Origin of the sequence: Streptomyces sp. FIT100, assembly GCF_024584805.1 — a bacterium.
Lineage (GTDB): Bacteria > Actinomycetota > Actinomycetes > Streptomycetales > Streptomycetaceae > Streptomyces.
Map to the genome: position 1 here is coordinate 7,301,968 of NZ_CP075715.1, position 115,343 is coordinate 7,417,310.

Genomic DNA, 115,343 nt, shown 5'->3' on the forward strand with positions numbered 1-115,343 from the left:
GCCCGGCTCGCCGGAGAGCTGATGGAACGTCCGCTGGAACGCGGGCTTCCACCCTGGGAGATGTACCTTCTCACCGGCGGGCCCGGCGACCCGTTCGGGGTACTCGTCAAACTGCACCACGCCCTCGCCGACGGCATGCGCGCCGTCGCCATCGGGGCCGGGATCTTCGACGAGATCGCCGGGGTGGGCGCGGCCCGCTCCGGACGCGGCGTCATCGGCCTGCTGAACGGCGGCCGCAAGACCCGGCCGGTGCCGCCCAGGTCCTGGCTGCCGGGCCCCGGACAGGTCGCCGGCCTGGCCCGGGGCCGGATCGAGGAGCTGGGCCGGGCCGTCGGCGTCGGCGCCTCCCTCGTCGGCGCCTCGCTCGCCAGGGCCGGGCGGCTCGACCCGCGCGGCGGCGCCGTGCTCAGCGCCAGCTCCAGCGGTACGCGCCGACTCGCCACCGCCGTACTCGCCCTCGACGAGGTGCAGGAGGTCCGCAGGGTCGCCGGCGGCACCGCGAACGACGTCCTCCTCGCGATCGTCGCCGGGGCGCTGCGCCGCTGGATGACGGAGCGCGGTGACCCGCTGCCGGGGGCCGACCCCAGCGCGCTCGTACCCGTCTCCCGGCGGCGGCCCGGCGGCCCGCCCGGCTCCGGCAACAAGCTCTCCGCCTATCTGCTCCGGCTGCCCGTCTCCGAGCCCGACCCGTGGACCCGCCTCTACACGGTCCGCACCGGCATGGACCGCAACAAGGCGGCGGGTCCGCTGCGCGGCGCCGGGGCCGTCGCGGTCCTCGCCGACCAACTGCCGCCGCTCGCCCACCGCTTCGGCGCGCCGATCGCCGGGAACGCGGCCCGGATGCTCTTCGACGTGCTCGTCACGAGCGTGCCGCTGCCGCGGGCGTCGCTCTCGCTGGGCGGCTGCCCGCTGCGCGCGATCTACCCCATGGCGCCGCTCGCACGGGGCCAGGCGCTGGCGGTCGCGATGTCGACGTACGGCGGCGACGTCCACGTCGGCCTGGTCGCCGACGCCAAGGCCCTCCCGGACGTGGACCGCCTCGCCCAGGCGACCCGCACCGAACTCGCGGACCTGCTGGCGCTGGTCCGCTAGACCGGCCGGGGGGTGCCCCGCCCCGCCCCTTCCCGCAGTGTCGATGTGCGGCTCCGCCGCGTGGGGGGGGGCAAGCCCCCAGACCCCCACTGGGGCTCCGCCCCAGACCCCCACTGGGGCTCCGCCCCAGACCCCGATTGCGGGGGCTCCGCCCCCGAACCCCCGCGCCTCAAACGCCGGCGAGGCTGGCTGTCGGAGCCGTTTCCCCGCCCCGCATTTCCAGCCCGTTGGGGGCACCTCCCAGGCGAAGCTCTGGGGGAGATTGAGGACACGGGCGAAGGCCGTACGGGGGTCTGGGGCGGAGCCCCAGTGTGTGTGGCTTGCCCCCAGTTACGGGACGGGACGGGGCGGGGAAACGGCTCCGCGCAGCGGACTGCGCGCACGCCCGGCTTGCGGCACGCTGGAGGCATGCCCGAACTGCCCGAGGTCGAAGCGCTCAGAGGCTTCCTCGACGACCACCTCACCGGCAAGGAGTTCGCCAGACTCCTCCCCGTCGCGATCAGCGTCCTCAAGACGTACGACCCACCCCTCACCGCCATCGAGGGCGAAGAGGTCACCGCCGTCCACCGGCACGGCAAGTTCCTCGACATCGGCACGGCCGGCGGGCTGCACCTCGTCTTCCACCTCGCCCGCGCCGGCTGGCTGCAGTGGAAGGACGTGCTGCCCTCCGGCGTGCCCCGGCCCGGCAAGGGCCCGCTCGCGCTGCGTGCCGCGCTCACCGGCGGGGACGGGTTCGACCTGACCGAGGCGGGCACGCAGAAGCGGCTCGCCGTCCACCTCGTGCGCGACCCCGCCGAGGTGCCCGGGGTCGCCCGTCTCGGCCCCGACCCGCTCGCCGAGGACTTCGGGCGGGACGCGTTCGCCGCGCTGCTCGCCGGTGAACGGCGCCAGATCAAGGGGGCGTTGCGCGACCAGAGCCTCATCGCCGGCATCGGCAACGCCTACAGCGACGAGATCCTGCACGTCGCGAGGATGTCGCCGTACAAGCTCACGTCGAAACTCACCGACGACGAGATCACCGGTCTCTACGAGGCCGTGCGCGAGACGCTCACCGATGCCGTCCGGCGTTCGCAGGGCGTGGCCGCAGGGCGCCTCAAGTCCGAGAAGAAGAGTGGGCTGCGGGTGCACGGCCGCACCGGCGAACCGTGTCCCGTGTGCGGCGACACCATCCGCGAAGTCTCCTTCCACGACTCGTCGTTGCAGTACTGCCCCACCTGCCAGACCGGCGGCAAGCCGCTCGCCGACCGCCGGCTGTCCCGGCTGCTCAAGTGACGGCGAGGGAGACCAGGTGCTCGCCGCTCGTGGTCCGCACCTCGAAGCGGTCGACCTGATCCGGCCGCAGCGCCGTGGCCGCCTCCAGGTCCAGCGGGTCCTCGCTCCCGGGCGAATCGGGCACCGACCAGGTGATGACCGGGTACTCCGTGCCGTCCGTGGCGACCGCGACCAGCTCGCAGACGCGCGGGCCGCGTACGCGCGCCATGCGCAGCGTCAGGGACGTGCCCCACTCCGTGGCGCGCAGGCCGACGGCGCCGTACACCCCCGTCGCCGCGTCCGTCGCGGCGATCCGCCCGCCGGGCTCGCCGTCCGCCAGCCCCACCACGACGGCCGGCAGCGCCACGATGAGCGCGGCGGCCGCGGCCACGAGCCGCAGCCGGCGGCGTGAGCCGCGCCGCCGACGGTCCGCGACCGCGTGCACCAGCCGGTCCAGCAGCCCCGCGGACGGCCGGGTGACGGGACCGAGCCCGGAGAGCGCCGACGCGACCGGGGTCAGATCGGTCAGCCACAGGGCGCACAGGACGCACTCCGACAGATGCTCCTCAAAGCGGAACGCGTCCGCGGGCTCGAGGACGCCCAGCGCATAGGCGGCCACATCCCGGTGCCGCTCCCGCAGATCCATGGACCAATCCTTCGGCTCGTCGGCTACGAACGGTCCATACGGGTCGTACGTACCGTGGTGTCGACCTGGAATACGCAGCCCGGTGCCGCCTTGCTCATTCGCGGGCGCGACAAGCGTGACCAGGGCCGTGGCCGCCCGTCCCCGCCGCGCCTAAAATCCGCCCATGCTGCGCGTACTGGCTGTCGACGACGAGAAACCGGCCCTTGAGGAACTGCTCTACCTGCTCCGCTCCGATGCGCGGGTGCACAGTGCCGAGGGGGCCACCGACGCGACCGAGGCACTGCGCCGCATCAGCCGGGCGCTGGACGCGGGACCCGACGGCGAGGACGGCGTCGACGTCGTCTTCCTCGACATCCACATGGCGGGGCTGACCGGCCTCGACGTCGCCAAGCTGCTCGCGGGCTTCGCTCGTCCCCCGCTGATCGTGTTCGTCACCGCGCATGAGGGCTTCGCCGTGCAGGCGTTCGACCTGAAGGCCGTCGACTACGTGCTCAAACCGGTGCGCAGGGAGCGGCTGGCCGAGGCGGTGCGCCGGGTGAGCGACCTGGTCGGGCCGGCCCGCGACCCCCGGCAGCCCGCGCCCGCGCCCGCGCCCGCGCCCGCGCCTGCGTCCACGTCCGCGTACGTACCGTCGCCCGCGGCCACCGCGGCACCGACGGTGCACACCGAGACGCCCGACCAGATCCCCGTCGAACTCGGCGGCGTCACCCGCTTCGTCGCCATCGACGACATCGCCTACGTCGAGGCCCAGGGCGACTACGCCCGGCTGCACACGGCGGACGGCAGCCACCTGGTCCGGATCCCGCTGTCCACGCTGGAGGAGCGCTGGGCGGCCCGGGGCTTCGTCCGCATCCACCGCAGCCACCTCGTGGCGCTCGGCCGCATCGACGAACTGCGTCTGGACGCCGGGACCACCACCGTCCGGGTGGGCACGGCCGAGCTCACCGTCAGCCGCCGCCACGCCCGTCAGCTGCGGGATCTGCTGATGCGCCACGCCCGCGGCTGACGACCGTTCGTCGTCCCGCGGACACCGTTCGTCGCCCCGCCCGGCCCGTACGGCGAAGGGAAGGGCCGCTGACCGAGCCGTCACCGCAATCCGCGTGATCGCCCTCCGCCCGCGCCTACGCTTGGCCGGGCAGGGGGAGAAGGGGCCCGATGTCCGAGATCGAAGCGCTGCTCCGGGAGCTCAGCGGGCTCCAGGCCGTGCGGCCCGGCACCGGTGCCGGTGACATCGAGGCGGTGCTGGCCAGGGCCAGGAGCGCGGCGGCCCGTTGGGCCGATGTCCTGGACGAGATCCGCGAGTCCGCACAGGGCCTCGTGGGACCTCGCGCGGCGGCCGCCCTCGAAGTCGCCTTCCGCCGGGCCGAGGAGTCGTACGTCGAGCTGGAGATCGCCCTCGCCGACTGCGCGGAGACGCACGGGTAGGACACGCACGGGTAGGGCATGCACGGGTAGGGCATGCACGGGTGGGACAGGCACACGCAGGGGACGCACGCGGAGGGGAGACGCACGGGTAGCGGCGCCGAGACCGGGGCGAAACCAGGACGAGACCCGCCGCCGTCTACCCTCCGTCATCGCTCCTGCGTAAACTCCATGAACTCTGTCCGAACAAGCCGCCGACAGGGCGACAGATGCCGGGAGCGGACACCGATGTCTGCAGAGCAGCCGCCACGCCGCGAGGTGGTCACGGGCGTGCCCCGCGCCGCCCGCCGCCGCCCCGGCCATGCCCCCGCCCGCTCCGAGATCACCGAGCAGACCCCGCTCGGCGGGGTGTACGTCCGCTCCCTCATGCGCAGTCAGCTGCGCACGGCCCTCTACGCCCTCGGCGCGCTCGCCCTGCTCGTCGGCACGCTCCCGCTGCTGTTCGCCTTCCCCGCCGCCGTCCTCGGCTCCTTCGCCTCGCCCGAGCCGTTCGTCTGGGCGGCGCTCGGGGTGCTCGTCTACCCGGTGATGTGGCTGATCGCGCGCTGGTACGTCCGCCGGGCCGAGCGCAACGAACGCGACTTCACCGGACTCGTCGAAGGCCGCTGACGCCACCCGTGGGAAGCAGCCGGTGAACCCGTGAACCAGACCTATGCGGTGACGGCCGTGACCGCCGTCGTCCTCGCGACCGTCCTCATCGGCGCCCTCGGCCTGCGCATATCCCGCACCACCTCCGACTTCTACGTGGCCTCACGCACCGTCGGACCGGGCCTGAACGCGGCCGCCATCAGCGGCGAGTACCTCTCCGCCGCCTCCTTCCTCGGCATCGCGGGCCTCGTCCTCCTCCAGGGCCCCGACATGCTCTGGTACCCGGTCGGCTACACCGCCGGCTATCTCGTCCTGCTGGTCCTCGTCGCCGCCCCGCTGCGCCGCTCGGGGGCGTACACCCTCTCCGACTTCGCCGAGGCCCGGCTCGAATCGGCAGCCGTGCGCCGCCTCGCCAGCCTCTTCGTCGTCGGCATCGGCTGGCTCTATCTCCTGCCGCAGCTCCAGGGCGCCGGACTCACCCTGGAGATCCTCACCGGCGCGCCCGACTGGGTCGGCGGGCTCGTCGTCGCCGTCGTCGTGACGGGCGCGGTCGCGGCGGGCGGAATGCGCTCCATCACCTTCGTCCAGGCTTTCCAGTACTGGCTGAAGCTCACCGCGCTCCTGGTGCCCGCCCTCTTCCTCGCCGCCGCCTGGGCCGGCGACGACGCGCCCAGGGCCCGCTTCGACGCACCCGCCGTCGTCCGTGAGCACACCGAGGTACGGATCGACGACACCGTACGGATCGAGCTGGAGGAGCCGCTCACCGTCACCGTCTCCGGCGTCGTCGACGGCGCCCGCCACGACGGGCGGCGCCTCACTCTCGGCGAAGGCGCCCATCGCGTCGACGCGGGGACCAGCCTCGCCTTCCCCGAAGGCGCCGAGCTGCCCGAACGGGCCTCCACCGGCGCCGACCCGGCCGGCTGGTCGCAGCCCCTCGCCGGCGGACGCGACGGCTACCAGCTGTACGCCACCTACGGACTGATCCTCGCGACCTTTCTCGGCACCATGGGGCTGCCCCATGTCGCCGTCCGCTTCTACACCAGCCCCAACGGCCGCGCCGCGCGCCGCACCACCCTCGTCGTGCTCGGCCTGATCGGGGCGTTCTATCTGCTGCCGCCCGTGTACGGCGCGCTCGGCCGGATCTACGCCCCCGAACTCGCCCTCACCGGCGAGGCCGACGCCGCCGTGCTCGTCCTGCCGGAGCGGATGATCGGGGGCGTCGCGGGCGATCTGCTCGGCGCGCTCCTCGCGGGCGGCGCGTTCGCCGCGTTCCTGTCGACCGCGTCGGGACTGACCATGTCCGTCGCCGGAGTCGTCTCCCAGGACGTGCTGCCCTCGCGCGGCGTACGGCACTTCCGGCTCGCCACCGTCCTGTCGATGGCCGTGCCGCTGGCGCTGAGCGTCGTCGCCACCAACGTGCCGGTCGCGGACGCGGTCGGCCTCGCCTTCGCCGTCTCGGCCTCCTCCTTCTGCCCGCTGCTCGTCCTCGGCATCTGGTGGCGGCGGCTCACCCCGCCGGGCGCGGCGGCCGGGCTCGTCGCGGGCGGCGGCGCCGCGCTGACCGCCGTGATGGCCACCCGCGCCGGCCTCGCCCCCGAGGGCTGGGCGCACACCCTGATGGCCTGGCCCGCGGTCTGGTCCGTACCGCTCGGCTTCCTCACGATGGTGCTCGTCTCGCTCGCGACACCTCGGCACATACCCGACGGGGCCGCGGCGATCCTCGCCCGGCTCCATCTGCCGGAGGACCTCGCCGGCCGGCCCCGGCCCGAAGGAGCCGAGCGATGAGCACGCCACGCCACCGAGGGCCTGCGACGACCGCGGGGGGCCCGCGATGAGCGCGACGGCGCTGGCCGCGCTCGGCGCCGCCGCGGCCGTCCTCCTCGCGGCCGGGTTCGGACTCGGCCGGCTCACCGCACGCCGCGACACCGACCCCGACCTCGACCTCGGCACCCCCGTCGAGCGGGCCACGTTCCACACCCTGCACACCGCCTCGCTCGCCGCCCCTCCGCTGCGCGCCGGTCTCACCGAGGACACCGCCCGCAAGGCCGCGCGACGGCTGCGCTCCCTGCTCGGCACCGAGGCGCTCTGCCTCACCGACCGCGAGACCGTCCTCGCCTGGGACGGCAGCGGCGGCGACCACCACGGGGAGCGGGTGATGCGCAGCGTCGCCGGCGTACTCGACTCGGGCCGCAGCCAGTCGCTCCGCACCGGCTGCGACACCCCCGAGTGCCCGCTGCGCTGGGCCGTCATCGCCCCGCTCACCGGCGAGGAGGGCGTACTCGGTGCGCTCGTCGCCTACGGGTCGAAGGAGTCCGCGGTGCTCGTGCGGGCCGCCACGGAGGTGGCCCGCTGGGTCTCCGTCCAGCTGGAGCTCGCCGAGCTCGACCGGTCCCGCACCCGGCTGATCGAGGCCGAGATCCGCGCGCTGCGCGCCCAGATCTCCCCCCACTTCATCTTCAACTCGCTCGCCGCCATCGCCTCCTTCGTCCGCACCGACCCCGAACGGGCCAGGGAACTCCTGCTGGAGTTCGCCGACTTCACCCGCTACTCGTTCCGCAGGCACGGCGACTTCACCCACCTCGCCGACGAACTCCGCTGCATCGAGCAGTATCTGGCGCTCGCGGGGGCCCGTTTCGGCGACCGGCTGAAGGTGACCCTCCAGGTCGCCCCCGAAGTGCTCCCGGTCGCCCTGCCCTTCCTCTGCCTCCAGCCGCTCGTCGAGAACGCCGTCAAGCACGGCCTGGAGGACTCCCGCGAGGAGTGCCGGGTCTCCATCTCCGCGCGGGACGCGGGCGCCGAGGCGGTGGTCACCATCGAGGACGACGGCGTCGGCATGGACCCGGCCGAGCTGCGCCGCATCCTCGCGGGGGACGACGGTGCCCGTCCGTCGGGTATCGGGCTGCGCAACGTGGACGAACGGCTGCGGCAGGTGTACGGCGACGAGCACGGCCTCGTCATCGAGACGGGCGTCGCGGCGGGCATGAAGATCACGGTCCGGATCCCCAAGTACCGGGCGGGCGTGCACAAGAACGCGGCTCGGTAGGGATCCACCGGGATTCAGTAGAGATGGATGGCCAGATGGCCCAGGGGCAGCCCGAGCCGCCAGGCGGGCGTCCACACCTGCGCCGACTCGTCCACCGTCTCCTCCGGCGGCAGGACCGTCGGCCACGGCCCCGTCCCGTCGCCGAGATCGGTGGCGAGCAGCTCGGTCCGCTCCAGCCACCGCCAGGCGCTGCGCGCCATCGCCAGTCCGGGGTCGGGACCGGTGACGTCGCGCTCGAACGCCGCCCGGACGGCCATCCGTTCGGAGACCCACTCCGGCCAGGGATGCCCGTAGGCCGTGCGCGACAGCCACTCGTCAAGCCGGTACTCGGACCGTATGCCGGCGGGCTCGTCGGGGCCGCCGCACAGGTAGATCGTCAGGGCCAGCGTCTCCCGGCCGGCCCTGAACTCCAGCGAACCGGTCTCCACCAGGCCGCCGGTGCGCAGCACCTCGTGGGCCAGGTAGTCGGCGCACAGCCAGGCCATGGGGACCTCCGGACCGACAGCACCGGTGCCGTTCGTACTCTCGGGCAGCACTCTCCCCACCTTCTCCCCGGACTCTCGCTCATGTGCTCGTCCTACGGCTGTCGACGACGAGCCTCCACCGTGAGACACGCGTCCGGGTCCCTCTTTACTCAACCCGAGCGGCCGATGGCGAATCCCGCGGAGACGGCTCCGTGGCCATGGGGAGTCCAGAACCTTGCCGGGGCGTCCGGTGCCCAAGTGACGCCGGCCCGGGGCGAGAAGCCGGTCCGCGTGGGGCGGGACCGGTCGGCCGGTCGGCCCCTCGGCGTCAGGGCGCCCGGCCTCACGCCCTCGGAGGTGCCGGGCCTCACGCCGCGGAGGCGCCGGGCCTCATGCCGCGGAGGCGACCGGCGCACGGCTGTAGCCCGGCAGCGAGCGGGCCAGCCGGCGCAGCGCGTGGTACGAGCGCGACTTGACCGTGCCCGCCGGTATGCCGAGCGCCTGCGCGGCCTCGGCGACGCTGCGCCCCTGGAAGTAGATCTCCTCCAGCACGGCCCGGTGCTCGGGGCTCAGTGAGCGCACTGCCGCACGGACGTCGAGCGCCGCGACGGCGCGGTCGGTGGCGTCCGCCGGGTCGGGCGTCGCCGCGAGGATGCCGTCGGCGATCTCGGTGGGCCGGGCCAGCCGGGAGCGGCGCGCGTCGATCGCGAGCCGGCGGGCGACGGTGAAGAGCCACGGCCGCATCGACTCGTACGGACCTTCGAACGCCTCGGGGTGCTGCCAGGCCCGCAGCAGGGTCTCCTGGAGCAGGTCCTCGGCCCGCTGCCGGTCGCCGTAGGTCAGTCCGACCAGAAAGCTCAGCAGGGCGGGACCGTGTTCGCGCTTCAGCTCCGCCAGGGCCCGCTCGTCGGTCGTCGCCGTTGCCGTCGCCATCGTCGGCATCCTCTCCCGCAGAAGTCACCAGGGATTTCGCTGCTGCGTGGCGTATCCGAACGCATCGGGGCGTGAAGGGACAGGCGTCGTACGCGGATGTGCGTTGAGCGGTCGCACTCCTCGGCGAATGGTGCGGCGAGCGGTCGACCGGACGGGTGTGCTACCCCGGTCCGGGCCGCCCCTCCCGCTCGGTCCTGCCCAGCTCCGAGCGGCGGTACGAGTAGGTGAAGTAGATGACGAGGCCGACCAGGAACCACACCGCGAACCGCGCCCACGTCTGCCAGTCCAGGAAGGTGATCAGCCAGACCGAGAAGACGACACCGAGCGCCGGCACGACCGGCATGCCCGGACAGCGGAACGTCCGCGGCAGCTCCGGATGCCGGTAGCGCAGCACGATCACCGCGACGCACACCACGACGAACGCCAGCAGGATGCCGATGTTGGTCAGCTCGGCCGCCTCGCCGATCGGCAGGAAGCCGGCGATCACCGCCGACGCCACACCGGCGATCCAGGTCACACGGATCGGGACGTGCCGCGTCGGATGCGTCTTGGCGAACCAGCGGGGGAGCAGCCCGTCCCGGCTCATCGAGAACCAGACCCGGGTCACACCGAGCATGAAGGTGAACATCACCGTGAGGATGCCGATGATGGCGCCCACCGCGATGACGTTCGCGACGCCGCCGAGACCCACCGCCTTGAAGGCCGAGGAGAAGCCGCTCTCCGGGTCGATCTCCTTGTAGTTCTGCATCCCCGTCAGGACGAGGCAGGCGAGCACGTACAGCACCATCGAGATCGCCAGCGAGTAGACGATCGCCTTCGGCATGTGGCGCTGCGCGTCCTTGGACTCCTCGGCCGCCGTCGACATGGCGTCGTAGCCGAACACCGCGAAGAAGACCGTCGCCGCGCCGGTGAAGGCGCCGCTGACGCCGTACGGGAAGAAGGGGTTGTAGTTGGCCGAGTCGATGTGGAAGAAGCCGAGGACGATCACCAGCAGCACGACCAGGACCTTCAGCACCACGACGCCCGTCTCGAAACGGGCGGCGTTCTTGATGCCGAGGGTCAGCAGGTAGGCGGTGAACAGGCACAGCACCGAGGCGATCAGATCCACCTGGTGGCCGGGGCCCGTGCCGGGCGCGCCCAGCATCCAGACGGGCAGCTCCGCCCCCATCTCGCCCAGCAGGAAGTTGAAGTAGCCCGAGATCCCGATCGCGACCACCGCGACGATCGCCGTGTACTCCAGGAGCAGGTCCCAGCCGATGAACCAGCCGGCGAGCTCTCCGAGGACCGCGTAGCCGTACGTGTAGGCCGACCCCGCCTTCGGGATCAGTCCCGCGAACTCCGCGTACGAGAACGCCGCGGCCGCGCTCGCCACACCCGCGATCAGGAACGAGACGAGGACCGCGGGACCCGCCGTCTCGTTCGCCACCGCCCCTGCGAGTGCGAAGATCCCCGCCCCGATGATGCCGCCGACGCCGATGGCCGTGAGCTGCCACAGGCCGAGCGTCCTGGTGAGCTGTTCGCCCGGGGCGCCTTCTTCGATCAGTGCGATGGGCTTGCGGCGCAGCACGCCCTGTCCCACCCGGAGCCCTGCCATGAGTCACCTCTTCGCGGACTGCTGTCGGCCGAGGCGGTTCATGATGGACCAGCGGCGCCTGCGTGCGGAAGGCGACATGCAGGCCGGCGAGTGAGGATTCCGCGTGGAGCCGGGGACGATCCGCGCGGGTCGCGAAGGCTTCGCGGGCGTTACGGAACCACCGTCACCGGCCAGCGCCCGGCCTTCACCAACCGTACCGCCACGGAGCCGATGATCCGATGGCCCGCCGACTCCGACGCCCCCACGACGACCGCGTCGGCCCGCAGCTGGTCCGCGGCCTTCACCAGGCCGCTGTAGGGGTCGCCGCGGAAGGTGTGGAACTCCCAGCGCACCTCCCAGATACCCCGGACCCGCTCCATCGCCTCGCGGATCTCCGCGATCAGCCCCTGCGCGATCTCCCCGGCCGTGTCCGGCACCGGGGCGCCGAGCGCCGCGCCCGCCGGCATCAGCGGCTGCACGTACACGGCGGCGAGCAGGGCGTTCTGCCGCCGGGCCAGACCGCTCGCGTACGCGGCCGCCCGCAACGACGAATCGGAACCGTCCAGGCCCACGACGATCACCTTCGGACCGTCCGTGCCGCGCTCGAACCCCGGGGGCTGCTGCTCGCTCACGCCACGAGCCTATCCCCGCCGCCCGGCCGCCCGGCTGCCGTCCCGCCGCCCCGCCGCCCGGCTGCCGTCCCGCCGACAGGCGGCCGGGCGAGGCCCTCCCTAGAGTGCGGAGCATGGGTGTCAGCGTGGAGGAGCGCTCAGCAGCCGCCGCCCGGAGCCGCCTCATCGGCAGGGTGCCGGACGGCTTCGCGACGTTCTTCGCCCTGCTCGGGGTCTTCTGCGCGGTCATCGCGCTCATCGCCCCGCTGCGCAGACTGCTCCTCCCCGTCGCGCTCTTCCTCGACCGCGTCGCCGTACCCGTCAGCGCCAACCTCGCCTACGCCGTCTTCCTGCTGCTGCTCGCGGCGGCCGTCGGCGCCCGCAAGAAGGCCGCCTGGTGGCTGGTCGTCACGTATCTGGCGCTGATCGTCGTCACCGACATCCTGGTCATCGCCTTCGCCCGCGACCAGGGCGGGATCCCCGGCCTCGTCGTGTGCCTGCTGGCCCTGGCGGTGCTGGTCGTCGCCCGGCACGAGTTCTACGCCGCGACGCGCCGCGGCTCGCTGCGCCGGGCGCTGCTCGTCCTGGTCCTCGGCCTCGCCGCGGGCGTGCTCGCCGGCTGGGGGCTCGTCGAGCTCTTCCCCGGCAGCCTCGACCCCGAGCAGCGGCTGCTGTGGTCCGCCAACCGGGTGTTCGGCGGACTCGTCTCCGGCGCCCAGTTCGACGGCAGCCCGCCCCGCGTCCTCTTCTTCCTCCTCGGCCTCTTCGGCGCCGTCGCGCTGCTCACCTCCGCCGCGACCCTCTTCCGCTCCCAGCGCATGGAGTCCGCTCTGCACGGCGACGAGGAACCCCGTATCCGCGCCCTGCTCGGCGCCTACGGCTCCCAGGACTCCCTCGGCTACTTCGCCACCCGCCGCGACAAGGCCGTCGTCTTCTCGCCCAGCGGCAAGGCCGCCGTCACCTACCGCGTCGAGGCCGGCGTCGCCCTCGCCAGCGGCGACCCGGTCGGCGACAAGGAGGCGTGGACCCCCGCCATCGAGACCTGGCTGGACGTCGCCCGCCGCTACGCCTGGGCGCCCGCGGTCATGGGCGCGTCCGAGGACGGTGCCAGGGCCTACGCGCGCTCCGGGCTCGGCGCGATCCAGCTCGGCGACGAGGCGATCCTGTACGTCGACCGGTTCGACCTGGACGGGCGCGACATGCGGGTCACCCGGCAGGCCGTCCACCGGGTGCGCCGGCTCGGCGCCACCGCCCGGATCCGCCGCCACTCCACCCTCAGCGACGCCGAGATGCGCCGGATCATCCACCGGGCCGACGCCTGGCGGGACACCGAGACCGAGCGCGGCTTCTCCATGGCCCTGGACCGGCTCGGCGACCCCGGTGACGGCGACTGCCTGCTCGTCGAGGCGTTCCTCCCCGGACCCGGACCCGGACCCGGACCCGGTCGCACCGCCGCCGCCCGACCCGGACCCTGTGACACGGACGGCGACGACGAGGGCCGGCTTGTCGCGCTGCTCTCCTTCGTCCCCTGGGGACGCGACGGGATCTCGCTCGACGTCATGCGCCGCGACCGCGACAACGCCCCCAACGGAATCATGGAGTTCATGGTCGCCGAGCTGTGCGCCGAGGCCCCCCGGCTCGGCGTCCGCCGGATCTCCCTCAACTTCGCCGTCTTCCGCTCGGCCTTCGAGGAGGGCGCCCGCATCGGCGCCGGGCCCGTGCTGCGGCTGTGGCGCAGACTGCTGCTGTTCTTCTCGAAGTGGTGGCAGCTGGAGGCCCTCTACCGGTCCAACGTCAAATACCAGCCCGCCTGGTACCCGCGGTTCCTCTGCTACGGGGACGCCGGCGCCCTCGCCCGCATCGGCCTCGCCTCCGCGATCGCCGAGGGCTTCGTCTCCGTACCCACGCTGGGCCGGCTCCGGGGCAGGGGGCGGCCACGCGGCGTCGCCGGACCCGTCGCCAGCACCGCCGGGCTCCCGGCGATCGACGCGCTGGAACTGGCCGGGCCCGACACCGTACGCCCGATGGGGGAACGCCGGCTGCCCGAACAGGTGCGCATCCGCCACCGCAAACTGGAGCGGCTGCGTGAACGGGGCCTCGACCCGTACCCCGTCGGCGTCGCCCCGCCCGGCGGCACCCACGCCGCCGTCCGCGCCGCGCACCCGTCCCTGCCACCCGGCGCGCGCACCGGGGAGCGCACCACCGTCGCCGGCCGGGTCATGGCCGTACGCGACTTCGGCGGCGTCGTCTTCGCCGTGCTGCGCGACTGGTCCGGCGACCTCCAGATCGCCTTCACCCGCACGGAATCCGGCCCCGAGACGCTGCGCTCCTTCACCGCCGACGCCGACCTCGGCGACCACATCACCGCCACCGGCGAGATCGGCGCCAGCGACCGCGGTGAACTCACCGTCTTCGTCACCGCCTGGCAGCTCACCGCCAAGTGCCTGCGCCCGCTCCCCGACAAGCGCCGCGGACTCGCCGACCCCGAGGCCCGGGTCCGCCGCCGCTATCTCGACCTGGTCGCGAGCCCCGACGCCCGCGGGGTGGTCCGGGCCCGCTCCGCCGCCGTGCAGGCGCTGCGCCAAGGGCTGCTCGACCGCGGCTACCTGGAGGTCGAGACGCCGATGCTCCAGCAGATCCACGGCGGCGCCAACGCCCGGCCGTTCACCACCCACATCAACGCCTACGACCTCGACCTCTATCTGCGCATCGCCCCCGAGCTGTACCTGAAACGGCTGTGCGTGGGCGGCCTGGAGAAGGTCTTCGAACTGGGCCGCACCTTCCGCAACGAGGGCGTCTCCTACAAGCACAACCCCGAGTTCACGATGCTGGAGGCGTACCAGGCCCACGCCGACTACGACGTGATGCTCGACCTCGCCCGCGAACTGATCCAGGCCGCCGCCACCGCCGCGTTCGGCTCGCCCATCGCCCACAAGGCCGGCCCCGGCGGGCGGCTCGTCACCCACGACATCTCCGGTGCCTGGCCGGTCATGACCGTCCACGGGGCGATCTCGGATGCGCTCGGCGAGCACGTCGACGCCAACACGGACGAGGACACGCTGCGGCGCTTCTGCGATGTCGCCGGAGTCCCGCACCGCCCCGACGACTCCCGGGGCGACATCGTCCTGGAGATGTACGAGCGGCTCGTCGAGGAACGCACCCAGCTGCCCACGTTCTACAAGGACTTCCCCACCGACGTCTCCCCGCTGACCCGCCAGCACCGCGGCGACCCGCGCCTCGCCGAACGCTGGGACCTCGTCGCCTTCGGCACCGAACTGGGCACGGCCTACTCGGAGTTGACCGACCCGGTGGAACAGCGAAGGCGCCTCACCGCCCAGTCGCTGCTCGCCGCCGGCGGCGACCCGGAGGCGATGGAACTCGACGAGGACTTCCTCGACGCGCTGGAGTACGCGATGCCGCCCACCGGCGGACTCGGTATCGGGGTCGACCGGCTGGTGATGTTCCTGACCGGACTGACCATCCGCGACACCTTGCCGTTCCCGCTCGTCCGCCGCCACTGAACACGCCGGACGAGGGGATGCACCCCGCCCGCGCGCGCCCCCGACTGCTGCTCCCAATGGGTGCATTCGTACGCCGAACCGGTGTCGCTGGGTCCCGGTGTTCCCCGGCCGTGGCAGCCATGGGTCCATGGAGACGGATCAGACGCCGCTCGGGCGGCGGTCACTGCTGCGCATCGCCCTCTGCACGGGAGCAGCAGCCGCCGTCGCACCCCTGTTCAGCACCGGCGGATCCGGCACCCCGGGCCGGCCTGCGGCCCCGGCGCCCGCGGCGGGCCCGCAGGCGTTCCGGGCTGGAGTCCACAAGGCGTCGGCGTATAGGCTCCGGCCCATGACGGCATCCGCGCCGTACCAGCTGACCCGGGGTGCGACCCCGGTCCGCGAGGAGCCCTTCCTGCGCATGCCCTCGCTCGGCCGCTCGATGGTGCTGACCTTCGACGACGGACCCGATCCGCTCTACACCCCGGACATCCTGAGGATCCTGCGCGGCCATGACGTGCGGGCCATGTTCTTCGTCTGCGGGCAGCGGGTGGCGGACAACGGGGACCTGCTGCGCCGGATCGCCGACGACGGGCACGTCGTGGGCAACCACTCCTGGTCGCATCCGCTGCTCCCGGATCTCACGCCGTCCCGCATCCGCGCCGAACTGGAGCGCACGAGCGAGCTCATCGAGAAGACGATCGGCACCCCGCCGCTGTGGCACCGGGCGCCGTACGGGGCCTGGAACCGGCGCACGTTCGAGATCGGCGCCGAGCTCGGCATGGAGCCGCTCGCCTGGACGATCGACACCCTCGACTGGCGCGAGCCCGGCACGAGCGCGATCGTCGGCCGGGTCGTGGACGAGGCCGAGCCCGGCGCGGTCGTCCTCTCGCACGACGCGGGCGGCGACCGCTCCCAGAGCGTTGCCGCGCTGCGCCGGTACCTTCCGAAGCTGCGGCGGTCCGGATACCGGCTCACCGTGCCCATGCGCTGAGGTGCTGCTGCGCCGAGGACCGCTGCGCCGAGGACTGTTCGGCCGAGGATCCTTCGGTCGAGGGGTCTTCGGCCGAGGGGCCGGCCCGTGGGGGAGCCGGCCCCGGATCGTTCACCGCGCCGAGATCATCCGGGCGAAGACGACGACGTTGCCGTCGTAGCCGGTCGCCCGCGAGTAGCCGCCACCGCAGGTGATCACCCTCAGCTCGGGGCTTCCGGTGTCGCCGTACACCCGGGCGCCGGGGAAGTCGTTCTTGCCGAAGACCTCGATCGCGTACACCTCGAAGACGGCGGTCCTGCCGTCGAAGCGGCCCACCTCGACGTGCTGGCCCTTCTGCAGCGCACCGAGCCCGTAGAAGACGGCCGGGCCGCCGGCGTTGTCGACGTGTCCGACGATCACCGCGGTGCCCTGCTGCCCCGGGGCGATGCCGTTCTGGTACCAGCCGGCCAGGTTGGGGTCCGCCGGGGCCGGGGCCTCGATCCAGCCGTTTGCGTCCAGACCGACGTCGATGATCGGCGCGTTCACGCGGAGCGCCGGAATGCCGATCTTGGACGCGGGGGCGTACGGCAGCGGCTCGACCGTCGCGGTCAGCGGCACCGGGTCCTGATAGGTGCGGCGGCTGTCCAGGCCGGCCGCGACGGCGGGCTGCGGCGGCCCCATGCCCACGTCGACACCGTTGCGCACCAGCGCGAGGCCGGTGAGCATGACGAGAGCCAGTGCGCCCCAGGGGGAGCGTCTCCTCGACTCCGAGCCGGTCCAGTCCTGGCCCATGGTTCTCCCATCTCATCGCCTGCAGGAACGCTAAGCACGGAGGGCGCGGGCGGCGACCGGAGAGGGGCGAACGGGTGGTACGGCCACTTGGGGTGCCCCATCCGTGTACATGATCGGACAAAAGCTTCTGACAGTCCGTGACCTGCGACTCCGTCAGATACGAGGTGCTCGCACCGGCGTGTCGGCTCACCGGGGTGGACCAGTCCCGAAATGCGGCGAATGTGCAAGCCAGTGAGTGTTCGTCATGGAGGGCGTTGTCGTCGAATCTCCGGAGCACCGTTCCGGGGCGCCGTCCACTGGAGGTTCAACCATGCGTGCTTCACGCGCTCTCGCGGTGACCTTCACCGCCTGCGCGGCCGTCGGGCTCTCCGCGCCCTTGACCGCCGCCGCTACCAGCAACGGGGACAACGATGGCCCGAGATTCATCAACCTGTCCCCGTCCGAGGTCCACCAGGGCGGGACCCTGACCATCCTGGTCGACGGCTGCAAGCGCGGGGGCACCGTGTCGTCCAACGCGTTCCCGACGGCCATTCTGTCGTCCCACGACGGCGGCGGGTACCACGGCCCGCAGGCCAGCAGCCAGGGTGGCACGAAGAAGAAGAGCGACGACCCCGGTGCGGGGAACGCCGGTGAGGGCGACTTCGGCTGGGACGAGGAGGGGAGCGGGAACGAGGGCGGCGTCGGCGGGGACCAGGGCGGGAACAACAACGGCAACGGGAACAACGGCCACGGCCAGGGGCAGGGCCAGGGGAACAACAACGGCAACGGCAACAACGGCCGTGACCAGGGTGGCAACAACAACGGGAACAACAACGGGAACAACAACGGGAACGGCAACGGCAACAACGGCCGTGACCAGGGCGGGAACAACAATGGGCGGGGCAACAACAACGGCAACAACGGCCGTGACCAGGGCGGGAACAACAACGGGCGGGGCAACAACAACGGCAACAACAACGGCCGGGACAACGGACGCGACAACAACGGCCGGAACAACAACAACGACCGCGGCCGTGGTGGCGACCACGGGGGCGAAGGCAACTCCATCGCCACCGCCCGGATCTACGACCGCGCGACGCCGGGCGTGTACAACATGGCCGTCCGGTGCCACGACCACGGCCGCCTTGCCACCCGCGCGTTCACCGTGCTGTTGGGCCGTGGCGCGCTGGGCGGGATCGGTGGCTCCATGGGCCCCTCCACCAACGAAATGGCCGTGGGCGGCGGACTCGTCGGCGCGGCGGCCCTCGGCGGCACCGTCTACGTCGTCCGTCGCCGCCGCATGAGCAGCGGGAAGGCATGACCGGCCGAACCTCCCGGTCGGCCCGAACCGCCCGTCGCCCCGAGTCCTGGTCCAGGACTCGGGGCGACGGGCTTCGCGGGGGGTGTGCTGCTGGGCGGCGCGCTCAGTGCAGACGGTTTCCCATGTGGCGGCGCACCACGAACCAGATGCCGCCGGCCGCGATGAGCACGAGGCCCGCGCCGGTGGCGATCTTGCCGGCGTTCATGGATTCGATGCTGCCGCCGATCCCGCCTCTGACCCCCTTGGGGGAGGCGGTGGAGGTGGTCGACGTCGAGCGGGTGGTCGCGGGGGCCGAGCCGCCCGCGATCCTGAGGTCGGTGGTGCCGGACTGGCTGCCGCAGGTGAAGGTCACGGAGTACACGGCGCCGCGGCGGGCGTCCCGGTCGACCGTGGCCGCGCCGGTCTGGCCGGGCGGGATGGTCACGGTGTCGAAGACGCCGGAAGAGGCCGCGGCCGAGGTCGGGCAGCCGGACACGGTCAGGGTGACCCGTCCGCCGGGGACGACGGTGGTGGGGGCGACGGCGAACGAGAAAGGCTGCTTGCGCGCGGCGCCGGCGGCGCCGCCCGCGCTGTCGGCGTCTGCGGCCGACGCGATGGGTGTGGTCAGGGCGAGGGCGGCCGCTCCGAGCAGAGCGGCGGACGCGATCGGTATCGCGCGCATGGGCAATCCTCCGGGTCCCCGAGGAGCAGCTGCGGAACGGGTTTCCACAAAGGCAGGGAATGCACCTCGATACCCGGAACGCTAGGAGCGGCCTAACGCGCCCGCGATCGCTGACGGTCGAATGGGGTAACGGTGTCACCCGGGTGGCGGACAGTGCCGCGTTCGCGGCGTACGCCACCCGGGTCCCCGACGTCAGGAACGGAGGTGCGGGAAGAGAGCCGTGAAGGGATCGGCCGTGGCCGAAATACCCCGGCCGAAAGGTGCGTCGAAATCCCAGATCAGAAAGAGCAGAAAGGCGATCAAGGCGCTGAACAGCCCCGCGAGGAGAAGTTCCCGCCATGTCCGTCGAATCTGTAGCGTAAAGATCAGGCCAACGGTTACCACGGCGCCCGTGATCAGACCGAACCACACCACACCCGGCATCGTCGCCTCGATGCCCTGGCCCCGGGTGCCCCTGGCGTCGTCCGCGGCGGCGACCTGGTCGACGAGCGGCTGGTACGCCTGCCCCTCGTGGTCGGTCCTCGGGACGTAGTCCGTCACATCCCGCCGCACCCGGTCGAGGAGCCGGGTGCCCTGTGCGCTGAGCGTGCCCCGCTCGGCCATGTGGCGCCACTCCGCGGTGACGACGTGGGAGACGTAGGCGTCGACGTCGTGCCGGATCCGGGAGCGGACATCGGCGGGGTACACCTCGGCACGGACGTACACCTCGTGCAGCGCCTGTGCCTCCTGGCGGACCGAGTCCTGGGCGGCGCCGCGCGCCTCCCAGACCCCGGCGATGGCGAGGCCGAGCACGATCGCGTACACCACGCCGATCATCATCGTCATGTACTCGATGACGCTGGGCGTCTCCGACGGATCGTCGTCCTCGCCGATCCGCCGGTTGTTGATGACCGTGATGGTCAGGACGACCACGCACGCAGCGGCCATCGCGATCGTCAGGACGACCCATTCCGACACAGGTACCTCCGAGCAGGGCTAACGGGAGCGGGGACGAAGGAAGGCCGCGGCCAGCACCGCGGGCGCGGTGACGAGGAGCGTGAGCGAGACCAGGGAGGGCCCGCCGCGGGGTTCCTCGCGCCGGGGTCTGCGGTAGGAGGGGAGCGCGACGGGGCTCGGCGCGCCGAGCGCGGGGCGGACGGTCGGGGCGGGCGCCGGTGGTGACGGGGGTGCAGGAGCCGGCAGGGGAGGCGCGGGAGTCGGGGGAGCCGGAGGCGGAGGCGGCGGAGGGGCGGGCTCGGCCTCGGCACGCGGCGGCGGGGGAGGCGGTGGCGGTGGCTCCGGTGGTGGCGGGGCGGGACGCGGCGGCGGAGAAGGCTCCGGAGCGGGCGAAGGGCCCGCCGTGCAGGAGCCGGTGCCCGCGACCGCGACGGCGGACAGCGAGCCGTCGCCCCCGATCGAGGCGTAGGAGCAGTTGTCGGCCACGGCGGGCAGCGGTGCCGCCAGCAGCCAGGCGAGTGCGGCGGCCGACAACAGCCGCCCGACGAGCGATCCGTACACGCCGGTGAGCATGATCCGCAGCCGCGCCGGACACGCCGGGACGGGCGGTGATTCGCCTGATGGAGCGGTTGTCGGGCGATCGGGTTTGCGGCCCCGAAAGATTTTTCCCGCTTCCGTTGAACAGACCACGCCCCCGCGCCCGTACCTAGGGCCATGAACGACGCACCCAGGCGTCACAACAGCATCGGGCATCACGGGAGTTGACTGAAATGAAGACCTGGCGGAACGTCTCGCTCGCGGTGACTGCGACGGCCGTACTCGCGCTGACGACGGCGTGCGGTCAGGAACAGGGCACGGCAACACCCAATGGCCAGGCGGTCGGCGCGGCCAACCCCGCACAGCAGCCGGCCGCCGACGGCTACGGCTCCGACTACGGCTCCGGCGGCGACGCCGCCGCCGCACCCAAGACCGCGGGCCAGCTCGCCGTCGTGGACAGCAAGAAGCTCGGCAAGGTCCTCACCGACAGCGAGGGCTTCACCCTCTACCGCTTCGACAAGGACACCGCAAGCCCGGCGAAGTCGAATTGCGAAGGCGAGTGCGCGAAGGTGTGGCCCGTCGTGGCCGCGGGCGACGTCACCGCCGCACCGGGCACCGACGAGTCGCTCATCGGTGAGGTCACCCGCACCGACGGCACCAAGCAACTCACCGTCGACGGCTGGCCGATGTACCGCTACGCCAAGGACACCAAGCCCGGCGACATCAACGGCCAGGGCGTGGGCGGCACCTGGTTCGCCTCCGCACCCGACGGCAAGAAGGCCGCCCCCGGCGGCGCGGACGGCGCCGAGAGCGGCGACGCGGACCTGGCCGGGCTGTCGGTCCGCAACGACCCCAAGCTCGGCGAGATCGTCGTCGACAAGAACGGCATGACGGTCTACCGCTTCATGAAGGACTCCGCCTGGCCGATGAAGACGGCCTGCACCGGGGCCTGCCTGGAGAAGTGGCCGGTCGTCGAGCCGGTGGACAAGAACGACACCGAGGGCGTCCTGAAGAAGGGCTTCGTCACCTTCGACCGCCCCGACGGCATCAAGCAGCAGACCATCGACTGCTGGCCGATCTACACCTTCGCCGGTGACGAGAAGCCGGGCGACACCAACGGCCAGGGCGTGGGCGGCACCTGGTTCGCCGTCTCGCCCGAGGGCAAGCCGGTCGGTGCGCCCAAAAAGTAGTCCCCACGCAGCGCTCCGGCCCCGGCCCGCCGTCCACGTTCCCCCGCGTGGACGGCGGGCCATCCGCACGTGCCGGAGGCAAGTGTGACCAAGAACGGATCGGCAATTTCCGTTTCTGCTCGCTCTCTTGGCGGGCGATCAGTAGCCTCGGCTCGAACACGGCCGCAAGTATGGCCGTACGTCCCGTGGCGACTTGTTGGAGAAATCAATGGAGCGTCCCGCCTGGGCCCCGCCGGGCATCGACATATCGGTGCCGAGCGTGTCCCGCATTTACGACTACTACCTGGGCGGCTCGCACAATTTCGAGGTCGACAGGGAAGCCGCGCGCAGGGCCATGGAGTTCGTGCCGGGACTCCCCAAGATCATGCAGGCGAACCGGGCGGTCATGCGCCGGGCGGTGCGCTTCGCGGTGAGCGAGGGCATCACCCAGTTCCTCGACATCGGCTCCGGCATCCCGACCTTCGGCAATGTCCACGAAATCGCCCAGGAGGCCAGCCCCGGAGCGCGGGTCGTGTACGTCGACCACGACCCGGTGGCCGTCGCGCACAGCCAGGCGGTCCTGGAGGGGAACGAGAACACCGGGATCGCCGGCGCCGATCTGCGCAAGCCGCAGGAGATCCTCGGCAGCCCCGAGGTCGCCCGGCTGCTCGACCTGGAGCGCCCCGTCGCCCTGCTCCTCGTCTCCGTGCTGCACTTCATCGAGGACGCGGACGACCCGCAGGGCGCCGTCGCCGAACTCGGCGCCGCCCTCGCACCCGGCAGCCTCATCCTCGTCACCCACGCCGCCTACGACGGCGTCCCCGTACCCAAGGAGCAGGTCGGCGGCGTGGTCGGCGTCTACAGCGACATCAGCAACCCGCTCGTGATGCGCACCCGCGAGGAGATCGCCCGCTTCTTCGACGGCTTCGAACTGGTCGAGCCGGGGCTGGTGTCGATGGGGAACTGGCGCCCCGACACCCCGGCCGAGCAGGAGGATCCCTACGCCTTCTCCGGCTTCGCCGGCGTGGGGCGCAAGGCGTGAAGGTGCCGTCGCAGGCAGCGGCGTCCGCGGCGGACCCCGACGGCCCAGAGGACAGACTCCGCCGGTTCGCGACCATCTGGAGCCGGGCGATCTTCCCGGTCACGGCCACCTCGCTGACCAGATCCGAGTTCGAGCGGCATCTGCTGCCACTGGCCCGTCGGTTGAGCGACGCGCTGCGCAGACGCCCCTTCGACACCGCCGCCGCCCACGGCGTGGGCGCCGCCCTCGTCCACGCCCACTGCACCGACCCGGACGCGCTCAGCCGCACGCTCGGCGTCGTCGACGCGTATCTGGTCCTCTACTGCGGTGACGAGCAGGAACAGGCCGAGGACAGCCGGGCCCGCTGCGCCCGGCTCCAGCACGCGCTCGCCGCCGGCTACGCCCAGGCCCTGCGCGAGCGGACGCTCAGCGAGCAGGAGGCCATCGCCCGGTCGGCGCTCGCCGCGCGCAGCGACGCCATGGAGGCGCTGCACGCGACCGAGACGCGCTTTCGCGCCGTGTTCGAGGGCGCGGCGGTCGGTATCGGCATCGCCGACCTCGAAGGCAACGTACTGGAGGTCAACGACACCCTGACGCGGATGTTCGGGGGCCTGGAGCACCACGTCCGGGGCCGCAAGGTCCACGAGTGGGCCCACCCCGAGGACCGGCCGCAGGTGTGGGACCTGTACGAGGAGCTCGTACGCGGCGAACGCGAGCACTTCCGGGCCGAGAAGCCGTTCTACCGCAACGACGGCACCGTGCTCTGGACCAACCTCACGGTCTCGCTGCTGCGCGACGCCGAGGGCAGACCCCAGTACCAGCTCGCGCTGATGGAGGACACCACCGAGCGCCGCCTGCTCAACCTGCGGCTGCGGTACGAGGCCACGCACGACGCGCTCACCGGACTGCCCAACCGCACGCTGTTCTTCGAACGGCTGGAGAAGACACTGGCCGCCGGCGAGGAGACGCGCTTCGGGCTCTGCTACCTCGACCTCGACGGCTTCAAGGCGATCAACGACAGCCTCGGCCACTCGGCCGGCGACCGGCTGCTCGTGGAGATCGCGGACCGGCTCCAGAGCTGCGCCACCGCGCCCGGTGAGATGGTCGCCCGGCTGGGCGGCGACGAGTTCGTGGCGCTGACCACCGGTGCGGAGAGCGAGCGCGAGGTCCGCGACCTCGCCGCCCGGGTCCTCGCGGTGCTGAACACACCCGTCACGCTCGACGGCCGGGAGATCAGCGTCCGCGGCAGCATCGGCATCGTCGAGGGACGCGCCGGGGAGCAGACCTCCGCGGAGGTGCTGCGCAGCGCCGACATCACCATGTACCGGGCCAAGGCGGCGGGCGGCAACCGCTTCGAGTTCGCCGACGCCGAGGCGGACGCCCGCGCGATCACCCGCCACGGACTGACCACGGCGCTGCCGGCGGCGCTGGAGCGCGGCGAGTTCTTCATCGAGTACCAGCCGCTGGTGCACCTCGGCGACGGCAGCGTGTACGGGGCGGAGGCGCTGGTGCGCTGGTGCCATCCGCAGCACGGTGTCCTCGGCCCCGACCGGTTCATCCCGCTCGCCGAACACACCGGCCTGATCGTGCCGCTGGGCCGCTGGGTGCTCCAGGAGGCGGTGAGCCAGGCCCGGTTCTGGCACCAGCAGACCCCGCTCGGCCCCCACGGCCGGCCGCTGCGGATCAACGTCAACCTGTCACCGACCCAGCTGCACCACCCCGGACTCGTCGCCGACACGGTCGCCGTGCTGGAGCGCTCGGGACTGGAGCCGGCGGCACTGTGCCTGGAGGTGACCGAGTCCGCGCTGATCGGCGCGGACGAGGACCTGCTGAAGCCGCTGCGGCAACTCGCCGAGATGGGCGTCGACATCGCGCTCGACGACTTCGGCACGGGCTACTCGAACCTGGCGAACCTGCGGCGGCTGCCGGTGAGCGTGCTGAAGCTGGACCGCTCCTTCACCCAGGGCATGCAGCGGCATCCGGCGGACCCGGTGGACCTGAAGATCGTCGAGGGGATCGTCTCACTGGCCCACAGCCTGGACCTGGCCGTCACGGTGGAGGGCGTGGAGACGGGGGCGCAGGCGGAGCAACTGCGGGACCTGGGCTGCGACACGGCCCAGGGCTGGTACTACGCCCGTCCCGGCCCCCCGGACCGCCTTCACGCCCTGTCCCTGGCGGACGCGGTCTAGCCAGGACGTGTCGTGGAAGCCCCGTCCGCCCGGCCTCCGGGCGGACTTGGGCCCGGCCCCGATGCCGGCCCGCCGCGGAGCGGCTGATGTCACAGGGGTGCGTGCAACTGCGAGTCGCAGGAGGGAGTCGACGCGGTAGGGGCACCTCCCGTGCCCGGAGGGCTACGGGGGAGTCGGCGGCCGACAACCACGCGGCAGATGCGCGTGCCAGGACCTAGGGGGTGTCTTCGACGTCCCGTCCGCCCGGCCTCCGGGCGGACCTGGGCCCGGCGCCCCGATGCCGGCCCCGCGCCGGCGGAGCGGCACCGGCGCGCGAATAACCGGCTGCGCTGAGGGCCCCGCGGCGTCCACACTGTTCGGACACATCGAACAGTCCGGGCGCACCGGACGTCACCCAGCCCTCAGGAGTCCTCAGCTTGCAGGCAGCCGTCACCATCACGCCCGCCCGTGTGCCCGAGCTGCTGCTCGGACTCGCCACCGTGCGACCCGTGTTCCTGTGGGGTGCCCCCGGCATCGGCAAGTCGTCCCTCGTACGGAACTTCGCCGAGTCCCTGGGCCTGGAGTGCGTCAGCCTGCTCGGCACCCAGCTCGCGCCCGAGGACCTCATCGGCGTACCGCAGATCCGCGACGGCAGGTCCGTCTTCTGCCCGCCCGAGGCCATCGCCCGTGACGAGCCGTACTGCCTCTTCCTCGACGAGCTGAACGCCGCCACCCCCGATGTGCAGAAGGCGTTCTACTCCCTGATCCTCGACCGGCGCATCGGCACGTACGAGCTGCCGGCCGGGTCCATCGTCATCGGCGCCGGAAACCGGGCCACCGACAACGCGCTGGCCCGGCCCATCGCTTCCGCGCTTGTCAACCGACTCACCCACGTCCACCTGCGCGCCTCCGCCACCGACTGGCTCGTATGGGCGGGTGAGAACGGCATCCACCCATGGGTCGTCGACTACCTCGGCGACCGGCCCGACCATCTGTGGTCGCAGCCGCCCAAGACGGAGGAACCGTTCTCCACTCCCCGTTCGTGGCACATGCTCTCCGACGCGCTGCACTCCTTCGGGCCGACGCTGGACGAGGAGACGCTCAAGATCGTCGCGCACGGCACGCTCACCCCCGCGCACGCCGTGTCCTTCTGCGGCTACGCCAAGATCGTGCGGCACGCGTACGGCATCGACGCCATCATCAAGGGCGACGCCTCCTGGCCCCGCCGCATCGAGGACCGCGACCTGCTCTACTACCTGGCCGACGCCTTCCGGGGCCGGCTCGTCAAGGAACTCCCCGCCACCAAGGACCAGATCCCGCCCGCCCTGCGACAGACCGCACACCGCGCCAAGACGCTGCTCGTCCAGCTCGCCGAGATCTCCGTCGAGGTCGCCCAGACCGTCATCCGCGACGACGAGGACGGACAGCCCGTGCTGCCCGCCTGGTTCCTCGTCGAGGCCGCCCGCGACATGCCGCGGCTGGTCGAGGCCCGCCGATGAGCCGGCCGGCGGGCCGGGCGGCGCAGGGGAAGAAGGCCCGGAACGACGCGGCCACCCAGGAGTTCCTCGCCGGACTGGCCGTCGTCCAGCGCAACCCGGCCCTCGCCGCGCTGGAAGCCGATGTCTGCCGCAGCCGCGACTGCGCTCTGAACCCGCGCCACGGTCTGGCCGCCGTCGACTCCAACGGCAAGATCCATGTCCACCCCGACCGCCGTGCCGAACCGGCCGAGTGGGCCTGGGCCGTCGCCCACTGCCTCATCCATCTCGGCTTCGGCCATGTCCCCGCCGACCAGCGTTCCCGTCCGCAGCCCGACCGGTTCGACCTCGCCGCCCGCTGCGTCGTCGTCAACCGCTTCCTGCTCACCTTCCCCGCCGGCCGCGCCCCCGACCGCCTCCCCGCGTCCTACCCCGACGGCGACGAGGAACAACTCGCCACCCGCTGGCGGCGCGACGGCATCCCCGCCGCGTACGAACACTGCGGCACGGGAGGGGAGGCCCCCGACCAGATCCTCGTGCCATGGTCGCGGTGGCACACCCCGGCCGACTGGCAGCTCGCGTTCGCCCATGCCCTGACCCGCACCATGTCCGCCGCCATGGACGTCGCGGGCGGCCGGCGCGACACGCTCACCGGCGAACGGCTCCCGGCGCGGCCCTGGGACCGCGCGCTCAGCTGGTTCATCACCTCCTACCCGCTGCTCGGCGGCATCGCGGCGGGCATGAAACTCGTCGCCGACGCCGAACTCGCCCGCGCCCACAGCATCGCCGTCGCCGCCGTCGACGCCACGCTCGGCGAGATCTACGTCAATCCGCTGCGCCGCTACGACGACGAGGAATGGCGTTTCATCCTCGCCCACGAGATGCTGCACGCGGCCCTGCGCCACGGTGACCGGCGCGGCGCCCGCGACCCGTACCTCTTCAACGTGGCCGCCGACTACGTCATCAACGGCTGGCTCGTCGAGATGGGCGTCGGCACGATGCCCGAAGGACTGCTGTACGACCCGGCATTGAGGAACCTGTCCGCGGAGGAGGTGTACGACCGGATCGTCACCGACGCCCGCCGGATCCGGCGCCTGGCCACCCTCCGCGGCAAGGGCATCGGCGACATCCTCGGTGAACCGCTCGGCGGCGGCCCCCGGGACTGGGTCGACCTCGACGAGTTCTACCGGCGCGGCCTGGTCCAGGGACTCGATCTGCACCTCGGCGGCGAACGGGCGCTGCTGCCCGCCGGACTGGTCCAGGAGATCCGGGCACTGGCCCACCCGCCGGTGCCGTGGGACGCCCGGCTGGCCCGCTGGTTCGACGAGTACGTGCCCCGCCCGGAGGCCGTGCGCAGCTACGCGCGGCCCGCCCGCCGCCAGGCGTCCACCCCCGACATCCCGCGCGCCGGACGGTACTTCCCGCCCGAGGAGGTCGCCCGCTGCACCTTCGGCGTCGTCCTTGACACCTCCGGATCCATGAGCGCCCGGCTGCTCGGCAAGGCGCTCGGCGCCATCGCCTCGTACGCCGAGGCCCGCGACGTACCGGCCGCGCGGGTGGTCTTCTGCGATGCCGCCGCTTACGACGCGGGTTATCTGCCGCCGACGGAGATCGCCGGCAGGGTCCGTGTGCGCGGCCGCGGCGGCACCGTCCTCCAGCCGGGGATCGACCTCCTGCGCCGCGCGGAGGACTTCCCGGCCACGGCGCCCGTGCTCATCATCACGGACGGCTACTGCGACGTGCTCCGCGTACGCCCCGAACACGCCTACCTCGTCCCGGAGGGCGCCTCGCTCCCCTTCACACCCCGCGGCCCGGTGTTCCGTCTGCGCTAGGGAGTGTCTTCACAGTGGCGTCGTCCGCCCGGAGGGCGGGCCCGGCGGCGTCTGGTGCGTGCGAGGGCAAGGCGGAAGAGGGAGTCCATGCGGTGGGGCACCTCCCGTGCCCGAAGGGCCACGGGGGTGGCGGCACCTCCCAGGCGCGAGCTCTGGGAGGGCGTGCCAGGCGCTGCGCCGGGCAGACGGGACTTTGAAGACACTCCCTAGCGCGCCGGCGCTGTCGGACGGGGTGGTCAGCGGCGTCGGACGGCGCGCACGACGACATCGTGGAGGGGGACCGCCCGGCCCCCGTGGCCGGTGCGGAGGTGCTCTTCGGCGGTGACGATCTCCCACTCCACGGCGTCCATGCGTGCGGTGACGGCCCCGGAGGTGGCCGACGCCTCGGCGGGAGGACGGTGCCCGTGGCCGGTGGAGTCCGGGGTGTCCAGATGCCCCACGATGAGCAGCGTGCCGCCGGGAGCCACCCAGTCGGCGATGCGGTCGTAGAACTCCAGCTGGGGCATGGCCGGGTGGGCGTAGTGCGTCATGACCAGGTCGAACTGCGCGGCCGGGCTCCAGATGCCCAGATCCGCCTCGACCCACTGCAGGCGCTCGGCGGCCCCGCTCGTCGCCGCGCGCTCGGCGGCGCGAGCGAGGGCCTCGGACGAGATGTCGGCCGCGGTGACGTGCCAGCCACGGGAGGCGAGCCAGATCGCCTCGGCACCGCCGCCGCACCCCGCGTCCAGTGCGGTGCCCGGCGTCAGGCCGCCGGTCTCACGAGCGAGGTACGGGTTCGGAGGGTTGCCGCCCATGGAGCCTGGGCCCGCGGCCCGCACCTGTTGCCAGTGCCGCTCCCAGAAGTCCTTGTCGAATGCGTGCGGCATGGTCGTCCTCCTCGTTCGCGATGGTCTCTCCGCCGTGGCCCGCGCCCTCGTCGCGGCCATGTGCCGACGGCTCCGCCGGGCTCACCCGCGCCGACGGATCTGCAGGGTGCCGTGCGGGGAGGCGGATGAGCAAACGTTGTTGCCGAATGGCAAAATGGGGCGATGGACGAAGCCATGGACCGCACTCTCGACGCTGTCGGACCGAGGCTGAAACGCCTCCGGCAGCACCGCGACGTCACCCTCGCCGCCCTCGCGGAGGAGACCGGCATCTCCACCAGCACCTTGTCCCGGCTGGAGGCCGGTCTGCGGCGTCCCACGCTCGAACAGCTGCTTCCGCTCGCTCGCGCCCACGGGGTCACCCTCGACGAGCTCGTCGACGCGCCGCCGACCGGCGACCCCCGCATCCATCTGCGTCCCATTCCCTGCGGTGACGGCTCGGTGGTCCTGCCGCTGACCCGCAGGCCCGGAGGGATCCAGGCGTACAAGTTCGTCCTGCCGACCGGGAGCGACGACGCCGCACCCGAGCTGCGCACCCACGAGGGCTACGACTGGGTCTACGTCCTCAACGGCACGCTCCGCCTGGTGCTCGGGGAACACGACCTCGTCCTCAGGCCCGGGGAGGCCGCCGAGTTCGACACGCGCACCCCGCACTGGTTCGGGGCCACCGGTGCTGGTCCCGTCGAGTTCCTGAGTCTCATCGGGAAGCAAGGCGAACGCACGCACGTCCGTGCGCTGCCGGCACCCGGCCCGGCCCGGTAGGAAGGCCCAGGGACCTCCGCGGCGCCCCGGTGTTGCTTGGACGGTCGGTGTTGCTTGGACGGTCGGTGCTGCTGGACGACCGGCTTCGCGCCCGTCCCCCCCTCCCGGCCGGGCGGGGCGCGTGGCCGTCACACCTCCGCAGGCGCCGTCAGGCGCGAGCGCAGCAGCATCCGCTGGAGCTCGCGCGCCGCCCGCGGCGGCGCCACGTCGCTGCGGTGGGCCAGCGCGATCGTCCGGCGCAGACCGGGGCGGGCCAGCGCGGTGACCCGGAGGTCGCGGCCCGCCCGCGCCGCGACCATCCGCGGCACCACCGCCATGCCAAGCCCCGCCCGCACGAACCCCAGCACCGCGTCCATCTCCCCGCCCTCGACCGTGAACGACGGCTCGAACCCCTCCGCCCGGCACGCCGCCACCGTCAGCTCCCGCAGGTCGTACCCGTGCCGGAACATCACCAGCCGCTCACCCTCCAGATCCGCGATCCGCACCGGCCGCCGCGGTGCAGGAGCGGCCGCCGCCGACACCACCACCAGATCCTCCTGGAGCAGTTCCACCGTCGACAGCGCCGGTGAGGGCGTCGGCAGCGGCAGTACCACCAGCGCCAGATCGAGCGCGCCGCGCGCGAGCTCCCGTACGAGGTCGTGGGAGCCGCTCTCCTCGATCAGCAGCTCGATCCCCGGGTGCAGATCGTGAAAGGCGCGCAGCACGTCCGGCAGCAGGCCGGTGCACACGCTCGGCGTCGCGCCGAGCCTGATCCGGCCGCGCCGCAACTGCGCCAGCTCCTGCACTTCCCGCCGGGCCGTGTCCGTGTCCGCCAGGATCCGCCGGGCCAGCGGCAGCAGCGCCTCGCCCGCGTCCGTGAGCGCGATGTTGCCGCGGGCACGGCTGAAGAGCTCCGCCCCGAGCTCCTTCTCCAGCGCCCGGATCTGCTGGGACAGCGACGGCTGCGACACATGGACCCGCTCCGCCGCCCGTGTGAAGTGCCGGGTCTCGGCCACGGCCACGAAGTACTGGAGCTGCTGGAACTGCATGGGACCCACGATAGCCGGAGCCTATGGAGATGAGCCGGACCATGTCTTGGACCTCTGGGTTCCCCCCGCCCTAGCGTCGGGTCCATGGCTCTCGCTACGCGGACGGACCGAAAGCAACCGGACCGAAAACCGTCCATGACGCGCACCTTCTGGGGATCGACCGTCGGCAAGAAGACGGTCATGGCCGTGAGCGGCCTGATCATGCTCGGCTATCTGGTCGTCCATATGCTGGGCAACCTCAAGATCTTCTTCGGCTCCGACGAGTTCAACGGCTACGCCCACTGGCTGCGCACCCTCGGGGAGCCCTTCCTCCACTACGAGTGGGCGCTCTGGCTCGTCCGCGTGGTGCTGCTCGCCGCCGTCGTGCTGCACGGCGTGTCGGCGTACCAGCTCAGCCGCCGGGACATCAGGGCGCGTCCCAGCAAGTCCGTCCACAAGCGGCGCCGCGCGAGCTACGCCACCCGCACCATGCGCTGGGGCGGGATCATCCTCGGCCTGTTCATCGTCTGGCACCTGCTGGACCTGACCACGCTCACCGTCAACGAGAACGCGGAGCACGGGCGCCCGTACGAGAACGTCGTCGCGACGTTCTCCACCTGGTACGGCAACACCATCTACATCACCGCGATGCTCGCCCTCGGCCTGCACATCCGGCACGGCTTCTGGAGCGCGGCCCAGACCCTCGGCGTGGGCAGCGCGGCCCGCGACCGCGCACTGAAGACCTCGGCCGACGTCCTCGCGCTGGCGCTGACGGCGGGTTTCATCGCGGTACCCGTCGCCGTCATGACCGGATCGGTGAGCTGACATGAACGACTTCCTCGAGTACACGGCGTACGAGACCGGCGCCCCGATCGCCGACACCAAGGCCCCCGAAGGGCCCATCGCCGAGCGCTGGGACCGCCGCCGCTTCGAGGCGAAGCTGGTCAACCCGGCCAACCGCCGCAAGCACACCGTCATCGTCGTCGGCACCGGCCTCGCCGGCGGATCGGCCGGTGCCACCCTCGCCGAACAGGGCTACCACGTCGTCCAGTTCTGCTACCAGGACTCCCCGCGGCGCGCCCACTCCATCGCCGCCCAGGGCGGCATCAACGCCGCCAAGAACTACCGCAACGACGGCGACTCCGTCCACCGCCTCTTCTACGACACCGTCAAGGGCGGCGACTTCCGCGCCCGCGAGTCCAACGTCCACCGGCTCGCCCAGGTCTCCGTCGAGATCATCGACCAGTGCGTCGCCCAGGGCGTGCCCTTCGCCCGCGAGTACGGCGGCCTCCTGGACACCCGCTCCTTCGGCGGCGTCCAGGTCTCCCGCACCTTCTACGCCCGCGGCCAGACGGGCCAGCAACTGCTCCTCGGCGCCTACCAGGCGCTCTCCCGGCAGATCGCGGCGGGGAACGTGGAGATGCACCCGCGCACCGAGATGCTCGACCTGATCGTCGTCGACGGCCGGGCCCGCGGCATCGTGGCACGCGATCTGATCACCGGGAAGATCGACACGTACTTCGCCGACGCCGTCGTCCTCGCCTCCGGCGGCTACGGCAACGTCTTCTACCTGTCGACGAACGCCATGAACTCCAACGCGACCGCCGTCTGGCGGGCGCACCGGCGCGGCGCGTACTTCGGCAACCCCTGCTTCACCCAGATCCACCCCACCTGCATCCCGCGCACCGGCGAGCACCAGTCCAAGCTGACGCTGATGAGCGAGTCGCTCCGCAACGACGGCCGCATCTGGGTGCCCAAGGCCGAGGGCGACACCCGCCCGGCCGCCGAGATCCCGGAGGACGAGCGCGACTACTACCTGGAGCGCATCTACCCCTCCTTCGGCAACCTCGTGCCGCGCGACATCGCCTCACGCGCCGCGAAGAACGTCTGCGACGAGGGCCGCGGGGTCGGCCCCGGCGGCCAGGGCGTCTACCTCGACTTCGCCGACGCCATCAAGCGGATGGGGCGGAGAGCCGTCGAGGAGAAGTACGGCAACCTCTTCGACATGTACGAGCGGATCACCGCGGAGAACCCGTACGAGGTGCCGATGCGGATCTACCCTGCCGTGCACTACACGATGGGCGGACTCTGGGTCGACTACGACCTCCAGACCACCGTCCCCGGCCTCTTCGCCATCGGCGAGGCCAACTTCTCCGACCACGGCGCCAACCGGCTCGGCGCGTCCGCCCTGATGCAGGGGCTCGCCGACGGCTACTTCGTCCTGCCGTCGACGATCAACGACTACCTCGCCCGCACCCCGCACGGCGGTGAGATCGACGACGGCCACCCGGCCGTGGCCGAGGTCCTCGCCGAGACCGAGGACCGGCTGAACCTCCTCCTCTCCGTCGACGGCGACCGCACGCCCGACTCGTTCCACCGCGAACTCGGCGAACTGATGTGGGAGTTCTGCGGAATGGCCCGCACCGAGGAGGGCCTGCGCAAGGCCCTCGGCCGGATCCCGCAGCTCCGCGAGGAGTTCTGGCGGCGGATCAAGGTGCCCGGCAACGGGGAGGAGTTCAACCAGTCGCTGGAGAAGGCCAACCGTATCGTCGACTACCTGGAACTCGCCGAGCTGATGTGCCTCGACGCGCTGCACCGCGGCGAATCCTGCGGCGGCCACTTCCGCGAGGAGTCCCAGACCCCGGACGGCGAGGCGGAGCGGAAGGACGAGGAGTTCTCGTACGCCGCCGCCTGGGAGTTCGCGGGAACCGGCGAAGCCCCCGTCCTGCACAAGGAAGACCTGGTCTTCGAGTACGTCCACCCCACCCAGCGGAGCTACGCATGAAGCTCAACCTGCGCGTCTGGCGCCAGAAGAACGCCGACGCCCCCGGCGCCATGGCCGTCTACGAGGTGGACGGCATCTCGCGGGACATGTCGTTCCTGGAGATGCTCGACACCCTCAACGAGGAACTCATCCTGCGCGGCGAGGACCCCGTCGCCTTCGACCACGACTGCCGCGAAGGCATCTGCGGCGCCTGCTCGCTCGTCATCAACGGCGACGCCCACGGCCCCGAGCGCACCACCACCTGCCAGCTCCACATGCGCTCCTTCCGGGACGGCGACACGATCGACATCGAGCCGTGGCGGGCCTCGGCCTTCCCGGTCGTCAAGGACCTGGTGGTCGACCGCTCGGCCTTCGACCGCATCATCCAGGCCGGCGGCTACGTCTCCGTGCCGACCGGCTCCGCCCCCGAGGCCCATGCCACCCCGGTCCCCAAGGCCGACGCCGACTCGGCCTTCGAGCACGCCGAGTGCATCGGCTGCGGCGCCTGCGTCGCGGCCTGCCCCAACGGCTCGGCGATGCTCTTCACCTCGGCGAAGATCAACCATCTCAATGTGCTGCCGCAGGGCGCGCCCGAGCGCGAGACCCGGGTGCTCGACATGGTCGCGGCGATGGACGGCGAGGGCTTCGGCGGCTGCACCCTGACCGGCGAGTGCGCGACGGCGTGCCCGAAGGGCATCCCGCTGCCGTCGATCGCGGCCATGAACAGGGAGTGGCTGCGGGCTACCCGCACGTCCGGCCGGTAGCGGAACCGGCCAGGACTGCCGAACCCCGGCGCGCATGTCCGAAAAGCCCCTCCAGGGTGGATAGATTCCCTGCACGGCCGCACCAGCCCGCGCAGGGGAGCAGAGACGAGACGACCCATGCCGACTCCGTCGCCGAGGCGCCTCCGGCCGCCAAGCTGACCCTGGTCACGCTGACGGCGATGGTCGTCGGCTCGATGGTGGGCGCCGGGGTCTTCTCGCTGCCGGGGCGCTTCGCCCGGGAGACCGGGGTCGCCGGTGCGCTGATCGCCTGGGCCATCGCCGGGACGGGCATGCTGATGCTCGCCTTCGTCTTCCAGTCCCTCGCCGTGCGCCGGCCCGACCTCGACGCGGGTGTCTACGCGTACGCCAAGGCGGGTTTCGGCGAGTACCTCGGCTTCTTCTCCGCGTTCGGCTACTGGGCCAGCGCCTGCGTCGGCAACGTCACCTACTGGGTGCTGATCATGTCGACGCTCGGCGCCGTCTGGCCCGCGCTCGGGGACGGCGACACACTGCTCGCCGCCGCGCTGTCGACCATCGGCCTGTGGGCGTTCTTCCTGCTGATCCGCCGCGGGGTCAAGGAGGCCGCCGCGATCAACCGGAACGTGACCGTGGCCAAGGTCGTCCCCATCCTCGTCTTCGTCGTCCTCGCGCTCTTCTACTTCGACACGGACGTCTTCGCGGACAACTGGGCCGGCGCCGACTACGCCGGGTCGTTGTTCAACCAGGTGCGGGGCACGATGCTGGCCACGGTCTTCGTCTTCCTCGGCGTCGAGGGCGCCAGCGTGTACTCGCGCCACGCCAAGCGGCGCGAGGACGTCGGGCGCGCCACGGTGCTGGGCTTCCTCAGCGTCTTCGCCGTCTTCGCCTCGGTCACCATCGTGTCGTACGGCATCATGCCGATGAGCGAGATCGCCGAGCTGCGCCAGCCGTCGATGGCGGGCGTCCTCGAACACGCCGTCGGTGGCTGGGGACAGGCCTTCGTCAGCGCCGGTCTGATCGTATCGGTGCTCGGCGCCTATCTGGCATGGACGCTGATGGCCGCCGAGGTGCTGTTCGTCGCCGCCCAGGACGACGACATGCCCCGCTTCCTGGGCCGGGCCGGCGCCGATGACGTCCCGGTGCCGGCGCTGGTGATGACGACGCTGCTCAGCCAGATCGTGCTGGTCGTCACGCTCTTCTCCGACGATGCCTTCAACTTCGCGCTCGATTTCACCAGCGCGCTCACGCTGATCCCGTTCCTGCTGGCGGCGGCTTTCGCCGTCAAGGTCTGCCTGCGGCCGGACCGCCGCACCGAGGGCGGCCGGGGGTCGGGACGCGAACTCGTCATCGCCGCGCTCGCCACGCTCTACACGGCGTTCCTGCTGTACGCGGCGGGGCTCAAGTTCGTGCTGGTGTCCTTCATCATCTACGCGCCCGCCACGTTCTTCTTCGTGAAGGCCCGCCGGGAGCAGGGCAGACGGCTGTTCTCGCCCGCCGAACTGGTCATCTGCGCGGTCTCCGTCGCTGGTGCCGTGCTGGGTCTCACCGCACTCGCCGCCGGGTGGATCAGCCTCTGACCGAAGCCGTCGGCACCGCAGCCACCGCAGCCACCGCAGCGACCGCAGGCACCGCAGGCACCGCAGGCACCGCAGACCGTCGACACCGTCGAGTCCCAGGAAAGGCCCCTTGCAGGATGAACGACAACCGCACGCCGCGGCCGGCCCATGGCGTCCACTCCGAGGTCGGCCGGCTGCGCAAGGTCCTGGTCTGCGCACCAGGGCTCGCGCACCGCCGGCTCACCCCCACCAACGCCGACGAGCTCCTCTTCGACGACGTGATGTGGGTGGAGAACGCCCAGCGCGACCACGCCGATTTCGTCAACAAGCTGCGGCAGCGCGGCGTCGAGGTCGTCGAGCTCCACGAGGTGCTGGCGGAGACGATGGCCGATCCGGAGGCCCGGGACTGGCTGCTCGACCGGAAGATCAGCGCGAACGAGGTCGACGCCGGGCTCATCGATCCCACCCGCGCCTTCCTGGAGTCGCTCGAACCGCGCACCCTCGCCGAGTACCTCATCGGCGGGCTGGCCTCCGCCGACCTGCCGGAGGAGTTCCGGCCGCCGTACCTCGCCCTCGTCCGGGAGTCCACCGGCATCCGCGAGTACCTGATGCCGCCGCTGCCCAACACCCTCTACACCCGTGACACCACCTGCTGGCTGTACGGCGGGGTCACGCTCAACCCGCTGTACTGGCCGGCCCGCCACGACGAGACACTGCTGATGAAGGCTGTCTACCGGTTCCACCCGGACTTCACCGGCGCCACCGTCTGGTGGGGCGACCCGGAACTCGACTGGGGCCAGGCGACGTTCGAGGGCGGGGACATCATGCCCGTCGGCAACGGCGTCGTCCTGATGGGCATGAGCGAGCGCACCTCGCGCCAGGCGATCACCCAGGTCGCCCTTGAGCTCTTCCGGAACGGAGCGGCGGAGCACGTCGTCGTCGCGGGGATGCCGAAACTGCGGTGGGCGATGCACCTCGACACGGTCTTCACCTTCGCCGACCGGGACGTCGTCACGCTCTACCCGCACATCATGGACGGCGTTCACACCTTCTCGCTGCGCCCGAGCGACAAGGCCCCCGGCCTCGATGTCGTCGACGAGGGGCCCCGTGCCTTCGTGGCCGTCGTGGCACGCGCGCTGGGCCTGCCGGAACTGCGGGTGATCGAGACCGGCGGTGATGTGTACGCCTCGGAACGGCAGCAGTGGGACAGCGGCAACAACGCGGTCGCCCTCGAACCGGGTGTGGTCTTCACCTACGACCGCAACACGCTGACGAACACCCTGCTGCGCAAGGCGGGGGTGGAGGTCATCACCATCGTCGGCGCCGAACTGGGCCGGGGGCGCGGCGGCGGACACTGCATGACATGCCCGCTGATCCGCGAGCCGGTCTCCTTCTGACCGCTCTGGGCACTGCCCATGGCATATGACCGAATCGCGCCCAACCGGCCTCCGACAACTTCCTGTTGCCGGAGGCCGCCCTGTAGGCATGGCCACGGCGGTACCGGTCGACCACCGGACCACCGCCGTTCCATCGCTTCCCTACCAGGGGGTTCACACGCATGTCCACCATCACCCGCCGCCAAGCCCTGGGCGCCGCCGCCGGCGTCACCGCGGCTCTCGCGACCGCCGGCGCCGCGCAGGCGATACCGGTGTCGCAGGTGTCGCCGGTGACACCTGCGCCTGCGTCGCCGGCGACACCCGCGTCGGCGGACGCGCCGGAGCCGTTCGACGAGGTCTACCGGGGTCGCCGCATACAGGGCGGGGCCTCGCACGACGGCGGCCACGGAGACGGCCACCACGCGGGCCACGGCGGCGGCTACTCCGTACGCATCGACGGCGAGGAACTCCACGTCATGCAGAACGCCGACGGCACCTGGATCAGTGTCGTCAACCACTACGAGCCACTCGCCACCCCCCGCGCCACGGCCCGCGCCGCCGTCGTGGAACTCCAGGGCGCCGACCTCGTCCCGCTCACCCTCTCCTGATCCGGAGCACCACCGCCATGACCGTACGCAAGAACCAGGCCCTGCTCACCGCCGACGAGAAGCGGCGCTTCGTCGACGCGCTCCTCGCCCTCAAGCGCAGCGGGGCGTACGACGCCTTCGTCACCACCCACAACGGCTTCATCATGAGCGACACCGACGGCGGTCCCCGCGTGGGCCACCGCTCACCGTCGTTCCTGCCCTGGCACCGCAGATTCCTCATCGAGTTCGAGCAGGCGCTCCAGTCCGTCGATCCGTCCGTGTCCCTCCCGTACTGGGACTGGACCGCCGACCGCACCGCGGCGTCCTCCCTCTGGGCCGCCGACTTCCTCGGCGGCACCGGCCGCGCGCGGGACGGACAGGTCATGGACGGCCCCTTCTCGGCCGCATCCGGCGCCTGGCCGATCACCGTGCGCGTCGACGGGCGCGGCTATCTGCGGCGCGCACTCGGCGCGAACGGGGTGCAGCTGCCGACCCGGGCCGAGGTCGACTCGGTCCTCGCGATACCGGCGTACGACGCCCCGCCGTGGAACAGCGCGTCCGACGGCTTCCGCAACCATCTGGAGGGCTGGCGCGGGGTCAATCTGCACAACCGGGTGCACGTCTGGGTCGGCGGCCAGATGGCGACCGGCGTCTCCCCGAACGACCCCGTGTTCTGGCTGCACCACGCCTTCGTCGACCGGCTCTGGATCGAGTGGGGGGAACGCCACCCCGACTCCCCGTATCTGCCGGCCATCGGGACCGCGGACGTCGTCGACCTGCGCGGCACGATGCGCCCGTGGGACGACGTGACCCCGGCCGACATGCTCGACCACACGCCCCACTACACATACGACGCGGCCGCCTGAGGCAGGAGGCAGGAGGCAGGAGGCAGGAGGGAACGCAGGCAGGCGGGCCGCTTCTAGAGGCCCAGCGTTCTCGCCAGATAGGGCGCGGTGCGGCTCCCGGCCGCCCGCGCCACCTCCGCCGGGGTCCCCTCGGCGACGATCCTGCCGCCCTTGTCCCCACCGCCCGGGCCGAGGTCGACGACCCAGTCGGCGCCCGCCACCACGTCCATGTCGTGCTCGACGACCACGACCGAGTGCCCGGCGTCGACCAGACCGTGCAACTGCCGCAGCAGCACCTCCACATCGGCCGGGTGCAGCCCGGTCGTGGGCTCGTCCAGGACGTACAGGGTGTGACCACGCCGCAGGCGCTGGAGTTCGGCGGCGAGCTTGATGCGCTGGGCCTCGCCGCCGGACAGCTCGGTCGCCGGCTGGCCGAGCCGCAGATAGCCCAGACCGACGTCGAGCAGCGCCCGCAGGCTGCGCGCGGCAGCCGGGGTGCCGGCGAAGACCCCGGCCGCGGCCTCCACCGTCAGATCGAGCACCTCGGCGATGTTCCGGCCGCCGTGCCGCACCTCCAGGGTCTCCGGGTTGTACCGGGCACCGCGGCACTCCGGGCACGGCGCGTACGTACTGGGCAGGAAGAGCAGCTCGACGGAGACGAACCCCTCGCCCTGGCAGGTCTCGCACCGCCCGCCCGCCACGTTGAAGGAGAACCGCCCCGCCTTGTAACCGCGCGCCCGCGCCTCGTCGGTGGCGGTGAAGAGCCTGCGCACGACGTCGAACAGGCCCGTGTACGTCGCCAGGTTCGAGCGGGGAGTGCGCCCGATCGGACGCTGGTCGACCGTCACCAGCCGCTCCACACCCGGGAGTTCCCCGGTGATCGATCCGACGAGCGTCGACTTCCCGGAGCCCGAGACGCCGGTGACCGCCGTCAACACGCCGAGCGGCAGCCGCGTCGTCAGCCCGCGCAGATTGTGCCGGGTGACCGGACCGAGGGCGAGATGGCCCGACGGCTCCCTCGATGAGCGTACGGGCGCGGGCTCCGCGTCGAAGAGGAAGCGGCGGGTCGCCGACTCGGCCACCTCCGCGAGCCGCTGCGGCGGCCCGCTGTACAGCACCCGCCCGCCGTGCTCACCGGCCCGCGGCCCCACATCGACGATCCAGTCGGCGTGCCGCACGACGTCCAGATGGTGCTCGACGACGAAGACCGTGTTCCCGCCCGACTTCAGCCGGTCCAGGACGACGAGCAGCGCCTCCGTGTCGGCCGGATGCAGACCGGCCGACGGCTCGTCGAGCACATAGACGACGCCGAAGAGCCCGGAGCGCAGCTGGGTCGCGAGCCGCAGCCGCTGGAGCTCACCGCTGGAGAGCGTGGGCGTGGCGCGGTCCAGGCTCAGATAGCCGAGGCCCAGTTCGGTCACCGTGCCGATACGGGCCAGCAGGTCCTCGGTCAGCACCCGCGCCGTCTCCCCGTGCGGACCGCTGTCCAGCACCCCGGCGAGCTCGGTCAGCGGCAGCGCCGCCAGCTCCGCGATGGTCCGCCCGGCGAAGGTCACGGCGAGCGCCTCCGGCCGCAGCCTGCTGCCCCCGCAGACCGGACACGGGGCGCTGGTGAGGAAGCGCTCGGCCTTCGCGCGCAGCGTCGGGCTCTTGGAGTCGGCGAAGGTGTGCAGGACGTAGCGCTGTGCGCTCATGTACGTGCCCTGGTACGGGCGCTGGATGCGCCCCGCCTCGCGCACCGGGTGGACCGTCACCACCGGCTGCTCGTCCGTGAACAGGATCCAGTCGCGGTCCTTGCGGTCCAGCTCGCGCCACGGCCGGTCGATGTCGTACCCGAGGGTGTCCAGCACATCGCGCAGGTTCTTGCCCTGCCAGGCACCCGGCCAGGCCGCGATCGCGCCTTCGCGGATCGAAAGGGACGGATCGGGGACGAGCAGCTCCTCTCCGGTGCGGTGGATCCGGCCGAGTCCATGGCACTCGGGGCAGGCCCCGGCCGCCGTGTTCGGCGAGAAGGCGTCGGAATCCAGCCGTTCCGCCCCCGCCGGGTACTGCCCGGCGCGCGAGAACAGCATGCGCAGCGAGTTCGAGAGCGTCGTCACCGTGCCGACGGAGGAGCGCGAGGTGGGGGAGGAGCGGCGCTGCTCCAGCGAGACGGCGGGCGGCAGCCCGGTGATCTCCCCGACCTTCGGCGCCCCCACCTGGTGGATGAGGCGGCGGGCGTACGGGGCGACGGACTCGAAGTAGCGCCGCTGGGCCTCGGCGTAGATCGTGCCGAAGGCGAGCGAGGACTTGCCCGAACCGGAGACCCCGGTGAAGACGGTCAGTGCGTCGCGCGGGATGTCGACGTCGACGTTCCTGAGGTTGTGCTCACGGGCGGAGCGGACGCGGACATAGGGGTCGTGGGGGCCGTGCATACCGGCGATTCTAGGCAGCGGACCGGACATCCGCGCTGGTCAGCCCCGCGATGCGGGCGAGACGGCGGTACGAGTCCAGCAGCCCGGCACGGTCGTACGTGCTCGTCGTCACCAGCACCTCGTTCGCGCCGCTCTCCGTGATGACCGCCTCCAGCGCATCCCTGACCTGCTCCTCGGTGCCGTGGATCCGGCCGCGCAGCCCGGACTCGTAGAGCTCCCGCTCCTTCGCGCTCATCCCGCGCGCCTCGATCCGCTCGGCGGGCGCGAGCGGCGGGAAGGCCCCGTACGTACGGGCGTACGCCATCGCCCATGCCTCAGGGACGAGCAGCCGCCGGGCATCGTCCTCGCTGCCGGCGACCGCGACGGTGCCCGCCACGACGACGTACGGCTCGCGGGCCCACACGGACGGGCGGAACCCGGCGCGATAGCGCTCGACGCCCGCAGCAGCCGCTCGCGGTCCCGGAGGTCGCCGATCACCAGCGGCACCCCGGCCGCGGCGGCGATGCCCGCCCCCTCGCCGGTGGCCAGGACGAACGGCGGCAGCCGCAGCCCCTCCGGCGGCCGGGCGTGCACCTGCGGGTGCGTGCCCTCGATGTAGCCGAGCAGCTCGCTCAGCTGCCCCGCGAAGTCGTCGGCGGCGTCCTTGCCGTGGCCCAGCGCCCGCCGCACCCCGTCGGTGAAGCCGACCGAGCGGCCGAGCCCCATGTCGATCCGACCCGGGAAGAGCGACTCCAGCACCCCGAACTGCTCGGCGACGACGAGGGGTTGGTGATTGGGCAGCATCACCCCGCCGGTGCCGACGCGGATCGCCGAGGTCGCCGCCGCGACGACGGCCGCCAGCACGGTCGGCGCGGAGCCGGCCACGCCCGGCACGCCGTGGTGCTCGGAGACCCAGAAGCGGTGGTACCCGAGCGACTCGATGTCCCGGGCCAGCCGCACGGTGTCGCGCAGCGCCTGCGGGGCGTCGTGGCCCTCACGGGTGCGGGAGCGGTCCAGGACGGAGAAGCGGGTCGAGGCGATCACGGAGCTCACGCACCGTTCAACGCCCTCACGCCGCGGGGATTCCCGGCCGGCCCGTACCCTGGGACACCGTGACTCCCCAGACACCCGGTACTCCGCGCACGGCCTCTGCTCCGCGGACGGCCGACAGCAGGCCGCTGGCCGTGTTCGACCTCGACGGGACGCTCGCCGAGACCGGCCACCGCCAGCACTACCTGGAGCGCCGGCCGCGCGACTGGGACGGCTTCTTCGCCGCCGCGCCCGAGGACACACCGCTCGCCGACGGCGTCCGCCTGGTCGTCGAGGCGCGTCAGGAGTGCGAGGTGATGTACCTCACCGGACGGCCCGAGCGCTGCCGCGCGGCCACGGCGGAGTGGCTGGAGCGGCACGGGCTGCCCGCCGGCCGCATCTGGATGAGACGCAACGACGACCGCCGCCCCGCCAGGACCACCAAGCTGGAGACCCTGCGGCGCCTCGGCCGCGGCCGCGAGATCCGGATGCTCGTCGACGACGACGAGCTCGTCTGCGACGCCGCCGAACGGGCGGGCTTCCGGGTCGTACGGGCCCGCTGGGCGAGCACCTCACAGGCGATGCGGGACGCACAGCAGCGCGAGGGCCGCACCTGAGGCCGCACGTCTCGGCGCCTCGGCGACCGGACGACCGGCGTCCCGGCGCCTCAACGGCCGGACGACCGGCGACTGGACGATCGTCGCCCCGGCGCCCCGGCGACCAGCGGCCCGATGTCTCGGCGACCGGATGACCGGCGGTCCGGCGACTGGCGACCGGACAATCGACGTCCCGACGTCCCGGCGCCTCAACGGCCGGACGACCGGCGACCGGACGATCGGATGACCGTCGCCCCGGCGCCCCGGCGACCAGCGGCCCGATGTCTCGGCGACCGGATGACCGGCGGTCCGGCGACTGGCGACCGGACAATCGACGTCCCGACGTCCCGACGTCCCGACGTCCCGGCGCCTCAACGGCCGGACGACCGGCGACCGGACGATCGGATGACCGTCGCCCCGGCGCCCCGTCGCCCCGGCGACCAGCGGCCCGACGTCTCGGCGACCGGATGACCGGCGGCCCGGCGTCTCGGCGACCGGATGACCGGCGGCCCGGCGTCTCGGCGACCGGATGACCGGCGGCCCGGCGCCCCGACGTCTCGGCGACCGGACGACCGGCGGCCCGGCGGCCGGTGGGCCGGACGGGTGAGGGTCAGCTGCCGCCCTGTGGGTCCTCCAGCCGGAAGCCGACCTTCAACCCGACCTGGAAGTGCTCGATCTCGCCGTCGGCGAGATTGCCGCGGATCTGTGTCACCTCGAACCAGTCGAGACTCCTGAGCGTCTGCCCGGCCCGCGCGATGGCGTTGCGGATGGCCTGGTCGATGCCCTCGTGCGAGCTGCCGACGATCTCGGTGACCCGGTAGGTGTGCTGGGACATGGAGCCGGACTCCTCTCGACGGCGCTCACGGCCGTGTCAGTGGTTCCCCTCCACGGTGCCCCACCACGCCGAGCCGCGCGCGGCGTCGGGCACGGGCTGCCCGCCGTCGTGGCGGTGGCCCAGGACGAGCCGCGAGACGATGCGGTAGCGGTCGCCCCGGTACAGCGAGCGGACGTACTCCACCGGCCGGCCCGCCGCGTCGGCGGTGACCCGGTCGAAGAGCAGCGCGGGGGAGAGGACCGGGACGTCCAGCAGTCCCGCCTCGTCCTCGCTGAGCACGGTCGGCTCGATGGACTGCGTCGCGTGTGCCATCCGTATGCCGAGCCGGTCGCGCAGATGGGCGTAGAACCCGGACTCCAGCTGCTCGGGCGTCAGCCCGGGTACGAGATCCGCCGGGACGTGCAGATGCTCCAGGGCGATCGGTGCGCCGTCGACGAGCCGCAGCCTGGCCGCGTGCACCAGCGCGGCCGCGGGGGAGATCTGGAGTCGGCGCCCGATCCGGGCGCCGGCCGGGGCGGTGCGCAGCTCAAGGACCCGGCTCGTCCAGGCCCCGGGGGCCGGCGGCGACGCCGCTCCCGGGCGGTCGCCCGCGACCAGTTCCTGGGTGATCTTCGCGGGTGCGACGAACATTCCGCGGCCGTGCTCGCGCACCAGCCGGCCGGTGGCGACGAGTTCGTCGACGACGGCCCGAAGAGTGGGGCGCGAGACGTCCAGTTCGGCGCAGAGCGTGCGCTCGGACGGGATGGCGTCGCCCGCGTTGCGGGTCTCGATCAGGGTCAGCAGACGGGCCCGTACGCGCTCCCGCTTGAGCGCTGCCCGAGCTCCCTCCGTTCCCTGAGCTCCCTCCGTTCCCTGAGCTCCCTTCGTTCCCTGGGCTTCCTTCGCCCCCTGGGCCCGTTGTGTCCCCCGCGCACGGCTGCTGTCCATGGTCCCTCGGCCCCTCCCCGGCGGTGCGACGGATCCGGTCAGTATGCATCGCCGGTGGTCGAGGAGGTGATGATGCCGTCGTGGGCGAAGTCCCCCGGCGGGATGCCCGGGTGGTGGCCGTCCGAGCGGATACGCGGTCCCGGTCCCGGGCTCCCGAGGGCGAGCCGCGAGACGATCCGGTAGCGGTCGCCGCGGTAGAGGGAGTGGACGTACTCGACCGGGCGGCCCGAGGTGTCGGTGGTGAGCCGCTCGATGAGCAGGGCGGGCGAGAGTACCGGGACGTCGAGGACCGCGGCCTCGGTCTCGTTCACGACCGTCGGCTCGATCGACTGGGTGGCCTGGTGCACCGCAACCCCGTGATGCTCCCTCAGATGGTCGTAGAGGTCACCGGCTTCGAGTTCGTCGGAGGTCAGTGAGTCGGGCACGAGCGAGGCCGGGAAGTGGAGGTGCTCGATGGCCATGGGGGAGCCGTCGACGAGGCGGAGCCGTGCGATGTAGACGAGTTCGGCTGCGGGGGAGACCCGAAGGCGGCGCCCGATCCGGGCACCGGCCTGGATCGTGGCCCGTTCGAGGATCCTGCTCGACCACGAGCCGGAGGCGAGCGGTACCGCGAACGCCGACTCCTCGGCGGCGAGTTCCTGGGTGATCTTCGCGGGTGCGACGAAGGTGCCGCGGCCCTGCTCCCTCAGGAGCTGGCCGGTGGCGACGAGTTCGTCGACGGCGGTGCGCAGGGTGGGGCGGGAGACGCCGAGCTCGGCGCAGAGCGTGCGCTCGGAGGGGATGGCGTCGCCCGGCCGACCCGCCTCGATCAGGCCGAGGAGGTGCTCCCGTACTCGTTCCCGCTTGAGCATCGCACTCGTCGAGCCGCTCCCCATGGGCCACACCCTCTCCCTGCCGCCGGGTGAAGTAACTGGTCAACTGGTAAACGGCATTCTAACCATCCGTCGTGGGGATGGTGCATCTCAGGGACCCTTCAAGAGGCAGTATTTCCCGGGGGATTGACGGCATCACTGGTCCATGCCACCTTCTGGTCACCGGTCTTACCAGTTGACCAATTGGTCAAGTCCCCATCGAGGTGTCCGTGAAGATCCCCTTCCTCGCGTTCCAGCACCGGGTCGCCGCCCGGCTTACCGGCGGCTCGGTCAAGGGATAGGGGGCCGGCCGCCATGACCGCACACACCCGACCGCATCCCGCTCACGCCGGCCCCCTGCCCGCGATCGTTCCGCGCCCCCAGCGGCTGCGTCAGCTGCCGGGCCGGTTCACCTTCGACGACACCACCGCCCTGCGCGTCCCGCCCGGCACCGGACACGCCGCCGCGCTGCTGCGCGAACTCCTCGCCCCCGCAACCGGGCTGCCCCTGCCCGCCCACCCCGACGGGCGGGTGGTCCTCGCCCTCGACCCGGCCCTCACCGGCCTCGGCGCCGAGGGATATGGACTCACCGTCGGACCCGACGCCGTCCTGCTGCGCGCCGCGCGGCCCGAAGGACTGCTGCACGGTGTCCAGACCCTCCGCCAGCTCCTGCCGCCCGACGTCCTGTCGGACACCCCTGTCCGAGGCGCCGACTGGTCCGTCCCCTGTGTGCAGATCACCGACACACCCCGGTTCGCCTGGCGCGGCGCGATGCTCGACACGGCCCGCCACTTCCAGCCCATCGCCTTTCTTCATCGATATGTCGATCTGCTCGCCCTGCACAAGCTCAACGTCCTCCATCTCCACCTCACCGACGACCAGGGCTGGCGGATGCCCGTCGCCGCCTACCCGGAACTCACCGGGACCGGTGGCATCCCGCACGGCGGCGCGTACACCCGGAAGGAGCTCGTCGGCCTCGTCGCGCACGCCGCCGCGCGCGGAGTGACCGTCGTACCCGAGATCGAGATGCCCGGCCATGTGCGCGCCGCACTGGCCGCCTACCCCCACCTCGGCAACAACCCCGGGCGCCGGCTCGGCGTCTGGCGGCAGTGGGGCGTGTGCGAGACCGTCCTCGGCGTCCACGACGAGGTGCTCGACTTCTGCCGTACCGTGCTCGACGAGGTCATGGACACCTTCCCCGGCCGCCATGTGCACATCGGCGGCGAGGAGTGCCCCACCACCGAATGGGAGCGGTCGCCGGCCGCCGTCCGCCGCGCCGCGGAAGAAGGACTCGACGGGCCGAAGGCCCTGCACGGCTGGTTCATGCACCGGATCGGGGCCCATCTCACCGCCGCAGGACGCATTCCGCTGGGCTGGACCGAGACCGGCGACGATCTGCCCGACTGCTTCACCGTCCTGCCCTGGCGCGACGCCGCCCACGGCCTCGCCGCCGCCCGCCGCGGCCACGACGTGATCATGGCGCCGTACCGCTCGACCTATCTCGACTACCCGCAGTCCGACGACCCCGCGGAACCCCCCGGCCAGCCCGGCGGGATCGTCGACCTGCGCACCGTCTACGCGACCGAACCCGCCCCCGACGACTGGGAACCCGAGGCCGCCGCCCGTGTCCTCGGCACCCAGGCCCAGCTGTGGACCGAGTACGTGCCCACGCCCGCGCACGCCGAGTACCTGTCCTTCCCCCGGCTGTGCGCCCTCGCCGAGACCGCCTGGTCCGGCCACCGCGACTGGCCCGGCTTCCAGGAGCGGCTGCACCACCACCGCATTCGGCTCGACACGCTCGGCGTGCCGCGCCGGCCCCCCACATCCGCCTCAGGAGAGGAAACCCCATGAACGTCAGACGCGTCCGCATGCGTGCCGCCCTCGCCGCCGCCCTGGTGACCGGCGTCGGCTGCGCCACGCTCACCGCGCTGCCCGCGGCGGCCGCCGGGGAGCAGGTCAAGGTCCAGTACCGGCAGAGCTCGACCGGAGGCGACCAGGCCGAGCCCTGGTTCAAGGTGGTCAACACCGGCTCCGCCTCGGTCACGCTGGGCCAGGTCAAGATCCGCTACTACTTCAAGGCCGAGGCCGGCGCCTCGTACACCTTCGCCTGCTCCTGGGCGGTGAAGGGCTGCGCCAACATCACCGGCACCTTCGGGACGCTCGCCAACCCGACCGCCACCGCCGACCGCTATCTGGAGATCGGCTTCACGGCGGGCGCGGGCAGTCTCGCGCCCGGCGCCGACACCGGTGACATGCAGCTGCGCTTCTACCGCTCCAACTGGCAGTCCCTCGTCCAGGGCGACGACTACTCGTTCGGCCCGACGCAGACCGCGTACGGGGACTGGACCAAGGTCACCGCGACCGTCGGCGGCACGCTCGTCTGGGGCACGGCTCCCGCAGGCAACGACCCCGACCCCGATCCGACGGACCCGACCGACCCGCCCACCGGCGGCGCGGCGCTCTTCGACGACTTCAACTACAGCTCGCACACCGACCCGGCGATCAGCGCCCACGGCTGGAGCGTACGGTCCAACTCCGGCGGCCCCGGAGTGCCCGGCGCGACCTGGGCCCCCGAGAACGTCACCTTCGCCATGGAGGGGACCAACTCGGTCATGAACCTGGAGACCTCCACCGCCGGCACACCGCAGTCGACGGAGATGACCGAGGTCCTCACCCGCGCCATGAAGTTCAAGAACGGCACCTACGCGGCCCGCGTCAGGTTCTCCGACGCCCCGAAGAGCGGCGGCCCCGACGGCGACCGCCTCGTCCAGACGTTCTTCACCATCAACGACCTCACGGCGCCGATGGCGGACGACTACGCCGAGTACGACTTCGAGTACCTTCCCAACGGCGGCTGGGGCGAGCCGTCCAACATCCTCTACTCCACCTCGTGGGAGACCTACCGGCCCGACCCGTGGGAGGCGGTCAACCAGCACTCCGAGGTCCGGGCGAGCTACGCGGGCTGGCACGACCTCGTCGTCACCATCGACACCAGCGGCATCGTCTACTACGTCGACGGGCAGGAGTTCGGCCGGCACAGCTATCTGCCCGAGCGGCCGATGTCCATCAACTTCAACCAGTGGCTGATCGACCTGGCGGGCCAGACGAGCACCACGCCGCGCGCCTACGACCAGAAGGTCGACTACGTCCTCCACGTGAAGGACCAGGTGCTCACTCCGGCGCAGGTCGCGGCCAAGGTCGCGGCCTACCGGTCGGCCGGAACGGCCTTCGAGGACACGGTGCCCGGCGGTCAGTGACCGGGCACTGCGGGGCGGGCGGGCGCGCGGGGGCGCCCGCCCGCCCCTCTATGCGCCGGGGTTGACCATTCGATTGGTGCAGACCAAAATCCAGCCAACGCCCGTGCGAACGCTGTTCGATCCCCCCACGTCGGGTTCACCCCCCCTGCCTCTCGTGACGCAAAGGTGAACTACGTGAAGAACCGCTTGCTGGCCTGTTCCACCGCCCTCGTCTCCACCGCGGCGCTCGGCGGCTGCGCACTGCTGCCCGGCGGCCCGGGAGACCGGACCGTCACGGTCTGGCTGATGCAGGACAGCGTCTCCGACGAGTTCCTCCGGACCTTCACGGAGGCGTACGAGTACTCGCACCCCGGCATCGAGCTGGAGGTGACCTTCCAGGAGTGGACCGGCATCGTGAAGAAGGTCGACGAGGCGCTGAAGAGCGACGAGGCGCCGGACGTCATCGAGGTCGGCAACACCCAGGTCGCCCAGTACGCCGAGAGCAACGCACTGCTCGACCTCACCCTGGAGTCCATCCGCGACCTGGGCAGCGACGACTGGCTGCCGGGCCTCGCGGACCCGGGCAGCATCAACGGCTCCCAGTACGGCATCCCCTGGTACGCGGCCAACCGCGTCGTCATCTACAACAAGGACCTGTACGCGCAGGCGGGCATCGAGGGGCCCGCGAAGACGCGCGCGCAGTGGCTCGAGGACACCGAGAAGCTCAACACCGGCGGCAACCAGGGCATCTACCTCTCCGGACAGGACTGGTACACCCTGGCCGGGTTCATCTGGGACGAGGGCGGGGAGCTCGCCGTCGAGGAGGGCGGCGGCTGGGAAGGCGCCCTGCACACCCCCGCCGCGATCCGCGGCATGGCGTTCTACAAGCAGCTCCAGGCCCTCGGCGGGGGACCGGCCGACGCGGACGAGCAGACACCGCCGCAGGCCGGGGTCTTCGCGAAGGGCAACGTCGCGCAGATCATCGCCACGCCGGCCGCCGCGACCGTCATCGAGGAGGAGAACCCGGCGCTCAAGGGCAGGCTGGGCTACTTCCCCATCCCCGGTAAATCCGCCGAGAGACCCGGCGCCGTCTTCACGGGCGGCTCCGATCTCATCATCCCCGAGCGCGCGGGCGAGCGCGGCGCAGCGATCGAGGTCGTCAAGGCCCTCGCAGGTGAACGCTGGCAGACCGAACTCGCCAAGGCCATGAACTACGTCCCCAACAAGACCACCCTCGCCCCGGCCATCGAGGGCGAGGAAGCCACCGCGGCGATGGCCGCGGGCGCCGCCCAGGGCCGCGCGACGCCCAACTCCCCCCAGTGGGCCGCCGTCGAGGCCGACAACCCCATCAAGCCCTACATGACCGCGGTCCTCCGGGGCGGGAACCCGTCGCAGGCGGCGAAGACGGCCTCCGCCCGGATCACGGCGGCGCTCACCAGCTGACGGTGATGCCCACCGGCCTGCGGCGGCGCTGCTCGGGCAGACTTTCCGACCTCGAACGCCGGACGGGCACTTTCCCGGCCCCTCCGGCGTTCCAGGGGACGGGGGCAGAGGGCGAGGGCAGGGGCACGGAGCCCTTCGCGAGCCGGGTCCGCGGGCGGGCCCCGGGCAGTCGGGCGCGTGGGTCGCCCGGCATTCAGATGGCGCACATCCGGACTCCGCACCAGCGTCATGTCGAATCCAGCCGGTCACGGAATTAGTTAGGGGCCGGGTCGCCCAAGGCGCGCCCCGGTGCTTCCGTCCGGCAGAGGAGAGCCGCCATGCCCGCATCGCCCGCCGTCGCCCCCGCCCCGCTCATCCCGGGACCACAGGTGGCCGAGGAGCCCCGCTACGTGGTCACCATCGCCCGCGACCAGGACGACGTCCGCGCCGCGCAGCGCCTGCGCCACCAGGTCTTCGCCGGAGAGATGGGCGCCCGGCTCGAGGGACCCGAGCCGGGCCTCGACATCGACGCGTTCGACGCGTACTGCGACCACATCCTCGTACGCCACGAGGAGACCGGCGAGGTCGTCGGCACCTACCGCGTGCTGCCGCCCGAGCGCGCGAAGGCCGCCGGGCGGCTCTACTCCGAGACCGAGTTCGACCTCGCCCGGCTCGCGCCGATCCGTGACGACCTCGTCGAGGTCGGCCGCTCCTGCGTCCACCCCGCGCACCGCAACGGCGCCGTCATCGCGCTGGTCTGGGCCGGCCTCGCCCGCTACATGACCCGCACCGGCCACACCTGGCTGGCCGGCTGCTGCTCGGTCCCGCTCGCCGACGGCGGCAGCCTCGCGGCCGCCACCTGGGACACGGTCAAGGCCAAGCACCTCGCCCCCGAGGAGTACTGGGTCACCCCGCACAAGCTCTGGACCGCCGACGGCATCGCCCGCCCCGAGGGCCGCACCGAGCTGCCCCCGCTGCTGCGCGGCTACCTGCGCCTCGGCGCCTGGGTGTGCGGCGCGCCCGCCCACGACCCCGACTTCGGCGTCGCCGACCTGTACGTGCTGCTGTCGTTGCGCCGCACCAACCCCCGCTACCTCCGCCACTTCCTCTCCCTGGCCCCGGTGAAATGAGCGTCTGGCTGCCCACCGCGCCCTGCACCCCGGCCGACTGCGCCACGCCCCAGTGGCCCACGGTCGGCCGGTTCACAGCGGTCCTCCGCCTGATCACGGGCACGACGGCGGTCCTCGTCGGCGTGCTCCTGGCGCCCCTGGCGATACCTCTGACCGCGGCGGGCCGCGCCCGCCTGGTCAGCCTGTGGTGCCGTACGGTCATCCGCGCCTTCGGCGTCCGGGTGCGCATCGTGGGCAGCCCGGTGAGCGCGGGCGCGGGCGGCATGCTCGTCGTCCCCAACCACATCTCGTGGCTGGACATCCCGCTCGTCGCCGCGGTGCTGCCCGGACGCATGCTCGCCAAGCGCGAGGTGCGCCAGTGGCCGGTACTCGGACCGGTCGCCGGCTTCGGCGGGACCCTGTTCGTCGACCGCGACCGGCTGCGGGCGCTGCCCGGAGTCGTCAGGACCATGGCCGACGCGCTCAGCGCCGGCTCGCGGGTGATCGTCTTCCCCGAGGGGTCCACCTGGTGCGGCCGCGAGAAGGGCCGCTTCCGCAACGCCGCCTTCCAGTCGGCGCTGGACGCGGGCGCGGCCGTACAGCCCGTGCGGATCAGCTACGGTCCCGTCGGCGCCGCCGCCTTCGTCGGTGAGGACGCACTCGCCGCCTCGCTGTGGCGGGTCGCGACGGCCGCCGGGCTGACCGCGGAGATCAAGGTCCTGCCCCCGATCCCCGCCGGCAGCCACGCCGACCGTCGCTCACTGGCCCGCGCCGCCCACCGAGCGGTGGCCGGCGGCGAAGCCGCGACGTTCCTTCACACCGCCGTCGACAACGACAGCGCGAACCTGCCTTCCCCGTCCGTCCACCACTCCGACAACTTGAGCCCGGCGTCCGCCAGTTCGGTCCACACCCTGTCCTGACGGAACTTCGCCGACACCTCCGTACGGATCTCCTCACCCGGCTCGAAGGGCACCACCAGGTCCAACTCGCGGATCTTGACGGTCAGCGCCTGCCGGGCGCGCAGCCGCATCTCGATCCACTCCTCCTCGGCGTTCCACCGCGCCACATGGGCGAAGGCGTCCGGATCGAAGTCGGCGTCCAGCTCCCTGTTGATCACGGCCAGCACATTCCGGTTGAACTCGGCGGTGACACCGGCCGCGTCGTCGTACGCCGCGACCAGCACCGACTCCTCCTTCACCAGGTCCGTGCCGAGCAGCAGGGCGTCCCCGGGCGCCAGCATCGCGCGCACGGAGCGCAGGAACTCGTGCCGCTCGCCGGGCAGCAGATTGCCGATCGTGCCGCCGAGGAACGCCACCAGCCGGGGGCCGGGCGTCTCCGGCAGGACGATGCTGCGGGTGAAGTCGGCGATCATGGCGTGGACATGGAGGTCCGGATGCTCGGCAAGCAGCGCCTCGGCGGCCCCGGCCAGGGCGCTCTCGCTCACGTCGACCGGGATGTAGCTGTGCAGCTCCGTGAGCGCGTCGAGCAGATGGCGGGTCTTCTCGGACGAACCGGAACCCAGCTCCACCAGGGTGCGGGCGCCGGTCGCGGCGGCGATCTCCGCCGAGCGGGCGAGCAGGATCTCGCGCTCGGCACGGGTCGGGTAGTACTCGGGCAGCCGGGTGATCTCCTCGAAGAGCTCACTGCCGCGGGCGTCGTAGAACCACTTGGGCGGCAGTTCCCTGGGCGTACGGGTCAGCCCGTGCAGCACATCGGCGCGCAGCGCGGCGCCCATGGCGTCGTCGGGCAGGATGCGGGTCAGCTGGTACGGGCTCACGCGGGCGGCTCCTTGAGCGGGGTCAGCAGAACGTCGGTACGGGTCGCCACGGCCAGCGTGCGGTCGGGCACCTCGCACCAGCGGGGATCGTCGTCGTAGGGCTCGGACGCCACGACCACGCGGGGTTCCCGGCCCCGGTTCACCTCCGGGGCGCTCGCGTGGCCGGGCTCGGCGAGGTACCACAGCGTGTCGCCCCAGGCGGTCGCCGCGATCGTCGCGCCGTCGGTCAGCAGCAGGTTCAGCCGGGATCCCGGGGCCGCCTCGGCGACCTCCCGCACGGTCGCGGCGAGCGCGTCGCCGAGTGCGTCGCCCTCGCGCAGCCGGTGCAGCACGAGCGCCCACACCAGCGCGGAGTCGCTCCGCGCCTCCAGCGACAGCAGCTCGGCGGCCGGGAGCACGGCTGCCACTGGTGCGACCGAGCCCGGCCAGCCCTTCACGGCCCCGTTGTGGCTGAACAGCCACGGTCCGGCGGCGAAGGGCGCCGCCGCCGCCTCGCCGTCCGAGCCCGCCTCCGTGGCGTCACGGACGGCGGCGAGCAGCGCCCCGCTGCGCACGACACGGCACAGATCGGCGAAGGAGCGGTCGCCCCAGACCGGGCCCTGGCGGCGGTAGCGGCCCGGCACCGGGTCGCCCTCGGCGTACCAGCCGACGCCGAACCCGTCGGCGTTCACGGTCCCGTACCGCTGCCGGCGCGGCGCCCAGGACTGCCGCAGCAGCGCGTGCGGCGGCTGCACCAGCAGCTCACCCAGCGCCGTGTGCGGCCCCAGAAAGGCGATGTGCCGGCACATCACACATCCCTCGCGGTGCGGAACCCGGAGAAGATCTGACGGCGCACCGGCAGGTCCCAGTTGCGGAAGGTGCCCCGGCACGCCACCGGGTCCACCGCGAAGGAACCGCCGCGCAGCACCTTGTGCTCCGGACCGAAGAAGACCTCGGAGTACTCGCGGTACGGGAACGCCGCGAAGCCCGGATAGGGCAGGAAGTCGCTCGACGTCCACTCCCAGACGTCGCCGATCAGCTGCCGTACCCCGAGCGGGGACGCACCCTCCGGGTACGCCCCGGCGGACGCGGGCCGCAGATGCCGCTGGCCGAGATTGGCGCGGTCCGGGGTCGGGTCCTCGTCGCCCCACGGATAGCGCCGCGAGCGCCCGGACGCCGGGTCGTGCCGGGCGGCCTTCTCCCACTCGGCCTCCGTCGGCAGCCGCCGCCCCGCCCAGCGGGCGTACGCGTCGGCCTCGTACCAACTGACATGCAGGACCGGCTCGTCCTGCGGCACCGGCTCGGTCACACCGAAGCGGCGGCGGAGCCACTGGCCGCCCTCGTGGCGCCAGAACAGCGGGGCACCGATGCCGTGCCTGCGGATCTGGTCCCAGCCGTCCGGCGCCCACCAGCGCTCGTCGGTGTAGCCGCCGTCCGCGATGAACGCCTGGAAGGCGGCGTTCGTGACGGGCGTGGCGTCGATGAAGTACGCGGGCAGGTGGCGGTGGTGCGCGGGACGCTCGTTGTCGAGCGCCCAGGGCTCGGTGGAGGTGCCCATGGTGAACGGGCCCGCCGGGACCAGCACTTCGGCGGGCAGGCCCACGGTGCTGCCGCGCGGTGGTTCGGGCGCGTCGAGGGCGGCGGGGCCCCGACGCAGCTGATGGGTGATCAGCATCGTCTCGTCGTGCTGCTGCTCGTGCTGCGCGATCATGCCGAAGGCGAACGCGGAGTCGAGGAGCGGGCCGCCGTGCAGCGGGTGCCGGTCGAGGACGTCGAGGACCCTGCCCCGTACGTCGGAGGCGTAGGCCCGGGACTCGGCGGGGGAGAGCAGCGGCAGCGTGGGCCGTGCGGCGCGCGGGTGCTCGAAGGCGTCGTACACGGAGTCGATCTCCGGGCGTATCGCCTCACGGCCCGCGACCGCTCGCAGCAGCCACTGCTCCTCCTGGTTGCCGATGTGGGCCAGGTCCCAGACGAGCGGTGACATCAACGGCGAGTGCTGCGCGGTCAGTTCGTTGTCGTCGACGCAACCGGTGAGCAGGGCGGTGCGGGCGCGGGCGGTCGTCAGCGCCTCCAGGGCGCGGTGCCTGAGCACGGCGTCGGATACCTGGGTCGGGCCGGACACCTGAGTCGGGCCGGACGGCTGGGTCGGGCCGGACAGCTGGGTCGGGCCCGACGCCTCGGACACGTCGTCGGACAGCTCACCCGACACCTCGTCGGTCGCCACCGGGGAGTCGTGCGGCTCGTTCATGAACGGATCTCCTTGCTGCGGAGCGAGAAATCGTCGGCGGGACAGCGGCCCAGCAGGACGTAGCGCTCGTGGAACGCGGCCACCGCCTCCTGGACGGCCGTGGACGCGCCCAGCCGGGGCAGGGCCTCCCGCGCGACGGCGAAGCAGGTGACGGCCGCCATGTGCAGTTCGGGGTCGGTGAGCCCGTGGCGGGCGGCCTCGTGCCAGAGCGGATTGCGCGGCGCGGGCAGCGCCCCGGCGAGCTCGGCGAGCGGTTTCACCGTGCGGTACGCGGTCTCCGCGGCCTCGGGGTCGTCGAACAGCGCCATCGTGACGGCGACCGGCACGATCCAGCCGTCCTCGCCGGACTGGGCGTCGATCATGCGCAGTTCGAGATGGCCGCGCGGGCGTACGGGCGGGAAGAGCGTCGTCATGTGGTACTCGAGATCGGCGCGCGCGGGCGGTCTCGGGGCCCCGGACCGCGTACCGTCCCGCAGCCACTGGCGGAAGGTGAGCCGGTCCGGGACGTGCCACGGCCCTTCCTCGGCGCGTACGCACATCACGGGGGTGTCGAGCACATGCGCCGCCCATGCGTCGCGCGGCGGCAGGCCCGCGGCGGGCGCGAGCGCCCGTCTCGGGTCCAGGTCCGCCCACAGGGCCTGCCGGGTGGACCGCCAGCCCGTGAGCCGGCCCGCCCCGGCCGGGGAGTTGGCGAAGATCGCCACCAGCACGGCGCCCAGCAGATGCGCCAACTGCCAGCGTCTGCCGAGCCCCAGAGGGCCGGGCTCCTCGAACCCCGCGTCCAGGCACACCTGTACGGACGCGGAGGAGCACATCATCGAGCGCCCCGCGGAGCCGGTGCGGTCGAGGAACGCCTCCATGGCGTCGTACCGGGGCTCGCGCAGCAGTCGGCGCGGAGGATGCCAGGGATCGTGGCCGAAACCGGCCAGAGCGAGGCCGGACGCGCCGAGCGCGGTCCGGACGGCCGCGAGATCCGCCGATGTGGAGTCGATGCACTCCATCAGGGACGCGGCGGGCAGCGAGCTGAGCTCCAGCTGACCGCCCGGCTCGAAGGTCAGAGCCGAGGCGAGGGGAATGTCCCGGAGCCCGGCGAAGGCCCGGTCGAGCCGCTCGGGCGCGACGGGCAGTGCGGGGTCGTGCAGTTCATGGACGAGCCATTCGAGTTCCACCCCGACGGTGCGGGGCGGGCCCGTCTTGAAGCAGATACATCGCAGCAGCTCTTCGGCGTCGCCCTCGGTGAGAGGCGGGCCTCCGGCGAGCGGCGGACCACTGCCGCCCTGCTCGCCGCCCCCGTAATCGGGTGCTGCCATGATCGACTCCTCCTGTCGCAGGGGCTGCTTTGTGTCGCATGCGCTGCTTTGTGTCGCAGGCACTCCGTCCACCTAAGCCACCGCCGACGGTTCGCACAAGAGTGCCCCTGCGGGGCGTAAGGGGGGCGTAATACGTTGCTGTCGCCCTGCTTGGTCGCTGAGGATTCCGGGCATCAGTGCACGTTTGAGGGGGATCGCGAAGCAGACCCTGGCGATCGTCGACGCAGGTCGCTACCGGGCACCGGGCGGCCACTCGGTGACGATCGGCGGGGAACTGTCCGCCGCGGTCGAAGGGACACGGATGTTCGGGCCCGGGCCAGTGCCGGTGATCCCCGACACGGACCGTTTCAGCGTATGCGAGGTCACCGGGGAGAGCAGCCCGGAGGCCGCTCGGCGCCTGCCGGCCCGGGATCCGGCCGCTGTCGCGGTCCTGGACGTGGCCTCGGCGCTCTGCGCCACGCTTCTGCGCGCCGCCAGGGTTCTGTGAACGCCACGGCGCGGACCACAGCCCCTGCTACTCCCTGCTACTCCGACCGGGTGATCCGGCCGGTGTCCGGGCGGCTTCGACGAGATCGGCCCCAGGGGGGCTCTCGTCAATTTCCCCAAAGAAATTCTGCAAAAATACTTTGGCGAAGTCGGCCATCCGCTCTACGCTGCGATCATGGTCAGTGAAGAGCGCACACGCGTGCTCGACCCCGAGCGCGACACGGCGGCCCTGAAAGCCCTCACCCACCCGCTGCGGATCCGGCTGCTCGGGCTGCTGCGGCTGGAAGGGCCCGCCACCGCCAGCGAGCTTGCCGTGCGCACCGGCGAGTCGTCGGCCTCCACCAGCTACCACCTGCGCGTGCTCGCCAAGTACGGCTTCGTCGCCGAGGCCGAGCACCGCGACGGGCGCGAGCGGCGATGGCGGGCGGTCCACGAGCTGACCTCGTGGAGCAACGAGGCGATGGAGGCATCGGCGGTGAGCCGGGCCTTCGTCTCCGCGAGCCGCTCGGCACAGCTCACCCACCTTGAGCAGACGCTCGCGCGGTACGTGGAGGACACGGCGGCGGGGCGGCTCGGCCCCGAGTGGGTCGAGCCGTCCGGCATCACCGACCTCGTGCTCCAGCTGACCCCGGAGTCCCTGACCGAGCTGCGGGCGGAGATCGGGCGGAAGGCCGGCGAACTGGCGGCGCGGGACACGGAAGACCCGCGCGCCCGTCAGGTCGTGCTCCTGTATGCCGGGCTGCCGCTCGCGGCGCGGGGCACAGGCACAGGCACGGGCACCGGCACCGGCACCGGCACCGGTACCGGCACCGGCACCGGTACGGGTACGGGTACCGGCACCGGCACCGGTACGGGTACGGGTACGGGTACGGGTACGGGCACCGCCACCGGCACGGGCACCGGGCAGGACGGCGCGGCCGAGGAGGGCGCCCGGTGACGCGGCGGCCGAGCGCGCCGCTCGACCCGGGCACCGCCCGCCGCCGGTTCACCGCCGTCACCTTCCTCTTCTGGCTCCCCGTCGGGCTCTACGCACCCTCACTCGTGCTGCTGCTCACCGAGCGCGGCCTCGGCCTCGCCACCGTCGCCGGGATGTTCGCCGTCCATTCCCTCACCGTCGCCGCCCTGGAGCTCCCCACCGGCGGGCTGTCCGACGTCGTCGGCCGCCGCCCCGTGCTGGCCGCCGCCGGTCTGCTCAACCTGACCGCCCTCGCGCTCCTCGCCCTCGGCACCGGCACCGCGGCCCTGGCGCTCGCCATGTTCCTGATGGGCACCGGCCGCGCCCTGTCCAGCGGACCGGCCGAAGCCTGGTACGTCGACACGGTGCAGGCCCACTCCGGCCCGGCCGCCGAGCTGCGCACCGGCCTCGCCCGCGGCGGCACCGCGTCCGCCGCCGCGCTCGCCGTCGGCACTCTCACCGGGGGCAGCCTGCCCTGGCTGCTCGGCCTCGGCCCCGACTGGGGCGCCCGGCTCACCGACGCCAGCGCCGGTCTCGTGCTCCCGCTCTCCCTGCCGGCGCTGCTGGGCTCGGCGGTCGGACTGGCCTTCGTGGCGTACGTACTGATCCGTCTGCCCGAGCCGCCCCGGGCCGCCGCCGCCCTGTCCGACGTGCTGCGCGGTGTCCCGGCCACCATGCTCGGCGGGCTGCGGCTGGGCTCGGGCGACGCGCTCGTACGACGGCTGCTCCTCACCGCCGGTGCGGTGGGCGCGGCCCTCGGCACCGTGGAACTCCTCACGCCCGGACGGGCCGCCGCACTCACGGGGGCGTCCGAGTCCGGTGCGGTGCTCTTCGCCGCACTCGCCTGCGCGGGCTTCGTCTGCACGGCCGTCGGCAGCCACGCCGCGCCGTTCGTCGCCCGCCGGGCCGGCAGCGGCGAGCGCGCCGTGCCGGCCTGCCTCGGCGTGGCGGCGACCGGGCTGCTGACGCTCTGCGTCACCGTCCTGTGGACCGGCCCGGCCGCCCTCACCGCCGCCGCCATCGGCTACGGGCTGATCTACCTCGGACTCGGCGCCGTGGGCCCGAACGAGAACGACCTCCTGCACCGGCGCGTCGACAGCGCCGGCCGGGCCACGGCCCTGTCCGTCCAGTCCCTCGCGCTCCAACTGGCCGGCGCGCTCACCGGGCTGATAGCCGGCCGGCTGCCCGCGGGGCCGCTGCCCTGGCTGCTCGGCGGCACCGTCCTGCTGGCCGGCGCCCTGCTCTGGCTCCGGCATGAGCGCCCCGCCCGGCCGGGCGCCGGCCCGGGAGCGTCAGATCCAGCCGTCGAGCGACGACATGAAGCCGTCGAAGTCGTCACGGTGGATCGTGTGCCCCGCGCCCTCGACCGTACGGACCTCGAAGCCGCGGGCCCGCAGCACCTCGGCCCGCTCCGGCGGGACCAGACGGCTGGGGTCGGCGAGTTGGACGAGTGAGGGCACGACGGGCCGCGCCGGCAGGAGATCCACCCCGACGGAGCCCGAGAGTCCGTACGCCGACGCCTCGTCCCAGGCCGCGAGCGTCTCCATCTCGATGTCCACGTCCTCGCTCGCCCACCGGGGGTTGAGCGCCACGATGTCCTCCCGCGTGGCCGTCGCCTTGAAGTCGGCCAGGGCCCCCAGCGGCGAGTCCAGCTGCCACGCTGGATCGGAGTAGACGGCACGCCGCGGTGCGAGCCGCTCCACCGCGAGGGAGAGCGTGAGACCGCCGAGGGAGTGCCCCACGGCCAGTTCGGCGCCGCGGGGGAGTGTGTCCACCACGTCGTCGGCGAAGTCCTGCGCGGTGTACGAGCCTGCCCGGCCGCTCACGCCGTGTCCGCGCAGATCGACGGCGATCACACGGTAGCCCTTGCCGGCGAGCGCGGGACCGACCCTGCGCCAGGTGCGGTGGTCGGCCATGATGCCGTGGATCAGGAGCGCGACGCGGGCGCCCTCGCCCCAGGTGTGGGTGTGGAGTTGCACGGTGCGGTGCCCTTCGGTCGTGGGTACGGGGAGGGTACGGGGGTTCGCAGGCTCAGCGCACGGAACGGATCGGACGCACCGCCAGCGCCCCCAGCACCGAGAGCACCGCGGCGGCCAGGAAGAGCGTCGTGTAACCGCCGCTCACCGACACGATCACCGAGGCCACGAACGGGGCGACGATCTGCGGACCGGCGTTGGCCACGTTGAGCACGCCCATGTCCCGGGCGGCGTCCTGCGCCGCGGGCAGGACCATGGTGACGAGCGCCGTGTCCACCGCCATGTAGCACCCGAATCCAAGGCCGTTGACGACCGCGAAGGCCAGCATCGCGGTCCAGCTGGTGGAGACGGCGGGGATCACCATGGCCGCCGCCGCGAGCCCGGCCGACGCACCGACGAAGAGCTTGCGTCGGTCGTAGCGGTCGGAGAGCCAGCCGCCCAGCACGGTGGAGACGGCCATCGCCACACCGGTGACCGGCATCAGGACGGCCACGGCCTCCTCGGGCCGGAGCCCGGCGGGCAGCACCGTGTGGTCCTTGAGGATGTACAGCTGGAAGCCGGCCACCGCGAAGTACCCGAGGACGAGCAGCGCCCGTCCGATGAACGCCCAGCGGAAGTCATGGTCCTTGAGCGCGCTGCCGAACGCGGCGAGCTGCGCCCTGACGGGTACTGGCTGCCGGGCGGCCATGCGTTCCTCGCGGGCGCCCGCCGAGAAGACGACGGCGCCGACCGCCACGATCACGCCGAATACCAGATAGCCGGTGCGGTAGTCGTCGGAGTAGGCGGCGCCCAGCAGGGCACCGGCCGTCGAGCCGAGCGGCAGGCCGAGCCCGACGGCCGCGGACGCCTTGCCGCGGGCGCCCGTCGGGACCCGGTCGGGGACCACCGAGGTGAGGGCCGCCTGGTAGACGTTCATCACCGCCTGGCCCAGACACCAGGCGATCATCACCAGCAGCACCGTGTCCACGCTGCCGAGCAGCAGCATCGCGGGGACGGCGAGCAGCCCGCCCGCCAGGATCCACGGATTGCGCCGGCCCGAGCGGTCGGAGAGCGCACCGGCCACCGGGTTGAAGACGGTCGCGAAGATCGCCGCGACACCGGAGACCAGACCGAAGTTGGCCACCTTGTGCGCGGGGTCGATGGACTCGACCTGGAGGGCGAGCAGGACGCCCGGGACGCCGACGTACAGCGCGTACATCGTGGAGTTGCCGAGGAGCAGCAGCGGCAGGAGACCCCGGGAGCGGTTGGTCCGCGCGGACGGGACGGCCGCCGGGGGCGGCGTGCCGGCTTTCTGAGCGGCGGCCGCGTGCGCCGCGGTGGGCGGGGCGCCGGCTGCGGCGGGCGGCGTGCCGGCTCCGGGCGCGCCGGTTTCGGGGGAGGAAAGGGCCACGTTGCCCTCCGGTGTGGGAACTGGGAAGTGACACGATGGTTACACGTGTCAATGACGCGTGTAACCCCTGTGTAGCATTCACTTCAGGCCATCCGCCAGACCCCGAGCGGGATCGGTGCCGGATCGGTCTGGAAAGATGCCGAGGGCGATGAGCCAGACACCCAGACACTCAGCAGAACGTTCCGTTCCGACCAGTGCCGATGTCGCCAGGCTGGCCGGAGTCTCCCGGGCCACCGTCTCGTACGTGCTGAACAACACCTCGGCGGTGCGGATCAGCGAGCCCACCCGCCGCCGGGTCCGCGAGGCCGCCGAGGAGCTGGGTTACGTGCCGCACGCGGCGGCCCGCACCCTGCGCGCGGGCCACACCCGCATCGTGCTGCTGCCCACCGCCCACATCCCCGTGGGCCCCCTCTACAGCCGCTTCATCAGCGAACTCCAGTCGGCGCTGCGGCGCCTCGACTACACCGTGGTGCAGTACGGCAGCCTCGGCCTGGACGGCGACGCCGCGGCCCGCGCCTGGGCGGAGCTGCGCCCCGTCGCCGTGCTCTCGCTCGGTGAGATCGCGCTCACTGCACAGGGCGTCGAGGTGCTCAAGCGCTCCGGCGCCAAGGCGGTGATAACGCTCGGCCCGCAGCGCGTCGCGGGCGCGCACTCCCTCGTCATGGACCAGCGCGAGGTGGGGGCGCGCGCCGCGGAGCACCTCCTGGAGCGCGGCCGCCGCCGCCTCGGCGTCGTCGTGCCCGAGGAGCCGGGGCTCGACCTCTTCTCCGCACCCCGCCTGGCCGGAGTCCGGCAGGTCGCCGAGCCCGCCGGTGCGACGGTCCTGCCCGTTCCGCTCGCGTACGAGGAGGCGGCGGCGGACGCCCTCGCGGCGCGCTGGCGGGGGCTCGGCCTCGACGCCGTGTACGCGTACAACGACGAGTACGCCATGCTCCTGATGCGCTCGCTCCAGGACGCGGGCATCGCCGTCCCGGACGAGACCGCGGTGATCGGCGCCGACGATCTGCTGCTCGGCAGGCTGCTGCGGCCCCGGCTCAGCACGGTGCGGATCGACATGGTCACCGGGCAGCTGCTGGCCGAGCTCGTCGACCGCGCCGTACGCGACCCTGCCGGTGTGCCGGAGCGGCACGATCTCATGGGTGCCGAGGTGGTCCGGCGCGAGTCCACCTGAGGTGCGGGGCCGCGCCGGGACCCGGCGGGCCGGGCTCTGGCGTGCGCCGCGCGTGGCGCGTGGCTAGCGTCGTGGCATGAGCACAGTTCCGCGCCGCTTCGTGATCCTGCTCGTGCCCCAGCATGTCGTGGACCGCTCCGGCGCGGCGGTCGAGGACAGCGCGGTCCGCTCGGCGGTGGTCGAGTACACCGGCATGAACGGGGCGTCCGGCTATCCACGCTACGCGGGCCACGGCATCGTGGCCGATGTCGACCCGGCGACCCGCACGGTGGAGGCGCTGCTGGTGGACGGATCGGAGCTCGACTACGGGCTCACCGCGCTGGTCTCGGAGTACGTCGCGAGCTGAGTTGAGCCGAGCCGAGCCGAGTTGAGTTGAGCTGAGCGTCGGCGCGGCGCGAGCCGGGGCCGCCCGGCGTCCGGCGCCGGTCGAGGCCGGTCGGCGTCCGGGGCCGACCGGGGTCCGCCGCCTCAACTGAGTGCTGTGCCAGGCAAGTTGACGCCGCCGGGAAAGTGTCGGCGTGCGCCCCTCATGGTTAGATGTTGCGCATTCAACTGGGCGAAACTGATCGAAACTGAGCGACTGGAGAGCCTTCATGCCCCTGCTCGACCCCAAGACGTGGCAGCCCGTCAGCCTCTCGGGAGGCGAGTCGGCCGTCGTCGAGCCTGCCACCGGTGAGTCGCTCGCCACCGTGGACCTCGCCGGGCCCGAGGACGTCTCCGCCGCCGCGCGGTCGGCGGCTGCGGCCCAGTCGGCCTGGGCGCGCACCCCGCACCTCGTGCGTGCCGCGGTGCTCCGCAGGGCCGGGGACCTCTTCGACGAGCACGCCGCCGAGCTGCGCGAATGGCTCGTCCGCGAGTCCGGTTCGATCCCGGGCAAGGCCGAGTTCGAGCTGCACGTCGCCGCCCAGGAATGCTACGAGGCCGCCGCGCTCGCCTCCCGCCCCACCGGCCAGGTGTTGCCCAGCGACCAGCCCCGGCTGTCGTACACCCGTCGTGTCCCCGCCGGGGTCGTCGGTGTCATAGCGCCGTTCAACTTCCCGCTCATCCTCGCCATACGGTCCGTGGCCCCGGCCCTCGCGCTCGGCAACGCCGTGCTGCTCAAGCCCGACCCGCGCACCGCGGTCTGCGGCGGCCTCTCCCTCGCCGCCGTCCTCGCCGAGGCCGGACTCCCCGAAGGACTGTTCCACGTCCTGCCCGGCGGAGCCGACGCGGGCCAGGCGCTCGTCGCGGAACCCGGCGTCCCGCTCATCTCCTTCACCGGCTCGACGGCCGCCGGCCGCGCCGTGGGGGAGGCCGCGGGCCGCCACCTCAAGCGCGCCCACCTCGAACTCGGCGGGAACTCCGCCCTCGTGGTCCTGGCGGACGCCGACATCGAGACCGCCGTCGCCCAGGCGTCCTGGGGCTCGTTCTTCCACCAGGGCCAGATCTGCATGACCACCGGCCGCCATCTCGTGCACGCCTCGCTCTACGAGGAGTACGTCGAACGCCTCGCGGCGAAGGCCGAATCGCTCGCCGTCGGCGACCCGCACCGCGAGCAGGTCCACCTCGGGCCGGTCATCGACCGGGGCCAACTCGCCCGGATCCACGGCCTCGTCGAGTCGAGCACGGCACACGGCGCCGTGCTCGCCGCCGGTGGCACGCACAGTGAGCTCTTCTACCGCCCCACCGTGCTCGCGGGCGTCGACGACGACACGCCCGCCTACGCGCAGGAGGTCTTCGGCCCGGTCGCACCGGTCCGTCCGTTCGGCACGCTCGACGAGGCCGCCGCGCTCGCGTCCGCGGGACCGTACGGACTCTCGCTGGGCATCGTGACCCGCGACACCGCGCTCGGGCTCGAACTCGCCGACCGGATCCCCACGGGCATCGCCCACATCAACGACCAGACGGTCAACGACGAGGCCGTCGCCCCGTTCGGCGGCGTCGCCGCGTCGGGCTCCGGCGCGCGCTTCGGCGGCGAGGCCAACCTGGACGCGTTCACCGAGCTGCGCTGGACGACCGTACGCAGGGAGGCGCCCGGTCATCCGTTCTAGGGAGTGTCTTCAGAGTAGCGTCGTCCGCCCGAAGGGCGGGCCTGGCGGCGTCTGGTGGGTGCGATCGCAAGGCGGAGGAGGGAGTCCATGCGGTGGGGGCACCTCCCGTGCCCGAAGGGCTACGGGGGACATCGGCGACCGACGACAACGCGGCGAGGGTGCGTGCCAGGCGTCGCCGGGCAGACGGGACTTTGAAGACACGACCTAGGGCCGGGCTTCCCGGGTACCCGACTCGCGGCGCACAAGCGCCTCTCCGCAAGCCGCTCTTGGCGCGTTGCACGAAGACCTTCCGATGATCGATGGTAGGCAGTCGACGCGGCGCGGGCGACTCCTTCGAAGCCACCGGATCCGGTCAGCGGATCGGGCGGCGGACGGGGTACGAGTATGAATATGGCAAGGACATGGCAAGGACATCGCAGGGTGATGACTCGGGTATGGCCGTCGCCTGATCGCCGCAGCACGAGGGCATCCGTACAGAAGGGCAGGGAAACACCCTCATGAGTTCTGGCAAAGCTGTGCCGTGGTGGGCGAAGGTGCTGGGCGGTGCGGCTCTGGTGGCCGTGGTGCTGGTGGCGGCAATGCGCCTCAGCCTGCTGCCGTCGTTCGACGACGTGTTCGGCGAGGAAACCCGTGACCGCTCGGGCCCGGCGCTCCTCGAGTCCATCCAGGACATCAGCCGCTACGAGGCCGCCACGGGCAACTTCCAGGTCGTCGTGGACCTGGAGAAGGACGCCAAGTACCTGCCGGACGCGCTGCGGGGCACGAGGACGCTGTACGTCGGCGCCGGCACCGTGGACGCGTACGTCGACATGGAGGGCCTCGCCGAGGACGACATCACCGTCAACGACGCCCGCACCTCCGCCACCATCAGGCTCCCGCACGCGGCCCTGGGCAAGCCGGCCCTCGACCCCGACCGGTCCTACGCCGTCTCGAAGCAGCGCGGGCTGTTCGACCGGCTCGGCGACTTCTTCTCGGACAACCCCAACAACGAACAGGCGGTCCAGCAACTGGCGACGAAGCACATCGCGGCCGCGGCGAAGGACAGCCGGCTGACCGCACAGGCCGAGCAGAACACCACGAGGATGCTGCAAGGCCTCCTGCGCTCCCTCGGGTTCACGGACGTCCGGATCACGTACGGCGCGTGAGCGGCGCGGCCCGGGCCGGCAGGCGCTCCGTCCCACGGGGCCCCGGTGCCGGGCCGGGCCGGGCCGTCGCCGCTCCGGGCGAGGGCGGCGGCGGCCCGGACCCCGCCCGCTCACTGCCTCACTGCGCCTGCGGCGCCTCCGCGATCGACTTGCGCACCTCGTCCATGTCCAGCCCGCGGGCCTGCCCGATCACGTCCTCCAGCACCGGCTCCGGCAGCGCCCCGGGCTGGGCGAAGACCGCCACCTTGTCACGGACGATCATCAGCGTGGGGATCGAGCGGATCTCGAACGCCGCCGCGAGCTCCTGCTGCGCCTCCGTGTCCACCTTGGCGAAGACGAGATCGGGGTGGCGCTCCGAAGCCTTCTCGAAGACCGGGGCGAACTGGCGGCACGGTCCGCACCAGGAAGCCCAGAAGTCGATCAGGACGAATTCGTTGTCGGCGACAACCTGATCGAAGTTTTCCTTGGTGAGCTCAACAGTGCTCATTACTTCTTTACCTCTTCCTGGTGTCCGTCCGGACCCGCCCCCCACAACGGCGCAGGGGGCGGCCGTATTCCGCCTGCCCATGTGGCCACGGCGCACACGTACCACCACACTGTCCGTATGACGGAAGCCATGGAGTACGACGTCGTGGTGCTGGGCGCGGGGCCGACCGGCGAGAACGTGGCGGACAGGACGAGGGCCGCCGGAATGAGCACCGCGGTGGTGGAGTCCGAACTCGTCGGCGGCGAGTGCTCGTACTGGGCGTGCATGCCGAGCAAGGCGCTGCTCCGGCCCGTCATCACCCGTGCCGACGCCCGCCGCGTCGCCGGCGTGCGCAGCGCCGTGCAGGGCCCGCTGGACGCCCCCGAGGTACTCGCCCACCGCGACGACTACGCCTCCCACTGGAAGGACGGCGGCCAGGTCCGCTGGCTGGAGTCGACCGGCGCCCGCCTCTACCGCGGCCAGGGACGCCTGCACGGCCCCCGCAAGGTCGTCGTCTCCGGCCCCGGGAACGAGCACCATGTGCTGATCGCACGGCACGCCGTCGCCGTCTGCACCGGCAGCCGCGCCGTCCTGCCGGACCTCCCCGGCGTCGTCGGCGCCAAGGCGTGGACCAGCCGCGAGGCGACCAGCGCGCAGTCCGTGCCCGGGCGGCTGGTGGTGGTCGGCGGGGGAGTGGTGGGCACCGAGATGGCCACCGCCTGGCAGGCGCTCGGCTCCCGGGTCACCATGCTGGTCCGCGGCAAGGGGCTGCTGCCGCGTATGGAGCCGTTCGTCGGCGAGCTCGTCGCCGACGCGCTCACCGAGGCCGGTGCGAGGGTCCGCACGGACGTCTCGGTCGCCGCGGTACAGCGTGACGGGGGCGGTGGACCGGTCACCGTGGTCCTCGACGACGGCGAGCTGATCGACGCCGACGAAATCCTCTTCGCCACCGGACGCGCCCCCCGCACCGAGGACATCGGCCTGGAGACCGTGGGCATCGACCCCGGCTCCTGGCTGCGCGTCGACGACAGCTGCCGGGTCGAGGGCTCCGAGTGGCTGTACGCGGTCGGCGACGTCAACCGCCGTGCCCTGCTGACCCACCAGGGCAAGTACCAGGCCCGCATCGCGGGCGCCGCGATCGCCGCCCGCGCCCAGCACGTCCCTCTCCTCGAAACGGACCGCTGGGGCGCCCACGCGGCGACCGCCGACCACGACGCCGTCCCGCAGGTCGTCTTCACCGACCCCGAGGCCGCCTCGGTCGGCCTCTCCCTCGCCGAGGCCGAGGCGACCGGCCGCCGCGTGCGCGCCGTCGACTACGACCTCGGGTCCGTCGCCGGAGCCGGCCTCTTCGTCGACGACTACCGCGGCCGGGCCCGCATGGTCGTCGACCTCGACCGCGAGATCGTCCTCGGCGCCACCTTCGTCGGCCCCGGCGTCGGCGAGCTCCTCCACTCGGCGACGATCGCGGTCGCGGGCGAGGTCCCCATCAACCGCCTCTGGCACGCGGTCCCGTCGTACCCGACGATCAGCGAGGTGTGGCTGCGTCTGCTGGAGACGTACCGGGGCTAGGTCGTGTCTTCGAAGTCCCGTCTGCCCGGTGACGTCTGGCACGCTCCTCCCCCTGAGCTCGCGCCTGGGAGGTGTCCCCGCCCCCGTGGCCCTTCGGGTACGGGAGGTGTCCCCACCGCATGGACTCCGTCCTCTGCCTGGCGATCGCACGTACCAGACGCCGCCGGGCACGCCCTTCGGGCGGACGACGCCACTGTGAAGACACTCCCTAGGGGTGTTCGGTGGGTAGGTCGTGCCGGGCGTGCGACGCCCGGCACGACCAGTGCGAGCACGGTACGCGCCTGACTCAGCAGCGCCGCGCAGAACGCGACCGGGATGAGCACCAGGAAGGGCCCGCCCACGAAGGCCCCCTGCGACACGCAGGCACGGCTGCCCCGCGTGACGACCAGCCCTCGGAGCCGGTCGGGGCACGTCCGGATGCTCCGCAGTGAGCCGCTCGACCGCCTGGCCCGCCGCCGGACCATGCGCCCGAGCGCAACCGCGCCGGCAGCCCGGGACGATGCCCCGGGCCGGCCATTACCTCCCTGAGCAGCGACTTCGACAGATCGGGTGTCAGCTCGGCGGCTGGTCTCCCCGGATCAGGCACAGGCCACCACTCAGCACGAGAACCGTCGCGCTGCGCGACGTGCACCCGTACGGACCGGACGGCTCGCGCCCGCCCTCGGCGTGCGATCTGCTGACAGCGATCCCCGTACGTACTGGGAGGACTGGACTCGACCGGGAGGACTCGCCATGCCCGACAGCGCAGCACCGGGCCCCGACGCGGGCGGCGCCGACCCTTCCGAGCCGCCGCGCGGACCGTCGGAGCCGTCCAGGGCGCCCGGTCCCTCCAAGCCGCCCGGGGCGCCCCGGCCCTCCACACCGTCCGGATCATCCGGATCATCCGGATCATCCGGGCCGCCGGGTGGGAACGGCGGTGAGGACGGCCGCACCGAACTGGAACAGTTGCGCGAACGCGTCGCGGTGCTCGAAGCCGCCCGTGCGGAGCCCCGGCCCCGGCGGCACGTGACGAAATCCTTTCTCGCCGCGCTGCTGATCGTCATCGGATGCATCCTCGCCCCGTTCGGCGCGGTCTCCGCGTGGGCGTCGAGCGAGGTCGGCGACACGGACCGGTACGTCGACACGGTCGCGCCGCTCGCCTCGGACCCGGACGTCCAGGCGGCCGTGGCGAACCGGGCCGCGGACGCGGTGATGGACCACCTCGACCTGCCCACCCTCCTCGAAGACGTGGCCCCGGCCGACCGTCCCCGCCTCGCACAGGCCCTCGGCAGACTGGGGGGCCCGCTGGAGGACGCGATCGCCGGCTTCGTCCGGGACAGGGCCCAGGACGTGGTCGCCTCCGAAGTGTTCAAGAAGATCTGGGTCGATGCCAACCGCACGATCCACTCCGCCGTCGACAAGGCCCTGACCGGCAGCGGCGGCGGCGCGGTGCAGATCAAGAACGACTCGGTGTCCATCGATCTCGCCCCGGTCATCGACCAGCTGAAGCAGCGCCTCGTCGACGAAGGACTGACGGTGGCGGCGAAGATCCCCGAGGTCCACACCGACTTCACCGTCCTGCGCGCCGACAACATCGGCAAGGTGAAGACGGGCTTCCGGCTGCTCCAGATCGCCGGTTTCTGGCTGCCGGTGCTCTCGGTGCTGCTGGTCGCCGCCGGTGTCCTGCTCTCCGTCCGCCGCCGCCGCGCGCTGGTCGCCGGGGCGCTCGGCCTGGCCGTGGCCACACTGCTGCTCGGCCTGGCCCTGACGATCTTCCGCGTGATGTACCTCAACGCCCTGCCGGACAGCGTGTCCCAGCCCGCTGCGGCCTCCGTCTACGACGCCCTGACGCACTATCTGCGCACGACGATCCGGATGACCGCCGCGCTCGGTGTCGTGATCGCGCTCGGCGCCTGGCTGAGCGGCCCCGGCCGTGTGGCGACGCTCGTGCGCCAGCTGTGGAACTCGGGTATCGGCGCGGTCCGCTCCACCGCCGACCGCGCCGGTCTGCGCACCGGCCCGGTCGGGCCGTTCGTCCACCGCTACCGGGCCTGGATCACCTGGGTGCTCGTGGCCGCGGCGGTGCTCTCGTTCGTGCTGTGGAGCTATCCCACGGGCTGGGTCGTGCTCGGGATCGCGCTCGTGCTGCTGTTCGCGCTGGCGGTGGTGGAGTTCCTCGCGGAGGAGCCGTCGGCGCGCTGAGCCTCCCGGTATGGCGTGGGGCCGCGGGGTGGGGTTCACCGCGCGGCCCCGTGGTGGTGGGGGGTGTCGGGTTCAGCTCTTGCGGGTGTTGATTTCTTCGGTGAGTTGGGGGACGACGTCGAAGAGGTCGCCGACGATGCCGTAGTCGACGAGGTCGAAGATGGGGGCTTCGGCGTCCTTGTTGATCGCGACGATGGTCTTGGAGGTCTGCATGCCGGCCCGGTGCTGGATCGCGCCGGAGATACCGGAGGCGATGTACAGCTGGGGGGAGACGCTCTTGCCGGTCTGGCCGACCTGGTTGGAGTGCGGGTACCAGCCGGCGTCGACCGCGGCGCGGGAGGCACCGACCGCGGCACCCAGGGAGTCGGCGAGCGCTTCGATGATCGCGAAGTTCTCCGCGCCGTTGACACCGCGGCCGCCGGAGACCACGATCGCGGCCTCGGTCAGCTCCGGACGGCCGGTCGACTCCCGCGGCGTGCGGGAGACGATCTTCGTGCCGGTGGCCTGCTCACCGAAGGACACCGTCAGCGCCTCGACACTACCGGCGGCCGGGGCGGCCTGGACCGGGGCCGAGTTCGGCTTCACGGTGATGACCGGCGTGCCCTTGGACACCCGGGAGGTGGTGGTGAACGCGGCGGCGAACGCGGACTGCGTGGCCACCGGACCCTGCTCGCCGGCCTCCAGATCGATCGCGTCGGTGATGATGCCCGAACCGATCCGCACCGCCAGACGCGCGGCGATCTCCTTGCCCTCGGCCGAGGACGGCACCAACACCGCCACCGGCGAGGTGGCCTCGTAGGCGGCCTGCAACGCGTCCACCTTCGGGACCACCAGATAGTCGGCGGGAACTCGGGGGCATCGGCGGTCAGGACCCTGACCGCGCCGTGCTCGGCGAGCGTAGCGGCGGTGGCCTCGGCACCGGGGCCGAGCGCGACGGCGACCGGCTCACCGATACGGCGGGCCAGCGTCAGCAGCTCCAGCGTGGGCTTGCGGACGGCACCGTCCACGTGGTCGACATAGACGAGAACTTCAGCCATGGAACGTCTTCTCTCCTGCGTGCAAAGTATGCGAGACGGGACGAGCGGGCGGGCGGGGCGGGCGGGGTGAGCGGGGCGGTTGGGGTGAAGGGCCGGGGCTCAGATGAACTTCTGCCCGGCCAGGAACGCGGCCAGCTGCCTGCCGCCCTCGCCCTCGTCCTTGACGATCGTGCCCGCGCTGCGGGCCGGACGCTCGACCGCGGAATCCACCGCGGTCCAGGCACCCTCCAGACCCACCTCGTCCGCGTCGATCTCCAGATCGGACAGGTCCAGCGACTCCACCGGCTTCTTCTTCGCCGCCATGATCCCCTTGAACGACGGGTAACGCGCCTCGCCCGACTGGTCCGTCACCGACACCACGGCCGGCAGCGACGCCTCCAACTGCTCCGACGCGGTGTCACCATCCCGCCGACCCGTGACCACACCGCCCTCGACCGCAACCTCCGACAGCAGCGTGACCTGCGGAACACCCAACCGCTCCGCCAGGATCGCCGGCAGCACCCCCATCGTGCCGTCGGTCGAGGCCATACCACAGACGACCAGGTCGAAACCGGTCCTCTCGATCGCCTTCGCCAGCACCAACGACGTGCCCATCACATCCGAACCGTGCAGATCATCGTCCTCGACATGAACCGCCCGGTCCGCACCCATCGACAACGCCTTACGCAACGCATCCCGGGCATCCTCCGGACCCACCGTCACCACAGTGACCTCCGCATCACCCGACGCCTCCGCGATCTGCAACGCCTGCTCCACCGCATACTCGTCCAGCTCGGAAAGCAGACCGTCCACATCGTCCCGATCAACCGTCAGGTCATCACCGAAACGCCGGTCACCAGTCGCGTCGGGCACAAACTTCACAGTGACAACGATCCTCAAGCTCACGCCGGCTCTCCTACTGACTCTGCTGGTTCGGTTGGAAGCGCTGCTCCGCTCAGCGAGCGTATGGCACTCAGTTCCCGTAGTAAAGGTACTCAGTGCCAAAAAGGCGATCCGGTGTTAGGTTCCCCGCATGAGTGAGGTGCGCAAACAGGGCCCCATGCGGGAGGTGCTCGCCGAGGCGGCGTTCGAGCTCTTCCTGGAGCGCGGATACGAGCAGACCACGGTGGACGACATCGTGGCGCGGGCCGGGGTCGGCCGCCGGTCCTTCTTCCGCTACTTCCCCTCCAAGGAGGACGCGGTCTTCCCGGACCACGAGCGCTGCCTGGCCGACATGACCCAGTTCCTGGCCGCGGCCGAGCACGCGGCGGACCCGGTGGCCGCGGTCTGCGACGCGGCCCGGCTGGTGCTGCGGATGTACGCGGCGGACCCGGAGTTCTCCGTCCAGCGCTACCGCCTCACCCGCGAGGTGCCCGGACTGCGGACGTACGAACTGTCCGTGGTGCGCCGCTACGAACGCACCCTCGCCGGCTATCTGCACGGCCGGTACGCCGGCCGGCCGGACGGGGCGCTGCGGGCCGATGTGATCGCCGCGGCCGTGGTCGCCGCGCACAACAACGCGCTGCGGTCCTGGCTGCGTTCCGGCGGCGAAGGCGATGCCGAGGCTGCCGTGGACCATGCGCTCGGGCTCGTGCTGGACGTGTGGGGTTCCGCCGCCGAGACGGCCGCCGCGACGGCGGCCGGGACGAGGGTCCCGGCGACAGCCGACGACACGTCAGGCGCCCCGGCGAACGGCGGTGGTGCGGAGTCGGGCGACGACGACGTCGTCGTCCTCGTGACCCGGCGGGGTACACCCATTTGGCGTGTGGTCCAGAGGATCGAGGCGGCCCTGGAGCCCCGCTGACAGCGCGATAATGGCACTCAGTATCTTTACGTCTCGGCACTCAGTGCCATACGGTGCCCTGGCGCCGAGCCGCTGGCCCGGTGCGCATTCCGGCCCGAGTGCAGGGAGTCGAGACGTGGTGAACTCAGTGCGCCAGGAGACCGTTCTCACCTACCAGCGGTGCCGCTGGTGCGGTACGGCCTCCTTCCGGAGGCTGCTCTGCCCCGTGTGCGCCTCCAGCGACCTGGATCCCGAACAGAGCGAGGGCGCGGGCGTCGTCGTCCGCACATCCGTCGTACACCGCAACACCGCTGTCGCGCGCAACGAGTCGCTGATCCGCTTTCCCGAAGGCTTCATGTTCCGCTGCCGTGTGATCGGTGTCGACCCGCACATGGTGTGGGTCGGGGCTCGGGTGAGGCCGGCGGCGGGCTGGGACTCGGCCGCGGGCGAGGCGGTCTTCGAGATCTGCCGCGCGGGGAGCGACAAGGACGGCGCCGTGGACACGGGCGCCCCCGGTGACCGCTATTGAGCCGGCGCCGCGTTCGCTACCGAGCCGCATCCGCACCCGGCCCCGGTGACAGCACCAGCCGCACGGGCCGTTCGGCCGCGGGCTCGGGCAGGCGCAGCCCGCCGGATCCCGGGGTGATCGAGCCGAGGACACCGGCGTGGCGGGCACCGGTGCAGGCCGGCAGCGTCCCGGCGAGTCCGTTGGCCGTCAGGAACCCGAGCACCGCGAAGGCGTACGCCTCCTTGGCCGCCGACGGCAGCCCGAGCTCGTCCGAGGTGCGCAGCGGGACTCCGCCGAGTGCCGTGCGCAGCCTGGCCATGAGCGTCGGGTTCCGTGTGCCGCCGCCCGAGGCGATGACCTCGGTCGCCCCTACGGCACGGGCGGCGTCGGCCACGGTGCGCGCCGTGAGCTCCGTGACGGTCGCGACCACGTCCTGCGGCGGCAGCGGGCCGTCGCCGCACTCCGTCAGGGCGCCGAGCAGATACGGCAGATGGAACAGTTCCTTGCCCGTGGTCTTGGGCGGCGGCGCGGCGTAGTACGGCTCGTCGAGGAGCCGCCGCAGCAGCCCGGGCCGGACGCTGCCGCGGGCCGCGAGCGCCCCGTCCTCGTCGTAGGCGAGCCTGCCCCCGGTGAAGTGGTGCACGGCCGCGTCGACGAGCGCGTTCGCCGGGCCGGTGTCGAACGCGACCGGGTCGCGGTCCCCGGCGGCCACGGTGATGTTGGCGATCCCGCCGAGGTTCAGGGCGACGGGTGTACCGGGACGCCCGCGCAGCCACATGACGTCCACGAGGCTCACCAGGGGAGCGCCCTGACCGCCGGCGGCGACGTCGCGGGTGCGCAGCCCCGACACCACCGGGCGGCCGGTGGCCTCGGCGATCCAGGCGGCCTCGCCGAGCTGGAGCGTTCCGTGCACCTGGCCGTCCTCGGCCCAGTGCCAGACGGTCTGCCCGTGGGAGGAGACGAGGTCCGTGCGCCCGTCGCACAGCTCGCGGTCGGCCCGTACGGCGAGTGACGCGAACGCCTGGCCGATACGGGTGTCGAGCATGCACACCTGCTGCATCGTGGTCTTCGCCGGGGGCAGCGCGGCGGCGAGCGCGGCGCGCACCTCGGCGGGGTAGGCGGCGCTCACCATGCCCAGCGGCGTCAGTTCGAGGCGGTCCCCGCGCAGCGCCAGATCCGCGGCCGCGGCGTCGACGGCGTCGTACGAGGTGCCCGACATCAGCCCGATGACCCGCATCCCCGGCCTCTCCTCCCGCATCCGCGCTCTCTCCTCCCGCGTCCCGGCCTCACCCCGCTCCTCATCGGTCGCGCAGTGCGCGACGGTGGTCGTCGCCGCGCAGCGTGGCCAGGGCGAACACGCTGACCGCGCAGACCGCACCCACGTAGTAGGCGGGGATGTCGATATTGCCGGTCCGCTTGATCGTTTCGGTGATGATGAGGCCCGCGCAGCCGGAGAAGACCGCGTTCGACAGCGCGTAAGCGAGACCGAGCCCGGTGTAGCGGACGTGGGTGGGGAACATCTCCGCCAGCATCGCGGGCCCCGGGCCCGCCATCAGCCCGACCACGGCACCGGCGGCCAGCACCGCGAAGCCCTTGGCGGCCGCCGGGACGGACGCGTCCTGCAACACGTTGAGCAGCGGGAAGGCCAGCACCGCGGCCAGCACCGCGCCGCTCGTCATCACCGCGCGCCTGCCGATCCGGTCGCTCAGGGCGCCCGCCGGGATGATCGCCGCGGCGAACCCGAGATTGGCGACGACGGTGGCGATCAGCGCCTGCCGGAAGGTCGCGTCGAGGACGCTCTGGAGGTAGGAGGGCATGACGACGAGGAACGTGTACCCGGCCGCCGACCAGCCCATCAGCCGGCCCGCTCCGAGCGCGATGGCCTTGACGGTCTCACGGGTCGTCGCACCCGCCGGCCGCGTTCCATCCGCCGGCCTCGTCGCATCCGCCGGGCTCCCGGCGGATGCCGTACGTTCCTCCCGGTCCTGGAGGAAGGCGGGGGTCTCGTCCAGCCTCAGCCGCAGCCACAGGGCACCCAGACCCATGGGCAGCGTGAGCAGGAACGGCACCCGCCATCCCCAGGAGTCGAGCTGGTCCGCGGTCAGTACGGTCGCCAGCACCGCCGCTGTCGCGGCGCCCCCGAGCAGGCCGAGCGCCACCGTGAACGACTGCCACGACCCGTACAGGCCGCGCCTGCCCGGCGGGGCGAACTCCGTCATGATCGAGACGGCGCCCCCGAACTCCCCTCCCGCGGAGAGCCCTTGGACCGCGCGCAGGAGCGTGAGCAGCCACGGGGCGGCGCTGCCGAGCGTCGCGTATGTCGGCAGCAGACCGATCAGCGTCGTGGCGCCGGTCATCAGCAGGACCACGATGATCAGCGTGGGGCGGCGCCCGATCCGGTCGCCGACACGTCCGAAGAGGGCGGCGCCGACCGGTCGGAAGAAGAAGGCGAGCGCGAAGGAGGCGTACGTCTTGACGAGGGCCTCGACGTCGCTGCCGCCCTCCGGGGTGAAGAAGTTGGCGGCGATGATCGTGGCGAAGTAGCCGTAGACACCGAACTCGTACCACTCGATGAAGTTCCCGACCGAGCCCGCGACCAGCGCTCTGCGGGAACGCGGCGACGCAGGGGACGCAGGGGACGCCTCGGCAGGACCGTGCACGGAGGTGGTCATGGGTGGGTGCCCCCTTCGGCGTCGCTGGTGCGCGGCGGACGACGACGATCAACGTCGGGTGAAAGTTAGTTACACCATCGCGTCGGGATGCTGTCAATAACTTTCACAGGGGGCTGGCGGCGGTACGGCAGGACGACGGCAGGCTCACCCGGCGTCCGGGAACTCCCCGGACATCGCCGCCGCCATCCGCAGGTGCGGGGCTGCTTCGTCGCCCCGTCCCTGCCGCTGCAGCGTCCGGCCGAGCATGAACCGGGCGTACTGCTCCACGGGGTCGCGCTCCAGCACGGCGCGCAGCTCGGCCTCGGCCTTGTGGAGCCGGGCGGAGTGGTAGTACGCACGGGCCAGCAGCAGCCGGGGTCCGACCTGCTCCGGGACCTCGGCCACCAGTCCGCCGAGGATGCGCGCGGCCGTGAGGTACTCCTTGGCTTCGAAGAACATGTTCGCCCGGTTCCAGCGGTCCGCCGCCGTGCCGAACTCGTAAGTGTGCTCGCTCACTTTCTCTCCTTCCGCCTGTGGCCCTGTGGCCCTGTGGCCCTGTGGCCCCGTGGTCCCGTACCGCGGGCGCCGGGCTGCCTCCGGGCCCCGCTCGGTGCCCGCGGTGGCGTCAACCCCCCGAAGTGGTTGAATGTTCCACAACGGCGTGATGCGGTACGCGGCACGCGCACGGCACTAGGTTGGGCACCATGAGCAATCTTGATCGTCAGGCTTCGCTCTCCGTCTGCGGCGGCCGCGGCTTCGTCGTCGCCGAGCCGGTGCGTGAGCTCCTCACCCCGCGCCGCGTCCAGCTCGGCGAATCCACCGAGGTGCGCCGCCTGCTCCCCAACCTCGGCCGCCGCATGGTCGGCGCCTGGTGCTTCGTCGACCACTACGGCCCCGACGACATCGCCGACGAGCCCGGTATGCAGGTCCCGCCGCATCCGCACATGGGCCTGCAGACCGTCAGCTGGCTGCACGACGGCGAGGTCCTGCACCGCGACAGCGTCGGCAGCCTCCAGACGATCCGCCCGCGCGAGCTCGGGCTCATGACCTCGGGGCGGGCGATCAGCCACTCCGAGGAGAGCCCCAGGTCCCACGCGCGCTTCCTCCACGGTGCCCAGCTGTGGGTCGCCCTCCCCGAGGCGCACCGGCACGTGGAGCCCCACTTCCAGCACCACCCCGAGCTGCCGCAGATCACCGCTCCCGGACTGACCGCCACGGTCATCCTGGGCGACCTCGACGGCGCCGCCTCGCCCGGCACGGTCTACACCCCGATCATCGGCGCGGACCTCGCCCTCACCCGCGGCACCGAAACCCGCCTCCCCCTCGAACCCGACTTCGAGTACGCCGTCCTCTCCATGTCGGGCGAGGCCCATGTCGACGGCGTGCCCGTCCTCCCCGGATCGATGCTCTACCTGGGCTGCGGCCGCACGGAACTGCCCCTGCGCGCCGAGTCGGACGCGGCCCTCATGCTCCTCGGCGGTGAACCGTTCGAGGAGGAGATCGTCATGTGGTGGAACTTCATCGGCCGCACGAACGAGGAGATCCAGCAAGCCCGTTCGGACTGGATGACCGGCCCCCGCTTCGGCGAGGTCAAGGGCTACGACGGCGACCCCCTCGCCGCCCCCGAGCTCCCGCCGGTGCCGCTGAAGCCGCGCGGGCGGACGCGCTGACCTGGGGGTTTCGCCGCCCACGAACCGCCCACGAACCGCCCACGAACCGCCCACGGGCCGACCGCGAGCCGACCGCGAAAGGAGCACAATCGAGGGAGGGGGGTACGGCAGCACGGCTCGGCCTGGAAGGTGAGTGAGATGCCAGGTCCCGGACCTCGTTCACGCTATGCCCCGGATCGGGGCCTCACCACCCGCATGGTGACGACGATGTTCCTGATCGGGCTCGTCTACGTGGTCTTCGTCGGCGTCCTGCTGGTCGCCCTCCAGAACGCGTGGCCCGTCATCCTGGTGGTCGCGGGCGGCCTCTTCGTCGCGCAGTTCTGGTTCAGCGACCGGATCGCGGCGTACAGCATGGGCGCCCGCGAGGTCACGCCCGAGCAGGCGCCCGAGCTGCACGGCGCCGTCGACCGCATCTGCGCCCTCGCCGACATGCCCAAGCCGCGCGTGGCGATCGCCGACAGCGACGTCCCGAACGCCTTCGCCACCGGCCGGAACCAGAGCACCGCCCTGGTCTGCGCCACGACCGGTCTGCTGCGCCGTCTGGAGCCGGAGGAGCTGGAGGGCGTCCTGGCGCACGAGCTCTCGCACGTCGCCCATCGCGATGTGGCGGTGATGACCATCGCCTCGTTCCTCGGCGTGCTCGCGGGCATGATGACCCGCGTCTGGCTCTACACCGGCATCGGCCGGAGCAGCCGTGACAGCAACACGGCCATCGCCATGCTCCTCGTGCCCCTGGTCAGCGCCGTCGTCTACGCCATCAGCTTCCTGCTGACCCGGCTGCTCTCCCGCTACCGCGAGCTGTCCGCCGACCGCGCCGCCGCGCTGCTCACCGGACGTCCTTCGGCGCTCGCCTCGGCACTGACGAAGGTGACGGGCCAGATGGCGCGGATCCCGACCCAGGACCTGCGCAAGGCGGAGCCGTTCAACGCGTTCTGGTTCGCCCCCGCGTTCTCCTCCAAGGAGAGCCTGAGCCGGCTGCTCTCCTCGCATCCGACGCTGGAGCAGCGCCTTGACCAGCTGGCCAGGATCTCGACCCAGCTCGGCCGCGCGTGACACCGCCGCCCGGGACGGAGGCGCTTTCCCCGTGGGACTCCTCGACACCATCCTCGGCCGCACCAAGCCGGTACGCCCCGACCTCGACCAGCTCTTCGCCCTGCCCGCGGCCGCGATCACCCTCCAGGCGGGCGCCGGACTCCTGCCGACCGGCGCGGGCTCGGTCTGCTTCGCCAGTGTGGAAGGCGGGGCGTTCGCCAGGATCCAGGAGGACGTACGCCAGCTCCTGGACGCCGACACCGGCCGGGGCGGCGTACCCGTCGAGTTCGGCCAGGACGCCTACGGTTACACCTGGCTCCTGGCCCGCCACCCCGTCGACGACACGGTCTCCCTGGTCAACGACCTGCACGCCGTCAACACCCTGCTCCAGGACGCCGGCTTCGGCCCGCAGCTGCTCTGCTCCCTGATCGGCTTCCGCGACGCCGTCGGGGAGCGTTCGCCGGCACTCGTCTACCTCTACAAACGCGGCACGTTCTACCCCTTCGCACCGCTCCCCGGAGCGCACGAGAAGCGCGACAACGCCCTGGAACTCCAGATCAGGTCCCTGCTCGCGGACGACCTGCGGATCGAGCCCGACCTGAGCCGCTGGTTCCCGGTGTGGGGCGCGCCGGGACTGGGGCCCGCGGTCGACGAGCGCTGAGAGCTGCGGGCTGTGGGCCGTGGGCCGTGGGCTGCGGGCGGTCCGGGCGGTCCGGGCGGTCCGGGCGGTCCGGGCGGTCCGGGCGGTCCGGGCGAAGCGATTTTCGGGTATGGCATAAACAGGGCGTATTTCGTCACTCGGGGCCGGGAAGCGCGTGGGAAAGGAGGACGCGATGTCGGACGAGGCGAGAGGCGACGACGTCTACCAGCCGGAGTTCTCCGATGTGAAGAACCCACCCGCCGACGATCTCGACCTGCAGAACGTGCTCGACGAGCCGGACCTCGACGGCACCCTCGACGAGGGCTATTCCCCGTTGGAGCGGCCGCTGGGCGTGGACAGGTTCGGCACCACGGGCGAGGAGCAGATGCGGGGCGCGCCCCTGGACGAGCGCCTGGCGCAGGAGCTGTCGGACGTGGAGCCGCCCGAGGGGGACGGCATCGGCGATCTGCCGGCCGACGGCGAACCCGTGGACGAAGAGGCCGGGGACGCCCGCACCGGCAGGCTGCTTCCGGAGATCGATGCCACGGGCTGCGCCGTCGACATGATCGCCCACGACGTCGGCGTCGACGGTGGGGCGGCATCCGCCGAGGAGGCGGCCATGCACACCATCCCGGACGAGGAGGAGGGCGAGGTGGAGGACCTCCAGTGAGGTGGGCTCCGCCCCGGGGCGGTTCCGCCCGGGCCCGCGACATGTGTCACAAACTCTCGGTGCTCCGAAGGGCGCGGATGCCTGCGTCGTGCCTGGACAGGCGCCCTTTCCCTGCATGGCGTCAGCTCGCGCTCACTGTGAGCAAGGTGCACGGCTGAGTCTATGGTCGATATCCGGGCCGCCCGATTGGGCGGCTTTTGTCCTTGCAGTCGACCGAAAGGCAGGCGAGCGGAACCTTGCCGGGCGCCACTACCCTCGCACCGACCCTGAGCAAAGCCCCCCACCACGGACGGGGCACCGCCGCGGACGTCAACGTCACCGACCCCGCACTCGTCAAGCGGGCTGTGAAGGCGGCCGCGCTCGGCAACGCGATGGAGTGGTTCGACTTCGGCGTCTACAGCTACATCGCCGTGACCCTGGGCAAGGTCTTCTTCCCGTCCGGCAACCCCACCGCCCAGCTGCTCTCCACCTTCGGCGCCTTCGCCGCGGCCTTCCTCGTCCGCCCGCTCGGCGGCATGGTCTTCGGCCCGCTGGGCGACCGTATCGGCCGGCAGAAGGTCCTCGCCCTCACCATGATCATGATGGCGGCCGGCACCTTCGCCATCGGCCTGATCCCCTCGTACGCGGCGATCGGCGTGGGTGCACCGATCCTGCTGCTCGTGGCCAGGCTGGTGCAGGGCTTCTCGACGGGCGGCGAGTACGCGGGCGCGACGACGTTCATCGCCGAGTACGCACCCGACAAGAAGCGCGGCTTCCTCGGCAGCTGGCTGGAGTTCGGCACCCTCGCCGGATACATCGCCGGTGCGGGTCTCGTCACCCTGATGACGGCGCTGCTGTCCTCCGACGACCTGCTGTCCTGGGGCTGGCGCATCCCGTTCCTGATCGCGGGCCCGATGGGCATCATCGGCCTCTACATGCGGACGAAGCTGGAGGAGACCCCGGCGTTCGCCGCCGAGTTGGAGAAGGCGGCGCGCGAGGAGCGCGAGCGGCCGAAGGTGCCGCTGCGCGACATGGTCACCGGGCAGTGGAAGTCCCTGCTGCTGTGCATGGGCCTCGTCCTCGTCTTCAACGTCACGGACTACATGCTCCTGTCCTACATGCCGAGCTATCTGACCAGTGAGCTCCGGTACGACGAGACCCACGGCCTGCTGGTGGTGCTCGGCGTCATGGCGCTGATGATGATCGTGCAGCCGTTCGCGGGCGCCCTGTCGGACCGCGTCGGCCGCCGCCCGGTGATCATCGCGGGCTGCGTGGGCTTCTTCTTCCTCTCCGTCCCCGCGCTGCTGCTGATCCGCCAGGGCAGCCTGTTCGCCATCGCCCTGGGCATGGGCGCACTGGGCCTGCTCCTCGTCTGCTTCACCGCGGCGATGCCCTCGGCCCTTCCGGCCCTCTTCCCCACCCGCGTCCGCTACGGCTCCCTGTCCATCGGCTTCAACGTCTCGGTCTCGCTCTTCGGCGGTACGACCCCGCTGGTGGTCACGGCCCTCATCGGCGCGACGGGCAATGTGATGATGCCCGCGTACTACATGATGGTCGCGGCGGTCGTCGGCGGTGCGGCGGTCTGGTTCATGGCGGAGTCCGCCGGCCGCCCGCTGCCGGGGTCGGCCCCCGCCGTGGAGACCCAGGCGGAGGCGCGGGCCCTTCGCGGCGCGTAGCACCGAGGGGCCCCCGCCCGGCGGTGGCGACGACCACGCCCACCCGTTCGGTGGTTCGCGGGTCTACGGATCGATGACAGCGGCGATGGCCTCGATCTCCACGAGCTGGTCTCTGTAGCCGAGCACGGTGACGCCCATCAGGGTGCTGGGGACGTCGTGGTCGCCGAATGAGTCGCGGACCACCTCCCAGGCGGTCACGAGGTCCTCCCGCCGGGTGGAGGCGACGAGGACCCGTGTGCTGATGACGTCCTCGAGCGACGCGCCGGCGGCGGTGAGGGCGGCTCGCATGTTCGCGATCGCCTTCGCCGCTTGGCCGGCGTAGTCGCCGACCGCAGCCGTGGAGCCGTCCTCGTCGAGCGGACACGCTCCGGCGAGGAAGACGAGCCGGGACTCGGCGGGCGCCGTGGCTGCGTAGGCGTACTCGGCCACCTGGGACAGGGTGTCGGAGCGGATCAGGGTGATGGCACGGGCCACGTCTCTGCGGTCCCTTCTCGTCGTCCTGGAGTGCGGCCCATCCTGTCAGCGGTGCTGTGGCTCCTGCCTCCCGTTTTCGACAGCGGTGCGACCTCAGCCACCGCCGGATGCTCTCGCGGTGAACCGGCCGTGCAGGAACGGGAGAGGGCGTTCAGCCGACTGCCACCGCACGGTCACGGCCATCTAGCACAGTGCGCCCTGGTTGAGGGTCGTTTGCCGACCTTCATGGCAATGAGGAGCGCACAGATGAACGCAGAAGGGCAGAGCCTGCCCACCAGCCGGCCTCGCAGACGGGCGTTGCTGCAAGCCGCGATGGCCGTTCCGGCGGCCGGCGCGGTCGCCGTGGCCGGGGGCGGGACGCCCGCCGAGGCCGCGTCGCGTACGACCGCGTCACGGCCCGGCGCGTCCGGCCGCTTCGACGCGGAGAGCCCGCGGTTCGCACTCGCCGTGCTGCCGGACACGCAGTACCTCTTCGACGCCGACAGCTCCGATCCCGAACCGCTGCGGGCCACGTTCCGCTATCTCGTATCGGAGCGGGAGGAAGCCAACATCGCCTTCATGACCCACCTGGGCGATGTCACCGAGCACGGTACGAGCGACGAGATCGAACTCGCCGCGGACACCTTCGGCACCATCCACGGCAAGGTCCCGTACAGCGTTCTCGCCGGCAATCACGACATCAAGTCGAGCACCGACGACCAGCGGGGCGACAGCGCGTACCTGTCCTCCTTCGGACCGGACCGGTACGCGTCCATGCCGACGTTCGGCGGCGCGTCGCCCGACGGGTACAACACCTTCCACATCCTGCGTGCCGCCGGTCGCGAATGGCTCGTCCTCGCGCTGGACTGGCGGATCTCCGACGCCGGCCTGCGCTGGGCGCAGGGGGTCCTCGACGCGCACCCGACGCTTCCGGCGATCCTGACCACGCACGACCTCGCGTGGGCCGACGACGAGGGCCGGGCGCAGCTGTCGACCCACGGACAGCGGCTCTGGGACGGCATCATCCGCGGCAACGACCAGATCTTCCTGGCGCTCGGCGGGCACTACTGGCCCCCGGGGCGGACCGTCCTGACCAACGACGCCGACAACGATGTCCACGTACACATCACCAACTACCAGGACCGCTACTACGGCGGCGCCGGAATGATCCGCCTCTACGGCTTCGACCTGGCCCGCAAGACCATCGACGTGGAGACGTTCTCGCCCTGGTTCCTCGACCGCGACCCGGAGAAGCGCACGCTCCTGGAGGCCGAGACGGTCGAACTGACCGGAGACACGGACCGGTTCGGTCTGGACATCGACTTCGAGCGGCGATTCGCCGGCTTCGCCCCCGTCGTACCGCCGAGGCCCCGTCCGGCCGCCGCGGTGATGCCGCGCGGCACCGTCGCGTACTGGCGCTTCGACGCCTCCGGAACGGCGGCGCCGGGCAAGGACGGCACGCCGGTCGGGTCCGGCACGGTGGTGCGCGACCTCAGCGGGCACGGCAACGACCTCACGGCCTCCCGGCTGCACTCCGGCGCCCCCGAGGTCCTCACCTGGTCGACGGAGCACCACCGCGGGCAGCCGGCCCACGCCAGCCTCCGCTTCGACGGCGGCAAGCAGCCGGACCGCGGTGCGGTCCTGACCACCGCGGCCCACGCCCCGCTCAACTCCGAGAAGTTCACCTCGGGCTACACCATCGAGATCTTCGTCAAGCTCCCCGAGCCGTTCGAGGGCGACCACGCCTGGATGGGCATCCTGAGCTGGGAGGGACGCAGCGGCGACGCAGGCAAGACCACCGGCTGGTCCCCCGACGAGCCCACCTGCAGCCTCAACCTGTCGCCCGAGCGCTTCCTGCAGTTCGTGGTCTATCCGCACAAGCAGGACGCCGACCCGACCTCGTGGAGCCACGCGGTGCCGGTGGGCCGCTGGATGCACATCGCCCTGGTCAACGACGGCCGGCGCACGGTGATGTACGTCGACGGTTCGAAGATCGCCCGCAATCCCGCCCAGCCCTCGACGGGCATCGCCACGCTGGGCAAGCCGTTCGTCATCGGAGCGACCCAGTTCGACGAGGCTTTCGGGCAGGGCTTCTACGGGTGGATAGGTGACACCCGCATCGTCAACCGCCCCTTGAAGCCGCAGGACTTCATGGCGCTGTCCGACTGACCGTCCGTACCCGCGCCCGGAACCGAGGACGTCCGGGTCGCCCCGAAAGGGCCGACCCGGACGTCCCGGTCAGTCGTGATCAGTCCCTGACCAGCCCTGACCGGTCCTGGCCTGTCTTGATCAGACGAGGTCGAACCGGTCGAGGTTCATGACCTTGTCCCACGCCGCGACGAAGTCGTGCACGAACTTCTCCCTCGCGTCATCGCTCGCGTAGACCTCCGCGAGCGCGCGCAGCTCGGAGTTCGAGCCGAAGACGAGGTCGGCACGGGTGCCGGTCCACTTGACCTTGCCCGTGGCGGTGTCGCGGCCCTCGAAGGTGTTCGCGTCCTCGGACGTCGCCTTCCACGTCGTGCCCAGGTCGAGCAGGTTGACGAAGAAGTCGTTGGTCAGCGACCCGGGCGTCGTGGTGAGGACGCCGTGCGGCGACTGCTGGTGGTTCGCGCCGAGGACGCGGAGGCCACCGACGAGGGCCGTCATCTCGGGGGCGCTGAGGGTGAGCAGGTTCGCCCGGTCGAGGAGCAGGTACTCGGCCGGCAGGCGGTGGCCCTTGCCGAGGTAGTTGCGGAAACCGTCGGCGATGGGCTCGAGTGCGGCGAACGACTCCACGTCGGTCTGGTCCTGCGAGGCGTCGGCGCGTCCCGGCGTGAAGGGGACCTCGACGTCGAAGCCGGCGTCCTCGGCGGCCTTCTCGACGCCCGCGGCGCCGGCGAGGACGATCAGGTCGGCGAGCGAGATCTGCTTGCCGCCGGCCCCGGCGGTGTTGAAGGACTGCTGGATCCCCTCCAGGGTCCGCAGCACCGCCGCCAGCTCGTCGGGGTCGTTGGCCTCCCAGCCGCTCTGCGGCTGGAGGCGGATGCGCGCACCGTTGGCGCCGCCGCGCTTGTCGCTGCCGCGGAAGGAAGCGGCCGAGGCCCACGCGGCGGAGACGAGCTGGGGCACCGACAGGCCCGAGGCGAGGATCTGGCCCTTGAGGGCGGCGATGTCCTCGGCGTCGACGAGCTCGTGCGTCACCTCGGGCAGCGGGTCCTGCCACAGCAGCGTCTCGGCCGGGACCTCCGGGCCGAGGTAGCGCACGATCGGGCCCATGTCGCGGTGGGTCAGCTTGAACCAGGCGCGGGCGAAGGCGTCCGCGAACGCGTCGGGGTTCTCCAGGAAGCGCCGCGAGATCTGCTCGTAGGCCGGGTCGAAGCGGAGCGAGAGGTCGGTCGTCAGCATGGTCGGCGCGTGGGTCTTCGACGCGTCGTGGGCGTCGGGCACCGTGCCCGCGCCGGCGCCGTCCTTCGGCCGCCACTGGTGCGCGCCCGCGGGGCTCTTGAAGAGCTCCCACTCGTAGCCGAACAGGATCTCCAGGAAGCTGTTGTCCCAGGTGATCGGGGTGTTCGTCCAGATGCCCTCGAGACCGCTGGTGATCGCGTCGCCGCCCTTGCCGGTGCCGTGGCTGTTGCGCCAGCCGAGGCCCTGCTCCTCCATCGGGGCGGCCTCGGGGTCGGGACCGACGGCGTCCGCAGGGCCCGCGCCGTGGGTCTTGCCGAAGGTGTGACCGCCCGCGATCAGGGCGACCGTCTCCTCGTCGTTCATCGCCATCCGGCGGAACGTCTCACGGATGTCGCGGGCCGCGGCGATCGGGTCCGGAGTGCCGTTGGGGCCCTCCGGGTTGACGTAGATGAGGCCCATCTGGACCGCGCCGAGCGGGTTCTCCAGCTCCCGGTCGCCGGTGTAGCGCTCGTCGCCGAGCCAGGTCGTCTCGGGGCCCCAGTACACGTCCTCGTCGGGCTCCCAGACGTCCTCACGGCCGCCGCCGAAGCCGAAGGTCTCGAAGCCCATCGACTCCAGGGCGACGTTGCCGGCGAGGATCATGAGGTCGGCCCACGAGAGGCTCTGGCCGTACTTCTTCTTGACCGGCCACAGCAGTCGGCGGGCCTTGTCGAGGTTCCCGTTGTCCGGCCAGCTGTTGAGGGGGGCGAAACGCTGCTGGCCGGCGCCGGCGCCGCCGCGGCCGTCGCTGATCCGGTAGGTGCCCGCGCTGTGCCAGGCCATCCGGATGATGAACGGGCCGTAGTGGCCGAAGTCGGCGGGCCACCAGTCCTGAGAGGTCGTCAGCGCCTCGGCGATGTCCCGCTTCACCGTCGGGAGGTCGAGCGTCTTGAACGCCTCGGCGTAGTCGAACTCCTCGCCGAGAGGGTTGGACACGGCGGGGTTCTTGGCGAGGATCTTCAGGTTGAGCCGCTCCGGCCACCACTGGCGGTTTCCGCCGCCCTGCGTCGGGTGCGGCGCGCGCCCGTGCGCGACGGGGCAGCCACCTGCGCCCTCCGTCTTCGCGTCTACGACGATTGCATCATGGTTCTCAGACATGGGAATCCTTCCGGACCAGGCGGATCACGGTGCTCTGGAACTGAGGGGCGGTGGAACAGTCGGAGCACAGTCCGGTTCGATGCGGTACGAGCCCCGCCGCGGCGAGCGCGTGGAGAGCCTCACGCACGACTTGAAGGGAAATACGGCCCTGGTCCCGTCACGTCTCTGTCTCCTGCCGTACTGGTGCCGTACTGGAGTCTTCCTGTCCCTTGGCTATCGCCCGATCCGATCCTACGATGGACAGGATCCAAGTCAAGAAGCGCGCCAACCCCGTACCCGATGGGAACCCGGACGTCCACTGGTAAACTTTGCGTGCCCAACCGGACCTGAATAGGTGAACCGACATGAGTGACCTGCTGGAGCGACTGCGAGGGCGTGGCTGGCGAATGACCTCCCAGCGACGTGTCGTTGCGGAGGTCCTCGACGGCGACCACGTGCATCTGACGGCCGACGAGGTGCACGCCCGGGCGGCACAGCGGTTGCCCGAGATCTCCAGGGCGACCGTCTACAACACCCTGGGCGAGATGGTCTCCCTCGGCGAGGTCATAGAGGTCTCCACCGAGGGCCGCGCCAAGCGTTACGACCCCAACGCGCACCACCCGCACCAGCACTTGGTGTGCTCCAACTGCGGCACGATCCGCGATGTGCACCCGACGGGCAATCCGCTGGCCGACCTTCCGGCGGAGGAGCGGTTCGGCTTCACGGTCTCCGAGGTCGAGGTCACGTACCGGGGGCTGTGTCCCTCCTGCGTCTAGGGGGTGTCCGGTGGATCAGGCTGGATCAGCGAGCGGCGTCATGGGGCTTCGGATCCAAGGCGGAGGAGGGAGACAACGCGGTGGGGGTCCTCCCGTGCCCGGAGGGCTACGGGGGAGGTGGTGACCGACGACAACGCGGGAGACGGAGTCGCAGGGCGTCGCGAGCCCAGCATGATCCACCGGACACCCCCTAAACGTGTCCTGCGGCTCAGAGGTCGAGGACGACTTCGGTCGTCGGGCGGCTGCAGCAGGCGAGGACGGTGCCGGCCTCGGGTGGTTCGAGGGGCTCGGGGGCATAGGTGACGTCGCCCGAGACGAGCGGCGTGACGCACGTGTGGCAGACGCCCGTGCGGCAGGACCAGCGGGTGGGGATGTCGCAGTCCTCGGCGAGTTCGAGGAGCGAGGTCCGGGTCGGTGACCACGGTGTGGTGATCCCGCTGCGGGCGAAGGTGACGAGCGGGCCGGTGCCCGTGGGGCCGGGCGGCTGGTGCGGCCGGACCGGGGCGGTCGGCGTGATACCGGGGTTGACGGCGGGCAGGGCGGTGAACGCCTCGGTGTGGATGCGCTCGGGGCGCAGGCCGTGTTCGCGCAGCCGGCGGCCGACGTCGTCCATGAAGGCGGGCGGTCCGCAGAGGTAGGCGTCGGCGTCCTGGGGGACGCCCGTCTCGGCCAGTGAGCGGGCGGTCATGCGGCCCTGGTGGATGTGGGGTGCGTCGGGCCGGGATCCGGCTTCGCGCGTCGCTGTGCCGGAGCCCGCCGCGGTGTAGTGGATGTGCTCATGGCCGTGGGGGAGTTGGGCCACCAGCGCATGGGCCTCGTCCGCGAAGACGTGGTGGGCGCGGTCGCGGGCTGTGTGGATCCACCAGATGGGGCGCGGGTCGCGTACGGCGGCGAGCCGGTGGAGCATCGCCAGTACGGGCGTGGCGCCGATCCCTGCCGAGACCAGGGCGACGGGGCCGGCGCCCTGGTCGAGCACGAAGGTCCCGCGGGGGCTCGCGACGTCCACGAGGTCCCCGGGGTGGAGGCTGGCGTGGAGGTGGCCGCTGACCCGGCCGTGGGGCTCGCGTTTCACGCTGATGCGGTAGGTGCCGGCGCCGGTCGCGGCGGACAGGGAGTAGCTCCGCACCGTGGGGGCGCCATCGCCTGTGGCGACGCGGAGGGACAGGTACTGGCCGGGCCGGGCCTCGGGGAGCGGCGTGCCGTCGGCCGAGTCGAGGTGGATCGAGGAGACGGTGGGGGTCTCGGGGACGATACGGGCGACGCGCAGGGTTCTGAAGCCCGCCCATCCTGGTTCCTGCCCGGGCTGCTGGTCCGGCTCGTCCTGCTGGTGCTGCTGGTGCTGCTGGGCGGAGGCGAGTTCGCGGAAGGACTGCTGCCATCCGGGGCTGAGGGCGGGGATGTCCAGCGCCTTCCGCAACCGGGCCGGGTCGCGGTGGGGTAGGTAGAGCAGCGCGTCGGTCTCGGCGACGCTGAGCTCTTCCGGGCCCTTGCGGACGAGGGTGATCTCGTCGCCGGCCCGGACGTGTCCCTCGGTGAGGACGCGCAGGTAGAAGCCGGGGCGCCGGTGGGCCACCAGGAGCGAGGCCATGGCGGGCTCGCCCAGGCGCATGCCGACGCGGTAGCAGGTGACACGGGGCTGGGTGACCTCGAATTCGGCTTCGCCGATGCGGTACCGGTCGCCGATGCACACGTCGTCGTCGCAGAGCCCGTCGACGGTGAAGTTCTCCCCGAAGATCCCGAAGGTCAGGTCGTCGCGGCCGAGTTGCTCCTGCCAGTACCGGTAGGACTGCGACTGGTAGACGAGAACGGCGCGCATCTCGCCGCCGTGCCCGGCCAGGTCTCCCTGCCCGTCGCCGTCGATGTTCAGCCGCCGTACCATCCGGGGGCCGTCCACGGGGGCTTTCCACACACCGGTGCGGACGGTCCTTCCCTGCCAGGGGACGTCCTTGGGCATCCCCACGTTGACGGACAGCAGTGTCGCCATTGCGGTTCTCCTGCGTGCGTGCACGTGTCCACGTGTGCCTGAGTACGTGCGTGCCTGGGTGCCGGGTGCCTGGGTGCCTGGGTGCCTGCGTGGGCGGCCGGGGGCAGCCTGTGCTGCGGTCGATATTAGTTCTTCGTCCGGTACTGGCGCGTCGGCGCTCAGTCGGCCGGGGGCTGTTCGGCGGCGCCGTCGCGGCTGCGCTGGTAGTGGCGTCTGGCCTTCATCCGGTTGCCGCAGAGGGCCATCGAGCACCACCGGGCCTTGTTGCCCTTGCTGCGGTCGAGGAGGAAGAGCCGGCACTCCGGATTGGCGCACGCCCGAAGCCGGCCGGGCATGGTCTCCAGCAGCCTGCTCCAGGCCAGCACCGCCTCCACTGCCATCCGGCGCTCTTCGGGTGCGTCGAGCCTCCAGGACACCCCCTCGGGGGAGACCTGCGGGTGCGAGGTGACGCCCTCGACGAGAGCGGTGAGCGATGTGGCCGGCAGGCTGCCGCGGATCACGCCCTGCAGGGCGTCGCGGGCCTGCACCAGGTGGCGGCGCTCCTCCGCGGTGCCGCTGCCGCCGTGTGCCTGCTGCCAGGCCCGGGCCACCGTCAACGGACTGGAGGTCTTCTACCGGAACCCGGGCAGAGGGCCGTGGCGCACGGCGTCGACCGCGACCTGGCGGCCGACGACGCCGACGACGCCGACGACGCCGACGACGCCGACGACGCCGACGACGCCGACGACGCCGACGGCGCCGACCAGGCGGACGAGGCGGGAGAGGCCGGCTCCCGCTGAGCGCGGTCCCGCGGTCCCGCTGCCCCGGCGCTGCGTTGGCCCGCCGAGCGCCGCGAACACGGAAAGCCGCTGGTCGGGCCCGTGGACCGCCGCCCGGAAGCGGCGCTCCGCGGCAGGGCCGGCGTGAGTCCCGACCAGACACCTCATTTCGCCTGATTGACTACTTTCGTTTGTCTTCTTGTTCCTCTTCGAGCCGCGCTTCGAAGCATCCTGTAGCACCGCCGACGCGCCGGTGCGCGGTGGCGGGCAGCACTCCGATTCACGAAGGACCGAAGGACCGAAGTCCCTTGCCCGCACCCGTCGTTCTCACCGGCCGCAGGACGCGCCTTGAGCCGCTCGGCATGCACCACGCGGAGGCCCTGGCCGAGGCCGGGGCCGAGGACCGCGCGACCGCCGCGTTCACCCTCGTTCCCCACGGTCCGGAAGCGGCCAGGAGCTATGTCGAATCCGCCCTCGCCGAGCAGGCCGCGGGCCGGGCGCTGCCCTTCGCGGTGGTCGCCGTCGCGGACGGCAGGGTGCTGGGTTCGACCCGCTTCCTGGAGCTGGACTACTGGCAGGGGCCGCTGGTGTGGCCCTGTGTGCCGGGCGTCCCGTACGGCGATCCCGCCGTGGCCGTGCCCGACGCCGCTGAGATCGGCAACACCTGGCTCGCGCGGCGCGCCCAGGGAACCGGGGTGAACACCGAGGCGAAGCTGCTGATGCTGCGCCACGCCTTCGAGACCTGGGGCGTGCGCCGGATCTCCTTCCGCGCCGACGTCCGCAACCTGCGCTCGCGCGCCGCCATCGAGCGGCTCGGCGCCACCTGCGAAGGCGTCCGCCGGGCGCACTCGCGCGGGCTGGACGGCGCCGTCCGCAGCACGGCGTTCTACTCGATCCTGGACGACGAGTGGCCCGCTGTGCGCGACGTCATCGAGCTGCGCATCGCCGCGGCCGCGTCGCTCGCCGTTCCGGAACGGACCGCGGACGGCCGCCTCATCGAGCTGCCCGCGACGACGGTGCCGATGCCTTCCCTGCCGATGCCTGCCGTGCCGGCGTCCGTCGTGCCGTCCGTCGTGCCGTCCGTGGTGTCGGCGGCGGCCTGTCTCGCGCCGCACTCCGCCTGATCGCGTCGGCCGGCGCCAACCTCCCGTTAACGAAAGGTCCTTGCGGGAATTCGTCCGGTGGTCGCCGTTGACCTGCCCGCATACGGCTGCGAGACTCGCGGGGCGGTCGAGTGGTTTAGACCCCCCGTCGGCTTCTTGCGTTCTGGTCGATCACCCCAGTGTGAACATTGGAGACACCGTGAGAACTAGCAGGATCGCGTGGGGCGCCCCACTCGCAGCCGCGATCACCGCAGCCGCTCTCGTGCTGAGCGCTTCGCCCCCCACCCCCGACTCCTCGTCGCCCCGAGATCTCGCGGCCGAGCCCGCCGGCTCCGCACTGCCCGCTGTCCACCCCACGCCCCAGTCGCTCACCCGGGCCGGTGCCGACGTCCCCCTCACCCGCAGGGCCGTCCTCGTCACCGACGCCCGCACGGACCCGGCGGCCGAGGCCCGGCTGCGCGAGATCCTCAGGGCGCACGGGGTGACGAGCATCGCCACCGCCACACCTCGCCAGGCGACGGCGGCCCCCCATGGGCCGGGCGACGGAAGCCTCACCGTGCTCCTCGGCCCCGCCTCCCGGTCCGACATCGCCGAGGCACTGGACGGCACCCGCGCCCCCGAGCGCGCCGAGGGCTACGCGCTGAGCGCCCGGTCGCAGCGGCAGGCGGCGGACGTGATAGCCCTGGGCGGCCACGACACCGCCGGGCAGTTCTACGCCGTCCAGACCCTGCGCCAGCTCCTCCGCCCCGCCGGGGGCCACCGCTGGTCCGTGGCCGGTGTCCGGGCCGCCGACCACCCCGCCATGCCGCTGCGCGGCACCATCGAGGGGTTCTACGGCCAGCCCTGGACCCACCAGGAACGCCTGGACCAGATGGACTTCTACGGCGACGTGAAGGCCAACACCTACATCTACGCGCCCAAGGACGACCCGTACCACCGCGGCAAGTGGCGGGAGCCCTACCCGGCCGACAAGCTCAAGCAGCTCGGCGAACTGGTCGGCCGCGCGGCCGCCAACCACGTCCGCTTCACCTTCGCGGTCTCTCCCGGCGAGTCCATCTGCTACTCGGACCCCGCCGACCGCGACGCCCTCAAGGCCAAGCTCCAGGCCCTGTACGACCTGGGCACGCGCGCGTTCTCCCTACCGCTCGACGACATCAGCTACACCCGCTGGAACTGCGACGGCGACCAGGCGGCGTACGGCGCCCCCGGACGGGCCGCCGCTGCCGCGGCCCAGGTCGACCTGCTCAACGACATCCAGCGGAACTTCATCGCCGGTCACGAGGGCGCGCAGCCCCTGCAGACCGTTCCCACCGAGTACGGCGACCTGACCGACACCGCCTACAAGCAGGCCATCCGGGCCACGCTCGACCCCGCCGTGGTGATGATGTGGACCGGTACGGACGTCGTACCGCCCAGCATCACCGGCGCACAGGCCGAGGCGGCGTCCGCGCTCTTCGGCCGCAAGGTCTTCGTCTGGGACAACTATCCGGTCAACGACTACTTCAACACCAGCGGACGGCTGCTGCTCGCCCCGTACGACAAGCGAGAGGCCGGCCTCTCCGGACACCTCAGCGGCATCGTCGCCAACCCGATGAACCAGCCCTACGCGAGCAAGGTCGCCGTCTTCGGCGCCGCCGCCTTCGCCTGGAACGACCACGCCTACCAGGCCGCCACGAACTGGCACGGGGCGATGTCCTACCTCGCCGGGGGCGACCGCGCGGCCACCGAAGCCCTGCTCGTCTTCGGCGACCTCCAGCACCTCGCCCCCACCTTCGGGTCCACGCCCTGGCAGAACCAGGCCCCCCGACTCACCGCCCGCGTCCAGGAGTTCTGGGCCGACTGGGACGGCGGCGACCGCGACCGCGCGGTCAGGGAGCTGCGGGGCTACGCACGGGGCATCCAGCAGGCGCCGGCCGTCATCCGCGGCGGCGCGGTGCAGCAGGGATTCGTCACCGACGCGGACGACTGGCTCGACGCCACCGCGCTGTGGGGCGAGGCGACGGTGAAGATGCTCGACGCGCTCGCCGCCGGGAACGCCGGTGACGAGGAGCGCGCCGGCAGGCTGGCGGCCGAGTCCCGCGGGCTTCAGGACCGGGCCAGGGCGATCCGCACCGCACCGGCCCGCAACACCTGGGGCGAGGCCCAGCCCAAGGTCGGCGACGGCGTCCTCGACGCCTTCCTCACGCAGGCCGAAGCCCGGCTCGCGGGCGGGGACTTCGCCCGGTAGGGCCACAACCGGCCTTCCGCGCCCGGGGCGTCGCCGACGGCGCCCCGGGCGCGGGCCGTACAGGCCCCGGACGGCGGGTCAGGGTGCGCACGCACCGGCTGTCCATCCGTGCCGACACCCATGGTCCGCCCTCGGGACGGGATGGCAGCATGTGTCTTCCCGCCCCGCAGCGTCACGCCCGTGTCCCGCAGCGCGGCACCCAGCACACCGGAAGACGAAGGGATGGGCAGGAAGTGCCCGCTGCACGGATGAGCACCACGCCGCTGCCAGGCATAGGTGTCCAGTACGACCTCACCACGCGCGAACACCGCCATCTGTCGGTGATCGCACACCGGGACGGCACCCGGACGGTGAACGTCTACCGGGCCGACGACCCCGACGCCTGCGCCCACTCGCTGCATCTGACGGCGGGGGAGGCGACGTCGCTCATCGACGCGCTGACGCCGGACCACCACAGCCCGACCCTGCTGCACACCACCGACCTCGGACTGGTCGCCGAGCGGATCGAGCTCTCCGCCCACTCGCACTGGAACGGCCGGGTGCTGGGCGAGACGCGGATGCGGACCGAGACCGGCGCGTCCATCGTGGCCGTGCTGCGCAGGGCCGGAGCGATCCCCTCGCCGGCGCCCGACTTCCGGCTCGCCGGCGGGGACACCATGATCGTCATCGGCACCCGCGAGGGCGTCGAGGCGGCCGCCGCGATACTCGGACGGGAGTGACCGCGTGCACTCGGCGCTCTTCCTCATCGAGTTCGGCGCGATCATCCTCGGACTCGGTCTGCTCGGCCGTGTCGCGGGCCGCTTCCGGTTCTCCCCGATACCGCTCTACCTGCTGGCCGGACTCGCCTTCGGCAAGGGCGGACTCCTCCCGCTCGGCGCGAGCGAGGAGTTCGTCGCCATCGGTGCCGAGATCGGCGTCATCCTGCTCCTGCTGATGCTCGGTCTGGAGTACACCGCCAGCGACCTCGTCTCCAACCTCAGGACCCAGTACCCGGCCGGACTCGTCGACTTCACCCTCAACGCCGTGCCCGGTGCCCTCGCGGCGCTGCTGCTCGGCTGGGGGCCGGTGGCGGCGGTCGTCCTCGCCGGGGTCACCTGGATCTCGTCGTCCGGCGTCATCGCCAAGGTGATGGGGGACCTGGGACGGCTCGGCAACCGCGAAACCCCCGTGATCCTCAGCATCCTGGTCCTCGAGGACCTGGCCATGGCCGTCTACCTGCCGATCGTCACGGCCCTGCTGGCCGGGGTGAGCCTGGCCGCAGGCAGCGTCACCCTGACGATCGCGCTCGGTGTGGCCGGGGCGGTGCTGTTCGTCGCCGTCCGCTACGGCAGGGTCATCTCCCGCTTCGTCTCCAGCGACGACCCCGAGAAACTGCTGCTGGTCGTGCTCGGCCTGACACTGCTCGTGGCCGGCATCGCCCAGCAGCTCCAGGTCTCCGCGGCGGTCGGCGCCTTCCTGGTCGGCATCGCCCTGTCCGGGGAGGTCGCCGAGGGCGCCCACGCCCTGCTCAGCCCGTTGCGGGACCTGTTCGCGGCCGTCTTCTTCGTCTTCTTCGGCCTGCACACCGATCCCGCCAGCATCCCGCCCGTGCTCCTGCCCGCGCTGGCCCTGGCCGTGGTCACGGCGTGCACGAAGGTGGCGACCGGCTACTGGGCCGCGAAGCGGGCCGGCGTGGGCGTCAAGGGCCGCTGGCGCGCCGGCGGCACGCTCGTCGCGCGCGGCGAGTTCTCCATCGTCATCGCCGGCCTGGCCGTCACCGCCGGCATCGAGCCCGCGATGGGCCCGCTGGCCACCGCGTACGTACTCATCCTCGTCGTCATCGGCTCGCTCACCGCCCGCTGGACCGAGCCGCTCGCCGCCCGCCTCACCCGGCACCGCGGCCGGACCTCGGCCGCGGTGCCCGAGGTGAGGGAGCGGGTGGACCGGGCCACGGACCCGTTGGCGGGGAGCCGCGGCCACTGAAGGCGCCCGGGGTCCCGCACTCCCCGGGGCCCCCGGCCTCCGGTCCCGGGTTCCGGGGTCCGGCGCTCAGGCCGGGTGGTGCCCGTTCGTGCCCAGGGCGTCGCTGAGCACGGTGATGGCCTGGGCGACGGCCGCGCGCGTGGCGTGGGTGTCGCTCAGCGGGTTGAGCATCATGAAGTCGTGCGTGATGCCGTCGTAGCGGACCGTGGTGACGTCGACTCCCGCGGCGCGGAGCTTGGCCGCGTACGCCTCGCCCTCGTCGCGCAGGACGTCGGCCTCGTCGACGATGACGAAGGCGGGCGGCAGGCCGGCGAGCTGGTCGAGTCCGGCCTTCAGGGGGGAGGCGGTGATCTCGCTGCGCTGCGTGCGGTCGGGGGCGTAGGCGTCCCAGAACCACTCCATGGCCTTGGCCGTGAGGAAATAGCCCGTGGCGAAGTCGGAGTAGGACTTGGTGTCCATGTCCGCGTTGGTGACCGGGTAGAACAGCGACTGCTGGACGAAGCGGACGTCTCCGCGCTCCTTGGCCATCAGCGCCAGCGCGGTCGCCATGTTCCCGCCCACCGAGTCGCCCGCCACCGCCATACGGTCCGGGTCGAGGCCGTGGGCGGCGCCCTCGTGCATGACCCACTGGGCGGTCGCGTAGCCCTGCTCGATCGCCACCGGATAGTGCGCTTCGGGCGAGCGGGCGTACTCGACGAACACCACCGCGGCCCGCGCTCCGTCCGCCAGTTCGCGCACCAGCCGGTCGTGGGTGTCGGCGTTGCCGAGAACCCAGCCCCCGCCGTGCATGTACAGCACGACCGGAAGCGGCCCGGTGGCGTTCTGCGGCCGGACGATGCGGACGCGGACGTCACCGACGTCGGCGGGGACCGTCATCCACTCCGAGTCGACGGAGAGCTTGTCGATCGGCGCGGCCTGGATGTCGTCGAGCACCTTGCGGGCCTTCTCGGGGCCCAGCTGGTAGAGGAACGGCGGTTTCGACGACGCCTCGGAGATCTGCTGGGAGGCGGGTTCCAGGACGAGGCTGCCGGCGGACTGGGTGGTCATGACGATCTCCTTGGAATCTCGGACGGTTGCTGACCGAGCAGATGTAGGCGCCATATGCCACCAGGGTCACTCGCACGGGTGGTGATCGCATCCGTCGATCCCCGGCCCGTGACCGCGGCGCAGGGCCGTCGGGAGGCCGAGTCGGGCGGGACCCACGACGATGGCGGGGTGAGCGAAGGCGCGACGCCCCAGGGCTTCTCCGGTCTGACCGCTTGGAGCAGCGACTCACGGTCACCGCTGCGGGACTTCCTGCGTACGGAGACCGGCAGCGCCGTGGTGCTCATGGCCGCGGCCCTCGCCGCCCTCGCCTGGGCGAACGCGGCACCCGCGGCCTACGAGGCGCTGTGGCACACGGAGCTGTCCGTGCGGGTCGGGCGGTACGGGGTCGGCCTCGGGCTGCGGGAGTGGGTCAACAGCGGCCTGATGGCGGTGTTCTTCTTCGTGGTCGGACTGGAGGCGCGCCGTGAGTTCGACATGGGTGAGCTCCGTGAGCGCAAGCGCGTGACCCTGCCGCTGCTGGCCGGTCTCAGCGGCATGCTCGTGCCCGTCGGCGTCTACCTGGCCGTCAACGCGGGGGAGCCGTCGGCGCGCGGCTGGGGGGCGGCCATGTCCACGGACACCGCGTTCGCGCTCGGCATGCTCGCCCTCATCGGCAACCGGATGCCGCCGGGCCTGCGCGTGTTCATCCTGACCCTCTCCGTCGTCGACGACTTCGTGGCCCTCGCCGTCGTCGCCGGCGTCTACAGCGGTCCCCTCTCGATGGCGGCCCTGCTCTGGGCGGCCGCGGTGTTCGCCCTGGTCCTGGTGGCGCGTGCGGCCGGACTGCGCTGCGGGGCGGTGTACGCGCTGCTCGGGGTGGTGCTCTGGCTCGCGTTGCTGGAGTCGGGAATCGACCCGGTCGTCACCGGGCTCGCCATGGGGCTGCTCACCAGTGCACATCCCGCGGCGCGCAGCGAACTCGAGCGGGCGAGCGACCTGTTCCGCTTCTTCCGGGAGCAGCCCACCCCGGATCTCGAACGCTCCCTGCGACGCGGGCTGGCCTCCGCGATCTCCCCCAACGAACGTCTGCGGCAGCAGTACCACCTGTGGACCAGCTTCGTCGTCGCGCCGCTCTTCGCGCTCGCCAACGCCGGTATCGAGCTCAGCGGCGAGCAGCTCTCCCGGGCGTTCACCTCGCCCATCACCCTCGGCGTCCTGCTCGCCCTCGTCCTCGGCAAGCCCCTGGGAATCCTGGGCGCCTCGTCGCTGACGACGCTGCTGAGCGGAGGGCGGCTGCGGCCCCCGGCCGGCTGGGGCGCGGTCGCGGTCGGTGGCTCCCTCGCGGGCGCCGCCTTCACGGTGTCGCTGCTCATCGCCGACCTCGCCTTCGACGGCACCCAGCTGGCCGACGCGAAGGTCGGGGTGCTCAGCGCCGTTCTCTGCTCGTTCGCGCTCGGCCTGCTGCTGACCCGGCTCCTCTCGCTCCTGCCCAAGCGGCCGCGTCTGCGGGCCCTGCTCGGCCGCGCCGAGGCCATGGTCGACCTCGCGGTGCCCGTCGACCCCGAGCGCGACCATGTGCGCGGCCCGAGCGACGCCCCGGTCACGGTCGTCGAGTACGCCGATTTCGAGTGTCCGTACTGCGGTCGGGCCGAGCCGGTGATCCGGGAGCTGCTCAGGGACGTCGGGGACGTCCGCTACGTCTGGCGCCATCTGCCGCTCAACGACGTGCACCCGCACGCCCAGCTGGCCGCGGAGGCTGCCGAGGCGGCGGCCGGGCAGCAGCGCTTCTGGGAGATGCACGACCTGCTGCTCGACCACCAGGGCGCGCTGCTCGCCCCCGATCTCCTGCGGTACGCGGCGGAACTGGGCCTGGACACCGAACGGTTCCGACGTGACCTGGCCGCGCACCGGGGCGCGGCGCGGGTGGCGGAGGACGTCGAGTCGGCGGACCTCAGCGGGGTGTCGGGGACACCGACGTTCTTCGTCAACGGCCGCAGGCACCACGGTGCCTACGACATCGCCGGGCTCAAGGCCGCGGTGCGGGAGGCTCGGGCCCGTGCGGTCGTGATGGGCTGATGCGGGTGCACGAGCGGCACGATGCGGGCACGCGCGTCCGTGCTCCGCTCACGCGCCGTCCATGGGAAGTCCGTGCTCCGCTCACGCGCCGTCCATGGGAAACGCGAGCGCCACGGCGCCCCGCAGGTCGAGCCAGAGCGTCTGCGTGCCACGGACCATGCGCAGCACCACCTCGTCGCACCCCTCGCAGCGTGCCACCAGGCCGGGGGCGTGCGCGTACACTCGCAGCGCGGCCACGGGTTCCGTGCGGCCGCAGTGCGCACAGCGGCTGGTCGCGGTGGTCACGTCGACCGCGAACACCTCGGAGAGCGGCCCCGCCAGCGCGTTGCCGTCCATGTACGCGTACTCGGCGGGGGAGCCGTCTGCCGGAATCGTCATCTCATCCTCCACTGGGGCCGAAACGCTCCGTCCTGATGCGCTCGGGAGGGTGGCCGAGGAGCACCAGGGCGGCGGCGGCCCGCTCGACGAAGCCGGTGGGTCCGCAGACGTAGCAGGCCGGAGCGAAGTCAGGGGGCCATCCGTTGCGCACCAGATCCTCGGCTGTCAGCCGGCCCGGCGGGCGCGGCCAGTTCTCGGGCGCCGTACGCGTGTAGACGTAGGCGGTGTCCAAGCCCGGTGAGCCCTTGCGCAGTTCGGTCGCGTACAGACGGGCCTCGGGGTCGCGTACGGAGTACAGCAGCCTGAAGGGCACGCGGCTGCCCGCCGCGTCCCGCGTTCGGATCATGGACATCAGCGGCGCGAGCCCGGAGCCGCCTGCCACCAGCAGGACCGGCTCCCCCTGTTCGGGCCGCCAGACGAACCAGCCGCCGACGGGCCCGCGGATCTCCACGAAGTCCCCCGTCAGGAGCTCGTCCACGAGGTACGGCGACACCTCGCCGCCGGGCACGCGCTGCACGGTCAGCTCCACGCGCTCGCCGTCCGGTGCGGAGGCCACGGAGTAGCTGCGATGTGCGCGGTACCCGTCCTCCGCCGTCAGCCGGACGTCGATGTGCTGGCCCGCCAAATGCCCCGGCCACTCCGGCACATGCAGTACCAGCGTCGTCGCGGTCGCCGACTCCGCGTGCCGGTCCACGACCTCGCCGGTCCGCCAGCGCGGACGGTCGCCTAGTCGCCCTGATAGCGCTGTTCTCGCCATGGGTCTCCGTAGTCGTGATAGCCGGCGCTCTCCCAGAACCCCGGTTCGTCGTCCAGGCGGAGCTCGATCCTGCGCACCCACTTCGCGGACTTCCACAGGTACAGGTGCGGGACGAGGAGCCGCGCCGGGCCGCCGTGTTCGGGAGCGAGGTCCTCGCCGTCGTAGCGGTGCACGATCCACGCCTGTCCGTCGAGGAGGTCCTCCAGCGGCAGATTGGTGGTGTACCCGCCGTAGGCGTGGACGAGGGCGAACTCCGCGGCCGTCTCCACGTCCCCCAGCAGCACGTCCAGGGAGACGCCCTGCCACTCCGTGCCGAACTTCGACCATCTGGTCACACAGTGCAGGTCGACCGTGGGCGTCTCCATGGGCAGCGCCGTGAACGCCGCCCAGTCCCAGCTGTGCCGGGCACCGTCCTCGGTGGTGACGTCGAGTTCCCAGTCCTCCTGCGCCACGCGCGGGGTGGGGCCGGCCGACAGCACCGGGAAGTCGAACGTCTCGAACTGGCCGGGCGGCAGCTTCCGGTCGTCGGTGGGCCGTCGACCGTGGAATCCACGCGAGACAATGGGCACATATCCAGCATGACCACGGTGTGGGCGATCGGGCCACTTGAGTGTGTCATGTACATCGAACAGCGTGCCGGACAAGGGCGTGGCGGCGGTGTCCGGCACGGCCGCCGCGGCTACGACTGCTGGAGCCAGTCCCTGTAGTGCGTCGGGGCGATGTAGGCGTCCTCCGGCGCGGTCAGCACGTCCCCGGGGACCACGGCGAACATGCCCGCCTCCTCGTCGGTGACCACGCTGCGGCCGTCGGGGCGGGCGGTCAGAGTGATCCGGCCCAGTTCGTCGAGGGTGAAGACATCGGGGCCCGCGATGCTGCGGGTGCCCTGCAGGGGCGCCTCGGAGGCGGTCCCGGCGACCGCCGCGGCGACGTCGGCGGCGGCGATGGGCTGCACGGGAGTGGACGGCAGCCGGACCGTGTCACCATCGGTCGTCATCGACATGATCCCCTGCACGAACTCGTAGAACTGCGTGGCATGCACGATCGAGTACGGCACCGACCCGTTCTTGAGGGCGTTCTCCTGGGCGACCTTGGCCAGGTAGTAGTCGAGCCGTGGCACCTTCTCCACGCCGACGATCGAGAGGATCACGGAGTGCCGGACCCCGGCCGCCTCCGCCGCGGCCCCGATGTTCCTCATCGACGTCTCGAAGAAGCCGATGGACGCCTCGTCGAACGTGGGGGAGTTCGTCAGGTTGATCACCACGTCGGTGCCCGCGAGAGCCTGGTCCAGGCCCTTGCCGCTGAGCACGTCGACCCCGCTGGAGAGCGAAGCGGGTACGACCTCGTGGCCGGCCGCTCTCAGCCGTTCGACCACCTGCGAGCCGACCAGGCCGCTTCCGCCCAGGACTGTGAACTTCATGGCACGCACCCTTCGTCGAGTTCTGGTTCAGGGAAGAGCCGGTCACGGCCACCTGCGACCACCGTACGCCGCACAAGGGATGAACCGCGCGGAACCGGCATTCCGTCTGTCGGTGCGCCTGCCGGTGTGCCCGCTTGTGTGCCCGCTGGTGCGCTGCCGGTGCACCGGCTCCTGTGCGCGGCCGGCCGGGACGGCTGACCTGCGGACCTGCACACAGGCGGCGTACGCTCGTTGGCGTTGGCGTACCTGCCCGTGCCGTCGATCTCCGTGCCGACGCCAAGGCCGGAGGTGGCGTGATGGCGAACAGCGAACCCGTGGCGCCCCCCCCGGAGGGCCAGGGACCGCGGTCCGAGGCATGGAAGACGGCGGTCACCGTGATCCAGGAGGCCAAACCGCCCCATGTGCCCGAGGGCGCGGAGGTCATGACCCTGGTCGTCGAGTTTCCCCCCGGAGATCCCGGCACACCTCCGCACCGGCACTCCGGACCGGCCTTCGGCTATGTGCTGGAGGGCGAGATGCTGTTCGAACTGGAGGGGGAGCCCGAGCGGGTCGTCCGGGCGGGGGAGGCGTTCTGGGAGCCGGGGGGCGACGTGATCCACTACCAGGACGGCAACAACCGCACGGACATCCCGAGCCGGTTCGTCGTCACGATGATGTGCGAACCGGGCAAGCCCATGCTCGTCCTCGTCGACGATGAGGAACTGGAGCAGCGCAAGGACAGGCGAGCCCCCCGGCCGTCGTAGCCGTCGAGCCGCTTTCGGCACCGAGCCGTGCCGTGCCGAGCCGTCCTGTGCCGTCGTCCTGAGCCCTGACGTGCCGTCGTGCTGAGCCGTGCGTGCCGTGAGCTGCCGCTGCCGGGGTTGCGACGGCATCCGGGTGTGACCGCCCCCGGGGCGCGCGCGGGGGGTGCGGGGCAGGGGACCCCGCACCCTTGTGCGTGAGGAGGCTTGACCGGCGGCCTCTCGCTATTCGGTGATCTCGATCTTTCCGTTGGCCACGGGCGGCTCGGCCAGGGGCGGCTCGGCCACCGGCGCCGCGTTGCCGCCGCCTCGGGCGGTGATGCCCTTGAGCAGCTGGGCGAGGTCAACACCCGTGGTCGCGCCGAGGAGTTCCATCCCCTGGGCGACGTTGTCCGTGACCGTACGGGACAGCTTGCTCGCCCCGTCGGTGGAGATGACGGTCAGTCTGTCCACGGCGCTGAGCGGTTCGGCCGCCTTGGCGACGACCTGCGGGAGCACCTCGACGAGCATCTGGAGGACGGCCGCGTCGCCGTACTGCGCGAAGGCGTCGGCCTTCTTCCGCATCGCTTCGGCCTCCGCCGTCCCCTTCGCCGCGATCGCCGCGGCATCGGCGTCTCCTTCGATGCGCACGGCCTCGGCCAGCGCCGCCCGGTGGAGCTTCTCGCCCTCACCGGTCAGCCGTGCGCGCTCCGAGGCCGCCTCCGCCTCCTTCACCAGGGCGATACGGTGCGCCTCGGCCTCCTGCTCGGCCTGGTAGCGGGCCGCGTCGGCCGGCTTGCGGACCTGGGTGTCGAGCTGACGGTCGGTCAGCGCCGCCTGCCGTTGGGCCACCTTCTCCTGCTCGGCGAGGACCTCCTGCTGGCGGGCGGCCTCGGCGAGCGGACCCGCCGCGTTGGCCTGCGCCGCGGCCTCGTCCGTCTGGGCCTTGATCTCGGCCTGCTTCAGGTACAGGGTCCTCTGGGCGACCGCGATCTCCTCCTCGGCCTTCAGCCGGGCCTGCTCGGCGGCGCGGCGCGCCACCGCCTCCGCGATGTCCGCCTCCTGCCTGGCGCGGGCGGCCTCGGGCCGGCCGAGGTCCTCCAGATACGAGCCCTCGGTGGTGATGTCCTGGATCTGGAAGGCGTCGAGCACCAGGCCCTGCCCCGAGAGGCTGGCCTCGGCCTCCTCGGCGACCTGTCCGGCGAACGCGGCCCGGTCCCGGATGATGTCCTCCACGGACATACGGCCGACGATGGACCGCAGCGCGCCCGACAGCACCTCCTGCGTGAAGCCGACGATGCCGGCCTGCTGCATCAGGAACCGCTGGGCGGCGGCCCGGATCGAGTCCTCGGTGCCGCCGACCTTGACGATCGCCACGCCCTCCAGGTTCGCCTTCACACCGCGCAGGGTGACCGCGCCGCGCACCGCGACCGGGATGTGCCGGCTGGACAGGTCGAGGGTGAACTTCTGCTGCACGAACGGGACGACGAAGACACCGCCGCCGACCACGACCTTCTGGCCGCTGTTGTCCGTGAACACCCGGCCGGTCTCCGGATCGGTGGACCTCTTGCCGCGGCGGCCGGTGACGATGAACGCCTCGCTGGGACCGGCGACCTTGTACCGGGTGACGACCACCAGGGCCAGCAGGACGAGGAGTACGACGACTCCCACCACCGCGGTGACAACTGGACTCATGACGAATCCTCCCCCCTGCCTCCCCGGGGGACGGCAGATCTCGTGGACTGAACTGAACTGAACGGAACGGAACGGAACGAACGGAACGGAACGAACGGAACGGAACGAACGGAACGGAACGAACCAACTCGTGGAACTACGGGCGCGGTCAGCGCTCGACGGGACGGACACGGACCGAGGTGGGCGACAGCGCGGCCTCCACCCACACCTCCGCACCCCGCTGGACAGGCCCGGCGGCCTTCGCGGCGAACTTCACCGGCTGCCCGGCCAGGCGCAGCAGCACCTCGCCGTACCCGTCGGCCGGGATGGCCGTCACGACGGATCCCGCGGTGCCGACGAGATCCTCACCGCGGGGCGTGTCGGCGGCCTGATCGCGCATCAGGGCACGGCTGAACCTCCACGTCAGCCAGCCCGCCGCGATCCCGGCGACCACTCCGGCGGCGGTGGCGGCGCCGGCCCCCAGGCCGGTCGCGCCCAGCACGATCGCGCCGCTGAAGCCGAACATCGAGACGAACCCGGCCATCACTGGGAGCGACAGCCATCCGTCGAAGACCCCGTCCAGGACACCGTCGAGGAGACCTTCCAGCACTCCGTCGAGAACCAGCGCGAGTGCGAGCAGCACCACTCCCGCAATGCCGAGACCCAGAAACAAGCCCACGCCGTGCCTCCCCCGAAACCATCGGTCGACCGCCGGTCGCCCTCGCCCTTCACGGATCCTTCCACCGGGCGGGGGAAAGTTTCATTGCCGTGTTCCGGCAGTCTTGACGACTTCTTGATGCCGCACACGCCCCCGCCGACCTGCCGCACACGCCCCCGCCGACCGCCGAGGCGTGGCCTGCCCGGGACGCGGCGGGCCGCCGTGCATCCTGGGCATCTCGTACGCCGTGCTTCGGGAGTCGCGTATGGAATGGCTGGTCACCTTGGCCGGAGCGGGGCTGGTCATGCTCGCGCTGCGGGATGTCTTCCATACGCTGTGGCATCCCACCCGTCGCGGCGGGCTCAGCCGGCACGTCATGACGGCGCTGTGGAAACTGTCGCAGTGGCTTCCGCTCCGCCGGCGGGCGGCGGGACTCGCGGGTCCGCTCGCCATGGTCACGGTGGTCGCGATGTGGGCGGGCACGGTGGTGGTGGGATGGGCGCTGATCTACTGGCCGCACCTGCCGGAGGGCTTCTCGTTCGCCGCCGGCCTGGAGCCCGCCGAGCACAGCGGGCTCGTCGACGCGCTGTACATCTCGCTGGTCACCGTGGCCACCCTCGGACTGGGCGACATCGCCCCCGTCGAGCCATGGCTCAGGATCGTCGCGCCGCTGGAAGCCCTCGTGGGCTTCGCCCTGCTGACCGCCACCGTCTCCTGGGTCCTGGAGATCTACCCCGCGCTCACCCGCAGACGGGCGCTCGCCCTGCGGCTGTCGCAGCTCCAGCGCAACGACCCGTCGCCGCTCCAGCCGGACTCGGCACCGGGGGCCGGCGTCCTGGAGAGCCTCGCCGCGGAAGTGGCCCGCATTTCGGTCGACTTCCTCCAGTACCCCGAGTCCTACTACTTCCACGAGGGCGAGGACCGCACCTCCCTGGCCGCGCGGGTCCGGTACGTCGCCGACCTCGCCGACCTCGCCGACCTCGCCGACCGGGGCGACGGAGCCCGGCACGCCGACGTACGGCTCGCCGCCGCGCTGCTCACCACCGCTCTCGCCGACCTCGCCGCCATCCTCGACCAGCGCTTTCTGCACAGCGGTGGCACGGTGCGGGACGTCTGCCGTGCCTACGCGGAGGATCACGGCAGAGGCGGGAGCTGAGCCGCGCGCCGGTGGCCGGGCTGCGGTCGGGCGCGGGCTGCGGTCGGCGGTGGCCGCCGGGGGACGCGGTTGCGGCGGCGCCGGGCGGCGAGACCCTGGAAGAGTCCACGGGCGCACCGCAGGCGGTCTCCCGCCCGGATGCGGTGCGCCCGTGCCGGATGGGCCGACGGGGCCCGGCGGAGGGCCGTCCGGCCCAAGCGCTCGGGACGTCCGCCGGGACACGCTGGCCGTGACCGGGGGCGGACGGCCGGGGACACCGTGCACAAGGGAAGGACGCCGGCATGAAGGCACTCGTCTTCCAGGGACCGGGGCAGACGTCCTGGCAGGACGTACCCGACCCGGGCATCAAGGACGCGGCGGACGTGATCGTCCGCGTCGACGCGGTCACCATCTGCGGCACGGACCTGCACATCATCAAGGGCGATGTGCCCGACGTGGCGCCGGGGACCGTCCTCGGGCACGAGGCCGTCGGCGAGGTGATGGAGACCGGCGGGGACGTGCGCACCGTCCGTCCCGGCGACCGGGTGCTGGTGTCGTGCATCGCCGCGTGCGGGCGCTGCCGCTTCTGCCGCGAGAACCGGTACGGGCAGTGCCGGGGAGGCGGCGGCTGGATCCTGGGCCACCTGGTCGACGGGACCCAGGCCGAGTACGTCCGCGTGCCCTTCGCCGACCTGTCCGTGCACCCGCTGCCCAGCCAGGTCGACAACGACGACGCCGTCCTGCTGGCCGACATCTTCCCCACCGCCTACGAGGTCGGCGTGGTGAACGGCCACGTCCGCCCGGGCGACACCCTCGTCGTGGTCGGCGCGGGCCCGATCGGGCTGGCCGTGATCGCCACGGCCCGGCTGTACACCCCCGGGCGGATCATCGCCGTGGACCTGGCCGCCTCCCGCCTGACCGCGGCGCGGGCCGTCGGCGCCGACGCGACGGTCAGCGCCGAGGAGGAGCCGGAACGGCTGGTCGAGGACCTGACCGACGGACTGGGCGCCGATGTCGTCGTGGAGGCGGTGGGCGTACCCGAGGCGTTCGAGATGTGCACCCGCATGGTGCGGCCGGGCGGCCGGGTCGCGAACGTCGGCGTCCACGGCAAGCCCGCGGCGCTGCACCTCGAAGACCTGTGGATCAAGGACGTGACGATCACGACCGGGCTGGTCGACACGCACTCCACGCCGCTGCTGCTGAGGATGATGGCGGCGGGCAGGCTCCCCGCCTCCGGGCTGGTCACCCACCGCTTCGAACTGGGGCAGATGGAGGAGGCGTACGACGTCTTCTCGCGCGCCGCCGACACCGGTGCGCTCAAGGTGGTGCTCGGCGGTCCCCGGCACGACACTGTCGACCGGCCGGCGGAGCCGCTGTCTCCACCGAGGGTGTGAGGGCCATGCGGAAGGCAGAATCCGGGCAGCCGGGTGGCGGCACCGGAGCCGGAGCGGCTGCCGGATCCGGTGGCGGCGCGGCTGCCGGATCCGGTGGCGGCGCGGGTGGCGGATCCGGTGGCGGAGCGGGTGCGGGCACGGCACACGGCCAGTGCACGGACCTGGGGCGGCGCGTCGCCGCCCGCCGCCAGGAGCTCGGGCTGACCCGCGAGCAGCTCGCCGAGCGCAGCGGCGCCGCGGCCACCTACATCGAGTACGTCGAGGAGCGGTCGGCGGCCCCGGGCATCGGTGTCGTCCTGCGGATCGCCGACGCGCTGGAGACCACGGTCGCGGAGCTCACCGGCGGTGCCGCCGAGCAGCCGCCGGGCAGGAGCAGCGCGTCGCGCAACGCCGAGCTGCTCGAACTCGATGATGCGGAGTGCCGCGAGCTGCTGTCCACGCACGGCGTCGGCCGCGTGGCCGTGTTCACGCCGGACGGCCCGGCCGTCGTCCCGGTCAACTACCTGGTATCCGGAGGGGACATCGCCTTCCGCACGGCGCCCGGCAGCGCCGCGGCCGCCGCCGACGGGGCCGAAGTGGCCTTCGAGGTCGACCACATCGACGATGCCTTCCGCCGGGGGTGGAGTGTGCTCGCCGTGGGGCCGGGTCGTGCGGTCACCGACCCCGATGCCGTCGGCAGGCTGGAAGCGGAGGCGCCCACACTGCCCTGGGCCGGCGGTGAGCGCCGGCTATGGCTGGCGATCACACCGACCCGTGTCACCGGCCGCAGGATCGTGAACCCCCAGGCCGGCCACGGCCCGTGCGGAAGCGCGGAGGACACGGCCCGGGGCGTGTCCGACCCGTAGCGCCGTCGCCGCGGCCGCCTCGAAGACAGCCGACGGTCCGCAGGCCCACGTCCGCGCCGGGCCGGGCGGCGAAGTCGTGCCACGCGCGCAGACTGCGCTGCCCGAGGCGGATGTTGAGCGGATCGGAGAACTGCGCGCGGAGCCCGCCGATCGGTTTGCCGGACGTGCCCGCGGCAGGGGTGTCGCGCTCGCACGGCCCGCGCGCGGCGTCCGGTGCGTGCGTCGGACGCGAGGCGGAGGATCCTCGCACTGCGGCCGTACGTGGACGCCTCCGGCAACACGGTGCCGGCGCACCTCCCCGTCGCAAGCGCTGAGGGAGCATGCCCGCGTCGCGCGCGACCGGGCGGGCGGGATGTGCCGGGGCGCCGCCGCGGGAAGGCCGCCGCACAGGTCCCTGACCGCGGTGCGATACCCCCTGCTGGCGGGCGCTTTTCAACGCGTTCACCTGCGGCTGCTCAACTTGGCTGTACAACTTCGCAGTACATCTGCGGTCGACTGAAAGCCGGAGGACACCACCCATGCCCCTGAACCGTCGCGACCTGCTCAGATCCGCCGCCGTGGCCGGCGCACTGGGCGCGGTCTGGCCGCTGAGCGCACAGCTCTCCCCGGCTCAGGCCCTGGAGGCCGCCCAGGTGCTGGGAGCGTCGTACGATCCGGCGCCGTTCACGCTGGGGGTCGCGTCAGGCGACCCGCTGCAGCACTCGGTCTCGCTGTGGACACGGCTCGCCCCGGAGCCGCTCGCTGACGAGCAGCAGCTGCCGGACGCGGTGCCGGTGCGGTGGGTCGTCGCCACCGACCGCGAGCTGCGGCGGAAGGTCGCGTCGGGCACCGTCGCGGCGACCGCCGCGCAGGGCCACAGCGTGCACGTCGACGTGCACGGGATGGAGCCGGGCAGGCGGTACTACTACGCGTTCAGCGCGCTCGGCAGGACCAGCCGGCTCGGCCGCACGAGGACCGCGCCGGCCCGCCACGTCGACCGGGTCCGGTTCGCCACCGCCAACTGCCAGCATTTCGCCCACGGTTACTACACGGCACTGCGCGGCATCGCCCACGAGGACGTCGACTTCGTCATCCACCTCGGCGACTACATCTACGAGAACGGCACCTACTCCGGCACCCCGCGCGACCACGAGGGCCCCGCGGTGTTCGACCTCGTCTCGTACCGGCGCCGGCACGCCCTCTACAAGGGCGACCCGGACCTGCGCGCCGCCCATGCCGCCCACCCCTGGTACCTCACCTGGGACAACCACGAGGTGCAGGGCTACTACGACGGCCGCGACGACGCCGCGTTCCTGGCCCGCCGGGACGCCGCCTACCAGGCGTGGTACGAGCACATGCCCCACCGCATGGTGGGCAGCGACCCCGTGCCGCAGCAGCAGATCTACCGCCGCCGGAACTGGGGCGACCTGCTGGACCTGACCGTCCTCGACCTGCGGCAGTACCGCAACCGGGCCGACCGCGCGGACAGCACCATCCTCGGCGCCAAGCAGCGCGACTGGCTGCTCGACCAGGCGCGCAGCGCCCGCGGCTGGCACTGCTGGGCCAACTCGATCATGCTGTCCAAGCTGGACAACCCCGGTGGCGACTACTACTACGACATGCAGTGGGACGGCTACCGGGCCGAGCGCACCGAGGTGCTCTCGGAGCTGCACGGCCTCGGTGTCGAGGACTTCGTGGTCGTCACCGGGGACTGGCACTCGGCCTTCGTGGACGACATCCGCCCGGACTTCGAGAACCCCGACTCTCCCGTGATCGGCACCGAGTTCACCGCCCACTCGGTGACCTCGGACTCGTACGGCCCCGAGTGGAACGCCGCGCGCGGCCCCGAGATCGGGCGCCTCAACCCGCATCTCCAGTACTTCGAGGGGGACCGCTACGGATACGACGTCCACGAGGTCACCGCGCGCCGCTGGACGACGGAGATGCGGGTGATCGCCGACCGTCTGGACCCCGCGGCCCGGGTCACGACGCTGACGAAGTTCCACGTCGACCGCGGCCGGGTCGGTGCGTACGAGGACAAGCGGACCGCGACGTCCCCCGCCCAGTACCGGCGCCCCGCCGCCGACCGGCGGTAGCCCGCGGTCAGGGGCGGGGAAGGACCGGGGAGAGTCCGGTGGATCCGCCGGACTCTCCCCGCGCGCCTCAGTCGACGTCGGCGTAGGCGGTGCCGAGCCTGAGGCTGTCGATGCGGTTGACGACCTCGCTGTCCGGGTGGTCGCGGTCGTAGACGCCCCACTTGGGCTCGTTGGCGCTGTCCCAGGTGCGGCCCGTGTAGCGGGTGGCGCCGTTGGTGAAGGTCTGCTTCACCCCGTCGAACCACAGCTCGGTCCAGCCGCCGGTGGCCGAGTCCGAGGTGTGGATCGCGAGGACGAAGCGGTGCCAGTCCCAGGCCGCGACCGGGGCGGACCAGATGGTGTGCCAGGCCGCGTCCGTGCCGACGTACACCAGGTTCACGCGGTCGTTGTTGACCGTCATCAGCAGCGGATAGTTCTGCGTGGCGTTGGGATACGACTTCCACTGGAAGACGACGAAGTCGCCGGTGGGCAGGCTGGTGGCGGAGAGCTTGCTCTCCCAGCCGAGGTAGTACGTGCTGTTGTTCTGGAACACGTACTTGGCGCCGCCGACCCTGATGCCGCGCGACTCGCAGCGGTCGAGGCCGACCGCCTTGGTGTAGCGCCAGACCGTGCCGTGACCGTCGGTCTGGGCGGCGCCGACGACGCCGCCGGGCGCGGGGCATTCGATGCTTCCGAAGACGCCGGTCCCTTGGGAGGCTTCGCCGTCCCAGGTCACCGACGCACTGGCGGGTGAGGCGGCGAGCAGGGTCCAGGCGGCGACGGCCGGCAGGACGGCGAGGAATCGCTTGCGCATGACGAGTACCTTTCGCGTGACGGCGGGGAGGGGGGAGGGAGCGACGCTCCCGGACCCGTCCCGGAGAGCGGCCGGTTCAGGAGGGGGAGAGCTGGGTCCTCGGGACGATGACCTGCTCCATGCTCGGGCTGGACCAGAACAGCTTCATGTGCGCCTCGCCCGTCTGCTCCGTGTGCTCGACCCTGATCGCGTACTTCTGCCCGGCCTGGAGGCCGGTGACCGTCGCCTTGTTCACCTGCGGCACATGGGGCGTGGTGTTGTCGATGACGAGCCGGCCGTCGACCCACAGCCGCACCGTGTCGTCGGAGACGGTGGTGAAGGTGAGGGGCTCGCTGTAGCGGGGCTGGACGAAGCCCGTCCAGCGGGTGGCGAAGTTGTCCGCGGGGATGCCGGCGGCGGGTGAGCCGTCGAAGCGGTACGCCTTGTTGACCGTGGGGTCTGTCGTGGTGGCCGCCGGGGTGCCGGAGAAGGCGGTGTTGGCGAAGGACTCGGCCTTCAGCCCCGTGCCGCTGCCCGGTGCCGTGGGCGACGGGGGAGTGATCGACAGCTCGATGACCGAGGCCGCACCGTCCACGGCCCCTCCGGAGGGCCGCAGGTCGAAGCCGTCGCCCGCCTTCGTGACGGTGACGGTCTGAGAACTGTTCAGCACCCGGGCGCTGTTGATCGTGAACGGCACCTTGGCGGTGAGGTGCAGCGACTGCCCGGCGGCCGGCCAGGACGGCGTGAACACCGATGCGTACAGCTTGGCGTGGCCCTTGCGGGCGACCGCGCCCCAGGCAGGGTCGGCGACCAGACCGGTGGAGCCGCCCGTGCCGTACACGGCCGAACCCTGCCCCGCGGTGCTCAGCCAGCGGCCCACGTCGTCGAGCCGGTCGAGCGAGGGCGCGGGGATCCGGCCGAGCTTGTCCGGGCCGACGTTGAGCAGGTAGTTGCCGCTGCGGCCGGAGATGTCGAGCAGGTTCTGCACGACGGTCGTGGCGGTCTTCCAGTTGGTGTCGTGCTTCGCGAAGCCCCAGCTGTTGTTGAGGGTCATGCAGCTCTCCCACAGCTGGCCGTCGACCGGCGCGCCGGGGATGGTCTGCTCGGGGGTGCCGTAGTCGCCGTCCACGACGCGCCGCTTGCCGACCCGGTTGTTGATGACCAGGCCCGGGTCGAGGCCGCGCAGATACGTCTCCAGTTCGGCGCCGTCCTGGCGCGACCAGCGGTTGACCGGGTTGTCGGTGTCCCACTCGCCGTCGAACCAGAGCAGTGCCGGGTCGTAGTTGTCGATCAGCTCCTTGAGCTGCGCGTACATCCTGGTGCGGTACTTCGGGAAGGTGTCGGCGTTGGGGAAGTCCGGGTCGTGCCAGTCCCAGATCGAGTAGTAGAACCCGAGTTTGATCCCCTGGGCGTCCGCGGCGCCCTTGAGCTCGGCGAGGATGTCGCGGTCCGGGCTGAAGGAGGAGTGGTCGCGCAGGTTCCAGGTGTTCTGCTTCGTCGGCCACATCGCGTATCCGTCATGGTGCTTGGACGTGATCACGATGTACTTCTGCCCGGCGTTCTTCGCCGCCGAGACGATGGCGTTCGCGTCGAAGGCGGAGGGGTTGAACTGTCGTGCGCCCGCCTCGTACTCGGCCGTCGGGATGGCGCAGGACCGCTTGATCCACTCGGCGTTGCGGCAGACGGTGCCGTCGGGACGGGTGTACTCGCCCTCGTACTGCGAGTAGGCGCCGAAGTGGATGAACATCCCGAACTTGGCGTCGCGGAACCAGGCCGTGCGGGAGGACGCGAACGGGTCGTCGCTCGCGTGGTTCGTCCCCGGGCCCGCCGCGGCGGCCGGGCCGGCGGTCACCGCGGGGGCGGTGACCGCCAGCAGGACGGCGCCGAGCAGGAGCGACAGTGACCGCACGGGCCGGAGGGATCTCGTCCGGGGCAGGGCACGCAAGGCATGCAGGGCACGCGTGACACGCATGGCGGCTCCAGTGATGGTGGAGGGAGAGCGTGTGCGCGACAGGCGTCCGCCCATCGCATCGTGAAGGATGGACTCGTAAAAGATCGGACGTCAATGCCTTCAACGCGACGAGTATGGGGCGGAGTTGGGGTCATCGCGGAGGGATTCATCCGATGATGGAGGTCACCCTCCCGATCACCCTCCCGATCGCCCTCCCGATCATCCTCGTCGTGAGACCGCTTTCTGCCCGTACTCTGCGTACGCGGGGGGATGGGAGAGGGACATCATGCTGGAGGCGGTGGGCCTTTCGGCCGCCGAGACCGAGGTGTACCGCGCGCTCGTCGTCGCCACCACGGCGTCGGCGCGGGAGATGGCCGGTACGACGGGCCTGGACGAGGCGACCGCGCAGCGGCTGCTCGGATCCCTGGAGGACAAAGGGCTGGTGCGCGGGGTGGACGGGGCCACCGGGCGGTTCGCCGCCAACCCGCCCGACGTGGCGCTCCTTCCGCGCGTCGAACGCCGGGCCGGCGACCTCGACAAGGCCCGGGCCGCCGTGTCCGAGCTCATGGAGACCTACCGCCGCAGCGCCTGGACGCGTGGCGCGGGCGCGGTGGTCGAGATCGTCACCGGCGCCGGAGCGCTGCGCCAGCGGCTGCGGCAGGTCCAGGACGGCGCACGCCACGAACTGCTGTGGTTCTGCAAGGCGCAGTACGTCGCCATGCCGTCGGGGACCAACCGGGCCGAGTTCGACGCCCTCGCGCGCGGCGTCGGCTACCGGGTCCTGTACGAGCAGGCGTTCTTCGACGACTCCGGGGCCGTTGACAACGTAGTCAGGGCCGTGCGGGCGGGGGAGGCCGCCCGTGCCGTGCCCGCGCTGCCGCTGCGGATGGCGATCGCCGACCGGGGCCTGGCCGTCTGCCCGCTGGCGCCGGGCGGCCCGGCGGGCCATCCGGGCGAGGTGACGGCGGCCGTCGTCCGGGGGAGCAGTCTGCTGGAGGCGCTCGTCGCGCTGTTCGAGCGCTACTGGGAGGTGGGGGCACCGCTGAGGGTCACCCCGGAGGGCCGGATCGGCGAGACGGGCCTGTCGGCCGACTCCGCCTCACTCACCCCCGAGGACCAGCATCTGCTCTCGCTGATGGTTGCGGGCCTCACCGACGAGTCGATCGCCGGACAGCTCGGCGTCAGCAAACGCACCGTCCAGCGGCGCATCCAGGGCCTGATGAACCTCGCGGGCGTCGCGACCCGGATGCAGCTCGGCTGGCAGGCCGCACGTCGCAACTGGATCTGACCGCGAACGTGCGAGGGTGCGGCCGGCGCTCCGCCGGCCGCACCCCCTTCCGGGCGGCGCCGTGATGCCCGCCCCCACGCGGGCGATCACGTCACCCACACCACCCGGGGCCAGCGGCTACCGCACGCCGAACGCGCGGACCACCGTCTGCTCGACCTCGTTTCCGCCGCCGTCCCACGCCTTGACGCGGAGGGTGACGGCGTCCGCGTGCCGCAGCACGGAACGGTCGAGCCGCAGCTCGTACGTCCCGTTCCCGCGGGCCGAGACCGGCACCGACGTCCAGCGCGCACCGTCGTCGACCGAGGCCCACACACGCATGCCGGCGATACGCGGCCCCGTCCAGCCGTCCTGGTGGCGCGCGGTCACCCGGAGCTTCGCCGCCGAACCGTCCACCTGGTTGAGGGCGTTGACCGGTACGTCGTAGTCGAGCAGCACCAGCGGCAGCAGCTCGTCCTCGCCCGCCGCCGGCGGCGCCGAGCGGAACGCCCACGTGGTGTCGGTCCTCGTCGAGAACGCCCAGGCGGCGGAGGTGCGGGAGGTCTCCACCCGCACCCGGTACGGTCCCTCGCCCGAACCGGCGGGGAAGGCGCCCCATGGGTAGGTCCCGTCCGCGAGCAGCGCGTCGCCGCGGTACACGCGGGTGCGCACCTCGTCGGTCTCGTCGTCACCGGAGAAGCCGTAGTGACCCGTACCGCCGTCGCTCAGCTCCGCGAGCCGCAGATCGAAGGTGCCGCCCGTGCGTACCGAGCGGAACTCCGGGTTCCCGGCCGGTGCCGTCGGACGGACCACCGGCCCGAACCAGTCCTCCCGCAGCCGCTGGCCGGCGGCGAGCCGGTGCAGCCCGCCCGTCATGCCGCCGCTGAGGGGGAACATGGTGTTCCACGGCGGCTGGTGGGTGACCCTCTGCAGCCACAGCGTGTCGCCCGCGCTGACCGTCTCCACCCGGGTCGACGGCAGTTTCACGAACGACTGCTGGTCCAGCACGAACGATGTTTCCTGCCAGGGCCGCCAGGCGAACCGCTGCTCACCCGTCCATGTCACGGAGCCGGGCCGGTGGTAGACGGACTCGACCCTCGCCGTGCCGGACGACCCCACGCGGTAGGACAGCCGGGCCGGTACGGCGTCCTTCTCGACGAGGGCCAGGTCGTACAGGTACGGGCTGGACGAGGTGCCCGAGAGCTCCAGCACCGGCGTCCGCTGCCGCTCCAGCAGGTCGGCGAGCGCCTCGCCCTGCTCCTGCGGGACCTTCATGGTGATGAGCGGGTCACGCTCGCCCGTCGGGTCCCACGGCTGCCACACCGGTCCCGGGAACTCGTTGATGATCATCAGCGCCGCGGCCCCGGTCTTCGCCACGGCCTGCGCCTGCTCCGGGTAACCACCGGACGTGCGCATCAGTACGGCCTTGCCGCGCAGGTCCCTGCCTTCCAGCGACTCCGGCTCCGCGAGGAGGAGCGGCAGCCGGCGCGTTCCGTCCACGGCGGGGGACCAGTTGTACAGCACGGGGTTCAGCTCCGGAGCCCGCGCGCCCAGGATCCGGGCCTTCAGCCGGGGCGCGACCATCCGCCACCGGGAGTAGAACTCGAAGTCCCCCTTCGCGACCCGGGCGGTCGGCGTGGCGAACACGGTGCGGACCGAGTCGAATTCGACGGTCGTACTGGCGATCTTCCGGTTCCCGAAGGCCCGGTACGCACCGAAGTGGATCATCCCCTGCTGCTCGGACGCCTGGGGTGTGCGCACCTCGACGGGCTTCGCCGTGCGGGCGTCGAGGACGATCTCCGTGTCGGAGTCCAGCTTCAGCTCGGGCCGCAGCATCTGCGTGAGGTGCCAGCCCTTCACCTCGGCGCCCGGGACCAGGGCCTTGAGGAAGTAGGTGTCCTCGGGGACCGTCACCCGGGCCGTGCCGTCCATCCACGGCATGACGTAGCCCAGCGCGTCGTAGCGCTGGTCGGAGCCGTACAGCTCGAAGAGCGGGACCACCGCCGGGCGGCCTTCGCGGTCGGCGAACCGCAGCGTCAGCGTCCGCATCGCGCCCCGGACCGTCAGCGCGACGGCGGTGTGCACGGCGGCCGTGCCGTCGTCCGGCACCGCCGTCAGATAGCCGGACCAGCGGCCCAGCGGCACCCCGGCGGGGCGCGCCGTCACCGGTACGCGGACGGTCTCACCCGGGGCGACGGTGACCGACGAGGAGCCGGCCGTGAACGCGCCGGACGGCGCGGCCGTGC

98 protein-coding genes and 4 pseudogenes (2 of these 102 only partly in view) are annotated in these 115,343 nt (G+C 72.2%); 59 read left to right on the forward strand and 43 right to left on the reverse strand.

Translation table 11 applies throughout. The annotated features are described in order from the left end of the window. Together KK483_RS32610 and KK483_RS32615 are read left to right on the forward strand one after the other, a co-directional pair. A protein-coding gene (locus KK483_RS32610; protein WP_262008804.1) for a wax ester/triacylglycerol synthase family O-acyltransferase crosses the window boundary here: on the forward strand, positions 1-1,092 show its 3' portion. Its footprint begins 300 nt before the window's first position; the window shows 1,092 of its 1,392 coding nt (coding positions 301-1,392); its start codon lies beyond the left edge, outside the window; the stop codon is at positions 1,090-1,092. A gap of 408 nt (positions 1,093-1,500) precedes the next feature. Next, positions 1,501-2,364 (forward strand): Fpg/Nei family DNA glycosylase, encoded by an 864-nt coding sequence (locus KK483_RS32615; protein WP_262008805.1) that lies wholly within the window; start codon positions 1,501-1,503, stop codon positions 2,362-2,364. On the opposite strand, the gene KK483_RS32620 is transcribed toward KK483_RS32615, so the two are convergent. Beyond that, entirely contained in the window at positions 2,357-2,989 is a 633-nt protein-coding gene (locus KK483_RS32620; RefSeq protein WP_262008806.1) for a zf-HC2 domain-containing protein, read from the reverse strand. The two genes, KK483_RS32615 and KK483_RS32620, sit on opposite strands and share 8 nt — an antisense overlap. A 163-nt stretch (positions 2,990-3,152) precedes the next feature. Here KK483_RS32620 and KK483_RS32625 point away from each other — a divergent pair, with 163 nt between their 5' ends. The 5 genes from KK483_RS32625 to KK483_RS32645 all read left to right on the forward strand — a co-directional run bounded on the left by KK483_RS32625 (position 3,153) and on the right by KK483_RS32645 (position 8,042). Beyond that, the gene (locus tag KK483_RS32625) at positions 3,153-3,995 is read left to right on the forward strand and encodes a LytTR family DNA-binding domain-containing protein (RefSeq protein WP_262008807.1); all 843 of its coding nucleotides are present in this window, start codon (positions 3,153-3,155) and stop codon (positions 3,993-3,995) included. 149 nt (positions 3,996-4,144) lie between these two features. Continuing rightward, positions 4,145-4,414, forward strand: a complete 270-nt coding sequence (locus tag KK483_RS32630; protein ID WP_262008808.1) for a hypothetical protein — start codon at positions 4,145-4,147, stop codon at positions 4,412-4,414. A gap of 225 nt (positions 4,415-4,639) precedes the next feature. After that, the gene (locus KK483_RS32635) at positions 4,640-5,020 is read left to right on the forward strand and encodes a DUF485 domain-containing protein (protein ID WP_262008809.1); all 381 of its coding nucleotides are present in this window, start codon (positions 4,640-4,642) and stop codon (positions 5,018-5,020) included. 30 nt (positions 5,021-5,050) lie between these two features. Then, the gene (locus KK483_RS32640) at positions 5,051-6,784 is read left to right on the forward strand and encodes a cation acetate symporter (protein WP_262008810.1); all 1,734 of its coding nucleotides are present in this window, start codon (positions 5,051-5,053) and stop codon (positions 6,782-6,784) included. Positions 6,785-6,830: 46 nt separating this feature from the next. Continuing rightward, positions 6,831-8,042, forward strand: coding sequence for a sensor histidine kinase (locus tag KK483_RS32645; protein ID WP_262008811.1), 1,212 nt, complete (start codon positions 6,831-6,833; stop codon positions 8,040-8,042). A gap of 14 nt (positions 8,043-8,056) precedes the next feature. Here KK483_RS32645 and KK483_RS32650 read toward each other — a convergent pair whose 3' ends face one another. The 4 genes from KK483_RS32650 to KK483_RS32665 form a co-directional block, all read right to left on the reverse strand. Beyond that, entirely contained in the window at positions 8,057-8,578 is a 522-nt protein-coding gene (locus KK483_RS32650) for a hypothetical protein (protein ID WP_399015606.1), read from the reverse strand. Between the two features lie 318 nt (positions 8,579-8,896). Beyond that, positions 8,897-9,439, reverse strand: a complete 543-nt coding sequence (locus KK483_RS32655; RefSeq protein ID WP_262008812.1) for a sigma-70 family RNA polymerase sigma factor — start codon at positions 9,437-9,439, stop codon at positions 8,897-8,899. Positions 9,440-9,599: 160 nt separating this feature from the next. Further along, on the reverse strand, positions 9,600-11,033 hold the full coding sequence (locus KK483_RS32660; RefSeq protein WP_262008813.1) for an amino acid permease: 1,434 nt from the start codon (positions 11,031-11,033) through the stop codon (positions 9,600-9,602). Between the two features lie 149 nt (positions 11,034-11,182). Beyond that, entirely contained in the window at positions 11,183-11,644 is a 462-nt protein-coding gene (locus KK483_RS32665) for a universal stress protein (RefSeq protein WP_262008815.1), read from the reverse strand. A gap of 113 nt (positions 11,645-11,757) precedes the next feature. Between KK483_RS32665 and lysX the strand changes: the two genes are divergently transcribed. Together lysX and KK483_RS32675 are read left to right on the forward strand one after the other, a co-directional pair. Further along, positions 11,758-15,144, forward strand: coding sequence for a bifunctional lysylphosphatidylglycerol synthetase/lysine--tRNA ligase LysX (gene lysX, locus KK483_RS32670; RefSeq protein WP_262008817.1), 3,387 nt, complete (start codon positions 11,758-11,760; stop codon positions 15,142-15,144). Positions 15,145-15,472: 328 nt separating this feature from the next. Further along, a complete protein-coding gene (locus KK483_RS32675; protein ID WP_313879500.1) occupies positions 15,473-16,114 on the forward strand; it encodes a polysaccharide deacetylase family protein in 642 nt (213 codons plus the stop codon). 111 nt (positions 16,115-16,225) lie between these two features. Here the strand turns inward: KK483_RS32675 and KK483_RS32680 are convergent, their stop codons facing one another. Then, positions 16,226-16,885 (reverse strand): class F sortase, encoded by a 660-nt coding sequence (locus KK483_RS32680; protein WP_262008819.1) that lies wholly within the window; start codon positions 16,883-16,885, stop codon positions 16,226-16,228. A 310-nt stretch (positions 16,886-17,195) separates the two neighbouring features. On the opposite strand from KK483_RS32680, the gene KK483_RS32685 reads away from it, so the two are divergent. Beyond that, a complete protein-coding gene (locus KK483_RS32685; protein ID WP_262008821.1) occupies positions 17,196-18,185 on the forward strand; it encodes a hypothetical protein in 990 nt (329 codons plus the stop codon). Positions 18,186-18,288: 103 nt separating this feature from the next. Here KK483_RS32685 and KK483_RS32690 read toward each other — a convergent pair whose 3' ends face one another. The 3 genes from KK483_RS32690 to KK483_RS32700 all read right to left on the reverse strand — a co-directional run bounded on the left by KK483_RS32690 (position 18,289) and on the right by KK483_RS32700 (position 20,355). Further along, complete coding sequence (locus KK483_RS32690; RefSeq protein WP_262008822.1) at positions 18,289-18,846, reverse strand: hypothetical protein; 558 nt, start codon at positions 18,844-18,846, stop codon at positions 18,289-18,291. Positions 18,847-19,038: 192 nt separating this feature from the next. Continuing rightward, positions 19,039-19,803, reverse strand: a complete 765-nt coding sequence (locus KK483_RS32695) for a DUF4239 domain-containing protein (protein ID WP_262008823.1) — start codon at positions 19,801-19,803, stop codon at positions 19,039-19,041. Between the two features lie 18 nt (positions 19,804-19,821). Next, positions 19,822-20,355 (reverse strand): hypothetical protein, encoded by a 534-nt coding sequence (locus KK483_RS32700; protein WP_262008824.1) that lies wholly within the window; start codon positions 20,353-20,355, stop codon positions 19,822-19,824. 197 nt (positions 20,356-20,552) lie between these two features. On the opposite strand from KK483_RS32700, the gene KK483_RS32705 reads away from it, so the two are divergent. The 5 genes from KK483_RS32705 to KK483_RS32725 all read left to right on the forward strand — a co-directional run bounded on the left by KK483_RS32705 (position 20,553) and on the right by KK483_RS32725 (position 27,984). After that, positions 20,553-21,509, forward strand: a complete 957-nt coding sequence (locus KK483_RS32705; RefSeq protein WP_262008825.1) for an SCO0930 family lipoprotein — start codon at positions 20,553-20,555, stop codon at positions 21,507-21,509. Positions 21,510-21,717: 208 nt separating this feature from the next. Then, positions 21,718-22,530 carry an SAM-dependent methyltransferase gene (locus KK483_RS32710; RefSeq protein WP_262008826.1) on the forward strand — a complete coding sequence of 271 codons (813 nt, stop codon included), beginning with the start codon at positions 21,718-21,720 and terminating at the stop codon, positions 22,528-22,530. Then, the gene (locus KK483_RS32715; RefSeq protein WP_262008827.1) at positions 22,527-24,698 is read left to right on the forward strand and encodes a bifunctional diguanylate cyclase/phosphodiesterase; all 2,172 of its coding nucleotides are present in this window, start codon (positions 22,527-22,529) and stop codon (positions 24,696-24,698) included. The genes KK483_RS32710 and KK483_RS32715 overlap by 4 nt, the downstream gene beginning before the upstream one ends. Before the next feature lie 416 nt (positions 24,699-25,114). After that, on the forward strand, positions 25,115-26,176 hold the full coding sequence (locus tag KK483_RS32720) for an ATP-binding protein (protein WP_262008828.1): 1,062 nt from the start codon (positions 25,115-25,117) through the stop codon (positions 26,174-26,176). Then, complete coding sequence (locus tag KK483_RS32725) at positions 26,173-27,984, forward strand: DUF2201 family putative metallopeptidase (protein WP_262008829.1); 1,812 nt, start codon at positions 26,173-26,175, stop codon at positions 27,982-27,984. Before KK483_RS32720 ends, KK483_RS32725 begins: the two co-directional genes overlap by 4 nt. A gap of 236 nt (positions 27,985-28,220) precedes the next feature. On the opposite strand, the gene KK483_RS32730 is transcribed toward KK483_RS32725, so the two are convergent. After that, a complete protein-coding gene (locus KK483_RS32730) occupies positions 28,221-28,850 on the reverse strand; it encodes a bifunctional 2-polyprenyl-6-hydroxyphenol methylase/3-demethylubiquinol 3-O-methyltransferase UbiG (RefSeq protein ID WP_262008830.1) in 630 nt (209 codons plus the stop codon). A 162-nt stretch (positions 28,851-29,012) separates the two neighbouring features. Between KK483_RS32730 and KK483_RS32735 the strand changes: the two genes are divergently transcribed. Beyond that, the gene (locus KK483_RS32735; protein WP_262008831.1) at positions 29,013-29,609 is read left to right on the forward strand and encodes a helix-turn-helix domain-containing protein; all 597 of its coding nucleotides are present in this window, start codon (positions 29,013-29,015) and stop codon (positions 29,607-29,609) included. Between the two features lie 128 nt (positions 29,610-29,737). On the opposite strand, the gene KK483_RS32740 is transcribed toward KK483_RS32735, so the two are convergent. Next, a complete protein-coding gene (locus tag KK483_RS32740; protein ID WP_262008832.1) occupies positions 29,738-30,637 on the reverse strand; it encodes a LysR family transcriptional regulator in 900 nt (299 codons plus the stop codon). Positions 30,638-30,721: 84 nt separating this feature from the next. On the opposite strand from KK483_RS32740, the gene KK483_RS32745 reads away from it, so the two are divergent. The 7 genes from KK483_RS32745 (at position 30,722) to KK483_RS32775 (ending at position 38,508) form a co-directional block, all read left to right on the forward strand. Continuing rightward, positions 30,722-31,441, forward strand: a complete 720-nt coding sequence (locus tag KK483_RS32745; protein WP_262008833.1) for a succinate dehydrogenase — start codon at positions 30,722-30,724, stop codon at positions 31,439-31,441. A 1-nt stretch (position 31,442) separates the two neighbouring features. Then, positions 31,443-33,401, forward strand: coding sequence for a fumarate reductase/succinate dehydrogenase flavoprotein subunit (locus KK483_RS32750; protein ID WP_262008834.1), 1,959 nt, complete (start codon positions 31,443-31,445; stop codon positions 33,399-33,401). Beyond that, a complete protein-coding gene (locus KK483_RS32755; RefSeq protein WP_262008835.1) occupies positions 33,398-34,144 on the forward strand; it encodes a succinate dehydrogenase/fumarate reductase iron-sulfur subunit in 747 nt (248 codons plus the stop codon). The genes KK483_RS32750 and KK483_RS32755 overlap by 4 nt, the downstream gene beginning before the upstream one ends. Positions 34,145-34,299: 155 nt before the next feature. Continuing rightward, on the forward strand, positions 34,300-35,700 hold the full coding sequence (locus tag KK483_RS32760) for a basic amino acid/polyamine antiporter (RefSeq protein WP_262009791.1): 1,401 nt from the start codon (positions 34,300-34,302) through the stop codon (positions 35,698-35,700). A 116-nt stretch (positions 35,701-35,816) separates the two neighbouring features. Beyond that, positions 35,817-37,076, forward strand: a complete 1,260-nt coding sequence (locus KK483_RS32765; RefSeq protein WP_262008836.1) for an arginine deiminase — start codon at positions 35,817-35,819, stop codon at positions 37,074-37,076. Between the two features lie 161 nt (positions 37,077-37,237). Beyond that, on the forward strand, positions 37,238-37,663 hold the full coding sequence (locus tag KK483_RS32770) for an apotyrosinase chaperone MelC1 (RefSeq protein ID WP_262008837.1): 426 nt from the start codon (positions 37,238-37,240) through the stop codon (positions 37,661-37,663). A 17-nt stretch (positions 37,664-37,680) separates the two neighbouring features. Continuing rightward, entirely contained in the window at positions 37,681-38,508 is an 828-nt protein-coding gene (locus tag KK483_RS32775) for a tyrosinase MelC2 (protein WP_262008838.1), read from the forward strand. A 53-nt stretch (positions 38,509-38,561) separates the two neighbouring features. Here KK483_RS32775 and KK483_RS32780 read toward each other — a convergent pair whose 3' ends face one another. Then, positions 38,562-40,901: an excinuclease ABC subunit UvrA gene (locus KK483_RS32780; RefSeq protein WP_262008839.1), complete on the reverse strand. Its 2,340-nt coding sequence runs from the start codon at positions 40,899-40,901 to the stop codon at positions 38,562-38,564. Between the two features lie 10 nt (positions 40,902-40,911). Next, positions 40,912-41,933 (reverse strand): annotated as a pseudogene (locus tag KK483_RS32785) (MsnO8 family LLM class oxidoreductase). Positions 41,934-41,992: 59 nt separating this feature from the next. Here KK483_RS32785 and KK483_RS32790 point away from each other — a divergent pair. Further along, positions 41,993-42,526 carry a hypothetical protein gene (locus KK483_RS32790; RefSeq protein WP_399015622.1) on the forward strand — a complete coding sequence of 178 codons (534 nt, stop codon included), beginning with the start codon at positions 41,993-41,995 and terminating at the stop codon, positions 42,524-42,526. Between the two features lie 589 nt (positions 42,527-43,115). Here the strand turns inward: KK483_RS32790 and KK483_RS32795 are convergent. Genes KK483_RS32795 through KK483_RS32805 form a run of 3 tightly spaced genes read right to left on the reverse strand, consistent with a single transcriptional unit; the run spans position 43,116 to position 45,142 of the window. After that, positions 43,116-43,340: a dodecin gene (locus tag KK483_RS32795; protein WP_262008840.1), complete on the reverse strand. Its 225-nt coding sequence runs from the start codon at positions 43,338-43,340 to the stop codon at positions 43,116-43,118. Between the two features lie 36 nt (positions 43,341-43,376). Then, positions 43,377-44,267 carry a GntR family transcriptional regulator gene (locus KK483_RS32800; RefSeq protein ID WP_262008841.1) on the reverse strand — a complete coding sequence of 297 codons (891 nt, stop codon included), beginning with the start codon at positions 44,265-44,267 and terminating at the stop codon, positions 43,377-43,379. Between the two features lie 38 nt (positions 44,268-44,305). Continuing rightward, positions 44,306-45,142: a GntR family transcriptional regulator gene (locus tag KK483_RS32805; protein ID WP_262008842.1), complete on the reverse strand. Its 837-nt coding sequence runs from the start codon at positions 45,140-45,142 to the stop codon at positions 44,306-44,308. Positions 45,143-45,433: 291 nt separating this feature from the next. On the opposite strand from KK483_RS32805, the gene KK483_RS32810 reads away from it, so the two are divergent. The 5 genes from KK483_RS32810 (at position 45,434) to KK483_RS32830 (ending at position 51,805) form a co-directional block, all read left to right on the forward strand. Further along, positions 45,434-46,969, forward strand: a complete 1,536-nt coding sequence (locus tag KK483_RS32810; RefSeq protein ID WP_262008843.1) for a beta-N-acetylhexosaminidase — start codon at positions 45,434-45,436, stop codon at positions 46,967-46,969. Beyond that, positions 46,966-48,375 carry a cellulose binding domain-containing protein gene (locus KK483_RS32815; protein WP_399015627.1) on the forward strand — a complete coding sequence of 470 codons (1,410 nt, stop codon included), beginning with the start codon at positions 46,966-46,968 and terminating at the stop codon, positions 48,373-48,375. The genes KK483_RS32810 and KK483_RS32815 overlap by 4 nt, the downstream gene beginning before the upstream one ends. Positions 48,376-48,549: 174 nt before the next feature. Further along, complete coding sequence (locus KK483_RS32820; protein WP_262008844.1) at positions 48,550-49,797, forward strand: extracellular solute-binding protein; 1,248 nt, start codon at positions 48,550-48,552, stop codon at positions 49,795-49,797. 317 nt (positions 49,798-50,114) lie between these two features. Continuing rightward, positions 50,115-50,906: a GNAT family N-acetyltransferase gene (locus KK483_RS32825; protein ID WP_262008845.1), complete on the forward strand. Its 792-nt coding sequence runs from the start codon at positions 50,115-50,117 to the stop codon at positions 50,904-50,906. Further along, positions 50,903-51,805, forward strand: a complete 903-nt coding sequence (locus KK483_RS32830; RefSeq protein WP_262008846.1) for a 1-acyl-sn-glycerol-3-phosphate acyltransferase — start codon at positions 50,903-50,905, stop codon at positions 51,803-51,805. The genes KK483_RS32825 and KK483_RS32830 overlap by 4 nt, the downstream gene beginning before the upstream one ends. On the opposite strand, the gene egtD is transcribed toward KK483_RS32830, so the two are convergent. Genes egtD through egtA form a run of 4 tightly spaced genes read right to left on the reverse strand, consistent with a single transcriptional unit; the run spans position 51,700 to position 56,199 of the window. Then, entirely contained in the window at positions 51,700-52,662 is a 963-nt protein-coding gene (gene egtD / locus KK483_RS32835) for an L-histidine N(alpha)-methyltransferase (RefSeq protein ID WP_262008847.1), read from the reverse strand. The two genes, KK483_RS32830 and egtD, sit on opposite strands and share 106 nt — an antisense overlap. After that, a complete protein-coding gene (egtC, locus tag KK483_RS32840) occupies positions 52,659-53,450 on the reverse strand; it encodes an ergothioneine biosynthesis protein EgtC (RefSeq protein ID WP_262008848.1) in 792 nt (263 codons plus the stop codon). The genes egtD and egtC overlap by 4 nt, the downstream gene beginning before the upstream one ends. Continuing rightward, positions 53,450-54,889 (reverse strand): ergothioneine biosynthesis protein EgtB, encoded by a 1,440-nt coding sequence (gene egtB, locus KK483_RS32845; protein ID WP_262008849.1) that lies wholly within the window; start codon positions 54,887-54,889, stop codon positions 53,450-53,452. Before egtB ends, egtC begins: the two co-directional genes overlap by 1 nt. Next, a complete protein-coding gene (gene egtA / locus KK483_RS32850; protein ID WP_262008850.1) occupies positions 54,886-56,199 on the reverse strand; it encodes an ergothioneine biosynthesis glutamate--cysteine ligase EgtA in 1,314 nt (437 codons plus the stop codon). Before egtA ends, egtB begins: the two co-directional genes overlap by 4 nt. Before the next feature lie 184 nt (positions 56,200-56,383). Here egtA and KK483_RS32855 point away from each other — a divergent pair, with 184 nt between their 5' ends. From KK483_RS32855 to KK483_RS32865, 3 genes and pseudogenes are all read left to right on the forward strand, one after another. After that, entirely contained in the window at positions 56,384-56,686 is a 303-nt protein-coding gene (locus KK483_RS32855; protein WP_262008851.1) for a PARG family protein, read from the forward strand. A 174-nt stretch (positions 56,687-56,860) separates the two neighbouring features. Then, positions 56,861-57,622 (forward strand): helix-turn-helix transcriptional regulator, encoded by a 762-nt coding sequence (locus KK483_RS32860; RefSeq protein ID WP_262008852.1) that lies wholly within the window; start codon positions 56,861-56,863, stop codon positions 57,620-57,622. Continuing rightward, positions 57,619-58,941, forward strand: a pseudogene (locus KK483_RS32865) (MFS transporter); the annotation flags it as partial. The gene KK483_RS32860 and the pseudogene KK483_RS32865, both read left to right, overlap by 4 nt. Here KK483_RS32865 and KK483_RS32870 read toward each other — a convergent pair. Then, complete coding sequence (locus KK483_RS32870; protein ID WP_399015636.1) at positions 58,933-59,619, reverse strand: alpha/beta fold hydrolase; 687 nt, start codon at positions 59,617-59,619, stop codon at positions 58,933-58,935. The pseudogene KK483_RS32865 and the gene KK483_RS32870 sit on opposite strands and share 9 nt — an antisense overlap. Before the next feature lie 52 nt (positions 59,620-59,671). After that, entirely contained in the window at positions 59,672-61,006 is a 1,335-nt protein-coding gene (locus KK483_RS32875; RefSeq protein WP_262008854.1) for an MFS transporter, read from the reverse strand. Positions 61,007-61,154: 148 nt separating this feature from the next. On the opposite strand from KK483_RS32875, the gene KK483_RS32880 reads away from it, so the two are divergent. The 4 genes from KK483_RS32880 (at position 61,155) to KK483_RS32895 (ending at position 65,352) form a co-directional block, all read left to right on the forward strand. Then, positions 61,155-62,177: a LacI family DNA-binding transcriptional regulator gene (locus tag KK483_RS32880; protein WP_262008855.1), complete on the forward strand. Its 1,023-nt coding sequence runs from the start codon at positions 61,155-61,157 to the stop codon at positions 62,175-62,177. A gap of 76 nt (positions 62,178-62,253) precedes the next feature. Beyond that, complete coding sequence (locus KK483_RS32885; RefSeq protein ID WP_262008856.1) at positions 62,254-62,523, forward strand: hypothetical protein; 270 nt, start codon at positions 62,254-62,256, stop codon at positions 62,521-62,523. A 247-nt stretch (positions 62,524-62,770) separates the two neighbouring features. Then, a complete protein-coding gene (locus KK483_RS32890; RefSeq protein ID WP_262008857.1) occupies positions 62,771-64,207 on the forward strand; it encodes a benzaldehyde dehydrogenase in 1,437 nt (478 codons plus the stop codon). Between the two features lie 497 nt (positions 64,208-64,704). Beyond that, positions 64,705-65,352: a DUF4230 domain-containing protein gene (locus tag KK483_RS32895; RefSeq protein ID WP_262008858.1), complete on the forward strand. Its 648-nt coding sequence runs from the start codon at positions 64,705-64,707 to the stop codon at positions 65,350-65,352. Between the two features lie 118 nt (positions 65,353-65,470). Here KK483_RS32895 and trxA read toward each other — a convergent pair whose 3' ends face one another. Beyond that, the gene (gene trxA, locus KK483_RS32900; RefSeq protein ID WP_262008859.1) at positions 65,471-65,839 is read right to left on the reverse strand and encodes a thioredoxin; all 369 of its coding nucleotides are present in this window, start codon (positions 65,837-65,839) and stop codon (positions 65,471-65,473) included. A gap of 117 nt (positions 65,840-65,956) precedes the next feature. Between trxA and KK483_RS32905 the strand changes: the two genes are divergently transcribed. After that, positions 65,957-67,387, forward strand: a complete 1,431-nt coding sequence (locus KK483_RS32905; protein WP_262008860.1) for an NAD(P)/FAD-dependent oxidoreductase — start codon at positions 65,957-65,959, stop codon at positions 67,385-67,387. A gap of 1,005 nt (positions 67,388-68,392) precedes the next feature. Then, positions 68,393-69,568, forward strand: a complete 1,176-nt coding sequence (locus tag KK483_RS32910; protein ID WP_262008861.1) for a hypothetical protein — start codon at positions 68,393-68,395, stop codon at positions 69,566-69,568. Between the two features lie 72 nt (positions 69,569-69,640). On the opposite strand, the pseudogene KK483_RS32915 reads toward KK483_RS32910, so the two are convergent. Beyond that, positions 69,641-70,605, reverse strand: a pseudogene (locus tag KK483_RS32915) (electron transfer flavoprotein subunit alpha/FixB family protein). Between the two features lie 99 nt (positions 70,606-70,704). After that, complete coding sequence (locus KK483_RS32920; RefSeq protein ID WP_262003220.1) at positions 70,705-71,490, reverse strand: electron transfer flavoprotein subunit beta/FixA family protein; 786 nt, start codon at positions 71,488-71,490, stop codon at positions 70,705-70,707. Between the two features lie 154 nt (positions 71,491-71,644). Between KK483_RS32920 and KK483_RS32925 the strand changes: the two genes are divergently transcribed. Both KK483_RS32925 and KK483_RS32930 read left to right on the forward strand, forming a co-directional pair. Further along, the gene (locus KK483_RS32925) at positions 71,645-72,388 is read left to right on the forward strand and encodes a TetR family transcriptional regulator (protein WP_399016265.1); all 744 of its coding nucleotides are present in this window, start codon (positions 71,645-71,647) and stop codon (positions 72,386-72,388) included. 115 nt (positions 72,389-72,503) lie between these two features. Beyond that, on the forward strand, positions 72,504-72,896 hold the full coding sequence (locus KK483_RS32930) for a Zn-ribbon domain-containing OB-fold protein (protein ID WP_262008864.1): 393 nt from the start codon (positions 72,504-72,506) through the stop codon (positions 72,894-72,896). A gap of 16 nt (positions 72,897-72,912) precedes the next feature. Here the strand turns inward: KK483_RS32930 and KK483_RS32935 are convergent, their stop codons facing one another. The 3 genes from KK483_RS32935 to KK483_RS32945 form a co-directional block, all read right to left on the reverse strand. Next, the gene (locus tag KK483_RS32935; RefSeq protein ID WP_262009794.1) at positions 72,913-74,112 is read right to left on the reverse strand and encodes an anhydro-N-acetylmuramic acid kinase; all 1,200 of its coding nucleotides are present in this window, start codon (positions 74,110-74,112) and stop codon (positions 72,913-72,915) included. Positions 74,113-74,173: 61 nt separating this feature from the next. Then, positions 74,174-75,547 carry an MFS transporter gene (locus KK483_RS32940; RefSeq protein ID WP_262008865.1) on the reverse strand — a complete coding sequence of 458 codons (1,374 nt, stop codon included), beginning with the start codon at positions 75,545-75,547 and terminating at the stop codon, positions 74,174-74,176. Between the two features lie 144 nt (positions 75,548-75,691). Next, the gene (locus KK483_RS32945; protein WP_399016268.1) at positions 75,692-75,985 is read right to left on the reverse strand and encodes a tetratricopeptide repeat protein; all 294 of its coding nucleotides are present in this window, start codon (positions 75,983-75,985) and stop codon (positions 75,692-75,694) included. Positions 75,986-76,230: 245 nt separating this feature from the next. On the opposite strand from KK483_RS32945, the gene KK483_RS32950 reads away from it, so the two are divergent. The 5 genes from KK483_RS32950 to proP all read left to right on the forward strand — a co-directional run bounded on the left by KK483_RS32950 (position 76,231) and on the right by proP (position 81,193). Beyond that, positions 76,231-77,196, forward strand: coding sequence for a pirin family protein (locus KK483_RS32950; protein ID WP_262008867.1), 966 nt, complete (start codon positions 76,231-76,233; stop codon positions 77,194-77,196). Between the two features lie 138 nt (positions 77,197-77,334). After that, positions 77,335-78,249, forward strand: coding sequence for a zinc metalloprotease HtpX (htpX, locus tag KK483_RS32955; protein WP_262008869.1), 915 nt, complete (start codon positions 77,335-77,337; stop codon positions 78,247-78,249). Positions 78,250-78,280: 31 nt separating this feature from the next. Then, complete coding sequence (locus KK483_RS32960; RefSeq protein ID WP_262008870.1) at positions 78,281-78,889, forward strand: PspA-associated protein PspAB; 609 nt, start codon at positions 78,281-78,283, stop codon at positions 78,887-78,889. Positions 78,890-79,061: 172 nt separating this feature from the next. After that, positions 79,062-79,538, forward strand: a complete 477-nt coding sequence (locus tag KK483_RS32965) for a DUF5709 domain-containing protein (RefSeq protein ID WP_262008871.1) — start codon at positions 79,062-79,064, stop codon at positions 79,536-79,538. Between the two features lie 266 nt (positions 79,539-79,804). After that, positions 79,805-81,193 carry a glycine betaine/L-proline transporter ProP gene (gene proP / locus KK483_RS32970; protein WP_262009795.1) on the forward strand — a complete coding sequence of 463 codons (1,389 nt, stop codon included), beginning with the start codon at positions 79,805-79,807 and terminating at the stop codon, positions 81,191-81,193. A 63-nt stretch (positions 81,194-81,256) separates the two neighbouring features. Here the strand turns inward: proP and KK483_RS32975 are convergent, their stop codons facing one another. Beyond that, a complete protein-coding gene (locus KK483_RS32975; RefSeq protein WP_262008872.1) occupies positions 81,257-81,667 on the reverse strand; it encodes a RidA family protein in 411 nt (136 codons plus the stop codon). A 246-nt stretch (positions 81,668-81,913) separates the two neighbouring features. On the opposite strand from KK483_RS32975, the gene KK483_RS32980 reads away from it, so the two are divergent. Next, positions 81,914-83,815 carry a LamG-like jellyroll fold domain-containing protein gene (locus KK483_RS32980; RefSeq protein ID WP_262008873.1) on the forward strand — a complete coding sequence of 634 codons (1,902 nt, stop codon included), beginning with the start codon at positions 81,914-81,916 and terminating at the stop codon, positions 83,813-83,815. Positions 83,816-83,935: 120 nt separating this feature from the next. Here the strand turns inward: KK483_RS32980 and katG are convergent, their stop codons facing one another. Continuing rightward, entirely contained in the window at positions 83,936-86,167 is a 2,232-nt protein-coding gene (gene katG / locus KK483_RS32985; protein WP_262008874.1) for a catalase/peroxidase HPI, read from the reverse strand. A 344-nt stretch (positions 86,168-86,511) separates the two neighbouring features. Between katG and KK483_RS32990 the strand changes: the two genes are divergently transcribed. Next, on the forward strand, positions 86,512-86,922 hold the full coding sequence (locus KK483_RS32990; protein WP_262008875.1) for a Fur family transcriptional regulator: 411 nt from the start codon (positions 86,512-86,514) through the stop codon (positions 86,920-86,922). Between the two features lie 208 nt (positions 86,923-87,130). Here the strand turns inward: KK483_RS32990 and KK483_RS32995 are convergent, their stop codons facing one another. Together KK483_RS32995 and KK483_RS33000 are read right to left on the reverse strand one after the other, a co-directional pair. After that, the gene (locus KK483_RS32995) at positions 87,131-88,906 is read right to left on the reverse strand and encodes an MOSC domain-containing protein (protein WP_262008876.1); all 1,776 of its coding nucleotides are present in this window, start codon (positions 88,904-88,906) and stop codon (positions 87,131-87,133) included. Positions 88,907-89,064: 158 nt separating this feature from the next. After that, entirely contained in the window at positions 89,065-89,496 is a 432-nt protein-coding gene (locus KK483_RS33000) for a CGNR zinc finger domain-containing protein (RefSeq protein ID WP_262009796.1), read from the reverse strand. A 45-nt stretch (positions 89,497-89,541) separates the two neighbouring features. Between KK483_RS33000 and KK483_RS33005 the strand changes: the two genes are divergently transcribed. From KK483_RS33005 to KK483_RS33025, 5 genes are all read left to right on the forward strand, one after another. Next, a complete protein-coding gene (locus tag KK483_RS33005; RefSeq protein ID WP_262008877.1) occupies positions 89,542-89,685 on the forward strand; it encodes a hypothetical protein in 144 nt (47 codons plus the stop codon). Between the two features lie 287 nt (positions 89,686-89,972). Beyond that, positions 89,973-90,788 carry a GNAT family N-acetyltransferase gene (locus KK483_RS33010; RefSeq protein WP_262008878.1) on the forward strand — a complete coding sequence of 272 codons (816 nt, stop codon included), beginning with the start codon at positions 89,973-89,975 and terminating at the stop codon, positions 90,786-90,788. Positions 90,789-90,966: 178 nt separating this feature from the next. Further along, positions 90,967-92,994, forward strand: coding sequence for a beta-N-acetylglucosaminidase domain-containing protein (locus KK483_RS33015; protein WP_262008879.1), 2,028 nt, complete (start codon positions 90,967-90,969; stop codon positions 92,992-92,994). Between the two features lie 248 nt (positions 92,995-93,242). Continuing rightward, positions 93,243-93,713, forward strand: coding sequence for a cation:proton antiporter regulatory subunit (locus KK483_RS33020; protein ID WP_262008880.1), 471 nt, complete (start codon positions 93,243-93,245; stop codon positions 93,711-93,713). Positions 93,714-93,717: 4 nt separating this feature from the next. After that, entirely contained in the window at positions 93,718-94,956 is a 1,239-nt protein-coding gene (locus KK483_RS33025; RefSeq protein ID WP_262008881.1) for a cation:proton antiporter, read from the forward strand. A gap of 66 nt (positions 94,957-95,022) precedes the next feature. Here KK483_RS33025 and KK483_RS33030 read toward each other — a convergent pair whose 3' ends face one another. Further along, a complete protein-coding gene (locus tag KK483_RS33030) occupies positions 95,023-96,003 on the reverse strand; it encodes an alpha/beta hydrolase (protein ID WP_262008882.1) in 981 nt (326 codons plus the stop codon). Between the two features lie 168 nt (positions 96,004-96,171). On the opposite strand from KK483_RS33030, the gene nhaA reads away from it, so the two are divergent. Beyond that, positions 96,172-98,058, forward strand: coding sequence for a Na+/H+ antiporter NhaA (gene nhaA, locus KK483_RS33035; protein WP_399015653.1), 1,887 nt, complete (start codon positions 96,172-96,174; stop codon positions 98,056-98,058). Positions 98,059-98,139: 81 nt separating this feature from the next. Here nhaA and KK483_RS33040 read toward each other — a convergent pair whose 3' ends face one another. From KK483_RS33040 to KK483_RS33055, 4 genes are all read right to left on the reverse strand, one after another. Beyond that, positions 98,140-98,436 (reverse strand): DUF6510 family protein, encoded by a 297-nt coding sequence (locus tag KK483_RS33040; protein WP_262008883.1) that lies wholly within the window; start codon positions 98,434-98,436, stop codon positions 98,140-98,142. A 1-nt stretch (position 98,437) separates the two neighbouring features. Continuing rightward, positions 98,438-99,193 carry a ferredoxin reductase gene (locus KK483_RS33045; protein WP_262008884.1) on the reverse strand — a complete coding sequence of 252 codons (756 nt, stop codon included), beginning with the start codon at positions 99,191-99,193 and terminating at the stop codon, positions 98,438-98,440. After that, positions 99,163-99,762, reverse strand: a complete 600-nt coding sequence (locus KK483_RS33050; RefSeq protein ID WP_262008885.1) for a molybdopterin-dependent oxidoreductase — start codon at positions 99,760-99,762, stop codon at positions 99,163-99,165. Before KK483_RS33050 ends, KK483_RS33045 begins: the two co-directional genes overlap by 31 nt. Positions 99,763-99,872: 110 nt before the next feature. Continuing rightward, a complete protein-coding gene (locus tag KK483_RS33055) occupies positions 99,873-100,610 on the reverse strand; it encodes an SDR family oxidoreductase (protein ID WP_262008886.1) in 738 nt (245 codons plus the stop codon). Positions 100,611-100,906: 296 nt separating this feature from the next. On the opposite strand from KK483_RS33055, the gene KK483_RS33060 reads away from it, so the two are divergent. Beyond that, on the forward strand, positions 100,907-101,353 hold the full coding sequence (locus KK483_RS33060; RefSeq protein WP_262008887.1) for a cupin domain-containing protein: 447 nt from the start codon (positions 100,907-100,909) through the stop codon (positions 101,351-101,353). 222 nt (positions 101,354-101,575) lie between these two features. On the opposite strand, the gene KK483_RS33065 is transcribed toward KK483_RS33060, so the two are convergent. Next, entirely contained in the window at positions 101,576-103,024 is a 1,449-nt protein-coding gene (locus tag KK483_RS33065) for a flotillin family protein (RefSeq protein ID WP_262008888.1), read from the reverse strand. A gap of 148 nt (positions 103,025-103,172) precedes the next feature. Further along, complete coding sequence (locus tag KK483_RS33070) at positions 103,173-103,682, reverse strand: hypothetical protein (protein ID WP_262008889.1); 510 nt, start codon at positions 103,680-103,682, stop codon at positions 103,173-103,175. A gap of 244 nt (positions 103,683-103,926) precedes the next feature. Between KK483_RS33070 and KK483_RS33075 the strand changes: the two genes are divergently transcribed. The 3 genes from KK483_RS33075 to KK483_RS33085 all read left to right on the forward strand — a co-directional run bounded on the left by KK483_RS33075 (position 103,927) and on the right by KK483_RS33085 (position 107,035). After that, positions 103,927-104,817: a potassium channel family protein gene (locus tag KK483_RS33075; RefSeq protein WP_262008890.1), complete on the forward strand. Its 891-nt coding sequence runs from the start codon at positions 103,927-103,929 to the stop codon at positions 104,815-104,817. A 281-nt stretch (positions 104,818-105,098) separates the two neighbouring features. Beyond that, positions 105,099-106,190 (forward strand): zinc-dependent alcohol dehydrogenase family protein, encoded by a 1,092-nt coding sequence (locus KK483_RS33080; RefSeq protein WP_262008891.1) that lies wholly within the window; start codon positions 105,099-105,101, stop codon positions 106,188-106,190. Between the two features lie 5 nt (positions 106,191-106,195). Further along, positions 106,196-107,035 carry a pyridoxamine 5'-phosphate oxidase family protein gene (locus KK483_RS33085; protein WP_262008893.1) on the forward strand — a complete coding sequence of 280 codons (840 nt, stop codon included), beginning with the start codon at positions 106,196-106,198 and terminating at the stop codon, positions 107,033-107,035. 22 nt (positions 107,036-107,057) lie between these two features. Here KK483_RS33085 and KK483_RS33090 read toward each other — a convergent pair. Further along, positions 107,058-107,285 (reverse strand): annotated as a pseudogene (locus KK483_RS33090) (sarcosine oxidase subunit beta); the annotation flags it as partial. Between the two features lie 268 nt (positions 107,286-107,553). On the opposite strand from KK483_RS33090, the gene KK483_RS33095 reads away from it, so the two are divergent. Next, a complete protein-coding gene (locus KK483_RS33095; protein WP_262008894.1) occupies positions 107,554-109,110 on the forward strand; it encodes an alkaline phosphatase in 1,557 nt (518 codons plus the stop codon). Between the two features lie 67 nt (positions 109,111-109,177). Here the strand turns inward: KK483_RS33095 and KK483_RS33100 are convergent, their stop codons facing one another. Both KK483_RS33100 and KK483_RS33105 read right to left on the reverse strand, forming a co-directional pair. Beyond that, positions 109,178-109,903, reverse strand: a complete 726-nt coding sequence (locus KK483_RS33100; RefSeq protein ID WP_262008895.1) for a polysaccharide lyase — start codon at positions 109,901-109,903, stop codon at positions 109,178-109,180. Positions 109,904-109,979: 76 nt separating this feature from the next. Further along, positions 109,980-111,854, reverse strand: coding sequence for an alpha-L-fucosidase (locus KK483_RS33105; RefSeq protein WP_262008896.1), 1,875 nt, complete (start codon positions 111,852-111,854; stop codon positions 109,980-109,982). 265 nt (positions 111,855-112,119) lie between these two features. On the opposite strand from KK483_RS33105, the gene KK483_RS33110 reads away from it, so the two are divergent. Beyond that, positions 112,120-113,121 carry a helix-turn-helix domain-containing protein gene (locus KK483_RS33110; protein WP_262008897.1) on the forward strand — a complete coding sequence of 334 codons (1,002 nt, stop codon included), beginning with the start codon at positions 112,120-112,122 and terminating at the stop codon, positions 113,119-113,121. Positions 113,122-113,238: 117 nt separating this feature from the next. Here KK483_RS33110 and KK483_RS33115 read toward each other — a convergent pair whose 3' ends face one another. Beyond that, positions 113,239-115,343 carry the 3' portion of a S8 family serine peptidase gene (locus KK483_RS33115; protein ID WP_262008898.1) on the reverse strand. 1,693 nt of this gene lie beyond the right edge of the window, so 2,105 of the gene's 3,798 nt are visible here — the last part of the coding sequence; its start codon lies off the right edge, out of view — the gene reads right to left on this strand; the stop codon is at positions 113,239-113,241.

Coding starts and splice junctions, on each gene's coding strand:
- KK483_RS32615 (WP_262008805.1), top strand. CDS start 1,501: ATGCCCGAACTGCCCGAGGTCGAAGCGCTCAGAGGCTTCCTCGACGAC.
- KK483_RS32620 (WP_262008806.1), bottom strand. CDS start 2,989: ATGGATCTGCGGGAGCGGCACCGGGATGTGGCCGCCTATGCGCTGGGC.
- KK483_RS32625 (WP_262008807.1), top strand. CDS start 3,153: ATGCTGCGCGTACTGGCTGTCGACGACGAGAAACCGGCCCTTGAGGAA.
- KK483_RS32630 (WP_262008808.1), top strand. CDS start 4,145: ATGTCCGAGATCGAAGCGCTGCTCCGGGAGCTCAGCGGGCTCCAGGCC.
- KK483_RS32635 (WP_262008809.1), top strand. CDS start 4,640: ATGTCTGCAGAGCAGCCGCCACGCCGCGAGGTGGTCACGGGCGTGCCC.
- KK483_RS32645 (WP_262008811.1), top strand. CDS start 6,831: ATGAGCGCGACGGCGCTGGCCGCGCTCGGCGCCGCCGCGGCCGTCCTC.
- KK483_RS32655 (WP_262008812.1), bottom strand. CDS start 9,439: ATGGCGACGGCAACGGCGACGACCGACGAGCGGGCCCTGGCGGAGCTG.
- KK483_RS32660 (WP_262008813.1), bottom strand. CDS start 11,033: ATGGCAGGGCTCCGGGTGGGACAGGGCGTGCTGCGCCGCAAGCCCATC.
- lysX (WP_262008817.1), top strand. CDS start 11,758: ATGGGTGTCAGCGTGGAGGAGCGCTCAGCAGCCGCCGCCCGGAGCCGC.
- KK483_RS32675 (WP_313879500.1), top strand. CDS start 15,473: ATGACGGCATCCGCGCCGTACCAGCTGACCCGGGGTGCGACCCCGGTC.
- KK483_RS32680 (WP_262008819.1), bottom strand. CDS start 16,885: ATGGGCCAGGACTGGACCGGCTCGGAGTCGAGGAGACGCTCCCCCTGG.
- KK483_RS32685 (WP_262008821.1), top strand. CDS start 17,196: ATGCGTGCTTCACGCGCTCTCGCGGTGACCTTCACCGCCTGCGCGGCC.
- KK483_RS32690 (WP_262008822.1), bottom strand. CDS start 18,846: ATGCGCGCGATACCGATCGCGTCCGCCGCTCTGCTCGGAGCGGCCGCC.
- KK483_RS32700 (WP_262008824.1), bottom strand. CDS start 20,355: ATGCTCACCGGCGTGTACGGATCGCTCGTCGGGCGGCTGTTGTCGGCC.
- KK483_RS32705 (WP_262008825.1), top strand. CDS start 20,553: ATGAAGACCTGGCGGAACGTCTCGCTCGCGGTGACTGCGACGGCCGTA.
- KK483_RS32710 (WP_262008826.1), top strand. CDS start 21,718: ATGGAGCGTCCCGCCTGGGCCCCGCCGGGCATCGACATATCGGTGCCG.
- KK483_RS32725 (WP_262008829.1), top strand. CDS start 26,173: ATGAGCCGGCCGGCGGGCCGGGCGGCGCAGGGGAAGAAGGCCCGGAAC.
- KK483_RS32730 (WP_262008830.1), bottom strand. CDS start 28,850: ATGCCGCACGCATTCGACAAGGACTTCTGGGAGCGGCACTGGCAACAG.
- KK483_RS32735 (WP_262008831.1), top strand. CDS start 29,013: ATGGACGAAGCCATGGACCGCACTCTCGACGCTGTCGGACCGAGGCTG.
- KK483_RS32740 (WP_262008832.1), bottom strand. CDS start 30,637: ATGCAGTTCCAGCAGCTCCAGTACTTCGTGGCCGTGGCCGAGACCCGG.
- KK483_RS32745 (WP_262008833.1), top strand. CDS start 30,722: ATGGCTCTCGCTACGCGGACGGACCGAAAGCAACCGGACCGAAAACCG.
- KK483_RS32750 (WP_262008834.1), top strand. CDS start 31,443: ATGAACGACTTCCTCGAGTACACGGCGTACGAGACCGGCGCCCCGATC.
- KK483_RS32755 (WP_262008835.1), top strand. CDS start 33,398: ATGAAGCTCAACCTGCGCGTCTGGCGCCAGAAGAACGCCGACGCCCCC.
- KK483_RS32765 (WP_262008836.1), top strand. CDS start 35,817: ATGAACGACAACCGCACGCCGCGGCCGGCCCATGGCGTCCACTCCGAG.
- KK483_RS32770 (WP_262008837.1), top strand. CDS start 37,238: ATGTCCACCATCACCCGCCGCCAAGCCCTGGGCGCCGCCGCCGGCGTC.
- KK483_RS32775 (WP_262008838.1), top strand. CDS start 37,681: ATGACCGTACGCAAGAACCAGGCCCTGCTCACCGCCGACGAGAAGCGG.
- KK483_RS32780 (WP_262008839.1), bottom strand. CDS start 40,901: ATGCACGGCCCCCACGACCCCTATGTCCGCGTCCGCTCCGCCCGTGAG.
- KK483_RS32795 (WP_262008840.1), bottom strand. CDS start 43,340: ATGTCCCAGCACACCTACCGGGTCACCGAGATCGTCGGCAGCTCGCAC.
- KK483_RS32800 (WP_262008841.1), bottom strand. CDS start 44,267: ATGGACAGCAGCCGTGCGCGGGGGACACAACGGGCCCAGGGGGCGAAG.
- KK483_RS32805 (WP_262008842.1), bottom strand. CDS start 45,142: ATGGGGAGCGGCTCGACGAGTGCGATGCTCAAGCGGGAACGAGTACGG.
- KK483_RS32810 (WP_262008843.1), top strand. CDS start 45,434: ATGACCGCACACACCCGACCGCATCCCGCTCACGCCGGCCCCCTGCCC.
- KK483_RS32815 (WP_399015627.1), top strand. CDS start 46,966: ATGAACGTCAGACGCGTCCGCATGCGTGCCGCCCTCGCCGCCGCCCTG.
- KK483_RS32825 (WP_262008845.1), top strand. CDS start 50,115: ATGCCCGCATCGCCCGCCGTCGCCCCCGCCCCGCTCATCCCGGGACCA.
- KK483_RS32830 (WP_262008846.1), top strand. CDS start 50,903: ATGAGCGTCTGGCTGCCCACCGCGCCCTGCACCCCGGCCGACTGCGCC.
- egtC (WP_262008848.1), bottom strand. CDS start 53,450: ATGTGCCGGCACATCGCCTTTCTGGGGCCGCACACGGCGCTGGGTGAG.
- egtB (WP_262008849.1), bottom strand. CDS start 54,889: ATGAACGAGCCGCACGACTCCCCGGTGGCGACCGACGAGGTGTCGGGT.
- egtA (WP_262008850.1), bottom strand. CDS start 56,199: ATGGCAGCACCCGATTACGGGGGCGGCGAGCAGGGCGGCAGTGGTCCG.
- KK483_RS32860 (WP_262008852.1), top strand. CDS start 56,861: ATGGTCAGTGAAGAGCGCACACGCGTGCTCGACCCCGAGCGCGACACG.
- KK483_RS32880 (WP_262008855.1), top strand. CDS start 61,155: ATGAGCCAGACACCCAGACACTCAGCAGAACGTTCCGTTCCGACCAGT.
- KK483_RS32885 (WP_262008856.1), top strand. CDS start 62,254: ATGAGCACAGTTCCGCGCCGCTTCGTGATCCTGCTCGTGCCCCAGCAT.
- KK483_RS32890 (WP_262008857.1), top strand. CDS start 62,771: ATGCCCCTGCTCGACCCCAAGACGTGGCAGCCCGTCAGCCTCTCGGGA.
- KK483_RS32895 (WP_262008858.1), top strand. CDS start 64,705: ATGAGTTCTGGCAAAGCTGTGCCGTGGTGGGCGAAGGTGCTGGGCGGT.
- trxA (WP_262008859.1), bottom strand. CDS start 65,839: ATGAGCACTGTTGAGCTCACCAAGGAAAACTTCGATCAGGTTGTCGCC.
- KK483_RS32905 (WP_262008860.1), top strand. CDS start 65,957: ATGACGGAAGCCATGGAGTACGACGTCGTGGTGCTGGGCGCGGGGCCG.
- KK483_RS32925 (WP_399016265.1), top strand. CDS start 71,645: ATGCGGGAGGTGCTCGCCGAGGCGGCGTTCGAGCTCTTCCTGGAGCGC.
- KK483_RS32935 (WP_262009794.1), bottom strand. CDS start 74,112: ATGCGGGTCATCGGGCTGATGTCGGGCACCTCGTACGACGCCGTCGAC.
- KK483_RS32940 (WP_262008865.1), bottom strand. CDS start 75,547: ATGACCACCTCCGTGCACGGTCCTGCCGAGGCGTCCCCTGCGTCCCCT.
- KK483_RS32945 (WP_399016268.1), bottom strand. CDS start 75,985: ATGTTCTTCGAAGCCAAGGAGTACCTCACGGCCGCGCGCATCCTCGGC.
- KK483_RS32950 (WP_262008867.1), top strand. CDS start 76,231: ATGAGCAATCTTGATCGTCAGGCTTCGCTCTCCGTCTGCGGCGGCCGC.
- htpX (WP_262008869.1), top strand. CDS start 77,335: ATGCCAGGTCCCGGACCTCGTTCACGCTATGCCCCGGATCGGGGCCTC.
- KK483_RS32965 (WP_262008871.1), top strand. CDS start 79,062: ATGTCGGACGAGGCGAGAGGCGACGACGTCTACCAGCCGGAGTTCTCC.
- KK483_RS32980 (WP_262008873.1), top strand. CDS start 81,914: ATGAACGCAGAAGGGCAGAGCCTGCCCACCAGCCGGCCTCGCAGACGG.
- katG (WP_262008874.1), bottom strand. CDS start 86,167: ATGTCTGAGAACCATGATGCAATCGTCGTAGACGCGAAGACGGAGGGC.
- KK483_RS32990 (WP_262008875.1), top strand. CDS start 86,512: ATGAGTGACCTGCTGGAGCGACTGCGAGGGCGTGGCTGGCGAATGACC.
- KK483_RS32995 (WP_262008876.1), bottom strand. CDS start 88,906: ATGGCGACACTGCTGTCCGTCAACGTGGGGATGCCCAAGGACGTCCCC.
- KK483_RS33020 (WP_262008880.1), top strand. CDS start 93,243: ATGAGCACCACGCCGCTGCCAGGCATAGGTGTCCAGTACGACCTCACC.
- KK483_RS33030 (WP_262008882.1), bottom strand. CDS start 96,003: ATGACCACCCAGTCCGCCGGCAGCCTCGTCCTGGAACCCGCCTCCCAG.
- KK483_RS33040 (WP_262008883.1), bottom strand. CDS start 98,436: ATGACGATTCCGGCAGACGGCTCCCCCGCCGAGTACGCGTACATGGAC.
- KK483_RS33045 (WP_262008884.1), bottom strand. CDS start 99,193: ATGGCGAGAACAGCGCTATCAGGGCGACTAGGCGACCGTCCGCGCTGG.
- KK483_RS33055 (WP_262008886.1), bottom strand. CDS start 100,610: ATGAAGTTCACAGTCCTGGGCGGAAGCGGCCTGGTCGGCTCGCAGGTG.
- KK483_RS33060 (WP_262008887.1), top strand. CDS start 100,907: ATGGCGAACAGCGAACCCGTGGCGCCCCCCCCGGAGGGCCAGGGACCG.
- KK483_RS33065 (WP_262008888.1), bottom strand. CDS start 103,024: ATGAGTCCAGTTGTCACCGCGGTGGTGGGAGTCGTCGTACTCCTCGTC.
- KK483_RS33075 (WP_262008890.1), top strand. CDS start 103,927: ATGGAATGGCTGGTCACCTTGGCCGGAGCGGGGCTGGTCATGCTCGCG.
- KK483_RS33080 (WP_262008891.1), top strand. CDS start 105,099: ATGAAGGCACTCGTCTTCCAGGGACCGGGGCAGACGTCCTGGCAGGAC.
- KK483_RS33085 (WP_262008893.1), top strand. CDS start 106,196: ATGCGGAAGGCAGAATCCGGGCAGCCGGGTGGCGGCACCGGAGCCGGA.
- KK483_RS33095 (WP_262008894.1), top strand. CDS start 107,554: ATGCCCCTGAACCGTCGCGACCTGCTCAGATCCGCCGCCGTGGCCGGC.
- KK483_RS33100 (WP_262008895.1), bottom strand. CDS start 109,903: ATGCGCAAGCGATTCCTCGCCGTCCTGCCGGCCGTCGCCGCCTGGACC.
- KK483_RS33105 (WP_262008896.1), bottom strand. CDS start 111,854: ATGCGTGTCACGCGTGCCCTGCATGCCTTGCGTGCCCTGCCCCGGACG.
- KK483_RS33110 (WP_262008897.1), top strand. CDS start 112,120: ATGCTGGAGGCGGTGGGCCTTTCGGCCGCCGAGACCGAGGTGTACCGC.